This window comes from Microbacterium halimionae, from assembly GCF_011761265.1.
Lineage (GTDB): Bacteria > Actinomycetota > Actinomycetes > Actinomycetales > Microbacteriaceae > Microbacterium > Microbacterium halimionae.
The window spans coordinates 288,163-403,505 of record NZ_JAAOZB010000001.1; the positions used below are offsets into that span (position 1 = coordinate 288,163).

Below are 115,343 nucleotides of genomic sequence, written 5' to 3' on the forward strand. Positions count from 1 at the left end.
CTGTGGGCGTGAACGGCAGCGGCACCGAGACATCCCGTGCCGGCACCAGAACGGATGCCGCAACGGGCGCTTCCGGCGCAGCACTCTCGACCGGCGCCGTAGTCTCGACAGGCGCAGCAGCCTCAACAGCATCAACGATGACGTCGGGCCAAGGCTCGCCACCGGGCTTGCGCGGCAGACCGCGGCGCACCGGAACAGCGCTAGCGCTGGCGGTCACCGCCGTGGCGACAGCATCAGGAAGCGAATCTGGAGCTTCAGTGACGGCTCCCGTTGGCGCAGAACCCTCAACTGAAACCTCGTCAACGACGGCCTCAGACTGCTCGGCTGACGCGGGTGGCCACGCCTCGCCACCGGGCTCACGCGGGAGCCCACGACGCACAGCGCGGAGGTCTTTCGCCATCGGGGAGTTACGCCTTCTTCGATTCGAGCGCCGCAATCAACTGCGGAACCACCGAGAACACATCGCCCACGACCCCGAAATCCGCGATCTCAAATATCGGAGCTTCGGCATCTTTGTTAATCGCGACGATGGTCTTAGCGGTTTGCATTCCAGCCTTGTGCTGAATTGCGCCAGATATGCCGAGGGCGACATACAGCTGCGGCGACACTGAAACTCCAGTCTGCCCCACTTGCGCCGATTGCGTCACGTAGCCCGCATCAACCGCCGCACGCGACGCTCCAACAGCGGCACCCAGCGCATCGGCGAGCTCTTCGACCAGCACGAACTTCTCTGCAGAGCCCAGCCCGCGCCCACCCGAAACCACCCGGGCGGCACCGCGAAGCTCGGGCCTCGCCGACACAACGACGGCTTCATGCACAGCATCGACCGACGCCGCTTTGCGACCGGATGCCGAAACCTCCAGCTGCTCGACAACCACAGGCTGGGCCTCGCCGCGAGCGTCAATCGCACCCTGCCGCACCGTGATCACCGGCGCACCCAGCGTCGCAGCGGCCGAAACGTTGTAGGCACCGCCGTAGACCGAGTGCTGCGCGACGATGCCCTCGTCATCGCGCGAGACGCCGACGGCATCCACGAGCAGCGCCGAGCGCGAGCGCGCAGCAAACCGCCCGGCAACATCGCGGCCCACAATCGAATGCGACACCAAGACCGCATCGGGCTGCACGAGAGCGACAGCTGACGCCAGAGCGTCGACGACCGGCACCGAGACCGCTGCGACGTCGACCTCAGCCACGAGCACCCGCGTCGCGCCGAGGGCTGCGGCATCCGTTGCAAGCTCTGCACCACGAGCGTCGGCGATGAGAGCGACGGGTGTGCCCACGTCGCTTGCGGCGCCGAGAAGACCCGCTGACGAGGATGCGAGCGCACCCGAAGGCGTTACATCGAGCAGAACCAGAATCGCGCCCGCTGTTGATTCAGCCATGTCGCTCCTCACACCAGTCGGTTCTCGATGAGGTAGGCCGCGAGCTTCTCGCCGGCGTCCCCCTCGTCGGTGATCGTCGTGCCCGAAGAGCGCGGCGGCTTCTCGCTGATCGCAGTCATGATCGCGCGTGGCACCGAGAAATCGTCGGGGTTGATGCCGAGGTCGGTGAGCGTGAGCACCTCAACCGGCTTCTTCTTCGCCGCCATGATGCCCTTGAAGTTCGGAAAGCGAGCGTCAGGCAACCGTTCGGTGATCGAAATCACCGCCGGAAGGCTCGCAGTCGTGTCCATCGTTCCGCCGTCGATTGCGCGCTCACCTGAGACCGCACCATCGGTAAGCACGACGCTGTTGAGGCTCGTGACTCCGGGCACGTCCAACAGCTCCGACAGCATCGATGCCATCACACCACCCGATCCGTCTGTCGACTGGTTGCCGGTGATCACAAGGTCGAACCCGGTGCGCGTGAGAGCGGCAGCAAGCACTTCGGCACTCAGCGTGAGGTCGGCACCTCGCAGCGCCTCATCGGCAATGTGCACAGCGGATGCCGCGCCCATCGCGAGAGCTTTTCGCACCGAGGTGGCGGCACTTTCCGGAGTCATCGACATCACGACGACCTCGGTGCCGGGCGTCGATTCGGCATGAGTGAGAGCGACCTCGAGGGCACGCTCACCGATCTCATCGATCACCGTTTCGCTCGCACCTCGCTCGGCAAGCCCCGTTTCCAGATTGAGAACACGGTCACCGTAGGTGTCTGGAACCTCTTTGACCAGCACGACGATCTTCACGGTGCCTCCTCAGCGCCACGTCCCCTTAGGCCTCAGCCCATCAACGATTCTGAAAGTCAGGTGCGCGCTTGTCGCGGAAGGCAGCCATGCCCTCTTTCTGATCGTCGAGCGCAAACAACGACGTGAACGTGCGCTGCTCGTAGCGAAGCCCCTCGGCAAGCGTGGTTTCCTGTGCCGCCCGCAGCGCTGCTTTCGCAGCGATGATCACCGGCAACGACTTCGCAGCGATCATTCCCGCAACCGACATCGCTTCGCTTCGCAGCTGAGCGGCCGGAACAACACGCGATACGAGTCCCGCGCGAAGAGCTTCTTCGGCGTCCATGTTGCGCCCCGTGAGAACCAGGTCGGCAGCAAGCGCCGGACCGACAGCACGCGAAAGGCGCTGCGTTCCGCCGAGCCCCGGAATAACACCGAGGTTGATCTCGGGCTGACCGAATACGGCGTTGTCGGCCGCGAGCAGAACGTCGCACATCATCGCGAGTTCGCATCCACCACCGAGCGCGTAGCCAGCGATTGCCGCAACGATCGGCTTCTTTACCCGTCCAAATTCTTCGAGACCCGCGAACGGATTGTTCGCCGTCATGTCGTAGACAGACTTGTCGGCCATCTCTTTGATGTCGGCTCCCGCAGCGAATGCACGGTCAGAACCGGTGAGCACGAGGCATCCGATGTTCGAGGTGTTGTCGAGTTCGGTAGCAGCCCGACCGAGCTCGGTCGCAAGCTTCGAGTTCAGGGCGTTGAGCGCCCGCGGCCGGTTGAGCGTGATGATGCCAACTCGGTTTTGCGTTTCAACTGTCAACGTTTCGTATGCGCTCATGACCCTATGATTTCACGCTCAGCCCGCGGCCTCTTCGGGGCGCTCGGTTGCCGCAGCCACTTCGGCGGGCGGAACGTATCCCTCGATGTGACGTTCGTCGGGTCCGTTGTAGGCCGCGAGCGGACGAATAAGAGCATTGGATGCCGTCTGCTCCATGATGTGAGCTGTCCACCCGACGATGCGCGCAGCAACGAACAACGGCGTAAACGTGAGGGTATCGAAGCCCATGAGGTGGTACGCCGGACCCGACGGATAGTCGAGGTTGGGATAGATGCCCTTTCGCCCGACGAACTCGCTCTCGAGGGTGTCGTAGAGCTCGCCAAGTTGAGGCGCGTCGTAATACTCGACCAGCGTGTCGAGCGCCGCTTTCATCGTGGGCACGCGCGAGTCACCGCGCTTGTAGACGCGGTGGCCGAAGCCCATGACCTTCTTCTTGTTGGCAATCGCGTCATCGAGCCACGGCACAACGTTGTCGGCGGTACCGATCTCGTCGAAGATGTGCATCACGGCTTCGTTGGCGCCACCGTGCAGCGTTCCTTTGAGAGCACCGATCGCCCCGACCACTGCTGAGCCGAGATCGCTCATCGTGCTCGAGATCACTCGCGCAGTGAATGTCGACGCGTTGAACGAGTGCTCGGCGTACAGAATCATCGACACGTTGAACGCCTCGGCAACAGTTGCCTCGGGCACCTCGCCGAACGTCATGTAGAGAAAGTTGTGCGAGTAGTCGAGGTCAGCGCGCGGCTCGATAGCCTCTTGCCCGCGGCGGCGGCGCTGGTCGTACGCAACGATCGCGGGAATCTTCGCGAGCAGCCGCAGCGCCTTGCGGGTGTCGGCCTCGGGCGAACTGTCGAACGCTGCGGGGTCAGAAGCGGTGACGACCGAGACCGCCGTGCGAACGACATCCATCGGGTGCGCCTCAAGGGGCAACAGGTCGATGGTCTGTTTGATGTTCGGGTCAAGCGCACGGTTGGCACGCTCGGTGGCTTCGAACTCAGCGAGCTGAGCGGCATCCGGCAGTTCTCCGTGCCACAGCAGGTATGCGACAGCCTCGAACGACTGCGTGGCTGCGAGTTCTTGTACGGGGTACCCGCTGTACATCAATGAGTTGGTTTCGGGGTTGACCTTGGAGATGGCGGTGTAGTCGACCGTGACGCCCGCAAGCCCCTTCTTAATGTCAATGTCCGTCATGCTCTCTCCTTAAAATTCTTCGACTTGCCCATATTTGTGGGTGTTTTGGGGCTGGAACCCGCAATTTTGGGCAAGTGAGCGTGGTGGTTGGGGCAAAACTAGCGAGGAACCTCGAAGGTGTAGACCCCGTTGTCGAAGTGGTTGTAAGACTCATAATCGATCAGCTCGTACAGCTCGGCGCGGTGCTGCATCTCGCTGAGCTTAGACGTGAGGTGTCCCTCATCAAGAAGCGTATCGAGTGCGCGGCCTGCTGCCCCCATCGCGGTGCGCAGGAGAGAAACCGGCCAAATGACGATATTGAGGCCGACATCGCGCAGTTGCTCCGTCGAGAACAGCTCGCTTTTACCGAACTCGGTCATGTTCGCCAAAATCGGCACATCGAGAGCCTTCCGCATCGCCTCGAACTCGCCGAGGTCACGCATCGCCTCGGGGAAGATGGCATCGGCCCCGGCGTCAACGAGCTCTTTCGCGCGATAGATTGCGGCATCCAACCCATCAACAGCCCGGATGTCGGTGCGCGCCATGATGAGAAAGTTCGGGTCGCGTCGGGCATCGACCGCGGCACGAATCCGTTTGATTGCGGTAGCCGAATCGACGACCGACTTGCCGTCGAGGTGCCCGCACCGCTTGGGGTTCACCTGATCTTCGATGTGCATTCCCGCGATGCCGGCGTCTTCGAGCGTCTGAATCGTGCGGGCCACATTCATCGGCTCACCGAACCCGGTGTCAGCGTCGATGATCGCTGGCAGCTCCGTCATTCGCGCGATCTGCGCGCCGCGCCCGGCGACCTCGGTGAGGGTCGTCAGCCCGATATCGGGCAGACCCAGGTCTGCCGACAGAACAGCACCGGAAATGTAGACACCCTCAAAGCCCTTTTGCTCGATCAACCGTGCCGATAGCGGGTTGAACGCACCGGGAAAGCGCAGCAGCTCACCCGACGCGAGACGCTCGCGAAAAAGGCGGCGCTTTTCGGCAGCGGATGTCTCGGCGTACAGCATCAGAACAGTCCCTTCGGAGCGGGCGCATTCGCCAACACACCGGGCTTCGCGACGATCGTGAGCTCGCGTACCTCATCGACCGTGAGCTCGGGCAACCGCTCGGCGAGCGCAATGAACCGGTCGATTTCGGCAGGCTCGAGTACGGGCTCGGCCAGCATCCGGAACTTCGCGATGTAGTTTTCGCGAGCGAAGGGGCGCGCACCGAGCGGGTGCGCATCTGCAACCGCGATTTCTTCGATCACAGTCTCGCCGTTCGTCAGCTGGATCTCGACCCGGCCTCCGAACGCCTTCTCGTCGGGGTCTTCGGAGTGGTAGCGACGCGTCCATTCAGCGTCTTCGGCGGTCGTCACCTTGTGCCAGAGCGCCACAGTGTCTTCGCGGGCGGCACGTTCCGGTGCGTATGAGTCGACGTGGTGCCACGCGCCATCCTGCAGCGCGACGGTGAAGATATACGGGATCGAGTGGTCGAGCGTTTCGCGGGATGCCGCGGGGTCGTACTTCTGCGGATCATTCGCACCCGACCCGATCACGTAGTGCGTGTGGTGGCTCGTGTGGAGCACGATCGACTCGATGTTGGCGGGGTCGCGAAGCTCGGGGTTCTCCGTGCCGAGGCGGCGGGCCAGGTCGATCCAGGCCTGGGCCTGGTACTCGGCCGAGTGCTCTTTCGTGTACGAGTCCAAGATGGCGCGCTTCGGTTCGCCGGCCTCCGGCAGCGGCACGTTGTACGAGGCATCCGGGCCGTCGAGCATCCAGGCGATCACGCCGTCTTCGCCCTCGTAAATCGGAGACGGGCTCGTCTCGCCACGCATGGCACGGTCGACAGCTTCGACGGCCATTTTTCCGGCGAAGGCTGGGGCGTGCGCCTTCCACGTCGAAATTTCGCCCTTTCGCGACTGGCGCGTCGCCGTCGTCGTGTGAAGCGCCTGGCCGATCGCCTGCATAATCGTGGCGGTATCGAGCCCCAGCATGGTCCCGATTCCGGCAGCAGCCGACGGGCCGAGGTGAGCCACGTGATCGATCTTGTGCTTGTGCAGCGAGATGGCGCGCACGAGGTCCATCTGAATTTCGTAGCCTGTCGCGATACCGCGGGCAAGGGCCATACCGTCGACGCCGACGTGCTGAGCGACAGCGAGGATCGGCGGAATGTTGTCGCCGGGGTGCGAGTACTCGGCAGCCAGGAACGTGTCGTGATAGTCGAGTTCGCGCACAGCGACGCCGTTGGCCCATGCCGCCCACTCGGGGCTCGTGCGGCGCTCAAGCGCGCAGCCGAAAATCGTTGACCCAGAGCCCGAAACCGATACGGCGTGGTCGAGCGCCTGCTGACGCGCCGCACTCACGGGGTGACGAGTGAGGGATGCCGCAGCCACCGCCGCGTTGTCGATAATGCGGTTAATGATCATTTCGATCACCTCAGGTTCCAGCTCGACGGGGTCTGTTGCGACCTCGGCAAGGTGCCAGGCGAGCTGGCCTTCGCGCGCGAGGTTTTCGTCGCTGCGGTGCACGCGCAGGTAGTGAGAGATGGTCATGAGGGGTGTCCTTCCACAAGCTCGCCCAAAATGGCGGTTACTGCATTAAAAAGATGTACGTGCGTAGCGTGTGCGGCGAGTTCCCCATCGCCCGCTGCAATCGCCGTCGCAATCAACTCATGCTCTCGCACAGATGCCGCCAATCGCTCGGGATTGACTTGCGCCATCCGCCGCACTCGCACAAGCTGCGTGCGCACTGGGCGGAGCGCCTCGGTGAGGTGATCGTTAGCCGCCGAAGCGTCGATTGCCGCGTCAAACCTCGCGATGAGAGCGTAATACGCGTCTGCGCCGCCCGCCGACGTCAGTTCTGATCGCGCGAAATCTGCTGCGAGGCGTGAAAATGTTGCGCTGTCACCACGTGTTGCCGCGAGACGCGCAGCGGTTTCTTCGAGCGCTCGGCGCACTTCGAAAAGATCGCGGATGTCGTCGGCATCGATCCCGGCGACGACGGTGACTCTCGGCGACTGCTGCACAACGAGTCCGTCGTTGGCGAGGCGACCGAGCGCTTCGCGCAGCGGCGTGCGACTCACACCGAGGCGTGCCGCCTGCGCCTGTTCGCCGAGGACTGCACCGCCCGGCAGAGCACCGGACTGAATCTCATCGAGCAGGCGCACATATGCTCGCTCACTTGCCCGCGCCGTCGCCGCAGAGTTCACGACAGTATTCGCAGCCATATCTTTATGGTATACACAATCGGCGTTTCACCGCCCAAAATCTCGCCGAGTGCGCTTATTGCGTATACAAAGTCACTTGGATTCGGTGTCGTCGCTGCGCACTCTGCCGAGCCCCACGCGAAGCAACATCACTCCCCACGCCCCGTAAAAGCATGCCTGCAACAGCCAGATTATGGCCGTAAAAACGTCCACATCTCCGGACGAGATTCGAACTATCGCGAGCGTCACAAATGCCGGTATGAGCGCGAGCATGACGAATCCGACTATGAGACTCACACGCCGAGTTCGCGCCGGATTAGGCACGCCACTCCCACCCGGTGGCCACGTTTTGTCAGCCCAGCTGCGCCGAAAGAGCCACAGGAGCCCGGCGAGCATTCCAATGGTTGCGATGGTGAGTGCGACCGCGGCCAGAATTCCCCACCGCGGCAGCGAGATCAACCACCCCGACGCGATGCCCATCGCGACGCTCACGACAATGAGGAGTATCCCAGCAGTGCGAGGGGTCACGGCATCCTTTCCCGAATCCGTTGTGCCACCTTTCTAGCAGCGCGCAGCTCGAACCCACCACCCCCACCTACACGCGAAGGGTCGCAACACGCCGTAAAGCCACGGCTCCGAGTGGAACCATGCGGCGTGTTGCGACCCTTCGCGATGGGGGTGCGAACCGGAGAACTACTACTAGTTACCGGGGCGCGACTTCGGGGAGACCTCGTAGGTCTTCTCGGCGTCACGCTCGACGACGTCGCCGAGCGCGTCGTCGATCGCCGTCATGAGGTCGGCGTCGAGCACGACGCCCGAAGCCTTAACGGTGTCGGCAAGCTGCTCGGGGCGCGACGCACCCACGAGAGCCGACGCAACGTTGGGGTTCTGCAACACCCACGCGATGGCGAGCTGCGGCATGGTGAGACCTGCCTGCTCGGCAAGCGGCTTGAGCTTCTGAACGGCGGTGAGGGTGTCTTCAGCCAAGAACCGCTTGATGAAGGTGGCACCGCTCTTCTCGTCGGTCGCGCGCGAGCCCGCCGGAACGGCCTGACCCGGCAGGTACTTGCCGCTGAGCACGCCCTGCGCCATCGGCGACCAAACGATCTGCGACATGCCGAGCGCCTCGGCGGTCGGCACAACCTTGCCCTCGATGACGCGCCACAGCATGGAGTACTGGGGCTGGTTCGAAACGAACGGCACCTTCAGCTCCTTTGCCAGGGCGTGACCCTCGCGGAGCTGCTCTGCAGTCCATTCCGAGACGCCAATGTAGAGGGCCTTACCCTGACGCACGATGTCGGCGAATGCCTGCATCGTCTCTTCGAGCGGGGTCTCGTAGTCGAAACGGTGCGCCTGGTAGAGGTCGACATAGTCGATTCCGAGGCGCTGCAGCGACCCGTTGATGCCCTCGAAGATGTGCTTACGCGAAAGGCCCTGGTCGTTCGGGCCCTGGGGTCCGATCGGCCAGTAGACCTTCGTGAAGATCTCGAGTGACTCGCGACGCTGGCCGGCGAGAGCTTTGCCGAGAACAACCTCCGCCGCTGTGTTGGCGTAGGTGTCTGCCGTATCGAATGTCGTGATGCCGGCGTCGAGCGCGGCGTGCACAGTGGCAAGGGCCGCATCGTCTTCGACCTGCGAGGCGTGGGTGACCCAGTTGCCGTAGGTGATTTCAGAGACCTTGAGTCCGCTGTTGCCGAGGTATCGGTAATTAACCATCTAATTCTTCCTTGAGTGAAGTGGTGGGTGAGTTGAGTGACGGATGCCGTTGCTCAGGCGTCTGCCGAGAGCACAGCGATCTCATCCGCTGTCAGCTCGAGGCTTGCGGCCCCGACCGAGTCTTGGATGCTCGCGGGTCGCGAGGCACCGGGAATGGGAATGACGGTCGGCGCGAGAGCGAGCTCCCACGCGAGCGTGAGCTGTTGTGGGCTGATGCCGCGACCGTACGCAATCTCTTGGAAAGCGCTGTGGTTTTCGCCGATGGCGCTCGCACGCTTGATGCCACCAAGCGGTGACCACGGCAAGAACGCAATGCCGTTCGCGGCGCAGTATTCCAGCTCTGCCTGGCTGGAGCGGAACGCCGGCGAGAACTGGTTCTGCACCGAAACGAGGCGTCCACCGAGAACAGCCTGAGCCTCTTCGATCTGGGCGATGCTCGCGTTGGAGATTCCAGCCATCCGAATGACGCCCTCATCGAGCAGGTCGCGGATTGCACCGATCGAATCGGCGTAAGGAACCTCAGGGTCTGGGCGGTGGAACTGGTAGAGACCGATCGCTTCAACGCCCAACCGTGCGGCCGAAGCCTTGGCGGCATCCTTGATGTAGTCGGGGTGACCGTTCTGGGTCCACGAGCCGTCGCCGGGGCGAAGGTGTCCGCCCTTTGTGGCGACCAGAACCTGCGAGAGGTCGCCGCTGTACTCGCTGAGGGCACGCGCGATCAGCATTTCGTTGTGTCCGACGTCGTCGGCGTGCAGGTGATACGCATCTGCGGTGTCGATCAGGGTCACACCCGCATCGAGCGCGGCATGGATCGTCGCAACCGATCGGCTTTCGTCAGGTCGGCCTTCGATCGACATCGGCATGCCGCCGAGACCAATCGCTCCAACGTTAACGTCTCCGATTTTTCGCTGCTGCACTAGAGCTCCTTTAATTCGTGAAGACTTGCATAACCACGGTAGGAGGATAGAAGCTAGAAGTCCAACAACTACGCGTTCTATCATTAAGAAGTTGAGCTGCTAAATGGATCTCCGCCAAATGGAATACCTCGTCGCCCTCTCTGAAGAGCAACAGTTCACTCGAGCGGCGGCACTCTGCGGAGTCTCACAGTCAGGCCTTTCGGCATCTATTCGCAGCCTCGAAGAAGAGTTCGGCACGAGCTTATTCACGCGCACAACGCGCCGGGTGACAGCAACGGATGCTGGGCGCGCGTTGCTGCCGTTCGCACGCGAGATGCTCTCCCAAGCCGCCGCGGCACGCGATGCCATCGTCAACGCCACGCACGACCTGTCGGGTCGCCTGCGCGTGGGAGCTGAGCAGTGCCTCGGTGTCATCGATGTTCCACCCGTGCTCGAACGCTTCCACCGGCGCTATCCCCAGGTCGACATCCACTTCGTGCAGGCTGGCTCGCACGAGCTGGCGACAATGGTGCGAAACGGTGATCTCGATGTCGCGTTTGTTGCCACCACCGAGCACCTCGCCACAATGAGCGCAGTAGAGCTTGGGCGACGGCCCCTCGTGCTGCTCGTTCCAGAAAGCGACCCGCTGGCATCCGCTGGTCGCATCGATTGGTCAGAGCTTCGCGACCGCGAATTCGTTGACTTCCGCGAGTCGTGGGGCGTCCGCACTCTCACTGAAGCTGCTTTCGCAGCCCACGGAGTCACTCGCCGCGTCTCATGCACGGTCGATGACGTACACACACTGCTCGACCTCGTGCACCGCGGCCTCGGGGTCGCGCTCGTGCCGCAACACATCGCGTGGAAGCCGCAGGCAGAGGGGCTCGTCACCCTGCAGCTGCCCGCGAACGAAACCCCGGTGTGGGTCGTCTCGGCTATCGCCTCGACGGCGGCCGAGCCCGCGGCATCCCGTCTTCTCGAGATCCTGAATCTCGACGCCGCCGAGTGCGGCCTGGCCTGCGCCGACGCGGATGCCATCGAGCTCACATCCGAGGCTCCCGCCGTCCCCGCAACCGCCTAACCCTGCCGAGGCACCTCGGCCCGCGTCATCCGCCCCTGCCCACCTCGCCGAAACGCTGCCTTCGGACCCGACACGCCGTGCCCGCAGCAGCATCGCCGGGGTGTCGGCCGTTCAGAGCAGCGTTTCGGAGAGTGAAGCGTCGGCGAAGAGGGACGACAGAAGAAGCCAGCGGATGCTGCGGCTCAGGCGCCGTAGGCGGCTACGTCGTCTTCGGTGGCGACAAGTTGGCCACAGGCGCCATCGATCTCTTTGCCACGGGTGTCGCGAAGAGTCGTTGGGATGCCGGCGTCGTTGAGCCTGCGGACGAACTCGTTCTGCACGCTCACGTCTGAGGCCGTCCAGATCGAACCCGGAGTTGGGTTGAGCGGAATCGGGTTCACATGCACCCATCCGCGACCGCGCTCGTTGAGCTTGTCGGCCAGGAGATCTGCGCGCCATCCGTGGTCGTTCATGTCTTTGATGAGCGCGTACTCGATCGACACGCGTCGACCCGTCTTGTCGAAGTATTCGCGAGCAGCATCGAGTGCCTCATCGACCTTCCAGCGTGAGTTCACCGGGATGAGCTCGTCGCGCAGCACGTCATCGGGGGCATGAAGCGAAAGCGCGAACGTCACCGGAATGTCTTCGTCGGAAAGCTTCTTGATCGCCGGCACGAGACCCACCGTAGAGACTGTGATGCCGCGGGCGCTCATGCCGAGACCGTGGTCTTTGTCGACCATCGTGCGGATAGCCTGCATGAGCCGCTTGTAGTTGGCGAGCGGCTCCCCCATGCCCATGAAAACAATGTTCGTGACGCGCTCGTCTTCGTGACCGACGCGGCGCGGGTCGCCAAGTCCGCCCTCGGCGATGAGGCGGTTGGCACGCACAACCTGGTCGACGATTTCGGCCGCTGACATGTTGCGCGTGAGCCCCGCTTGGCCGGTGGCGCAGAACGGGCAGTTCATGCCGCAACCGGCCTGCGATGATACGCACAGCGTGATGCGGCCGGTGTAGCGCATGAGTACCGACTCGACGAGGGCGCCGTCGTGGAGCTTCCAGAGAAATTTGATCGTGTCGCCACGGTCGGTTTCGAGGCGGCGAACCTCGGTCAAGAGCGGTGGCAGCATCCCGCCGACCAATTCTTCGCGGCCGACCGCCGGAAGATCGGTCATCGTGGTGGGGTCGCTCGTGTAATGCGTGAAGTAATGCTTTTCGAGCTGCTTCGCGCGGAAGGCGGGAAATCCGAGCTCGCTCAGCTTTTCGGCGCGCTCTTTCGGGGTCATGTCGGCGAGGTGAGCCGGCGGCATCCCCTTCTTGGGGGATGCGAACTGCAGCAGCGGACGACCGGCATCGTCTTTCTTTTGCGACCAGCCTTCCGTCGCCGGGCGCACCTGTCGGGGCGTCGTTGAGCGCACGGGCGTGTTCTCAGGGGTCGTCATGTTCTCAGGGTACGGGACGCGCCTGGGCACGCCCCGGTTTCGCAGTGTCGGCTACGAGGCTTCTCGTGCCGTAACGATCGCGGCACGCGCGCGCCACGTGCGCGCAGTCACGCGGTCCAGGGCCACCTGGCGCCGCAGCGCGTCAGCTTTTTCGTACAACGACGGATCACCGTAGCTCGTGAGTACCTTCACGATCACCGGCAGCAACTCGATCATGAAGAACAGCGCGGCGATCAGCCAGTGCGCCCAGCCGAGCACAGGTTCTTTGGCCGACAGCCGCTCAAGTGCGCTGATCTGGCTGAGCAACCCGACCGCCCCCGCATTGCCACCTGCCACCGAAGCAGCTCTCTCGTTGTACGCCGCAAGCGCCGCCTCGTACTGCGCGCGCGCTGCCGGCAATTGGTCCTGAGCCTGCTGCTTATTCTGCTCCGCCGATGTCGCTGCGGCATCGGTGGCTGATTCTCCTGCGGCAGCGAGAGCCGCGGTGGCAGTCTGCAGCTGGGTGGCGATGTCGTCGTATGCCGCCTGCGCCTGCGTCAACTGCGACTGCGCGGCTTGCGCGCTCGCGCCGTCGCCGGAGACCCCGGAGCACCCCTCGACGGCCCCGGCCCCCTCGCCCGTCAATTCGCACTGGTAAACAAGACGCGCCTGGTCGATGACGGCTTGCTTCTCCGAGAGTTGGGCAGTCAACTGGTCGATGTTCTGCTGGGCCGCCACGGACTCCGCCGATGTTGACGACGTGCCGGTCACGATTCCGGTAGCAGCTTGTTCTTCCAGCGCGCTCACCTGCTCGCTCGCCGCATCCAGTGCCTGCTTCTCGGGGCCATCGGTGACAGCATCCTGGTCGGATTGCGCCTGAACGACGTTCGTCGAGGTGACTTCACGCGCGATGTCGTTCTGGAAGATCTGCAGAACGAGCGGTTCTGCGACGACGATGCCGATGAGGGCAGCCATGATGATGCGCGGCAGGGCGAGCCCGAGAAGGCGTCCGATGTGCCGGGTCGAGCGCATCGTGGATGTGAGGAAGCGGTCGAGGTTGAAGATGATCAACGCCCAGACGAGCGCGAGAGGGAGGGCGAGCCAAAGATCGATCCGCACGCCCGTGAGCAGGGCGAACACCATCGAGAGGGCCGAGACCACCGCTGTGCCAGCAAGCACGAAGAACATCTGCACGAACCGAGGCGACTCCTCTGGAACATCGTCGAGCACAGCGCCGTCGGCGCCACCGAGGATCGCCAGTCGCCGAGAGAGGGGCATGCGCGGCCGCTTACGCCGCGCCCGAACGGGGCGAGGCGCGGAAGACGTCGCCGTGGCCTCACTAGCCGTCTCGCCCGGGATCGACGCAGGGTCGACCGGCTCGCGGGACTCGTCAGGATCAGCGTCGGCGTCGGGCGTCTGCCGGAGGTCGCTGAGATACTGCGGCTCGTCGGCGGCTTCGTCGGATGCAGCGAACTCGATGCGACCATCGGAGTCGAACCGACCGGGCCGGTGAGCGGAAAAAGACATCCGGTCAGAGTATGCCAGCACAGATATGGACTTTCTGCGCGTATGCCGCAAAAGTGCCGTACGCGGCCACGCTCAGACCACGGCCGCTACGGCACGAGCGGATGACCCAGCGCTTCGGCGATCGCGTCGCCCATGTGGCTTACGGGTGTTTGGCAGGGACCAAGACCCGGGTTGTTTGCGGCGGTGTCCTGCGTCGAATCGCACTCTCCCGAAACGATGTCGGAATTCGTCATGACTGCGAGCGTGATTCCTGCCGGCTCGTAGTACTGCACGTAGGCGTTGTATCCAGGCAGCGCTCCTTCGTGCCCGTACCAATCCATTGCGAGCCCGAGCCCCATCCCATAGGCGCGCTCGGGTGTTTGCGGAATACGGTCCTCTGGACCTGCCCAGATCGGCACGTCGAAGTCGAACGAGCTCAACCGCACATCTTGCATCCCCGGTGAAAGAATTCCGTCGCCTGTTCCCAGCACTTCACCCCAGGTGAGCAGGTCGTCGATTGTGGAGATCGCCGCTCCCGCGGCCCACCCCCACGAAGGGTTCAGGTTCGTGACATCCACCGGCTCGCCCACAGCGATTTCCTCGTCGCTCAGTCCCTGCATGGTGTACCCCTGCGGGTGCGGATCGGGGTATGCGTCATCCGTCGCAAGACTGGTGTGCGTGAGTCCCGCCGGCGCGAACACTCTCTCGGCCAGCACCTCATCCAGGGGTTCGCCGGTGATCTGTTCAATGACCAGTCCGAGCAGCACCGTGTTGGTGTTGGAGTAGAACATGGCTTCACCGGGCGCGAACATCGCGGGCTCGTCACGAATGAGGTCGACCAGCTCTTCGGGCTCCCACTGTCGCGCGGGGTCGACGAAGAGCTCGTCCAGAAATTCTTCGTTGAAGGTATAACTCGGTATTCCGCTGCGCATTTCGGCGAGTTGGGCAAGAGTTGCCGATTCGTTCGGGATGCCGGGAATGTAGTCGCCGATGGGATCATCCAGCGACAGTTCACCGGCTTCGGCGAGCTGCATCAGCGCTGACACAGTGAATGTCTTCGCGATGCTCCCCACGCGCTGATACATGTCTGCGGTCATCGGTTCGGTTTCGTCCCAGTCGGCGAATCCGACGGTCGCAATCCAGGTGCCGCCGTCGTCGGTGCGCACCCCCAGCACGGCGCCCGGAGAGCTCGTCTCGGCAAACGCTGCCGCGCCGGCAGCGTTTAGTGCGGCAGTGACGTCGGAATCGAGAGTGTCCTCGACCACTGTGAATGCGCCCGGCTCGGCCGCAGTCTCGGTCACGGCACGTGCCGAATCGTCGCGACCGTCGGCACACGAGCCGAGCACGAGCGCGCACGTGAGTACAGAAGCGGCGGCCGCGATACAACGAAAGAGCGTGGCGCTGGGAGAAAATGTGCCCGTCATGACCCCCAAGGTAGGACAACGCATCCACCCGCGGAATAGACCCAGGTCTTGTCCTGAGTCGGCGCCCGCATGAGCCCATAGAATCGGCCTATGCCAGCAGATCGCGATGCCGCGGGCGCTAGAGCGACGATTGCGCACAAGGTGCTGAACAACAACGTCGTGGTGTCCGTCGACGAGAACGGGCACGAGCGAGTGCTGATGGGGCGCGGGCTTGGCTTTCAACTGCGACCGCAGGACACTGTCGATCCGGCCAAAGTGGAGAAAACGTTCGTGCTCGACGACGGCACAGAGGGTGAACAGGCTCAGCGCCTTCTCGCCGATGCGCCCTACCCCCTTGTCGAGGCGGTCACATCAGCGGTTGACGAAGCAGAACGGATACTCGGACGCGACCTCGGGCGCCGGATCGTGGTCGCGATCATCGATCACATTCAGTTCGTTCTGGAGCGCATCCAAAAAGGCATCCAAATTCCAGCGACACGGATGCCGGAACTCCGCGTTCTGCACCCGCAAGAATTCGCCGCAGCCACTCACATGTCGGCCTCAATCGGAGCGTCACTCGATACTGCACTGCCCGACGAAGAAGCCGTGTTTCTCACGATGCACGTCTTGAACGCGACGCGTGATGAGCCCAACGGTACGGCTGCGCTGCTGTTTCGGCGCGTGCAACACGTTGTCTCGACCGTCGAGAATGGCCTCGGGATCGATTTGAATCCAGAGTCACCCGACTACGCACGCTTTATTCTGCACGTGCAGTTTCTGCTGCAACGCCTGGTATCGGAGTCGATGCTCCGCGGTAACGACAGTTCATTCTTCGAATTCGCCAAGCGCAGCTACCCACGCTCGTACGAGATCGCCAAACAGGTCAAAAGTTATGTGCGTGAAGCCACCGGGTCGGCGCTCACGGACGAAGAACTTCTTTACGTGATCGTGCATGTCGAGCGCTTGTCGTCACACGTACAGGGTGGCGAGAGCGACGGCGCGGTGGTAACGTGACCGTCGCAGGGCGAAGATGTCCTGTGACCGTCTCCGGATTGTTACTGCGCAAGCAGGCAAAACCTGGACTCACATCACTTTTTTGGTGATGAACGAGTCCAGGTTATTTTTTTGCCCAAAAGCAGGCTGAAGACGCGTCAGAGACACACAGCCGCAGGGTTGCGGCGGAAGGTGAATGGGCCCGATGGACTATTCCAAGACAGCGACCGAGGTACTGAAAGGCGTCGGCGGCGAAGGCAACGTGCAGTCGCTCGTCCACTGCGCCACGCGGCTTCGATTCGTCCTCAAAGACGAATCGAAAGCGGACAGCGCAGCAATCAAGGCGACGCCGGGCGTCGTGACGACGGCTCAGGCGGGCGGCCAATATCAGGTCGTCATCGGCAACGATGTACCCGAGGTCTTCGAGGAGATCGGCAAGATTTCTAAGTTCGGGGGCGGGAACGATTCCTCCGCGGCAACCGATGCCCCGAAGGGCAACCTCTTCAATCGCTTTATATCGATGATCTCGGCGATCTTCACCCCTCTACTGTGGGCTCTGGCGGGGACGGGACTGTTGAAAGCATTCGTTGCTGCTGCCGTTACTTTCGGTTGGCTCGACCCCTCCACGAGCACGTATTTAGTTCTCAATGCGCTGTCGGACGCGTTCATCAACTTCTTGCCCCTGGCGCTGTCGATTACCGCTGCCCGATATTTCAAGGCGAGCGAGTTCACATCGTTGGCGATCGCGGGGGCTCTGCTCTATCCGACGATCACCGCGTCGGTCGGAACCGAAGGACTCACGTTCTTCGGCATCCCGTTCACGATGGTCACCTACGTCTCCAGCGTCATTCCGATCATCATCATCGTCTGGCTGCAGAGCTACGCTGAGAAATTTCTCTACCGGGTACTTCCCAGCGCGATCCGACGCTTCGTCACACCGATGATCGTTGTCCTGATCGCCGTACCGCTCGTCTTCCTCGCTGTCGGCCCGCTCTCGGCCGTCCTGAGCGGATGGATCGGCTCGGGTATTGGCTGGGTGTTCGCGACAGTGCCGTGGGCCGGCGGTGCCCTTATGGGTGGTCTCTGGCAGGTATTTGTGATCTTCGGTTTGCACTGGGGACTCGTTCCGCTGTTCACACTGGAGTTCCAGAACTCAGGCCAGATCCTCTTGATCGGTCCGGTGTTCGCCGCAGTTCTCGCCCAAGCCGCTGCCGTGGCCGGCGTGTGGGTGCGTACACGCAGCAAGAGCCTCAAGTCCCTCGCCGCACCCGCGACGCTTTCTGGCTTCCTCGCCGGCGTCACGGAACCCGCGATCTACGGCATCAACCTGCCCCTCAAGCGGCCGTTCGCCTTCGGCATCATCGGCGGCGCGGTAGGTGGTGCCATCATCGCGATCGGTGGTGTTTATTCCACCGCCTTCGTGGTGCCCTCCGGCCTCGCTCTCCCCGCACTTTTCGGCAACGGCAACATGGTGCTCCTCGCACTCGGCCTTGCCGCCGCGATCTTGATCTCGTTCGTTCTTACCGTCGTCGTCGGTTTCAAGGACCCGGTGGAGAACGAACTGATTCGCGCTGAAGGCAATGACCTCGAAGTACGGAGTCCACTGGATGGCACCGTCGTGCCGCTGGGTGACGTGCCCGATGCAGTCTTCGCCGAAGGTGGGCTGGGTCAAGGAGTGGCAATCATGCCGCGTTCCGGCGCACTCTACGCTCCATTCGATGCTCTCGTGGTTGCCGCTTTCCCCACAGGACACGCGATCGGACTGCAGCACGCGGACGGTGCCGAGTTGCTGATCCACATCGGCATCGACACGGTCAAACTCGGAGGAAAGCACTTCACCCTCAAGGTCGAAGGCGGTCAGCATGTGAAGGCGGGCGACCTTCTCGTCGAGTTCGACGTTGCCGCCATCACGGATGCCGGTTACAACCTGATCACGCCCATCGTGATCACCAACACCGAGTTGTATCCGACCGTTAGCACGCCCGCATCCGGCCCGGTAGCTCACGGCGAGCCTCTCTTCTTCGCCGTCGCCGAAGAAGCCGCGATCGCAGCATCCTAATCTGCCCGCGGCGGCGGAATCACACTGACTCTGCCACCGCGGCATTCACTCTCGAGCAAGAAAGAAAGTCATGAGCAACACTGACACCACGCCTTTCCCCAAGAACTTTCTCTGGGGAGGTGCCACTGCCGCCAATCAAATCGAAGGCGGCTATCTCGACGGCGGCAAGGGTCTGTCGATTCAAGACGTCATGCCCAACGGAATTGCCACGGCACCCACCGAAGCGCCGACAGCCGACAACCTCAAACAGGTGGCGATCGATTTCTACCACCGCTACGCCGAAGACATCGCGCTCTTTGCCGAGATGGGCTTCAAGGTCTACCGATTCTCAATCGCATGGAGCCGAATCTTCCCGAATGGTGACGACGCCGAACCCAACGAGGAAGGACTCGCCTTCTACGATCGGGTGCTCGATGAACTCGAAAAGCACGGTATCGAGCCGCTGGTGACGATCTCACACTACGAAACACCGCTCAACCTCACGCGCACCTACGACGGGTGGGTGAGCCGCGACCTCATCGGTTTCTACGAATGCTACGCCCGCACGCTGTTTGAGCGCTACGGCTCACGGGTCAAGTACTGGCTGACATTCAACGAGATCAACTCGGTACTGCACGCGCCGTTCATGAGCGGTGGCATCAACACCCCCAAAAGCGAGTTGTCTACGAAGGATCTCTACCAGGCGATCCACCACGAGCTCGTGGCAAGCGCCACTGTGACAAAGCTGGCACGCGAGATTGCCCCCGATGCACAGATCGGCTGCATGATTCTTGCGATGCCGACCTACCCGCTGACGCCCGACCCCGACGACGTCTTCGCCGCAATGACCGGGGAACACTCCAACCTAATGTTCGGCGACGTGCACGTGCGTGGTGAGTACCCCGGATACGCGCTGCGTCTACTGAAAGAGCAGGGGGTCGAGCTCGACATCACCGAAGAAGACCGTGAGATCTTGAAGAACACGGTCGACTTCGTGTCTTTCAGTTACTACATGAGCGTCGCCGAGACCGCATCGCGCGGCAACCAGCAGACGACAGCAGGCAACCTCATTCCGGGCGTTGAAAACCCCACACTCAAAACGAGCGACTGGGGCTGGGCAATCGACCCGGTGGGGCTTCGGATCGTGCTCAACCAGTTCTGGGAGCGCTGGCAGAAGCCCCTGTTCATCGTCGAGAACGGGATCGGCGCAAAAGACCAGCTCGTCGAGGTCGACGGAAAGAAAACCGTCATCGATGACTATCGCATCGCTTATCTCAACGACCATCTCGTTCAGGTTGGCGAGGCTCTGCAGGATGGGGTCAATCTGCTCGGATACACTCCGTGGGGATGCATCGACATCGTCAGCGCAAGCACGGCCCAGCTGAGTAAACGCTACGGTTTCATCTACGTCGACCGCAACGACGACGGTACGGGATCGCTCGATCGATACCGCAAGAAGTCGTTCGATTGGTATGCAGATGTCATCCGGACCAATGGCGGCAGCCTCACACGCTGACGCCGTCCCACAATGATTTCGTCGCCTCCGGGTCAGTTCACTGGCCCGGAGGCGACCTGTTTGGAGTTCTCCATGGCATCCACCCGCATGGTCTTTCTCGACGTCGACGGCACCATCATCGACCACGCTCAGCGACTCCGACCGTCCGTCGTCAGTGCGGTTCAAGGCGCGCGCGCGGCCGGCCACCTCGTCTACGTCTGCACGGGTCGGGGGAGCAAAGAGATCCCGGCGACAGTGCTCGACATTGGGTTCGATGGCGTCATCTCCGCTGGCGGCGGCTTCATCGAGCACGACGGCGACGTACTCGCTCGGCACACGATGACCGACGAAGCTGTCGCGGATCTCGTTGCGTTCTTCGAAGCCGAAGATGTCGAGTACAACCTGCAGGGGTATGACGACGTCTACCCGAGCCCGGGACTCATCGAACGCATCGTGCCCATGTTCGCTCGCGAGGGCATGGTTTCTCCGGATGCCGCCGCATCAGCCGACATGGAACGCTTGAGAATGCGGATGACGTATCGCGGTCCCGCACCCGCGGGCAGCGTCGCAAAAGCCACTTTCTTCGGCACACACCAAAGCACGTTCGCCCGCGTGCGCGACGGACTCGGCGACCGCTTCCACGTCATCACAGGAACGATTCCATACCTCGGTGAAGCCGGTGGCGAGATCAGCCCGGCCGGCGTCAACAAGGGCGCAGCTATCGCCGAACTCGTCGCGCACCTCGGGCGCTCGATCGATGACACGATCGGAATCGGCGACAGCTACAACGACCTCGAAATGCTTCAGATCTGCGGAGTCGGTATTGCGATGGGTAACGCCGATGACGCCGTAAAGTCGCACGCGAACGAGGTGACAACGAGCGTGGCAGAAGACGGCGTCTGGAATGCCTTCCAGCGACACGGACTCATCTAAACGCGCTGAGACTCCAGTTCGCGATGCCGCTCACAGAAAGATGTCGGGGAACAGCTCCTCGTCGGGAGTGCCCGGAACGGCGGCATAACCCGAAAAATCAGTGACCCCGGATGCCTCCAACACGTCTTCGACGATCAGTGTCTGCCCCGTGTACTCCCGAGACGGCTGAATGAGCACCTGATACGCGGCATCGGCGTAAATCTCCGGCGTGCGACTTGCCCGCATCATACGGTCGCCACCGAGCGAGAACTGCACAGCAGCCGTAGCGATTGTCGTCCGCGGCCACAGTGTATTGGCGGCAATGCCGTCGGATGCGAACTCGGCGCTGATCCCGAGCGTTGCCATCGTCATGCCGTACTTGGCAAGCGTGTACCCGGTGTGGGAACCGAGCCACCGCGGCGTGATGTTGAGCGGCGGTGACAGCGACAGAATGTGCGGGTTCGGCGCATCCTTCAATATCGGAACCGCGGCCCGAGAGAGAAGGAACGTTCCGCGCACGTTGACGTCTTGCATGAGGTCGTACTTCTTCGGCGAGAGTTCCAGGGTGCGGGAAAGATCGATCGCGCTCGCATTGTTAACGACGGCATCGATGCGTCCGAATTCCCCTTGGGTTTTCATGATGGCTTCGGTGATGTCGTCTTCATTTCGGACGTCACCCACGAGCGGAAGTGCGTGTCCGCCGGCATCCTCGATGGCTTTTGCGGCGGTGTGCACGGTGCCTTCGAGCTTCGGGTGCGGAGTGTCAGTCTTGGCGAGAATCGCAATGTTTGCGCCGTCGCGTGCGGCTCGGAGCGCAATGGCGAGGCCGATGCCGCGGCTGCCGCCCGACATCAAGATGGTGTGTCCGGCGAGCGGCTTTTCGTGGGTCATAGCGTCTTCTCTCGTCTCAACGGGCTGAAGCTTTCGCGAAGGCGGCAACGCGTGCCTTCGCCTGGTCGGTGTCGAAAGCGGCGCCAATCGTTGCCGCCTCATCGGCGAGATTCGCCTCGAAGTTGCGGCCGGCACCGGTGCGGACGAGCCGCTTGGCCTGCCCGTACGCGCCCGTTGCGCCAGCCAGCCAGAACGCGGCGATTTCGTCGGCACGCGCCGCGGGGTCGGGGGCGACTTCTGCAATGAGCCCCCACTCGAGCGCTTCGACGGCGGTGAGCGTGCGGTCTTGCAAGAGCAACTGCAGCGCCCGGCGCTCGCCGATCGCAGCCGGCAGCAGCGTAGAAACGCCGAGGTCGGGGGTGAGGCCGATGTTGGCGTAGCGGCTGACGAACTTGGCGTCTTCAGCGGCCACGATGTAGTCAGCTGAAAGCATGAGGCCGAGTCCGCCGCCCGCAACGGCGCCCTGCACAACAGCGACCATCGGGATATGGGAGTCGACGAAAGTGCGAATGCCCTCGTGAATGACGTGCGCGGCATCCGTGACTGCGTCACCGGCAGCCCCTGACGTCGACATTGCAATCACATCGCCGCCGGCGCAAAAAGCGGGGCCAGCGGCATCGAGCACAATTGCACCGACCGACGGATCGGTTGTGACGGCGCGGGCAACATCACGCCAGCGCGCACCCATCTCGAAGTCCATCGCGTTCAGTCGGTTGGGCCGGTTGAACGTCACACGGGCAAGCCCCTCGGTCACCGACACGAGAATCGAATCGCTCACGAGTTCTCCTTCGAACATCGCGCCCTCCGCACATGGAGTGGCATCGGGTCTCAGCCTATGCGGAACCCGGGCCCACGTGCGAGCTCCGCAGCAATCCACACCGTGCGGCCGGCCGGCCAGCGCCGCTACTGCACCTTCCCTGCCTCCCCCTGCACGAACTCAGGCAAAATCAGCCCGAGCGGCGCATCACGCCAGCCCGAAGCCCCAATCTGCCTGAGTTGGTGCAGGCGCAGCGCGACCGCGACAGGCTCAGCTGAGGCCGAGGATGAAGTTCCAGGTGCCGGCGGCGACCGCCGCGCCAACGGATGCCGCAGCCACACCGGCCGCGATCAGCACGAGGCCGAGATCCGCGGGGTGGAGGCGTGACGGCCGTGCCCAGGTGCGCTCGACGTCAGCCCCGAATCCGCGGGCTTCCATCGCGGTCGCAAGCTTTGTTCCCCGCCGGATCGCCAAGACGAACAGGGCAAAGGACTGCCCCACGAACCTCCGAAGGCGTCCGGTGTCGGCGACGCCTCGGGCCCGCCGAGAGAGCGAAAGCTCGCGCCAGTCCTCGATCAGCAGCCCCACCAAGCGGAGCCCCGCGAGAGCTCCGAGCACGAATCGCGCGGGAAGCCGCAGTATCTGCGCGAGAGCATCGGCAAGATCGGTCGGGTCGGTTGTCATGAACAGCACAATGCTCGGCACAGCGATCGCGAGAACACGCAGAACTATCGCAAGTGCGAGCGAGATCGACCCGTCGCTGATGCGAAGCAACCCGAATTCGAAGTAGATCTGCCCATCGGGTCGACCGTACAAAACCGTAGCCGCTCCCGCGATCACCGCACCGAGCGCGATCGGCCAGGTGCGCAGCCATAGCGCGCGAGCGGGGATGCGGCAGATAGGAAGCAGCAGCAGCGTCGCAACAAGGCTTACGCCGGCCGACACGGCGTCGATCGACAGCAGCAGCGTCACCGAAATCACGAGGGCTGCGGCAAGCTTTGCGACCGGATTTCGCCGTGCGAGCGGGCTCGCCGAAACGTCGAGTTCGAGCAAGCTCATGGCGCCGTCACCCCCAGCGAGTATTCGCTGTCTGCAATCGCGTCGACGAGCGCTCGGTCGTGCGTCACCATGACAACGGCAGTTCCCGCATCGCGCACATCATCGATAAGACCAGCAAGCTCCCGCCACGTGCGGGCATCTTGACCGTAGGTTGGCTCGTCGAGCACGAGCATCCGTGGTCTGGTCGCGAGAGTGGCAGCAACCGTGAGCCGTCGTTTTTCGCCGCCCGAGAGGGTGTACGGGTTCACCGCGGCGAGGTGAGTGAGGCGAAGCCGCTCGAGTAATTCGTCAACCCGGGCACGGATTTCAGCCGCGTCCAGCCCCAGCGCGCGCGGCCCGACTTCAAGCTCCGCGCGCACCCGCGTTGTGAGGAGCTGATGCTCGGGACTTTGAAACACAGTGCCTATTCGAGTCAGTAGATCACGCGCGCTCCACCGCAGCGGGTCGGCACCACGGCCGGCACGAAGCGGTTCGGCGGCAACAACCCGACCGGATGCCGCAGGCAGCAGCCCCGCAAGAGTCATTGCGAGCGTCGATTTTCCGGCGCCATTGTCGCCGGTGATGGCGAGCACCCGACCCGCTGTCACACTGAGATCAATTCCGGATGACACAACGTCAACCGCCCGCGCGCCGAATGGGCGGCGTCCAACGGCCAGGTCTTCTCCGCGAAGCAGAACGTCGCTCTCGCCGTCGATTCGGCGTGCCGCGGGCTCTCGTTCGACGCGCGCTCCTGGCAACCACACTCCGGCGGCGGCAAGCTCCGATGCTTGCTCGTGAAACACAGTTTCGGGGCTGCCATCGGCAAGCACCCCACCGCCCGCGGCGAGCACGATCACGCGATCGACGGCGTCAGCCCAGAGCTCGACACGGTGCTCCACCACAACGAGCGTTGCACCGGTGCGCTCAGCGGCCGCGATTACCGCATCGCGCACTGCGATAGCGCCGGCAGGATCAAGGTTTGCTGTTGGCTCGTCGAGAAGCAGCAGTCCCGGCCGCATCGCGAGAATACCCGCCAAGGCGAGTCGCTGTTTTTGCCCACCCGACAGGTGCGACGTCGAGTGGTCGCGCGCAACGCGCAGCGCGACAGCGTCGAGCGACTCGTCAACGCGCGCCCAGATCTCGTCCGCCGGCACCCCGAGGTTTTCGCAGGCAAAGGCAACATCATCGCCCACGCGGGCAAGGATGACCTGGGCATCCGGGTCTTGGAGCACCAGGCCCGCGCGCCCACGCACTCGGGCGGGCGGTGCACCATCGACGAGGAGTTCGCCGGTGGCTTCGCCGTCTTCGACGTCACCGAGTACGCCGGCAAGTCCTCGCAGAAGCGTACTTTTTCCGGCCCCGCTGGCCCCGAGCAGCAAAATGCGCTGCCCGGGAACCAGATCGAGATCGAGATCTTGCACCGCCCACCGGCGGCGGCCAGCGTGTCGCCACCCCCAGCCGCGGGCGACGACCCGCGCGCCACTCACGCGGCGTCGACTGGTTCCGGCTCGCGTGAGCGCGCTTCGCGCCCCGAAGCGAATCGGTCAAGCGCGCCCGTTGCGGCGAGCGCACGCGCAATGACCCACGACAACACACCGGCGATCAGGATGCCGGAAACTACCGCCGAGACGAAGTACACAGCGCGTGCTTCTACCGCGAGGGCAGCAACCGACGAGAAGTTGGTGTCCATGAGCGCGACGGCAATTCCCGCGAGCGCCCCCGATGTGAGCGCGCCGAGCAGGCGCCAATTGGCGTAGAGGAACAGCGCGAAGCCGAGCTCAGCCGCGAGGCCTTGCACGACACCCCATACGAGGGTGAGAAACGCCCACTGCGTGCCGAGCGCCATTGAGACAACAGCGGCGACGACTTCGGCGTAGAACGCGGCGCCGGGCTTTCGAATGATCAGGCCACCAAGAACTCCGGCAAAGAGCCACCCACCGGCAAGCAGACCGGAAAGACCCGGCGTGAATGCGAGCGCTGTGTCGAGCGCCGGCCAGGCGAGGCCCCACAGCCAGAAGATGACCCCAGCTGCGACACCGATCACGCTGGCGACGACGATATCGACGACTCTCCAGCTGAAACGGTTCGAGGTGGATGAAGACGTGGACGTGTGCATCGTTACTCCCTTCCTGCGCCGGCATGACCCGGATCAGGTTCGACGGTCGAAGCGTTTTCGCTTCCTCTCAGCCCGGCACACCGGACTCCCGTGGTTTCAAGGCGAGTATAACCATGTGCTCGCGCTAACGTTGCTTCGTGCCCGACGCCGACGAATCTCCGCCGACACGACGAGCGATGCGTGAAAAACAAGACGATCCTGGTACGGACTCCCCCACGGACGCCGCCGAAACGGCCATCGCCGATCCATCAGCGACCCCCGAGTCCGCGGAGACCACGACGTCCACGGGCGCCGTAATCGTGAAGAATAGAACCAAAAAGCCCGCCCCCGCCCCCAACCCGCGGCGGGCACTCACCTGGGTCGAAGCCTCGCAGCTCGCCGCGGCATCCGGACCCGCAGCCCCACTCGAAGCTGCACCCGCTGGCTTCTCACCGGTGTCGCCAGCACTTCTTTCGCGCCGGCCGCGCCGATCGCCGTTTCGCCCGGGCGTCATTTTTCCGATTTTCATCGTGCTCGCTCTTATCGCGGCCTACGCCGGCACAACGCTGCTCTGGCCGTTGAGCGCGATCGAGCCAGAGGCCACGAGCACACCGTTGCAGCCAGTTTCAGCGGACGTGTCCGCGCCGGAATGGCCGGAGGTCGGCGCTGCCGCCGTCTCGGTTGGGGGTATCGATGGCACGCTCGCGTCTACCGATAACACGACGTCTATTGCGAGCATCACAAAGCTCGTCACGGCCCTTTTGGTGCTAGACACGGCACCGCTCGCCGTCGGTGAACAGGGGCCGGAATTTGCTTTCACATCAAACGACAGCAGCACGTATTGGTCGTATCTCGCGAACGGCGAGTCAGCTCTCGACGTGCCCGTCGGCGGCACCCTCACCGAGTATCAAATGCTCCAGGGCATGCTCATTGGCTCGGCCAACAACTACGCCGATCGGCTTGTCGCAACCTACTGGCCAACGGATGCCGTTTACGCCGCTGCCGCGAACTCTTGGCTGGATCTGCACGGGATCTCAGGCATCACGATTGTCGGCCCATCGGGTATCGATGCCGGAAACACAGCAAGCCCCGGGGCACTTATCCCGTTGGCGAATCGGGCTCTCGCCGACCCCGTCATTGCCGAGATTGTGCGCACAGTGTCAGTCGATCTTCCGGGCGCTGGCCTCGTGACGAATACCAACGAGCTTCTTGCCGATCCCGGCGTTATCGGGTTGAAAACCGGAACGCTCGATGGTTACAACCTGCTGGCCGCAAAAGAAGTCACGGTCGATGACATCACCGTTCGGCTTTATGCCGCAACGCTCGATCAACCCGATTACGACACTCGCAGCGCCGTCACGCGCGGACTTTTCGACCAACTCGAAAGTGAGCTGCAGCCCGACCCATCGGTGACAGCAGGCAGCCTTGCGGGCCGCGTCGAAACTGTCTGGGGCGAGAGCGTCAACCTCGTCACTGATGGCGACGCGACAGTCGTGCTCTGGAATGGCGGCACGGCAGAAGTTGTGACGAGTCTCGACCTCGCCGACAACCGGACTGCGGGCGAAACCGTCGGCACCGTCACAGTCACGGGTCCGCTCAACTCGAGCGTCGTCGATGTTGAGCTCGCAGAAGACATCGAGGGCCCCACTCCGCTCTGGCGACTGACTCACCCGCTTGAGCTGTTCGGGCTCAGATAGCGTCGCGCGCTACGCCTTGAACTGTGCGGAGCCCAAAACGCGTTCGACAGTGATCTCGAGCACCACACGCTCCGGATTTTCTCGCGGCTGCCGATAGCGTTCGGCGTAGAGCGAGACCGCCAGCGCAACCTCGTCGGGGTCATCGAGCACTCGAGCGGGCCCCTCGAAGCTGATCCAGCGCCCACCGTCCACGGTGTTGACGCTCGCGCGTCCAGCTCTTTCAGCATTCAAGAACTTCTGCGAACCACGCGATCCGATAACCCGTACGATGCCATCTCGATACGTGATTCCGACGGGCACCGAGTGGATTCGCTGACCTCGTCCGAGAGTCGAGAGCGTAGCGAGCTGATATTCGGCAAGAAATTCGCGGGCAGCATCAGTAATCACAAGACAAGCCTCCCATTTTCTTCGGGTCAGACGTACGTCACGGTCTGATCGAGCCGGGTTCGCACGTCGAACACTTCGTTGCCACCGATGTCGCGTGCACCGCTCACACCACGCCTCAGCACCGTGCTGAGCGCGCTTCGAGCGACGACGACAACCGGCATTCCACGGATCTTGCCAAGCTCTGTGATGGCCTGTGCCACATCTTCATCTGGCAACACGACAATCGCACCGCTGAACCGCACCCTGGCCGCGCGCGCAACGACCCGCATTCGCCCGAGGAGCTCCGTGATCGGCGCACCGGGAACGTGTGCCCCGGTGATCTCTCCGCGGCGAAAGCTCACTGGGCCGCCAAAGTCTTCAGACAGCACTCCGTAGAGTCCGCTGGGCCCGAGCACAACGTGATCGAGCTTGTCGTCGGGGTTTGATCCGCGACCGGCGGCGGCCACGTCGTGCCACACGGTGTAGCCCATGCCGAGATCGGCGACGATACGCGCTGAGGCTTCCTCGGCGAGCGCATCAGCGAGCAGGCGCCGCACGTCGAGCGGAGCCGAGCGAACGAGCTGCGGATCGTAGGGGTCTTCGAGATCAACGCCGCGGCCAGCCCATTCCCGAATGAGGTTCAGGTAGCGCTCACGGCGCCAGCCGCCGGGCTGTCCGTGTGTTCGCGCTCGCGGGCGCGTATCGGGACGCGAGCTGGGTGCTCGCCAGCCAGAAGTAGCCGTGGCATCCGGTGCAGTAGTTGGTGCACCGCGACCCCGATCGTATGCCGCGCGTGCTTCGGGCGTGCCGATAAGTTCCCACGCTCGCTGTACCTGTACGAAGATCGCCGCGTCGCCGCCGGTGTCGGGGTGGGTTTCGCGCAGCTTGGCACGGTAGGCGCGACGAAGATCATCCTCAGAAATATCGCTCGCGACGCCGAGCACGTCATAGGGCGATGCCGAGAGTGGACTGTCGAACACAACGTCTCCCCTCGTTCACACAGCGGCATCCAGGCTATCTCCCCCAGATACCCGCGGGCTGCATGCGCTCGCTATGCGGTGTCTGGTCGCTTCTCGTTGCGCCTGGCATACGCGGCTGAACTTCTACTCGACAGTGCAAGCAGAATCAGGATGTCGAGAGCCACCGAGGGAAGAGTGCCAGTGAGGCGTATCTCTTGCCCGTTGAACCACCAGCCGGCGAACGCCGTAGAGATCGAGAAGACCGAGAACACAAGAATGATCAGGCGAGGCCCGTTTCGGCCGCGGAGGATCATGACCCCCAGGATTCCCTCGACGAGGAAGATCAGTGATCCGATGACGAGCACGACTCGAATCGCTAAGGCCAGGTCGTCTCCCGCGAGTGGCACTCCCTCGATTGTGAAGTCGGCATCTCTTACTATCGCCGGCCAATCGAGGGTCAGAGCCAAGAGTAGAAAAACGCCGGTTGCAGCACGCAGCAGCACCAGAACGGAGCCGGCCACAGTGCTTGCCGGCCGGCGCATCTCGGGGTCATGCCTCAGCGGACGCGCGAGGTCTGCGGGGGATTCGAACGCAGCCCTCTTTCTGGGCAATTCTTCGGGCGCGATCACGCTGTCACCTCGCTCACATCGAGAATCAGCAGATTACCGTCGGTCCGAATCGAATCTCCCCCACCGTTTCGCGCGTGATAGCCGGTGGAGAAATCCTGGATGACATCGACTGTCACCGCGGTTTCGGATTCGGTGAGGGTCTGCACGATGTGATCTCGCTCGATGTCGGTGTTCGCATCAATACGATGCGTGACCTGCAGCGTGAACAGCGAAAGACCGACAGCGGTGTCGAACGTGCCGGCAGCAAGCCAGTCCACCCGATGACCACCGGGGAGTAACCAACCATCGGGGCAACGCCAAAATCGCACGTGGTGGCGCTGCGCCGGATTGCCCGCGACCTCCTGTTGATAGGCAAAGTCCTGCTGACGTCCGAAGAGGAAAAGCGGACTCACGGGCGCCTCGTTGTAGCTGCGCCGACGCAGCGTCGAGGTGACGATTCGCCACGACGACGAGAACGTCACTGGGTCGGCTTTCGTCCAGCCAGCTGCGTGAAGCGCCTGTTCGATCTGGCCGCTCTCCCCCATGAGCGCGAGGTTCACCGGGTCTCCGAGTAAGCCGTCCGACGTGCGCGTGCGACCGATGAAGTAGTCGGGAACGTAGACGGTCGTCAAAATGCGATGAAGGCGCGGCAGTACCAGATAGGCAAGAAGCACCCAGAACACAATTGCCGTGAGGATTCCCCACCAGCCGAACCCGAACGTTTGGGTGAAGCTCAAGTAGGCGAGCCATACAGCCGCAAAGCCCGCGAAGACGAAGAAGAACCAGTCGAGCGCAAGCCCGATCGAATACCGTCTCCGCGTGCGGCGCTCATGGCGCTGGGTAGCTTTTGACGTGGTCATTGTGATGGCCACAACGCGATGTCGGGCACGAAAGCGAACGCCTCAGCGACAGTGTCTGCCGACACGTCGGCAAGCGTCGGCGGGTCCCACCGCGGCGCACGATCTTTGTCTACGAGCTGCGCGCGTATCCCCTCGGAGATGTCGGGCTGAGTTGCCACAAACCACGACACCAGTGCGTACTCCTGCTCCAGAGCAAACCGGAGATGAGGCAACTCGCGAGCACGTCGCACAGCTTCGAGGGTCACCGAAAGTGATGTGGGCGAGAGCGTGGTCAACAAATGTGCAGTCTCGGATGCCTCGGGCTCCGAACTGTCGAGGAGGCGCTTGATGATGTCGGGCACGGTTTCGGCCGAGAACGCCTCATCGATCCAGACTCGCCGCGCATCTAGCGCTGATGGATCCGGGGTGTCGTCGAAAAGCATCGCGAGTTCCGTCGGGTTGGCTGGGTCGGCACGAGTCTCAAGGGCTTCGTGAAGAGCAGAAAGATTGGCGACCGGCAGGAGATAGTCAGCGAATCCAGCGGCGATTGCATCGGCGGCATCCATCGTTGCGCCGGTGAGCGCAAGATACTCGCCTAGCCTGCCCGGAGCTCGCGCCAGCAACCAGGACCCTCCAACGTCGGGGGTGAGACCGATGCGAGTTTCTGGCATCGCGAGCTGCGAACGCGGCGTCACGACGCGGACTGCTGCATGGCCCGCAACGCCGATGCCGCCGCCCATCGTGATGCCATCAGCAAAAACAACAACGGGCTTCGGATACTCGGCGATCCGCAGGTTCAGCGCGTACTCGGCACGAAAAAAGAGCCCAGCGTTCTCGGGGTGCCCGCCCACGATCTGCTCCCGAAGACCGCGTACGTCTCCGCCTGCGCACAGTCCTCGCTCGCTCGCACTGTCGATGAGAACGATGTCGACATCATGGGCGTTCTCCCACGCCTGCAACGCCCCATCGAGTGCTTGCACCATGTCTAGATCTAGCGCGTTGAGCGCCCGAGGCCGATCGAGCGTGAGCCGTCCGAGACCGTTTCTCACGTGCACGCGCACATGCTCACTCGACAATTCCGATAGGTCTGCGCTCACGTGCGCAAGGCTACCGCGTCGGCCTCGTTCGTCATCAAGTCGCTCTGGCGATGGTTTTCCGGGAGTATAGGGAGGATTGCCCGCGTCGACGAGAGGTTCCGGATGACTGACGGACAGCTGCTGGAATTTTCCGGCGTCACCAAACGATTTGGCGGCATCACTGCCGTGAACAATTTTCAGGCGCGTATCGAGCCCGGAGTCGTGACCGGATTTCTCGGGCCGAACGGCGCTGGGAAGACCACGACCCTTCGGGTGCTCCTCGGTCTCGTTGCACCCACCTCCGGCACAGCCCGCATCGGCGGTAAGGATTACAGCGAGATCAAAAACCCGTTGCAGTCGGTCGGCGCGGTACTTGAGGCGTCCAGCTTCCACCCCGGCCGGTCGGCGGCCAACCACCTGAAGGTCTACGCACGTGCGGCGGGGATTCCGATCTCGCGCATCGATGAGACGTTGGCGCTCGTGGGTCTCACAGAAGCTGCGGGCCGTCGTGTCGGCGGATTCTCGCTCGGTATGCGCCAGCGGCTCGGTCTCGCTGTCGCGCTTCTCGGCGACCCTGGAGTGCTCATCCTCGATGAGCCGTCAAATGGCCTCGACCCGGAAGGCATCAAATGGATGCGCGGGTTCTTGCGTCAGCTCGCACGCGACGGTCGTACCGTGCTCATGTCATCGCACCTTCTCGCTGAAATTCAGCAGACAGCGGATGCCCTCCTCGTCATTTCGCGCGGAAAACTCGTCTACCAGGGCGCCCTCGCCGATCTCGTCGACCCGTCCGAGTACGCGACAATCGTTGACTCCCCCGATCGCGCAGGACTGTCCGCCGCGCTCGCACGCGAAAACATGCCGACCGAGACGCTTCGCACCGGGCTCGTCGTGCACGACTCCGACACCATTGCCGTTGGAGCTGTCGCTGCGCGCGCGGGTATCGCGCTCTCATCACTGCAGCGACGCGGACCTGCTCTTGAGGAGGTCTTCCTCGACCTCGTCAGTGGAGTGCGTGTCCATCCTTCCGGCCAGGACGCGAGCGCCCCGCAGGCAACAGCGGAGCCAGAAGCCGCTTCGACATCAGAAGCTCCTGCAGACGCAGAAGCAGACGCAGAAGCTCCTGAAACGACAAGCGTTGATGACACTCATCTGATTCCAGTGATTGACGAACGCACGTCAGATCCGTTCGAACCCGCCGAAACCGATGTGCCTGCACCTGCGGCGCCTCAAGAACGCGAGTTCAACGACGAAGCCAACGACACAGAGGAAGGTGAAAAGCGATGAGCCTCGCACGCGCTACCCGTTCTGAGCTCACGAAGCAGTTCACGACTTCTGGCTGGTGGATTCTCGGGATCGTGCTCCTCGCATACGTCGGCTTCACTACCGCCGGCCTCACGTTCGCCCTCGCCTTCTCGGTAAACGGATCTCTTGGCGAGAGTTCGGGTATGGCGGCATCCGCTGACGGCCTTGCAACTCTGCTTTACAGCCTGGCGACATCTATCGGATACGTCTTCCCGCTGCTCATTGGAACCCTCATCGTGACGGTGGAGTTCCGTCACAAGACACTTACCCCTACGTTCCTTGCCACACCGGCACGTGGGACCGTGCTCTTGGCAAAAGTTGCCAGCGGTGTCATCGTGGGGGCGCTCTTCGGCGCCATCGCACTCGTCGCAACTGTCGGCCCCGCAGCCGGAATCCTCAGCGGCTTCGGTCTCGCAACCGAACTTGGTTCTCTCGACACCTGGGCGCTGTTCGCACGAACAATTGCCGCCTTCGTGCTGTGGGTTCTGATCGGAATCGGCGTCGGATCGCTCGTTCGCAATCAGGTCGCGGCGATCGTCATTGTTCTGGCGTTCACGCAACTCGTCGAGCCGATCGCACGTCTCGCCGCAGGCTTCGTCGACGGTCTTGACAGTGTGACGCGATTCCTTCCGGGCGCGGCGAGCGACAGCTTGGTGGGAGCGAGCGTGTTCTCGTTCAGCACGACGGCAAGCGCTGATGCACTCTCGTGGTGGCAGGGTGGCGTGACGCTTCTCGTTTACGCCGCATTATTCGTACTCGCGGGTCACATCTTCAGCTGGCGCCGCGACGTCGAGTGAAGCGAGTACTTACGAGGAGCGCTTGCGCTTCGTGCTGTTCGTCGCAAGATCGACAACATCTGTCGGTTCTGAGCCGGTTTCGAGCCGAAGCGCTTGCACCAGCGCCACGCCGTGACTCGTCGTCAAGATGAGACGTTGAAATTCATCAGAACCCTCGAGGTCGATCACAACGCTCGGCTTCCGACGTCGGATGCTGACAAAATCGCGTCCACCCGCAGACTTCCATGAACCTGCGGCGATCGCGACGGGTAGGTAGGTGCCCGGGTCGGGTACGCCTCGAAGCCAGGTCCACGAGTCGTCTGTAAGCTGCACGCGCACGATCTGCGAACGATCGATCATCACATTCCGCTTGCGGAATGTGAGACCTTTTTCAGTGATCGACAGCACGACTTCGAGGTGTGCGGAGTCGAGCATGAGAGTGACCATGTCTCTATCCTGCCGTCAATGGAACGACGCCGCGACCTGATTGCGGGTGTATTCGAAGATCACGCTTGTGCGAGTTGACGCAACACTGTCATGCCCTGAGAGGTGTTCCACGACGAATCTGCGGAGCGCAGACGAGTCTTCGACCGCGACGTGCACGATGAAATCATCGACGCCGCCAACGAAGAACATCTGCGTGACCTCGGGGAGTCTTCCGGTGTCTTCCGAGAACCGCGCGATGCTCGCTTGGCGTGCTCCGGGTCGAAGAGTCACTCCCACAAGCGCCTGAAGCGTTTGCCCGAGTTCGTGCTGCGAGATCACAGCTTCGTAGCCCGCGACGACACCACGACGCTCGAGGCCACGCAGGCGAACGTGCGCGGTTGATTCAGCGACACCGGCGCGCGCTGCAATTTCACGGTTCGTAGAGCGCGCAGATGACTGCACCGCGGCAAGCACGGCACGGTCGGTCTCATCGAGCGCAGCTTCGCTGCGAGGTTCTTTCGCCACCATGTCACGTGCCCCTGTTCTTCTCGAAAGAACTCTACGAGAATGACTACAACTTCGAAGCATCTTCGGGCGAAACATGCGCGACACGTGTTTCGAGGCAGTATCGCGGTAACAGAGCGAGAGAGGTTCGACATGAAAATCGGTATCCCGACAGAACTGAAGAACAGCGAACGGCGCGTCGCGATCACACCCGAGGGCGTCGACGCCCTCGCGAGACGCGGACACGACGTTCTCATCGAGAAGGGTGCCGGCGCCGGAGCGCGTGTGCCCGACGAGGCCTACGTTGCCGCGGGGGCGCGAGTCAGCGCATCGGCCGACGATATCTGGGAGCACGGCGATCTACTTCTCAAGGTGAAAGAGCCCATCGCTCCAGAATTCTCGCGCATGCGCGCTGATCAAGTGCTCTTCACGTATCTGCACCTCGCAGCATCCGTTGAGTGCGCGAATGCGCTGCTACAGGCCGGCACGACAGCAATCGCCTACGAAACAGTCCAAACTGCCGACCGCAAGTTGCCGCTCCTGGCACCGATGAGCGAAATCGCTGGACGCCTCTCTGTGCTCGCTGGCGCACACCACCTGATGAGTCCCCTTGGCGGACGCGGCACCCTCCTCGGTGGGATCGCCGGAGCACGGGCGGCGAAGGTTGTCGTTCTGGGCGGCGGCGTCGCCGGTGAGCACGCAATTCGGAACGCTGTCGGAATGGGTGCGGACGTCACAGTGCTCGACCTTTCATTGCCGCGTTTGCGCGAGTTACAGGCCGAGTTCGGGCCAGCTCTTCGCACGCGAGTTTCCACTCCGCTCGAAATAGCGGCTCAGGTGAGTGAGGCTGATCTCGTTATCGGCGCGGTGCTGGTTCCTGGCGCGACAGCTCCACGGCTCGTCACCACCGACATGGTGGCGACGATGCCCGAAGGATCGGTACTCGTCGATATCGCGATCGATCAGGGCGGATGCTTCGAAGGCTCCAAACCGACGACGTACTCCGACCCGACCTTTGCCGTGCACAGCTCGCAGTATTACTGCGTCGCGAATATGCCTGGCGCTGTGCCAGAAACCGCCACTCGTGCCCTCACGAACGCCACGCTCCCCTACGTGATTGCCCTCGCAGAACGCGGATGGCGTGCCGCAGTGCGCACCGATCCGGCACTTGCCGCGGGACTCAACACCCACGCCGGGTTGGTCACGAATGCACCCGTGGCGGCGGCCCTCGGAACACAGTTTGTTGCGCCGACCGATCTTCCAGTGTGAGCGCGGTGCAAGACTAGAGGGATGACACTGCTCGATCCCGCACCCACCCCCGCGGGCGAGCAGGGCTCTGCGCGTTCAGCCCTGCTGGCAGCATCAGCTGGTCGAGAGCTGACTGCCGCAGAAACAGAAGCTCTTCTCGGCGCAACGGGCGCTGATTTCGACGAGCTTCTTACACTCGCAAGTGCGTTGCGCGATGCGGGCCTCCACCACATCGGGCGCCCGGGCATCATCACCTACTCGCGCAAAGTTTTTGTGCCACTCACAACGCTCTGCCGCGACCGCTGTCACTACTGCGTTTTCGTGGACACCCCCGGTCAGCTGCTGAAAAAGAACAAGCCGGTGTTCATGTCACCCGAGCAGGTGCTTGCTGTCGTGCAACAGGGCCACGCCCTCGGTTGCAAAGAAGTGCTGCTGACCCTCGGGGATCGTCCCGAAGAGCGCTGGCCCGAGGCACGTGCATGGCTCGATGAACACGGCTACGGCTCCACCCTTGACTACGTCGGCGATATCGCGCGGCGCATCACTGCCGAGACCGGGCTCCTCGCGCACCTGAACCCCGGCGTGATGACGTATGACGAACTCGTTGCGCTGCGTCCGACGGCACCATCGATGGGAATGATGCTCGAGACAACGTCGCGGCGCTTGTTCGAAGAACCCGGCCAAGTGCACTACGGCTCCCCCGACAAAGACCCCGACGTGCGACTCAAGGTCATCGACGACGCGGGGCGCGCCAGCATCCCGTTCACCACCGGAATTCTCATCGGCATCGGCGAGACGCTGCGTGATCGTGCCGAGTCGCTGATCGCGCTTCGCGATTCCCACGCGCGCGGAGGACATGTGCAAGAAGTGATCGTGCAGAACTTCCGCGCGAAACCTCGGACCGCCATGGCTGGGGCGCCCGATGCGGAGCTTCGCGAGTACCTCGCTGCTGTCGCAACAGCGCGAGTTGTGATGGGCGCTGACATGCGCATCCAGGTGCCGCCGAACCTCTCCGACGTCACAGAGTTCGAGCTACTCGTTCGCGCTGGCATCGACGACTGGGGCGGGGTTTCACCGCTCACTGCCGACCACGTCAACCCGGAGCGCCCATGGCCGCACATTGACGAACTCGCTGAGCGCACCCGCGCCCTCGGTTTTGAACTGCAAGAACGCTTAACAGCTCACGCCGAGTTCATTCGTGACGCCGACCGCTGGATAGATCCAGAGCTCGCTCCGGCGGTGCACGCTCTCGCCGATCCGATATCAGGCTTGGCCGCTGCGATGCCCGCTACGAACGATGGTGCGACCGTCGATAGCGGCGTGACTCGCGATGCCGCGCCCTCGCGTTCCGGCGCAATCCGCCTACCCTCGACCGCACGTCAACTCGCCGAGCGCGCCGCCGCCGACCCGCTTTCGCTCGACGACAACGAGTGGGTGAGTTTGCTGCATGCGTCCGGTGGTGACCTTGACGCTCTCACCCAGACGGCCAACGATGTGCGCCGTTACACGGTCGGTGAAGCCGTGAGTCTTGTGGTCAATCGCAACCTGACATCTTCGGGGCTGAGGGCTCGGGCATCCGACGACGAATCGACATTCACGCTCGACGATGTCCCGGCGATCGCGCGCGACGCATGGGAGCTCGGCGCGACCGAAATCTGCGTGCAGGGCATGATTCCAGCCGACGTCGACGCGGGTGCATACCCCGCGATTGCGCGATCCATCAAGGCCGCAACACCGCATATGCACGTACATGCATATCGCCCACAAGACGTTTGGGACTTCGCCGAGCGCAGTGGCCTCACTCTCGATGACGCACTCGCCGCGCTCCGCGATGCCGGTGTCGACACCATGCCGGGCACCGGCCTCAAGGTGCTGAGCGAACGGGTCCGCGAGCTTGTTGCCCCGGGCGACCTCGACATTGCTCGCTGGGTCGAGGCGATAACTGCCGCTCACCGCGCCGAGTTCCGCTCCACATCGGTGCTTTTCTACGGCCACGTCGAAACTGCGGCAGAGCGCATTTTGCACGTGCGGATGCTGCGGGAAATCCAGAATTCCACCGGCGGCTTCACCGAATTCGTGCCCATCCCGCTTCCGGGTGGAGACGTGCCCCTCGTGCCGAGTCGAGCGCCGCTTGACGAACACCGCGCCATGGTCGCTGTCTCGCGTTTGCTGCTTTCAGGCTCGATCAGCCACATCCAGATTCCGTGGACAAGGCACGGGCGAGACGCCTCCGCTGCCCTCCTCAGCGCCGGCGGCGATGACCTCGGCGGCAGTCTGCTCGATGGCCGCGTGCTCCCTCGCACCGGCATCGAGCACGGCCAAGAGCTCGCCGTCGCGGACGCCGCACGGATTGCTCAACACCTCTTCCGCCCGTTCCGCCAACGCACGACCGAGTACCGGGAGCCCGCGGCAGGCCGAAAGATCGTTGTCCGATGAGCGCTCCCCGCGCGACGATGACCGTCGACGAACTCATCGTTGGGGCAGGTTTCGCCGGTATCGGCATGGCACTCCAACTTCAGCGCAGTGGCCGATCGAACTTCGCGATCATCGAGCGCGGGGCATCCGTCGGTGGCACCTGGCGCGACAACACCTATCCGGGTGTTGCGTGCGACGTACCGAGCCACCTCTACGGCTTCGCGTCGCACCCCAATCCAGAATGGTCGGCGCTCTTCGCGCGCGGTGATGAGATTCACGGTTACCTGCAGAAGATTGTGCGCGATGAACGCCTTGAGGGGCAGCTTCTCCTCAACACCACGCTCACGAACGCCCAATGGGATGCCGCCCGCTCGTTGTGGGTTGTTTCTATCTCGGGCGATGCACCCGGTGTGATCGAAGCGAGCACTCTCGTGCTGGCATGCGGCCGCTTGACGGAGCCGGTGATCCCCGACGTGCCAGGCCTTGACACTTTCACCGGTCCGCTGTTCCACTCCGCCCGCTGGGACCACAACGCGGAGCTTGCTGGCAAGCGCGTTGCCGTCATTGGCACCGGAGCCTCGGCGGTGCAGCTTGTTCCCGAGCTCGCCCGAACGACGGCACACGTCACGGTATTTCAGCGCACAGCGCCCTGGATTGTGCCGCGCGATGCGCGCCGATATTCCGCCGAGGAACTTTCCACGTTTCGTGACGATCCGGCAGCGCTCGCGCGGCTGCGTGAGGAGCTGTATTTCGAAGGTGAAGCGCGGTACGCCGCGCGTTCAGGCGACGCCGCCGCGGCAGCTGACGCGACAGCGATTGCCGATGCGCACCGAGAGGCGCACGTCGCCGATCCAGCGCTTCGAGCTGCACTTCGGCCCACGTACGCGTTCGGTTGCAAGCGCGTCTTACTCTCAGACGACTACTACCCCGCGGTGGCGTCCGACAGGGTGACAGTTGAGGCATCCGCTCTCGAAAGCGTCGCAGGCAGCACGCTGACCGCTGCGAGCGGCGAGCGCTACGACGTCGACATTGTGGTGTTGGCGACAGGTTTTGCCGCAGCGCAGCAGCCATATGCCCACCTGATCATGGGCGAGACCGGCCAGACCCTCGCTGAGCATTGGCACGCGGGCATGACATCGTTCGCCTCGACCGTCGTTTCAGGATTCCCGCAGATGTTCGTTCTCAACGGACCCAACGCCTCGCTTGGCCACAACTCTTCAGTGCTGATGGCCGAAGCACAGGCCGAGTACGTCACACAGTGCCTCGACCGCGCGCCTGGGCGTGGCGGCATCCTGCGGGTACGACCAGAAGCCGAGGCCGCATACAGCGCCGCGATCGATGTCGCTGCGGCCGCGACGCCGTGGATGAGCGGCGGATGTCACAACTGGTACGTCGACGACCGCTCTGGCCGCCTCACCCTGTTGTGGCCGGGAACCGTCCAGGCCTTCCGCGACATGCTCGCCACCACCACCACCACCACCGGGGACGAGTTTTTTCCCACCGATGTTTGTTCACCGTCCGCTTCGATTGGAGCATCATGACAGTTCCCCTGCGCTTTGGCTACAAGGCATCCGCTGAGCAGTTCAACCCCGCCGAACTCGCCGACTTCGCCGTACTCGCCGAGGAATCGGGCTTCGATTCGGTGTTCATCTCCGACCACTTTCAGCCCTGGATGCACGAAGGCGGACACGCGCCCGCAGCACTCCCCTGGCTCGGAGCCGTCGGCGCACGCACGTCGCGGGTACTTCTCGGCACCTCAGTTCTGACCCCCACCTTTCGCTACCACCCCGCCGTCGTCGCTCAGGCATTCGCGACGCTGGGCGTGATGTTCCCGGGCCGCATCATCCTGGGCGTCGGCACCGGAGAAGCGCTCAACGAAGTGACCCTTGGCCTCGACTGGCCCGAAGCGCCCGAGCGGTTTCAGCGCCTCAAAGAGTCGATCATCCTCATGGAAAAGCTGTGGGCGGGCGAGCGCGTCACCTACGAAGGCAATTTCTGGAATGTGAAAGACGCCACGATCTACGACCGTCCCGAGACGCCGGTACCGATCTACATCGGTGCCGCCGGCCCCGCCGCGACCCGCCTCGCGGGACGCATGGCGAACGGATTCATCACGACGAGCGGCAAAGATCGAGCGCTGTACACAGAGACACTGCTTCCCGCCCTCGCTGAAGGCATAGACAAAGCGGGGCGTAGCTCCGACGACGTCGACACCCTCATGGAGGTCAAGGTGTCGCTCGCCGACACCCGCGAACAGGCACTCGAAAAAACGCGCTTCTGGGCACCCCTTGCACTCTCACCCGAAGAGAAAATGGGCGTCCACGACCCCATCGAGATGCAGCGACGTGCCGATGAACTGCCGATCGAGCGCGCGGCATCCCGCTTCATCGTCTCGACCGATCCCGAAGAGCACGTCGAACGCATCGCCGAGTACGTCGACATGGGTTTCCGGCATTTGGTCTTCCACGACCCGGGATTCGACCAGGCCGGATTTTTGCGGATGTACGGCGAAGAGGTACTGCCGCGCCTCCGCGCCCGGTTCGGCGCCTAAACGCGTGCCCAGCGCTACCTCGGCGGCCACGCACACTTCCCTGCACGAACTCAGGCAATATTTGTCGTGCAGCAGCGGTGCATCGCGTGTTTCCGGCAATCCGGCACCGGAGCAGCAACATGCAGCCTGAGTACGTGCAGGGCACGAGCGAAGCCCACGGCGCGTGGGTTGTCATTGTCCCCGTGAAACCGAGTGCCATCGGCAAGTCGCGGCTCGTCGGTGCCGGAATTGAGCGGATGCCACTAGCCCGAGCCATCGCACTCGACACGATTGCGGCGGCCGCTGCCGCGACCGAGGTGTCACGCGTCATCGTGGTCACCGACGATGAGCTCATCGCAGCGGAGTGTGCACCCGTCGCGGGGGTCGAGGTCGTGGCCGAAGGCGCGGCATCCGGTCTGAATGCTGCCATCGCACACGGTGCTGCTCAGGCCGACGGCACCTATCGAGCAGCGCTGCTGGGCGATCTTCCCGCCCTGCGCCCAACCGACCTCGACCAGGCGCTACGTGCGGCACTCGGTGTGGACCGCGCTGTTGTTCCGGATGCCGAAGGCACCGGGTCGACGCTCGTCACTGCCCGTGTCGGCGTAGCGTGGCGAAGCGAGTTCGGTGCCGATTCGTTCGAACGGCACCGAACTGCCGGGTTTGCGCCGCTAACTCTCCGCGTCGACTCGTCTCTCCGACGAGACGTCGATACGCTCGCGCAACTGAACGACGCGAAAGCGTTGGGCCTCGGCCCGCGCACGCATCAGCTCGTCAGTTGACCTAAACCGTGTCAGCCATGCAGTGGCCTGCCGGGGCGGCGCAGCTCACCGCAGGTTGCACGCTCGTCGATGCTGCTTCTGCCGAGAACCGGCCAGTTGGCACCTGAAAGAGGAACGCGGCGATTAGGGCGCAAAGGAATGCGGTCGCAGTGAGGGCGATAAGCCCGTTTTTTCGACGAAGCGCTGCCGCGACGAGCGCGCCAAGAAGTGCGCCGACGGCGATTCCCGCCGTCCACACGTACCGGTCATTCTGTGCCGCGGTCACTTCGACGGGCGCCGACCCCATCCGGAAATACATCTGCAACCACTGCACCGGGAGCGCGAATGCGAGCGAGCCCCCGATAGTGAGCAACATTATGGCGAGCCCGGCGAGCGCTCTGGAGGAAGAAACGGTGGAGCTCGCTGGCGCTGGCGTCGTTGCTGCAGCAGTTGTCGTCGTCGACATGCCCGAAGCATAGCCAGCAACCCGGCCTACGACCAGCATTGATTCACATCCGCTGTGGGTAGGTGCCCGTCGCTCCGCTCGGCGCTTGCACGTACTCAGGCAAATCGGAAAGAGCGCGATCGGAGAACGACGGAATATCAGGGCTTTGGGAGCGTAGCACTCACACGCTGCCTGAGTTAGTGCACGGGGATTTTGTGAGAGCCTGAAGCGTGGACGGTGTGGAGCTGATTGGCGGCGTCGAGCCGCGCGCGATAGTTATCGTCGATCCCGACCCGGCTTGGGCGGAAAGGTTCGTTCGGGCGCACGCTCGGATCAGCGCCGCGCTCGGTACTTTCGCCCGTCGCATTGACCACATCGGTTCGACTTCGGTGCCGGGGCTGCCTGCTAAACCCATCATCGACATCGACGTCAGCGTGGCAGACGTCGAAGACGAAACCGGATACGTGCCCGCGCTAGTGGCGGCAGGCTATCTGCTCCGTGTTCGCGAGCCCGGCCACCGCATGCTGCGCACTCCCAACCTCGATACCCATGTGCATATCTGCACTGTCGGCAGCGAGTGGGAAGAAGACCACCTGCTCTTTCGCGATTGGCTCCGGCAGCATCCCGCAGATCGAGATGCCTACGCGGTACTAAAACGGCAACTCGCGACCCGCGACTGGACAGATATGAACGAATATTCGGATGCCAAAACTTCGTTCATTGCCGAAATCCTGAGCCGCGCGCGCAGCTGACATAGCCCGCGCCTGCACTAACTCAGGCTGTGCGGATTAGGCACGACGAAGCTCCCGCAGAAATCCGGGGGGCGTGACACAGCCGCACCTGCGCGTTGCCTGAGTTAGTGCAGGGCAAGGGCGGGGGTACGGGCAAGGGCAAGGGCAAGGGCGGGGCGGGGCGGCCTCAGCGGCCGGCGGAAATTGCGGCCACGGCGAGCGCTTCTGCGGTCTCGGCATCGCGCATCCACAGCGGTACGACGTCGACGGAGATACCCAGGGCCTCGACGGATGCCGCAAGCTCAGCGTCTTCTTCGGCTATCAGCCACGTGTCGAGCACGCCGCCGTCGAGGCGCGCACCGTAGTGGGCAGCTACCGCGTCGGCCGCTGTGCGAACGCCCACGGCGCCGAGGCATACGTCGGCCATACCGCGGACGACGTTGCCCCCGATGATGGGCGACACTCCGATGACGGGGCCACCGGTTGCTCGCAGGGCTTCACGGATTTCGGGCACGGCCAAGATCGGGCCAATCGACACCACGGGGTTCGACGGCGCGATCAGCACGAGGTCGGCGTCTTCGATGGCCTCGACAACACCGGGCGCCGCGAACGAGCCGGCAATGCCGGGGTTCTCGAAGCCCGCGGGCGGCAGTTGGGCGCGATATCTCGTCCACCACTCCTGAAAGTGCAGCCGCTCGCCGTTCTTCAGCAGCACGTGGGTGTCTACTTCGTCGTCGGTCATCGGCAGCAGCTTCGCGCCGAGCGGCCACCGCTTCGACAACCGCTCGAGTACTTCTGTGGGGCTCAGCCCGTCGCGCAACCACCCGGTGCGAGCGATGTGCGTGCCGAGGTCGAGGTCTCCGAGAGTGAACCACGGCCACCCCGTACCCCAGGCCTGCAGCTCGGTGTTCACACGCTCGGTGTCGCCGGCTCGGCCCCACCCGCGTTCGGTGTCGTTCGCTCCGGCGAGCGCGTAAATCATCGAGTCAACGTCTGGTTGAAGCCGCACACCCGACAACCAGATGTCGTCTCCGGTGTTGACGATGACTGTCGCCTCGGGCTCACCGAGCGTTGCAAGCGCAGCGCGCACGCCGAGGGTGAATTTCGACCCGCCGACGCCGCCGGCGAGTACGACGACTCCACTCACGGACGCACTGCCTCCGCGGCCGCCCGCGCGGCCCTCGGCAGCGCGGCGAGCACGCGCGCGAGAGCGTCGTCGTCGTGGGCCGCGGTCAAGAACCAGGCTTCGAACACGCTCGGCGGCAGCGAAACTCCGGAATCGAGCATCGCGTGGAAGAACGCCGGGTAACGCCACGATTCTTGCTCGAGAGCTTCGGCGTACCTGCGCGGAGCCTCGTCGGCAAACACAACGCCGAACAACGAGCCCGCACGCGGCACGGCGTGCGCGATACCCTCCATCGCCAGCGCTCCCGAGAGCGCGGTCGAAACAGCGGATGCCGCAGCATCCACTCGCGCGTAGACCTCAGGGGTTGCAAGCCTCAGCGTCGCAAGTCCTGCCGCGACCGAAAGCGGGTTGCCCGACAGCGTGCCCGCTTGGTAGACGGGACCCAGGGGTGCAAGTGAGTCCATGACATCGGCGCGTCCTCCGAGGGCGGCCAGAGGCATCCCGCCGCCGACGACCTTGCCGAAGGCAAAGATGTCGGGGGTGTAGATTTCCCCCGCTTCTTGCTGGAGCCCCCAGTAGCCGGCGGGGTGCACCCGGAAACCCGTGAGCACCTCATCGAGGATAAGGAGTGCCCCGTGCTCGTGCGTGATGTCGGCGAGCGCGGCGTTGTAGCCGGCATCGGGCGCAACAACGCCCATGTTGGCCGCGGCGGCCTCAACGATGACACCGGCGATCTTGTCGCCGTGCACGGCGAACACCTCTCGCACAGCGTCAAGGTCGTTGTACGGCAAGACGAGGGTTTGCGCGGCAATCGGAGCCGGCACCCCGGCCGAGCCCGGCAAAGCGAGGGTTGCCACGCCAGATCCAGCCGCCGCAAGCAGTCCGTCGGAGTGGCCGTGGTAGTGCCCGGCGAACTTCACGAGCAGGTCGCGACCGGTATATCCGCGAGCGAGGCGAATCGCCGTCATCGTGGCTTCTGTGCCGGTCGAAACCAAACGCACGCGCTCGACGGGGCGACGAACCTCAGCGCCTTCACCCGGCGCAACAACACGCTCAGAGATCACGGTGGCGAGGTCGACCTCAGCCTCGGTGGGCGCACCGAACGACAGACCGCGGGATGCCGCATCCTGCACCGCCGCGACAACCTCGGGGTGAGCGTGGCCCAGCAGCGCCGGGCCCCACGACGCCACGAGGTCGACATAAGAGGTACCCGCAGCGTCCGTCACGTACGGTCCTGTTGCCGAAGCAAGAAAACGCGGGGCTCCGCCAACGGAGCCGTAGGCGCGCACGGGAGAGTTCACTCCTCCCGGAATCACTTCGCGCGCATGGGCGAAGAGGTCGTCGTTACGGTCGTGAGTCGGCTGATTCACCGGTCCTCCTTATAGTTCTTCGCGGAGCCACTGAGCAGCTTCGATTGCCCAGTAGGTGAGCACAGCATCTGCGCCCGCGCGACGGATCGACGTAATCGACTCGAGCACTGCGCGACGGCGGTCGATCCAGCCCTGTGCTGCAGCGGCTTCGACCATCGCGTATTCGCCCGACACCTGGTAGGCCCACACCGGCACATCAACGGCTGCGCGCACATCGGCGAGCACGTCGAGGTATGGCAACGCGGGCTTCACCATGACGATGTCGGCGCCCTCTTCTACATCGAGCAGCGCTTCGCGCACACCCTCGCGCCCGTTGGCCGGGTCGAGCTGATACGTGCGACGATCGCCGACGAGCTGCGAATCAACTGCCTCGCGGAACGGGCCGTAGAAAGCACCGGCGTATTTTGCCGAGTAGGCCATGATCACGGTGTCGGTGAAACCAGCACCTTCAAGCGCTGCGCGAACAGCGAGCACTTGGCCATCCATCATCCCCGACAGGCCCAACAGGTGCGATCCTGCCTCAGCCTGAGCAAGCCCCATCGCGGCGTAGCGCTCAAGCGTCCGGTCGTTGTCGACGGCACCCGATGCGGTGAGCACTCCGCAGTGGCCGTGGTCGGTGAATTCGTCAAGGCAAAGGTCGGTCTGAACGACGAGCGCGTCACCGACCTCTTCAATGAGTGCCCGAGTTGCGACATTCAGGATGCCGTTGGGGTCATCGGCGCCGGAGCCTTCGGCGTCACGCACGGCGGGAACCCCGAACAGCATGACTCCGCCGACGCCCGCGGCTGCGGCATCCGCAGCTGCGCGCTTGAGCGAGTCGAGCGTATGTTGCATGACGCCCGGCATCGAGCTGATCGGAACAGCCTCTGAGATGCCCTCGCGCACGAACATCGGCAGTACGAGTTGGCTCGGCACCGGCCAGGTCTCGCGCGCGAGCCGTCGCATCGCCGGGGCCGAGCGCAAACGGCGCGGCCGGTGAGCGGGAAAACTCACGACTGGGCCTCGTCGAGTGCATGCGGCAGGGCGTAACGCGAGACAGCGTCGATCAACGCTGTCGCTGTTTGTTCGTCAGCGATCACGTCAACGTCGAGCCCGGCATGCTTGGCATCTTTTGCCGTGCGGGGCCCGATGGCCGCAATCACCGTGTCAGCGGGAATTTCGGGAAACTGTAGGTGCACCTGCTCGGCAACAGAACCACTCGTCACCAAAATGGCGTTGATACGGCCACTCGCAACGTCTGTGGCGATTTTCTGAGTGACGGGCACTCCCACCGTGCGGTAGGCGACGACTGAGCGCACTCGGTGACCCGCCTCGATGAGGTGGCGCGTGAGCACTGGCTTTGCGATTTCGCTCCGCAGCGTCAAAATGTCCCGCGGTTCAGGCTCAAGCTCGACGAGCTGCTCTGCCATGCCAGCCGCTGAGTTATCTCTTTCGGGCACCAGGTCGACGCGGTATCCCACGGCCTGAAGAGCCGCGGATGTCGTTTCTCCGACAGCGGCAACCTTCGTTTCGTGCGGAATTGTCGCGCGGTAAGAGACGAGCACATCTACCGTCGTCGCGCTGGTGATTGTCAGCCAATCGAACTTTCCGGCGGCAAGATCGGCGAGCGCTGTTTCGAGCGTCGCCTGGTCATTCGTCGAGGCGAAATTGATGAGCGGGGCAACGACCGGAACCGCGCCCTGCTTGCGAAGATTTGCGGCAACGCTGTCGCCCCACGGGCCACCACGAGGCACCAGCACTCGCCAACCGGCGAGGGGCTTGGCCTCATCGGTGCTGCGTAACTGTGAGTTCATGGAGTCGACTTTCACGGTGCGAGGTCAGCCGCTCCACGTTCGAGCAACCGACGTGCGACATCTTCTCCGACGCCGCGGGCTCTCGCGTCGGATGTTGCGCCGTCGGCAGCTTCTGCACCATCGCCACTGCCTGATTTTCGAGCATACCCCGACCCGAGAGGCGTCGTTTCGTCAAGGCCGATGCTTTTTTTGCCATCGAGCGCATAAACCATGGCGTTCAGCCGCACCTCGTCGCCATCAAGCGTCGCGTGCACTCCCACCGGTGCATGACAGCCAGCATCCAGGCCCGCAAGAACTGCACGCTCGGCGTCGACGGCGGCGCGGGTTTCGGCGTGGTCGAGTTCACCCAACGCTGCACGCAGATCTGACTGCGCGTCCACGCGGGTTTCGATGGCCAGGGCGCCCTGTCCCGGGGCCGTCGGCCACTCGTTGAGGTCGAGGTATTCGAGGTGCAATCCGTCTGTCACAGGGCGTCCATCGGCACCGAGGCGCGAGATCCCCGCAGCGGCAAGAATCACAGCGTCAAGTTCGCCCGAGCGCACGCGTGAAAGCCGAGAGTCAACGTTGCCGCGAATATCTCTCACGTCGAGCTGTGGGTTGCTCGCGAGTGCTTGCGCGCGTCGGCGTGGTGAACCGGTGCCAACCGTTGCAGCAACGGGCAGGTCGTGAAGTTCTGTGCCGTCACGTGTGATGACGACATCGCGAGCATCAACGCGCGAAGGAATAGCCGCGATCACGAGCCCGGGAGCCGGAGCGGTGGGTAGGTCTTTCAATGAGTGCACAAGCAGGTCGCACTCACCCGCGGCGAGTGCTTCGCGCAAGCGTGTCGCGAAGACGCCCTGCCCGCCGAGACTCGATAGTGACGCGCGGGAAACATCACCTTCGGAAGTGATCGGCACGAGCACGACGTCACGGCCCGATGCTGCCGAGAGTGCGTCAGCCACCTGCTGCGATTGCGCAGTTGCGAGTGCACTCCGCCGCGTTCCCAAGCGCCACGGCGTGGGCGCTGACGTCACGCCAGAACCTCGGGGATGGCCTCGATTTCGATGCGACGACCCGTATAGAAGGGAACTTCTTCACGCACATGGCGGCGCGCTTCGGTGTAACGAAGGTCGCGCATCATGTCGACGAGATCGGTGAGCACGTCTGCTTCCATCGGTAGCAACCACTCGTAATCGCCGAGGGCGAAGCTTGCGACGGTGTTCGCCGTCACTCCGGTGAACGCAGCACCCTTGCGGCCGTGCTCGGCAAGCATCTGACGACGCTCAGCCTCGGGAAGCAGGTACCACTCATAGCTGCGCACGAACGGGTAGAGACACAGCCACTCGCGTGCCGGCACGTCGCGCAAGAAACCGGGCACGTGGGCACGATTGAATTCGGCATCGCGGTGCACGCCCATGGCGTTCCACACCGGCAAAAGTGGGCGCAGCAACTCGGTGCGACGAAGGCGCCGCAAGTCGCGCTGTAGGTCTTCGGGGTTGGGGCCGTGCAGCCACACCATGAGATCAGCGTCGGCGCGAAGTCCGCTCACGTCGTAAAAGCCGCGAACGGTGACGCCACCCTGCTCAATGAGCGAGACGATGTCTTCGAGTTCGGTCGAGTCGGTCTCAACGACGGGGTGCTCCGGGTCGCGGCTGAAGATCGCCCACAGTGTGTACTGCGTACCGGGTCCTTCAGTGTTCGCTGCGGAATCTTCCCGGTGGTCGTAGTGCTCAGAAGCCATACTCACCAGTGTCTCTCTCCCTACGCGCGATACCAAACGGGCAGGATGCTGGGTACGCCCGTGTGGGTGTTACTTCGTTTTCAGCGCAGGTAGATGCGGACTGCGCCCCACACCACAACACCGACCGCTGTTGCGAGCCCGACAGCTCCCACAACAGCAGCTGCAGGCTTGCGCTTCGCGAACGCACGCGCGCGCGTTCCTGCGCGATCAGCCGCGATTCCGGCTCGCTTAGGCAAGTTCGCCTTTTCTTCGATTGCTGACAGAGCTGCCTTCAGCTCGGCGCGCGCCTTTTCGACGGGATCAGTGATCCCAAGAGGAACTCCGGTACGCGGTACGGGAACCGGCGAGTTCGCCGACGATGCTCCCTGCAGATTAGAACTCATCTGTGGCCTCCTTCACGGCACGCACATCTTCTGCGATCGATTGGCCGGGATTCTTCGCGCGCGAAATCTTGCGGAACTTCATCAGCCCGAGCAACGCAAGCACAGCAACGATCAAGATCATGACCACGAACACGACAAGCGCCGAGAGCCATGCGGGCCACCACGAGGCAAGGCCGATGATCACGAAGGCGCCGAGCGCGGGTACTGACCAGAAGAGAACGAAAAGCGCGGCAACGAACCACCCGGCGCCGATTCCGACATCTTTAGCGGTGCGCGTCACCCACGACTTTGCAGAATCAACTTCGGCAACCACAAGATTGCGCACGAGTTCGGGCACTTCACCCATAAGGGTGAGGAGGCCATCATCGGCGCGGTCGCGGAATCCACGAGGCGTCGTCATCATTTGCCGCCGTTGAGTTTCTCGTCGATGTCGTCGGCTGCTTTCTTCGCGGCAGCTTCAGCTTCTTCGGCCGTAACCGTCGCGGCATCTGCGATGTCACGCTTCGACTTCTGGGCTGCGGCAACTCCGGCATCGACACGATCACCGGCGCTGCCCTTCGCAGCAACTGCCTTGGTGATTTTGACGGCACCGTCCCACAGCGCGTTCGGAACAGCCAGGGCTGCCGACGTGCCGAAATCCTTCACTTTGCTGACCTGGTTCTGTACCGGGTCAAGCTCCCATACTTTCTGGGCTTGGGTTTTAATCTGCTCGTACCGCTTGCGACCGGCACGGGTGCCGAGAACGTAGCCTGCGGCGAGTCCGACAACGAGTCCTACTTTGCCCCTCATGGGGTCTCCTCACGCTCGGTGGAGGTGCTGGTGTCACACCAGGCTATCGCCGTATTCCAAATCCGGCATCCGCTTGACAAACACCGGCTTGATTAAGACCATCGCTTCACTCGTGTTGAGCGTGATGACCCCAAAGCGCGGCACGCCGCACCCGATCAGCTTCAGCGACAGCATCCGGCACGACCTGCGCAAGGCCTGTGCCCGAGAGCCATGCACCCACAGCGCCGAGCCCCGAGACCGCCCTGATGGCGCCACGCGCGGCTGCCACAGCTTCTGGTCGCCCGCGCGTTGCCGCGGGTTGCGACTGCACGTAGCCGTCGCGGTGCCAGCCCCGTACTCTCTGCGGATGCAGGGTAACACCCAAGAGAGCGGATGCCTCCGCCACAGCGAGCGCAACGGCATCCGCGTCGTTCAGGTCTTTTGTCGCAGGCACTTCGCCCTGAGCGCCGAACGACACCCGCACAACGTGCGTGCCGGGTTCGGTGAGTGCGTCAAGCCATGGCCATTTCGCCGTCGAGTGTGTGAGCGCCTTCGCAACATGAGAATTCGGCACAGTGAGTACACCCGTGCCACGAGGGTGGGTGTCGAGGTCGGGGGCATCGATCACGAGCGTGATGAGTTCAATTTCAGGGGCAGCTGCCGTTTCTGCTTCGAGCGCCGAAACCACGGGAGACAGGAGCGCCCGCGCTTCGGGCTCAGTAACAGCGACGATGACTGCGGCGAATTCCTCGGCACCCTCGGTTGCGGCACCGTCAGTGGTGAGACCCCAGCCGGTGGGTGTCTCGGCGAGAGCCGTGACCGACGTGTCGACGCGGATGTCGACGCCGAGGTCAAGGAGTCGAGCACTCAGCGCCTCGACAAGACGAGTCATACCACCGGCGAGTCCCTGCACGGCACCGCCGGGTGCGCTCTGTCGACCGCCCACGAGGTCGGCAACAGCACCCGAAAGCGATCCGGTGCGGGTGAGCGCAGCATTCAACCCCGGGGCTGCGAGATCGACGTCGATGTCGTCTGGACGCGCGGAATAGACCCCGGTCGTGACGGGGGCCACCAAACGATCGAGCACACGCTGCCCCATACGCTTTCGCACAAGGTGACCGAGACTGCGGTCATGGCCGATCGTCAGTGGTGGTCGCAGTCGGTCGACATACGCACGCCAGGCCCCGCTCCACCCGAGAATGCGGCGCACGTCTTCGCGCCATGGGTTATCCGGGATCCCCAATACACTGCCGCCCGGAAGGGGCGCGGCGCCCGCGGGGAGCCCGGCCACCCACGCACCGACAGGGTTCGGTGACGCCACGGCATCTGAGAGGTCGAGTTCGTCGATGAGCGCGCGCACGTGCCCGCCGCGCGTTGCGAAACTCTCGGCTCCCACATCCACAGTTAGTCCGGCGATGTCGGCAGATCGCAGCACTCCGCCAACGCGATCGGATGCCTCGAACACCGTGACGTGCAACCCCACCCGGGCGCACTCCATCGCCGCGACGAGACCCGAGATGCCGCCACCGACGACAGCTACTCGCGTGTGGCCCGCCTGCTCGGCGAGGTGCGCGAGGTCTTCGACGCCACTCACACGCCCGCCTCGTGTGCGAGAGCGACGATGCGCGTCAACACCTCGGGGTCGGTGTCGGGAGGAACACCGTGACCGAGGTTCAAAATGTGTGCGCGCGCGACGCGGCCGCGGTTGATCACGTCGTGAACATGGGCTTCGAGCACCGGCCACGGCGCCTGGAGCAACGCGGGGTCGATGTTTCCCTGCACTGTGACGTCAGGGCCCAAAAGCTGCGCCGCTTCATCGAGCGGTGTGCGCCAGTCAACTCCCACGGCGTCAACGATGCCGCCAAGACGCATGTCAGTGAGGAACCGATCGGTGCCTACCCCGAAGTGGATGCGCGGGACGGTAACGCCTGCGAGAGCCGCGGTTGAGTGAGGTGCCACGAACGCACGATAATCAGCAACCGAGAGCGAGCCCGCCCACGAATCGAAGAGCTGCACGGCGCTGGCGCCGCCATCCGTTTGCGCTTTCAAGAACGCTGCCGACACTTCAGCGAGCCAACCAGCAAGTCGGTGCCAAGACTCGGGATCGGCATGCATCATGGCGCGGGCACGCAGGTGCTCTTTGGAAGGACCGCCCTCGACAAGGTACGCGGCGAGGGTGAAGGGGGCGCCGGCAAACCCGACGAGCGGAGTGTCTCCGAGTTCGCGGCAGACCATCGCAACGGCTTCGCGGATCGGCGCAGCGGCCGCCGCGACTTCTGCCGGGTCGACCATCGTGATGCGGTCGACATCTGCGGTGCTGCGGACGGGGTGTGCAAATACCGGTCCGCGGCCGGGCTCGATTTCTACCTCGATACCCGCAAGACGCAGCGGTACAACGATGTCACTAAAGAACACAGCGGCGTCGACACCGTGGCGGCGCACCGGCTGCAGCGTAATCTCAGCGGCAAGCTCAGGCTCAAGGCACACATCGAGCATGCGGGTACCGACTCGCAGCTCGCGGTACTCCGGAAGCGAGCGGCCGGCCTGGCGCATAAACCACACGGGCAGGCGGTCGCTTCGTTCACCATGCAGCGCCCGAACGAGAGCGGATGCCGCGGGGCCCGTGGGCGCCACCTGGTCGAGGTCGTTCGAGATGTCACTGAGCACGGCTCTATTCTCCCATTGCCCTCCCTGTGGGAGGCCTGACTCAGCCCCACTGCATCAGGGGCGCATAGAATGTTCTGGTGCTGCTGTGTTTAAGCGCGAGTCATAAGACCGCCCCGTTCGAGCTCCTCGAACGATTGAGCACCCCCAGCACCTCTGTTGCTCCGCTTATCGCCGCCCACGGCGAGTGCGTGCAGGGCGCTGTTGTTGTGGCGACGTGCAATCGTTTCGAGGCGTACGTCGAGATGGACGAGCCTGTGACCGCAGCAGACGCTGTCGGCGTCGAAGCAGCGCTCGCTGCGATCGAATCGGCGACCTCGGTGACGATCGCGGAGCTTGAAGGTTCATACGAAGTTATCACCGGGTCAGCGGTAGCCGAGCACCTTTTCTCCGTCGCATCAGGACTTGAGTCGGTTGTTGTCGGCGAGGGTGAGATCGCGGGCCAGGTGCGGCGCGCGCTGACCGAGGCACGTACCGACGGAACTACCTCCCCTGAGCTTGAGCGTCTCTTTCAGCGCGCTTCTGAAGCGCAGCGCGACGTGAAGAACTCAACGGCCCTCCAGCGCGCTGGGCGTTCACTCGTGCGTCTCGCGCTCGATTTGGCCGACAGTCGAATCATCGATTGGGCTGAGCTTCGCGTGCTGCTGGTCGGCACCGGCTCGTATGCCGCAGCAACTCTTGCGGCGCTTCGCGACCACGGCGCCGAAGACATCACCGTGCATTCTCCCTCTGGCCGCGCCGAGGCGTTCGCAACGAAGCACGGCATCGCGGCCGTCTCCCCCGAGCACTTCCCGCTGGCCGCAGCCCACGCAGACCTTGTCATCACGTGCACGAGTTCAGAGCTTCCTGTCGTGAACGCAGCTCTCCTCGGCGGTGCGGCCATTGCAGACACAGCAGCTGCAGCCGGATGCCCGGTGGACCATTCCGCGACCAGGCGCATCGTGATCGACCTCGGTCTTCCCCGAAACGTCGACGCTGATGTCGCAGAGCTCGCTGGAGTCGACCTGCTCGACCTCGAGACCATTCGCTTGCACGCGCCACTCGAAGAGCTGCAGGCGACGGATGCCGCGCGAGATGTTGTGCGAAACGCTGCCGCTCGATTCAGCGTTGTCGGCGAGCGCCGCAGCATCACCCCCGCCGTTGTTGCGCTTCGAAGCCATGTCTTCGGCGTGCTCGAGGGCGAGATCGCTCGTGCCCAGGGTCGCGGCGACGACGGCCGCACCGAACAGGCACTTCGACACCTCGTCGGCGTGCTGCTCCACAGCCCGACCGCCCGGGCCCACCAACTCGCTGAATCTGGTCGCGGTGATGACTTCATCGCCGGGCTCGACGCCGTGTTCGGTATCGAGCTGCCAGACGCTGTCGCTATTGCAGACGACGAGCCTGAGGCATCCGCCACCGCTTGATCTGGGCGAGTAAGCCCGTTGTGATGGCGACGCCCACGAGTAGTGCTCCACCACCGACGAGTTCAGCGACCGTCGGAACTTCGTCTTGCACGAGCCAGGCAGCAAAAATCCCCACGACTGGAACCAGCATCGTGAACGGTACGACAGCCGAGGCCTGGTACTTGCCAAGCAGTGTGTTCCAGATGCCGTAGCCCACGAGGCTTGCAAGCCAGGCTGTATAGGCGGTTGAGAGCAACTGCGGCACGGTGAGGTGCGTGAGCGCGTAGCCGACGGCGCTCGGGCCGTCGAACAACATCGAAATCGCAAAGGCCGGAATAGGCACGACGAGCGCCGACCAGACAGTCATCGAGAGGCCAGCGAGCGGCGCCGGCGTGCCTCCGGGCGCGCTTCGCCCCACCCGGCGGGTGAGTACGTTGCCGATTGCCCACGCAGTCGCGGCCCCCACCGAACACATGAACGCCAACAGCGCCACGTCACCGCCCCGGCCGAATCCGATGATCAACAGGCCGAGGGCGCCCACCGAGATACCGATGAGCTGAATACGGGTCGGCACTTCGTGCAGCGCCATCGCCGCGAACACGACAGTGAGCACGACCTGCCCCTGCACGACGAGAGATGCAAGCCCCGGCGGCATCCCGAGCGAAAGTGAAATGTAGAGCATCGAGAATTGGGCGAGACTCAAAAAGAAGCCGATCGCAGCGATATCGCGCCAGCGCGCGGCAGGCTTCGGCACGAAGAAGATCGCGGGAATGATGACAACCACGAAGCGGATCGCGAGAAAGAGAAGCGGCGGCATCCCCTCGAGACCCGCATCGATCACGACGAAGTTCATGCCCCAGATGAGGGCGACCAGGAGTGCGGCAAGCGTCGCGCGTAGGGGCATGTGTCTACTCAAGCGGTATTAAGCGTGTACGTCCAGCGCACGTTTATGCATGATTATCGGTGCCAAAACTGCATGGTAGCGTGACGCCATGATTGACCTCGACTCGATCGAATCGCTCATCGCTATCGAGCGCACCGGCACAGTGCACGCCGCAGCGAGCACTCTCGGCTTTACCGCTTCGGCCGTCTCGCAGCAGGTAAAGCGACTCGAGCGCGACCTCGGCGTGCGGCTACTCGAACGTGAGGGGCGCGGTGTTGTCTTGACCGCGGCCGGTCGCCGAGTCGCCGACGAAGGCCGCTCACTGCGCGTGCAGATCGAGACGCTCCGCTCGGGGCTCCACGACGCGGGAGACCGCCCGACGGGCACGATTCGTTTGGGCGCCTTCGCCACCGGTGTGCGCGGACTCGTCCCCGAGCTCATCAGCCACGCCCACGAGAACGCGCCCGATCTTAGGGTCGTGATCGACGAGATCGACCCGTGGGATGCCGTCGCCGCCGTCACCGCGGGCTCGCTCGATGTCGCACTCATCCACCACTGGGAGGGCGTGGGCATCACACTGCCGCCCAGCCTTCGAAGCGAAGAGCTGTTTCGAGACGTTGCCGATCTGCTGGTGCACCGTGACGACCCGGCCGCCTCACGCGACGCCGTGACTCCGCACGATGTGCACGACCGCTCATGGGCGTGCACCCCAGACGGAACCATCTGCCACGACTGGTTTCGACACATGTTTCAAAACGAACCCCACACGCCCCACATCGACTACCGGTGCCTCGAGTTCGCGTCGCAAACGGCGTTGGTCGCGAGCGGACTCGCAGTGGCTCTCGTGCCACGGTTGGGGCGAGGCATCCTGCCCGACAACGTCGTGGCAGTGCCCGTGCATGAGCCGGTGCCCACTCGACCGGTCAGCCTCGCGTGGCGCGCCAGCATGACGAGCGCTCCGGCGGTGCGGTACCTCCGCAGCGCGCTGCGCGAGCTTTCGCCACAGCAGCACGAGCTGTCAGGCGCGAAGTGAGAAACTGGCGGGATGAGTCTGCACATCACTGACGACGCCGCTGCCGACACGCTGCTGAGCGAAAGCCCGCTGGCGCTGTTGATCGGCATGCTGCTTGACCAGCAGGTTGCGATGGAGACGGCGTTCGCTGGCCCCTTGAAGATTCAAGAGCGAATCGGCTCAGTCGACGCCGAGACGATCGCGTCGTACGATCCCGATGACTTCGTCGAAGCGTTCAAGGTCTCGCCCGCTGTGCACCGGTATCCCGGCTCGATGGCGGGCCGCGTGCAGAGTCTCTGTAGCGCGATCGCATCGGACTGGAATGGGGATGCCGCCGCCCTCTGGACGCGAGACGACCCCACCGGGGCCGAGGTCTTTAAGCGGCTCAAGGCACTTCCGGGGTTCGGCGATCAGAAGGCGAAGATCTTTCTCGCGCTGCTCGGCAAACAGTGTGGCTTTTCGGGCGACGGATGGCGCGAGGCATCCGCTCCTTACGGCGAAGACGGGTCATACCGCTCGGTCGCCGACATCACGAGCCCCGAGGCGCTCGGCAAGGTGCGCGAGCACAAGCGCGAAATGAAGGCCGCGGCAAAGGCCGCAAAGAGCTGAGGCTCAGAACGTCGTCAGACCGCGCGATCGAAACTGCTCGCGCACGCGCTCGAGGAGTTCCGGTTCGGGCGAGCGAGTGTCGGTGAGCGAGTACGGCTTGTTGAGGCGTTCCCACTTCGAGATGCCCATTTGGTGAAACGGCAGCACTTCGACGCGTTCGACGTTTGGCCACTTCGCGACGATGTCGGCGGCAGCGTCAACGTTGTCGACGGCATCCGTCAGCCCTGGCACGAGCACGAAGCGCACCCATGCGGGCACGTGCCGCGCGGCGAGTCTGTTGCCAAAGTCGATCGTCGGCTGCAGCTCGCGCCCCGTCACTTCGCGATAGGTCTCGGGCAGGCCAGACTTCACGTCGAGCAGCACGAGACTCAAGTCGTCGAGCAGAGCGTCGGAGGCGTTTCGCCCCAAAAACCCCGAGGTATCAAGAGCCGTGCGGATGCCGAGAGCCGCTGTCTCGCGAACGAGCCGCGTCACGAACCTGGCCTGCTGCAACGGTTCGCCGCCCGAGATCGTGAGGCCGCCGCCCGTGGTCTCGAAGACGCTGCGGTAGCGGACTACCCGGGCGAAGATCTCGTCGAAAGACGTCTCCGTGCCGTTTCGCTGCAGCCAGGTGTCGGGGTTTTGGCAGTACTGGCACCGCAGCGGGCACCCTGACAAAAACAGTGTCATGCGAGTCCCCGGGCCATCAACAGCCGTCACGAGTTCCCAAGAGTGCACACTCGCAACGTCTCCCCGACGCACCGCGCCGAGGTGCGCGTGACGCTCCTCGGCGCGGTCGGAGATGACCGTCGGTGTGGATAGTGAGACGGTCGCCATGATTAGACTCCGGCGTGGAACGTGCGGCTGAGCACGTCGAGCTGCTGCTCGCGAGTGAGTCGCACGAAGTTGACGGCGTATCCCGAAACACGGATCGTCAACTGCGGGTACTCCTCGGGGTGTTCCATCGCGTCTTCGAGAGTTTCGCGATTGAGCACGTTGACGTTCAGGTGGTAGCCACCCGATGCCATCTGCGTATCGAGCAGGCCCACCAGGTTTGTCACCCGCTCATCGGCGGTGCGCCCAAGCCCCGCAGGAACAACCGTTGTCGTCAGCGAAATCCCGTCTTGGCCCTGATCGAACGGCAGCTTTGCGACCGACAGGGTTGCCGCCAGCATCCCGTGCGTGTCACGCCCGTTCATGGGGTTGGCGCCCGGGGCGAACGGCTCACCCAAACGGCGACCATCGGGAGTGTTGCCCGTGGCCTTGCCGTAGACAACGTTCGACGTGATCGTCAGCACCGACTGGGTGTGCACGGCGTCGCGATACGTCGGGTGCTTCCGCAGCATCTCCATGAACTCGGTCATGAGGTCGCGAGCAATGTCATCTGCGCGGTCATCGTCGTTTCCATAGACGGGGAATTCACCCTCGACCGTGTAGTCGACAACGAGCCCGGTTTCGTCTCGCACCGGCGTGACCTTGGCGTACTTGATCGCTGACAACGAGTCAGCAACGACCGAGAGACCGGCGATTCCGCAGGCCATCGTGCGCATGACGTCTTGGTCGTGAAGTGCCATTTCAAGGCGCTCGTAGGCGTACTTGTCGTGCATGAAGTGGATGCAGTTAAGCGCATCGACGTAGGTCTCAGCGAGCCACTCCATCGTCGTCTGAAGCTTTGCCTTCACATCGGCGTACTCGAGCACATCGCCCGTGACCGCTGGCATGACCGGCGCAACCTGCTTGCCGCTCACTTCGTCGCGACCACCATTGATCGCGTACAACATCGTCTTTGCAAGGTTGACGCGAGCGCCGAAGAACTGCATCTGCTTGCCCACGGCCATGGGCGACACACAGCACGCGATGGCCGCATCGTCACCGCAGAGCCCGCGAATCAGGGCATCGGATTCGTACTGAATCGACGACGTGTCGATCGAGACCTGTGCGCAGAACTCCTTGAAGCCCTGGGGTAGGTCGTTCGACCAGAACACCGTGAGGTTGGGCTCGGGAGCCGGGCCCAGGTTGTAGAGCGTCTGCAAGAACCGGAACGACGTCTTCGTGACCATCGTGCGGCCGTCAACGCCGGTGCCCCCGAGCGTCTCCGTCACCCAGGTCGGGTCGCCGGAGAACAGGGCGTCGTATTCGGGCGTGCGCAAGAACCGCACGATCCGAAGCTTGATGACGAGATCGTCAATGAGTTCTTGTGCCTGAGACTCCGTGAGTACACCCGCTGCAAAATCGCGCTCGATGTAGGCATCGAGGAAGGCGCCGTTCCGGCCGAAGCTCATGGCCGCGCCGTTTTGCTCCTTCACTGCTCCGAGGTAGGCGAAGTACAACCACTGCACGGCTTCTTGCGCGGTGGCTGCGGGCTGAGAGATATCGAAGCCGTACGAGGCTGCCATCGCAGTGAGTTCGCGAAGCGCCTTGATCTGCTCGGAGTTCTCTTCGCGGTCCCGAATGATCGACTCGGTCGAAAAGTGCATGTCGAGCTCGGCGTGGTCGGCCTTCTTCGCGGCGATCAGCGCTGTGGTTCCGTAGAGTGCCACGCGCCGGTAGTCACCAATGATGCGGCCGCGGCCGTAGGCATCCGGCAGTCCAGTGATGAGGTGGCTGTTGCGTGCGCGACGGACGGCCGGCGGGTACACGTCGAAGACACCATCGTTGTGGGTCTTGCGGTAGGTCGTGAAGATCTTCTCGAGGTCTTGGGATACCTCGTAGCCGTACGTTTCGAGGGCGCCTTTCACCATGCGCCACCCGCCGTAGGGCATGATCGCGCGCTTGAGCGGAGCATCCGTCTGAAGTCCAACGATCAGTTCGTCTTCGCGAGCGATGTAGCCCGGCTCGTGAGCCGTGATCGATGACGGGGTCGTGGCGTCGATGTCGTAGACACCGCGCTCACGCTCTTGCGGAAACATGTCGACGATGTGGTTCCAGACCCGCTCGGTGCGGGGCGTCACACCCTCGAGAAATTTTGCGTCGCCGGTATAGGGCGTGTAGTTGCGCTGGATGAAGTCACGCACATCGATGTTGTCTTGCCACGGGCCTGCAACAAAGCCGCTCCAAGCCGTGGGAATCGCGTCGTCGGGGTGGCTGAGGGGTGTGGTGGTTACGGTGCTCATAGTGCCGATCTCCTTCGTGGGTGTCGAAGTTCTAGGTACTCGGCTCGGGGCGGCGGGATGCCGCCACCACCGTGGGGAGTGCTTCCATGCCTGAACGTACTCCCCTTCTTGTCGCCCCGAAGGAATGTGCACGATGCGTCCAACATATGTGGTCTGACCACACGATTTGTTGTGGTCAGACCACATACGGCTCGTGCGAGCCCTGCCTCACTACGTCGGAGAATCACACTCAGTCGGAGGGATGCTGCGCTCTGGCTCCGACGGAATGTGATTCTCCGACCGAGCGAGGTGGGCGAGGGCACACGGCGGCGCGGGGTCTCGCTACTGTGGGCTCATGCCAGTCACGCAGCGCGCAGCATCCGTCACTCTTGAGGGCTTCGAGCTGCGGGTGCTTCACGTACCTCTCGTCTCGCCGTTCACGACGTCGTTCGGCACCGAGTCGGTGCGCGAAGTCATCGTCGTGCGGGCGCTCACGAGCGACGGCGACGGCTGGGGCGAGATCGTGACGCAGGCATCTCCCCTCTATTCGAGCGAGTACACGCGCGGCGCGTGGGACGTATCGCTGCGGTGGCTCATGCCCGCGCTGCTTGATCGCCGCACGGTGGCACCCCACGAGGTGGCCGAAATACTTGAGCCGTTCGTCGGACACCGCATGGCCAAAGCGGGCCTCGAACTTGCAGTGACGGATGCCGCGCTCCGCACCGACGGAATGGCACTCGGCACGTACCTCGGCGCCGTGCACGACCGGGTGCCGTCGGGGGTCTCCGTCGGCATTCAGCGCGATGCCGCAGCTCTCGTCGACGTCGTCGGCGGTTACCTGGATGAGGGGTACGCGCGCATCAAGATCAAGATCAAACCCGGGCGTGATGTCGCCGACACCGCTGCCGTCCGCGATGCCTTCGGTGCGATCGGGCTTCAGGTAGATGCGAATTCTGCGTACACCCTGGCCGACATCGAGACGCTCGCCGAGCTCGATCGATTCGACCTGCTGCTCATCGAACAGCCGCTGCAAGAAGACGACATCGTCGATCACGCGACCCTCGCGGCGCGAGTTCGCACCCCCATCTGCCTCGATGAGTCGATCACGTCTCTCAAGGCCGCGACCGATGCGCTGGCGCTTCGGTCGGCATCGATCATCAACATCAAAGCCGGGCGCGTTGGCGGCTACCTCGAAGCCGTCCGCATCCACGATCTTTGCCGAGCTGCGGGAATTCCGGTCTGGTGCGGAGGCATGCTCGAGACCGGAATCGGACGTGCGGCAAACGCAGCGCTTGCGGCGCTCCCCGGCTTCACCCTGCCGGGAGATGTGAGCGCATCGAACCGCTTCTATCTTCGCGACATCGTGACGGAGCCTGCCCTTCTCGAAGACGGACATGTGCGGGTTCCGACTGGGCCGGGCCTCGGTATCGAGATCGATCCGGTCGCTCTCGAAGACATGACCGTCGCGCGTGAGATTCTCCGACGGTAGCTTTAATGCGAACGCGTCTAAAGAGCACCGCGCGGCTAGACTGAGCGGATGCCACGGCCGCCTCCGGCCGCCGGCACATCATCCTCAGCGACCATTGGAGCCACCGTGGCCGAGCAGTCCCGTCTCGACAAAGTCATCGCCCTCGCCCGCCATCGCGGGTTCGTCTTTCAAGCCGGCGAAATCTACGGCGGATCGCGCTCAGCGTGGGATTACGGCCCCCTCGGCACTGAGCTCAAAGAAAACATCCGCCGCCAGTGGTGGCAGACCTTCGTTCGCGGACGTGGCGACATGGTGGGTCTCGACTCGTCGATCATCCTTCCGAAGCGCGTGTGGGAGGCATCCGGTCACGTCGCAACGTTCACCGACCCGCTCGTTGAGTGCCTGCAGTGCCACAAGCGCTTCCGCGCCGACAATCTGATCGAAGACTTCGAAGCACGCAAGGGCCGCAAAGCCGAAAACGGCCTCGCCGATATTCCGTGCCCCAACTGCGGCACAAAGGGCCAGTACACCGAGCCGAAGGCATTCTCCGGTCTTGTGAAGGCGTACCTCGGTGTCGTCGATGACGAGTCGGGCCTCCACTACCTCCGCCCAGAAACGGCGCAGGGCATCTTCGTCAACTTCTCCAACGTGTTGACGGCGAGCCGCAAGAAGCCGCCGTTCGGCATCGGCCAGGTCGGAAAATCATTCCGCAACGAGATCACGCCCGGAAACTTCATCTTCCGCACGCGCGAATTCGAGCAGATGGAAATCGAATTCTTCACCCCGCCCGAAGAAGCCGGTGAGTGGTTCGACCACTGGGTTGAGGCGTGCTGGAACTGGTTCATCGACCTCGGCATCGACCCCGAGAACATGCGTCAGTTCGACGTTCCGAAAGAAGACCGCGCCCACTATTCGGCCGGCACGATCGACGTCGAGTACCGCTTCGGCTTCACCGGCAAAGAGTGGGGCGAGCTCATGGGCGTCGCCAACCGCACCGACTACGACCTCAACAGTCACTCCGAGGCATCCGGTCAGAAGCTTTCGTACTTCGATCAGGCAAGCGGCGCGAGCTACACGCCGTACGTTATCGAGCCGTCTTTCGGACTCACCCGCGCCATGATGGCGTTCCTCGTCGACTCGTACGTCGAAGAAGAGGTACCGAACGCCAAAGGCGGCACCGACACTCGCACGGTGCTGAAGCTTGACCCGCGTCTGGCCCCCGTCAAGGTTGCCGTGCTGCCGCTGTCACGCAATGAGAAGCTCTCGCCCCTCGCACGCGAGGTTTCAGAGAATCTGCGCGGCGCGTGGAACGTCGACTTCGACGATGCCGGTGCCATCGGGCGCCGCTATCGCCGCCAGGACGAGATCGGCACGCCGTTCTGCGTCACGATCGACTTCGACTCACTCGACGACCGCGCCGTCACAGTGCGCGACCGCGACACCATGGCGCAGGAACGCATCTCTATCGACGAGCTGCACGCCTACCTCGCTGAGCGCCTGCGCGGCGCCTAGCCTGCAGCATCCGCTTACGCCCGGGTACGCCTCCACGCGTGCCCGGGCGTTTTCGCGCGCCGTTTTAGAGGTAAAAGCGGAACGTGTATAGGACGAACCAAATGAAGAGCCCGATCGTCACGGCGCCAGCTGCAATCGCAAAAAAGAAAGCGAAGATACGAAAGCCGCGATATGGCGCTCGCCCATTGGGCCCATCCCACGGAGCCCGCATTACGCGCACTCCGGCGCTGAGTCAGCGGCGGCCACGCATGTGAAAGAACTCGTGTAAGACAAAAAGTGCCTCAGCTTCGTTATGGGCGTTAGAGGTAAAAGCGGAACGTGTACAGGACGAACCAAATAACAGCGGCACTACCGGCCACACCGCACGCAATTGCGGTGAAGAAGATGAAGATGCGCAGTCGACGAGTCGCGGCTGACTCGCCAGGACGATCCCACGGAGCGCGGGCCATTACGCCAACACCGCCGGCCATGCCGGAACTTCAGCCTCTAGGGCACCGCCGACAGACTCACGAACCGAGTTCGTTGAGTCAACGAGGTCGACAATCGAGAAGACCAGAGTTACCAGAGAGATCACCGCGCCAATGATGCCGAGCACGCCGATCACGATCGTCTCCCAGCCGACGATGATTGCGACGATCGAAATGATGAGTCCCAGCAACGACAGGGCCATGTCGCGCAAGCTGCGGTAGTAACTCTCGATTTCGTCGGCGAGTTCGCCGAGCGCTCCAGAGATCGGCGAGGAGTATGTCTCAACCCCCTGGACTGCGGCGTCGCGGCCATCGATAGCCGCGACATAGCTCTCGCTCGCGATGCCATCCGAGTAGTTCGACGGCAGGGCTGAGGGGATATTTCCGAGCACCAATCGCGATGCGAGCTCACGCGTTGCGGCGATGACTTTGTCGTCGATAACGCTTGCCGCGGCACGCAGATTGTCGGGGCTGCCGACGAACTGTATCTCTTTCCGGAAGAGTTCGACTCCCTCTCTTCCGGTCTCGACTGCCTTGGCCAATTCCTCTTTGGCACGGTCAGCAATCGGGTTCACCGCGAAGCCCATGACCGGGTACGCCGCGAGGTAGACGTTCAGCAGGTGATCAATGATCACGGGCCCGTTCTGCGCTATCCAGTCCAGATTTTCGTCTGACTGGTTGAGCGCGTCTTCGATGGCGTGTTTCATGTCGTCGACAAAACTCATACGTCGATCTCCCCTTCAAGCGCTGCGATCTCAGCGTCGGTCATTCCATGGGCCTCGCCGTAAACTATCGCCGCCTCGAGAAGGTTCTTTTCAAACTTCAGAAACTCGGTGCTACCACCGTCGAGATACGCGCTGAGCGCCTTGACCGCTCCGTTGTACGCCGCGGACAGGGCGGCGGCATCGAACGCGCTAGAGAAGTCTGGCGTCGCAATCTCCGGTAGCGCACCCTTTGCATCAATGAGCCGCTCACTCGCGTCTTCCCACATGTTCTCGGCATCATCGGTGATCACGTCGATATTGACGACGACATCGCTCATGAAAGTTCTTCTTCCTCTTCGGAGGCGGCGCTCCGCGCCAACCGCACGACAGTTTCACTGAATTCTTTCGACGACATCGCTAACAAGACCCCCGGCTGAGCGCTGACCCCAATGGGTCGACCCAACAGCGCCGTGAGCGTGATGGTCCTGTCGACACTGATGAATTCTTTGAAAGGCTTAGCGCCCCTGTCTTCTCGAAGGCTCCGCATCATGTCAGGACTACCGACGAGCCGCGCAAGTGCCGAGCGAGGCAACGGGGCGGTCGCAAATGCAGCCTTCACTGAGGCGAGAAACTCTTCTTCGGACATGCGCCGCCGGGCCGTGTCGTCAACCTCAACAGAATCAAGCACCCCTTCGGAATCGAAGGCTAGCTTCACCGCGTACCCATTCGATTCGGAAATGGCATCGCTCAGCTGCGACTGAAGCTTTTCGGCAGAGGCGAGAAGTGCCGTCGCGCGCGCGCGTAAGTCTGAGCTCGCCTTGAGGCGGTCTTCGTGAGCCGCGGCAAATTCGTTGTTCGTCATTTCCATAGCGCAGCCACCCGTTCACGCGCTTCGAGGTGTCGATCAACCGCCGAACCAGCAAGACCCGACGCCGACTGCAAGACTCGCTCTAAGCGTGCCATCGACGCGTTCCACTCGGACTGTGCCGCCACATACGCGGCGGATGCCTCGCCAGTCCACTCCGTACTCAACACATCGAGCCGCGCCTGCAGCGCATCGAGATCCCCCCGAATCCCTGACACTGCTCCCGATAGCGCGCTCTGAAGTCCCCTCATCGACTCCGTGCCCATTGAATAATTTCCCGCATTCGATGCCGACACGTACTTGCGACCCCCTAGGTCATGACTGGCATCGGAAAAAGCTCCGATGCGGCCGACCTCAATTTAACAAAGGTCGGAGATTGTGAAACTAAGTTATCCACATCTCGAAGCGCAACTGCAAGGGGCGAAATCTTCGCGCCGACAACTTGCCGAAAATGCCTGACCGACGCATGATGAACCAGTGACAGATGGATCAGCAGCAGCGGCGCTTATTGCTCTCGCTGGAGCCCTCGTAGCTGTATCCCTCCTCGGCTGTTGGCACGTGTGGTACGCCCTTTCACTTTCACGCCTATTCGCGCGCCACGAAACCGACGTCTGGCGTGCGTGGGTTCCCATTCTCAACGAAGCCGAAGTTTTTCGATTGGGCGGCCAAGATCCGACACGCGCCGCGTTATTTCTCATTCCTGTCGTCAACGTTTACGCCCTCGTACTCAAAGCAATCGCGGCACACCGCTTAGGCGCTGATTCGGGCCGAGCAGCGGGACTCACGGCCCTCGCCGTCGTACTGCCCCCGGTGTGGGCTATCGCCGCAGCTCAGCCAGTGACTGCTTCGAGAGTTGAGAACCTTTCGCCCTCGGATGCCGAGGCTCCGGTCATCGCCAATGTGGCGGCGATCCCCCACAAAGCGTCTGCTCAAGCCGGAACTCGTGAGCCCGACGCGCCACTCACCCGAAGAGCACTCCGCGAAAGCGACGAATCCACCATGATCGTTCGTTCCCCGGGAGCGTGGGAGCTCCTCCTCCCGTCAGGCGAGCGAGTTGCCGTGACAAAGCGCAGTGTCCTTTTGGGCCGAAAGCCGACGTCCGATGATTCCAACGAGCAGTGCATAGCGATTGACGACCAGGGACGCACGGTATCGAAAAACCATGCGCGGCTCCAATGGAATGGGACGAGTTGGCAGATCACCGACCTGGAATCCACAAACGGCGTTTCAACGTTTGCGGATGACGGAACCGAGACTGCTCTCGCCCCCGGATCGACCTTGCCAGTGAACCTGCGTTTCCTTTTGGGCGACGCTGCCCTCAGCGTGAGCCGACCGCGCGCCTGATCTACGTCCGCGGCGGAGCACCATCGTTATATAGACCGCGCCCTTCACGTCGCGTCGCCGGGTTCACGCGTGCACGGTAACGAACGAGAAAGACTCCGAGTGCGCCAGCGATCGCAAGTAGAACAAGGGCTCCGACCGAAATCACGCCACCAATCCGCAGCGCCTCAGCATCCGGCTGTTCCTCATTGACGATCCGCACAGGCTCGACGCTCGCGCCGAGATCCTCGTCCGTCACGGCATCTCCGAATGGTGACGAGGGCCCCTCGATTCCTGCGCCCGGGATCAGCGCGATTGCCTCGTAAGGCTGCACCACGCCCCAGCCCGAAGAGTCGTTTCGCTGATCTGCTATCGGGCGAACTGCAGTCGCCTTTAGGCGGTACGCCCACTGCTGCGGTGTCTCATCGGGATGCGCGGCGGCAACCAACGCGGCGGCAGCCGAGACATAACCGGTCGCGAAGCTGGTTGCTGGGGCGTCAGACGCGTAGACACAATCGCCTCCAGCAGCCGATGTGGTGAGCACGTTTTGTCCAAGCGCACTGACAGCCACGTGAGAGCCGTGGATGCTTTCCTCCGTGACAATCCCATCCTCGTCGGTAGCCGCAACTCCCAACACTGCCGGGTCGGCTGCGGGGTATCTGGACCCGTCAGCATCGTCTTCTTCAACCGCGAGTGTCGAATCTCGGTTGCCAGAACTCGCGACCACCAGGCTTCCCACGCCCTGTGCATACGTCACCGCTGCGTGCAACGACGGTTCATCGACAGTCGTGCTCATCGAAACGTTGATGATCTGGGCCCCGTGGTCTGCTGCCCAGCGGATACCTTCGGCTAGTCGCTCAGCAGATGGGCCGTAGCCCGCGTCAACCTGATTCGAACCGGTGCCTGCAAATACGCGCACTGAGAGTATTCGTGTCTCGGGCGCGAGGCCAACAACCCCTGACCCATCCGTCTCACGCGCCGCGATCTGGCCAGCGATCGCGGTGCCGTGCCCGTAAGAATCCGTGAAGCCAGAGGCATCCGTCCCGTCTCCAACGAGGTTTATGCCCCCGGAAACTGCGCGCGCAAGATGCGGATTTTTCACGTTGACGCCCGAATCGACGACCGCAACCGTCACGCCCTCACCGCGGGTGATTCCCCACGCAAGTCCACTTTGCATGAGATCCAACGCCGCAACAGGTTGATCAATCCGGGTTGACGCAGTGCATTGGTCCTGCGCCACCGCGGCCAGGGGAACCGCCTGCGCCGCTGTCGCGGCGCACACGTTAATACACAGTGCGGCGACGGCCACTGCCCCACCCCAACGGGCAATCCGCGTCATTCGTCGCTCGCCACAACCGAGGGAGAGATCCCGGCGGCGGCCTCAGTTAGGGCAGGACCCTGCGTGAACAGATCTACCCAGACATCCCCGGCATCCCCGATGTCATCGATGTCATAGCCCAAACGATTTACCGTCTCTTCTGTCGCACCTGGCAGGGCGAACGACGTGCCAGTAGCGTCGATGAGAGTCAGGATGCCGGTACTCTGCTCGCCTCGCCCGCCCGCTTGAACAAGAGCGCCGGCTCCTGGCTCAACCGACACCCCAGCCTCGACTGCGTCGCTTGCGGGCTGAGTTGCGAGCACTGTACGCACGCCCGAGGAATCGCTTTGCAGGAGCGCACATGGGCGCTGATCCGCCTCGATCGACTCGAATCCGCCAGCCGGCCAGTCTTCGCCACCCACCGGACGCGCCGCAGTTTCAAGCCCAGAGACCTCTGAGGCTGCCACTGTCGTCACCTCACTGCTTGCGCCCGAGGCCAATTGATACAGCTGCCACGCGATGGGGGTCAACACTGCGAGCGACGTGGACGATTGCACGAGATAGCGCTCGGACTCGTCGGCTCCCTCCACACTGATCACATCACCGACGAGAAGGTCGGTGCCGGCAACAGATTTTCCGGCACCATCGACCGTGACGGGCGCAAGCTCTGTCCCCGGGGTGAAGAGATTGAGCCACTCAACCGACACCTCAACCGGGTTAAGTGCCGTAACTCCCGCGGCGCGCAAGATGGCGTCACTGTCTTTATCGGCGACGGCGTAACTCTTTTCTCCGTCTACGACGTATCGATCGCCGTCAGATTCGACAACCACCGCTTTGCCATCCGTTTCGACCGCCGAGCTTCCGCCCAGCCGAAGATCAATGTCCGCCTCGTCCGTGACGCACGCACTCCAATCAGAGTTTTGCAACGCACTGGGGGCCGGTAATTCGTCAGGTGCACCGACGATCCCCAACGTGTCTCCGAGCGACACTCCAGAAAGGTTGGATTGATCGGTCGCGATGACAGAAAAGCCGCTCGATGGCAGCAACAGTCGCGCGCTCGCCGTATTCACGACCGGATGCAGAAAACCCTCAATAGTCACAAAGCGCGCGCCGGTGTCAGTGACGACGATGAGCGTGCCGTTGTCCCAGCCGTTCGGAAGACCCGGCTTGATCAAGCCCCAGAAGACGCCCACCAAGACGACTGCGACAGTGAGTGCGATGGCCGCGATCACAGCGCGCAGCGGCGCCTTCGGCTCAAGTTCTTTGCCGCCCGGTGCGCCACTCACAAAAGCTGTGAGAAGACGTCTCCGAGAGAAAGTTTGCGCTTCGATCAGGTCGTTCTTCGTCGCCATCTCGTCAGACCAGCCCGGCAGCAATCACGCCAATAGGCAACAGCACCGCCAAGATAACAAGCTCGGCTACATCTGCCAGGCGGGTCATTCTGACTCGGGCCTTTGGAGAGAGCACCGTCAAGGTCACGACGAGTACGGCCGCAACAGCGACCGTCACGATCAGAATGACCCGCAGGTCAGGCTGCGTGATCGACGTTGTCAGGCCCGAAACTGCGAGCCCCACAGTGGCCAAGACCATGACCGCGAGGACACTGCTTCGGGCGAATGCCTGCCGCGCGGGAAACATCATGCTCACAAAGGCGAGCGCACACAGCAGTGCACCGAGCGGGCTTTGCGCCGCGACCAGCGGAGTCGCCGCGAGCACCGCGATACCCAGAGAGATGCGAAGAGCAACGAGAATGCGCTGCCCCCGTACCGCGCGCTCAGCTACATCCTCGGCGTTGATCGGCGCCGGGTCATCGAACATTTCCGCATCGCTCTGAGGCGAAATCACGCGGATCCTGGTTGAACTCAGCGCGAGCCACGGCAATGATCCGCCGAGCGTTGCCACAATTCCAATCATCAGAGCGAACGGCGCCGCGTTCGTTCCCGGCAGGAGTGCAGCCAAAACCGCTGTGACGCCGACGACGCCGCCTACGACAAGGGGCACAAGTTGCACGTCAGATCGTTCCGGCAGGAGCGCGAGCGAGATCCCAGCCGAGAGCATCATCGCAAGCCCGGCAGCACCGAGCGGCCAGCCCCAGAGATCAAAACTTGCCGGCACCACAAGGTATCCAGTCAGGCTCGCGAATACTGCCGCTGCAATGCCAAAGCCCTGCCCCGCCTCCACCTGTCCGAGCCGGGAAATCACCGCCGCAATGACCAGAAGAACGACGGCTCCTCCTCCCGACATCAGGGCGCCCAGCGACAATGACGGGCCTGCGGCCAGCAGAAGCAACGCACACAGACCGAGAAGCGTCAGACTCACCGCGAGGGCTGTGCGCGCGTTGTCTTGCGGTGTCCACGGCTTGTTCAACCGCCCAGTTGCGTCGATTACCGCTTCGACGATGTCGTCGTACACCCGGGGCTGGGCAAGCAGCCCGCCGCGGGTGAGCGTGAGTACCGCGCCGTCTTCAACGGACTGCGCAGCAGCGCCCTGCGCAACATCGAGGGTTGACCCATCCGCTCGCTGCAGCCCGTAGCCCGCGTACGTCAAGGTCGGGTCGAGAACTCCGAGGCTGCGCGCGAAACCGGGCATGAATTCGATGAGGGGCACATGGGCCGGAACACCGATGTCGAGTCGGCGTCCTTCGCTCTGCACGGAAATGCGAAGTAGAGCTCTGGACGCACTGATGATCTGTGCCACAGTTCTTGTTCTCCTCGGCATCGCCGGTGGTGCTGTTCGGATTATCCGGTCAGTCTAGTGTTCACGTTACGTCGGGCTTGAGTATGGCGACAGCTATCTAAATCCACGCTGCCAGCGCGGCTACATGAGAACATTCTCATTTTCATGCGGCGCAAGGGCTTGCCGAAACGGAACGAGGTTACATAGCGTTCAGACTGTTGGTTCACACGCGCAATGGGTCGCGGCCAACGGAAGAAGCCCGTTACAGGGGATTCGAAGAGGGGGATGTCGTGGCAGATGTGATTTCCGCTGAAGAAGGCGCGCTCAAGCGGGGCGCCGAAGCAGTGAACACGGCGAAGGCCGGTATCGACCAGCAGGTCAAGAAGGTCCGCGGTGAGATCGAGCAGGTGGCTGGCTTCTGGACGGGCGCCGCAGCCGGGTCTTACACACAGCTAATGGCTCGCTGGAACCAAGAGACCACGAAGCTCAACGATGTTCTCGTCACTCTCGAAGATGCCCTCTCTGGCACCGAGCGTGACCAGGCCGCGTCGGAAGAGTCGCACCAGCAGACCATCTCTGGCCTGTCGTCCATGATGGGGTCCTGACCCGTTCGCGGATCAGGGAATAAGAAAAGGTACTTTCATGCAATCAATGTCAGTTCGCCCAGAACAGGTCATCGCTCTCTCCGGACAAATCCGCGTCGGCGCGAACGGAATCAAGTCTCAGCTCGAGCAGCTCGAATCCGAGGTCGGAAAGCTTCGTTCCTCATGGAACGGTGAAGCGCAGACCGCGTACGACGAGGCCCAGCGCAAATGGACCCAGTCGCTGACCGCCCTCAACACACTTCTCGAGCAGATCTCAGCCAAAACCGAAGAGATGTCGCAGGGATACGTCTCGACAGACAAGTCCGCAGCGGGTCGTTTCTCCGCGTAGCACTACCTCCCGTTCGGGCCGGTGGCCGGTATGCATAGCTGCAACCGGGCGCCGGCCCGGTCCCGGTTTAATTCTCTTGAAAGCACGATCCCGCACATGCGCATCAGTATCGAAGGCGACAACGCCGCCCACTACTCATCCCGTCTGAGCGAGCAGAGCTCAGGAATGCCAGACCCGGGTGCAGTGCTCGAAGTTCTCGGCAACAGCACTGAGCTAGCGGCCGCGCGAGTCACGGCGCGCTTGCGTAACGCGGCACTGAGCATGGCCTCACACACGAACTACATCCGGTCGGCTGTTGCCCAAAACGCCGAAGCACTCGGTCAGGCTGTTGTGCGATTGCAAGAAACTGACAGCTTGAGCGAAACAGCCGCTGCGCGAGGAAATGCTGTTATCGACAGCATCGTTCAGGCTGACGCCGCCTCCGCCGCGCCATCTTCATCACCCGCGCCAACGTCGTCCGCTGCACCAGCGAGCGGGTCCTCCGAAAAACGAGCTTTCTAAGCCGTGCCCCGCTCAATTCTTCTTCGCATAATCGCGACGCATAGGCGCGTCAGACTGAGCACCGTCGGCGCAACTGTTGCACTGAGCGCGACCCTCGCCGCAGGAGCGGCGTTGCCAGCCAACGCGGCGGACGGCTCTCAGTACTGGTACGACGCGTACGGGGTGCCCGCTGCACAGTCCGAGGGTTGGACAGGTGCCGGCACAAAGATTGCCGTCATCGATGACCAGATCAATCCCGAGCTTCCTGTGTTCGCGGACGCAAACCTCACCATCAGTGAGGTTCCGATTTGCGCCGAAGGATCGGCGACATCGACGCAGTGGAACACCGGCGCGAGCCACGGATCGACGAGCACGGCCTTGCTCGTCGGCAATGGCGAGGGCCAAGGGGCAGTGCGAGGCATCGCGCCTGAGGCCGAAGTGACGTTCTACGGTTTTGGGCGCGGAGACGCAGCAGGAACTGAAGATTGCGGAGTGCCACAAGAGGCCACCGATCAACGGCTGAGCCGCATGGGGTGGGGAATAGAACGCGCCATGAACGACGGCGCCGATGTCATCTCTATTTCCATGGGTGCGACAAACTTCGATGTAGGCGATGAAGGTGTCATTTCCGAAGCGATCGCGACCGGCGTCGTCATCGTCGCGTCAACGGACAATTCCGCGATCGAGCCGGTTGATGAGTTCCCCTGGAGTTTCAATGGCGTCGTTGCTGTCAACGCCATGGATGCCGATACCAATCTTCAAACTGAAGACACAGAGCCATTCGACCCAGTGACTTTCCCGGCGACCACTGTCGTCGCACTCGGCGTCAATTTTTCTACGATAGGCGGCCAATCCGGCTGGGACTCTTCACCGACGGCAACGGGTGCCTCGCTTGCAACACCGCTCGTCGCAGGGATGTTGGCCCTCACCAAACAGAAGTATCCGGATGCGACCGGAAACCAACTCATTCAGTCACTGATCCACAACACCTGGGCCGACGATCATGCTCTCGAACGTGACACGGTCGGTGGGTTTGGGTACGGCGCAGCCTCATTGACACATCTCTTACGCGAGGATCCCTCGCAGTATGCGGATGACAACCCGCTTATGGACAAACCCTGGGGCTCGCCGACCGCGGAACAGGTTGCCGCCGTGTCGGGCACAGCGCCGACGCCGTCAGCGTCAGCAACGCCCGCCGCGGTCGAGGTCCCCGCGGAAACTGATTCAGAGATGCCCGGCTGGCTTCTTGCAACCATAATCGGCGGCATCGTCCTCGTCATCGCGCTCATCGCAGCGACCATTCTCGTCGTCGTTCTCATCACGCGGCGCAAGAAGAACATCACCGGGGGAAAAAAATGAGCACATGGGAAGAGAGACTTCGTAACCTGGCGCACGGTGGAGATTCATGGGATCTCCCGTCGCAGGCCGAGCTCGATAGTGCACTATCTAATCTTCGCCCGATTCTCACTCGCGCTTCGAGCGATCATGGGCTGACCGGCGCCACAGGCCTCGCAGCGTCAGAGAGCATGGCTCAAGCGGCCACCGAGGCTGCGCGCGTTGAGCAGTATCTAGCTCAGGTCAAGGAGTTCGTCTCACAGGCGAACCGCATTAGAAACCTCGCATCAGATCGTCTACAAGCGCTCGGCACAGGACAGCTCGATTCCGGACAGGAAGCAATCGTTCGAGGCGCTACGGCGGGCGCAACCATCTGGATGGGGCCGATTTCTTTCGTCGCTGGCGAGGGCGCCGTCCAAGCCATGAACTGGTTCCTTGGTTCACAGCGTGAAGAACAGTCGAAAGCCGCAGTAGCTGAGGTGAGCGACGCCTTAGATGCGCTTCCCGAACCGAATCCGCTCCCTGCTCCGCCGGTGCTCGACGGAGCAAAGTCTGATGTCGAGCAAGGTTCGACGGATCCTTCTCCCGTGCCAGTTCCGGGAGAAGGCAGCAGAAGCGTGGACAACTACCCGGACTTCGGAGCGCCCCCCGCGTCTCCCCCGACCGGTATTAGCTACGGCGGGGGCAGCGGTGCCGGCTACACCGGCGGTGGCCAGTCCGGCGTCGAACACTTCTCCCCAACAACTCCCACGTACATCTCTCCCGAGACGCCGATCATTGTTGCACCGACGCCCGACGGACCAATGTCTGGTGGAACGTCCACACCGGGCTTCTCAACGTCTCCGGGGCACGGCCTCATCGGTGGTGGATCTTCTGACTCTTCCAGTGGCGGTCTTACGCAGGGATTGATGGCAGGTGCGGGGGGCGCGGCCGCGATGGGAGGCCTCAAGCGCGCCGCCTCAGCCGGTGGCTTTGGCCGCGTGGGCGGTATCGGCTCGTCGACCGCGGGAGGCATCGGTTCTTCGTCTGCTGGCGCGGCTGGACGTGGCGCATTCGGAAGCAGTCTCACTGCAAATGCTGGCGGCGCACCAGGCGCCGGCTCATCTAGCAATGGGCTGCTCGGCGCCCGCGGTGGTGGCGCCTCAGCAGGTGCCGCCGCCGAAGGGATGGGTGCCCGCGGCAGCGGCACGAGCATGGCCGGAGGTGGCGGCGGCGCGCCCGGCAACGCGGGCAGCCGCGCTGAGAAGAAGGGACGCGGTCTCGGGGGCCCGATCGCGCCGAAAATCGATGACGATGACGAATTGGGGCCGCGGTCCGAAAACGCAGGCGCTGGTGGGCGGTAGTGATGTGCGTTCCGATCGCGTTAGACGGTTTTCGCTACAGAGGGGGAAAAGATGAGTGAACAAATCTCAGCTCAAGAGGGCGCACTGGTTCGCGGCGCCGAGGCTGTCTCTGGCGCTCACCTCGATATTGCCGACAGCACAAATCGGGTGCGGTCTGAATTGGATCAAATCCAGGCGATTTGGTCGGGGGACGCGGCGCGCGCGTACGGCGAAATGGTGAACACGTGGACCGCGGGAGCGGCACGAATAAACCTCACCCTCGTGCGGCTAGAAGAAGCGCTTCGACTCACACACCGCGATCAGAGTGCGCTCGAAGAGAACCATCAGACGACCATCGGTGGCCTCGGCGCGATGATGGGAAGCGAGTAGTCATGCCAGATCTCAATGTCTCGCCAGAAGCACTTACCGCGTCAGCTGGCGAACTCCGGCGCGAGTCGCAGCGAATCGAAGCGGCGCTCCGAAGCCTGGAACAAGAAGCGGCTCGCCTTCGTGGATCGTGGGATGGCGCTGCGCGAGTTGCCTACGACAACGCCCACAGGGAGTGGTCGACGACATTCGAGCAGATGAAAAGCCTGCTCGGAAGTATCGCGACAGCGACGGAGCAAATCTCGGAAAACTACGTCGAGACCGACCGAAACTCCGCCAAACTCTTCACCCACAATTAGCGTGCCCCATCAGCCCCAGCAGCGCTCCGCAGGCGCAAGCGTCAGCCGCTACGCTGTGGGAACCGCGACGAGATCGTGCGGAGAAATGGAACACGCATGATCCGCCATCACGAGATTCAATAACGAATGCCCACCGAGACTGTTGAACGCCGCCGCGTTGCAATCATGGATGGTGAGAATCGCCACGATCTGCTCCTCCCACTCGATGCGACGCTCAGCGATGCCTTCCGGACTGTAGGAATTGCAGCGCATGCGGGACGCGACGTCATCGTGGAACTCAGCGGCCGCGAAGTCAGCGCACTCTCACGCGCCAAGGACCTCACGGATGGCACCGTTCTTGTGCTCGTCAATCTCTCAGAACGTGCCGCGACAACGCGCTCGCGTCGACGTCTCGCACTCGTCTCCGGCGCGACGGCCGTTGGCCCGTGGTGGGCGCTCACCGCGATCGGAGTGCTGATCGCGGCGCTCGTGCTCTTATTGCCGAGTGCGTTCGACGAAGGTGTCAGAGCGGGACTTTGCCTCGTGGCAGCCACGGGAGCCGCGACGGCCGGGGTCTTTTTCGCCGTCCGAGCTACCCCACATAGCCGTCGGAACAGTTCAGCGATTATCAGCATCCTTCTTCTCGCCTTCGCTGCTGGCGTGGCGGCTGTGCCTAACTTGCCGTCGGCGACCACGATCGCGTCAGTATTTGTTGGGCTGCTCTTCGCCGCGGTGCTGGCGGGTGTCCTCCGTCTCGTAAGCCGGGACGCTGCAATCAGCGCGGAGCTTGCTGCGACGACAGCGATACTGCTCATTCTTAGCGCCGTCTGGGCAGCAGCACTGTTTTTGCATTTCAATATCGAGACCCCCGCAGCCATAACGCTCGGGCTCGCACCCGTCGCGCTGCGTGTACTGACAGCAACGCTCGTCGATGTTCCCCCGGGCGTTTTCATCGACTATGCGCGATACCAGTCCACCCGCTGGAGCGTGCGCCAAACTCTCCCAGACGAGATCAACTCCGTGACCGCGATCGACGCTCGCGACCTTGTTGCTCGCTCGACAGGACGTTTGGTGGCCGGGACTGTCGTCTTCAGTATCGCTGCGGTGTTGTGCGCGCCGCTCGCGCTTTCGTCGTTCGAATCCTCAGATCCCCTCGTGCTGTCGGGACGAATTGCGCTAGCCGTGACCACAGTGACCGCACTCCTACTCGGAGCTCGGCGTTCATCGATCGCGTTGGTGCGGTGGCTGCCGCGCGCGGCAGCCGGAGCGATTGCGACAACTGCGATCTATGCGGCGACCCGCGGCTCAGCTGAAACCTGGACTCTCGCACTCGCCGGCGTATGCCTGTTGGTTGGAGCGGCGACAGCTTTCGCAGTCGTTCCCGCGAGCCGCGGTGCACAATCATTGTTTTGGTCGCGCTTGGGCGACACCGTCGAATGGATTGCAGTCGCCCTATCGTTGCCTGCCGCGTTGCTGGCCGCCGATACCATCGACATCCTGCGTGGAATGGTGAACTCATGACCCTCCCGTCCCAATTCGTCGGCACACCGGCGAGCGTCAGCACGCGAATATTGGCGTTTAGCATCGACGCGGCTATCGTGCTTGCGATTTCTCTTACCTCGTGGGCCATCTCGGGGTCGCTCGTCTTTGCTGGATTCCTGACCTTCGAAGCCCTGTTGGCGTTGTGGATACTGCAGGCGAATACCGGAGCTGGGCCCGGCAAAGCGCTCCTCGGTCTCCGCGTGGCGCGCGTCGAAGCGCCGTTTTCTCCCGGTTCGGGTCGCTCATTCGTGCGTGGCTCGCTCATCCTTCTCGGTGGCATCATCTTCGCGGCCGGAGCATGGGTGGTGCAGGGTTCGGCTGCGTGGGACCGTTCCGGGCTGCGGCGCTCGTGGGCCGACTACGCCGCGCAAACAGTTGTCGTACTCGCTCCCCGGCGCAGCACACTGCAGCAAGAAACCGGCGATGAGTCGGACTCGAAAGAGCTGGCTTCACCGATCGTTGTTGCCGGGCCTCGGGACTTTGGCACCACAGGACGTTCACACATCACTCGACGCGCGAACAACAACAGCACAGTGATCGATGCGCTTCACATTCCGCTAGCCCCAAAGTGGGGGGCACCGATGAAAGCGAAGACAAGCGAATCGCACGCACTCGAGGACGTGAGCGGGGAGTTGCTTCTCATTTTCGACACCGGCCAGCGGGCACAGTTCTCGCTCCCTGTAGCCATCAACCTGGGTCGCGATCCTGAGCAGACAGAGCCAACCGACGCGATCCTTGTCGTGAGCGATCCGGACTCGAGCGTCTCGAAGTCGCATGTGCGCCTTGAACACGATCGTTCAGGTACCTGGATCACCGATATCGGATCGACAAACGGCACCGACCTGATCGACGAAGATAGCGAGCCCCACATGCTCAGCCCCCATGCACGCACCTACGTCGACGAGGGAACCCGCATCCGCATGGGTAACCGAGTATTTACCGTCAGCCGGCTGATCGGAGATCCCTCGTGAACAAGGGGCCACGCCTTGAGCCGCCCGCGGTACCCAGCGGGCGGATAGTTCTACAGCCGCCGCCGGAGCTGGTTCCCAACGAGGGAGGCAGCAGCATGTTGACGTCGCTGCTCCCCATGCTCGGTAGCGTCGGCGCCATCGTGATGGTCACAGTCTCGAACGCCGGCCCTACCGGGTTCATCACAGGCGGAATGTTTCTGCTTTCGTCGCTTGGATTCGTCGCTGTCAACGGCTGGCGTCAGCGATCCCAGCGAAATGCTCAGGTGCTCGGCAACCGCCGCGAGTACCTCGCGTACCTCGCGGATCTGCGGGAGACAGTGCGGACAGCAGCGAAGAAACAGCGCCGACACGGCGCATGGATCACCCCAGCGCCGGCATCACTGCCCTATATCGCCGAGGAACGCACGCGCGTGTGGGAACGCGAAGCCGGAGATGAGAGGTTTCTTCTTACCCGAATCGGTACCTCTGATCAGCCGCTCTCGCTCGCTCTCGAGGCGCCAGAACTTCCCCCACTCGCGCAGCTGGACCCGGTCGCAGCCTCTGCAGCGCACCGCTTCATGCTCACTCATGAAACGCAACCCGCGCTCCCACTCGGAATTACGCTGACCAACTACGCCAAGGTTGAAATCGTTGGCTCCGACGAAAACGCCGTCCGAGCACTGGCTCGCGCAATGGCTATCGGCGCAGCAACGCTCCATGATCCCGAAGATGTCATCATCGCCGTTCTCACGGGAACGCCGCAGGCTCCGGCATGGGAGTGGACGAAGTGGCTTCCGCATTGCATGTCGACACGCGCGAGCGACAAGCTCGGACCTGCTCGCCTGATCGCGTCCTCGCTCGATGACCTCGAGGATCTGCTGCCGACGGACCTCCGCGAGCGTCCTCGCTTCGCTCGTGGCGGTGGCATTTCACCTCATGTTCTCCTGTTCGTCGACGGCGTGCGCCTGCCGATGAACAACCCACTCGTCAGTGGCGACGGGATGCTGGGAGTCACCGTCGTCGATCTGCCCGAGCACTGGGCGGAGCTGGAAAATCCGGCAATCGCGCGACTCGCACTCCCGGCCGCTGAAGCATCCGAGCGGCAAGCAGAGTTCATCGACCTGACGACTGGTTCGCAGTTGTTCACCGCGGATTCCACCACCATCGCTGAGGCAGAAGCGACGGCGCGTCGCCTGATGCCGCTGCACACCAACCCGACAGCTCTCACCGAGACCGGCGGGGCACTGCAGGGTCAGCGTGAACTTGTGGAGCTCTTGGGACTGCCGGATGTGCGCGAGATCGATTTCGACCGTGCGTGGGCTGGTCGGCTAGAGCGCGATCGACTTCGCGTACCGATCGGCCAAGACATCAACGGCGTGCCACTCGTCCTCGATCTGAAGGAAGCAGCCCAGCAGGGCATGGGTCCGCACGGTGTGATGATCGGTGCGACAGGGTCGGGAAAGTCCGAAGTGCTCCGCACACTCGTGCTCGCCCTCGCGCTCACCCACTCCCCCGAGCATCTCAACTTCGTGCTGGTCGACTTCAAGGGTGGTGCGACGTTTGCTGGCATGGCCGGAATGCCACATGTCTCAGCGATCATCACGAACCTCGGCAGCGAACTCGCGCTCGTCGACCGCTTCCAAGATGCACTTCAGGGCGAGATCGTGCGACGGCAGGAGCTCCTGCGCGCAGCAGGAAACTTCGCCAACGTGTCGGATTATGAAAAAGCTCGCAAGGGCGGGCGCACCGACCTTGCGCCTCTTCCTGCACTGCTGATCGTGGCCGACGAGTTCTCTGAACTTCTCGCGGCAAAGCCCGAATTTGTTGAAAGCTTTGTCAATATCGGACGCGTCGGTCGATCACTGCAGGTGCATCTGCTTCTCGCCTCGCAGCGACTCGAAGAGGGAAAACTCCGCGGCCTCGACACGTACCTGTCGTATCGGATCGGACTCCGAACGTTCTCGGCGGCGGAGTCCCGCACAATCATTGGGACTCCCGATGCCTACACGCTGCCGCAAGAACCCGGCGTGGGTTACCTCAAGGCCGATACAGACAATCTGCTGCAGTTCAAAGCTGCATACGTATCGGGAATTCCGACGACCAATATGCGTGGCGTCGGGCCGACGGCATCCGACGATCAGGGGGAGAGCGCAACGCAAATTGCTCTTTTCACCGCGTCGCCGCAACCACTCGACCGCACTGACGAACTATCGACCCCGGCGCGGCCCGCTCTCTCGCAGCCGAGAGAAGAGCGTTCAAACTTCCAGATCGCTGTTGAACGCATGTCGGGCCGTGGACCGGCGGCTCACCAGGTCTGGCTCCCGCCACTCAGCGACTCTCCTTCGCTCGACGAGCTGATGCCAGATCTCACCGTGGATGCGAACTACGGCCTCATCTCGCCGAAGTGGCGCGCGCTCGGCTCGCTGACAGTGCCACTCGGAATGGTCGATGTGCCGCTCGAGCAGCGACGCGAGAACCTGGTCGTGTCCCTCGGCGGTGCCGCTGGCCACGTGGCAATAGTCGGAAGCCCGCTCAGCGGCAAGTCAACGATGGCTCGCACGCTTGTTTCCGCGCTTGCTCTGACAAGCACACCCCTTGAACTACAGTTCTACGTACTCGACTTCGGCGGCGGCAGCTTTACTGGCTTGCAAAACCACCCCCACGTCGCGGGTGTCGCCACCCGCACCGAAGCTGACGCTGTCCGGCGAACGGTCGCGGAGGTCGAGTCGATCATCGATGACCGCGAGAAGTTCTTCCGGAGCGCTGGAATCGACTCCATCGACACGTACCGACTTCGCCGCCGTCAAGGTGCCGTCGATGACGGATACGGTGATGTCTTTCTCGTCGTAGACGGGTGGGCAACGCTTCGCACCGAGTACGAAGAGCTCGAGACACGAGTGCAGACAATCGCGGCACGAGGGCTCAGCTTCGGCGTTCACGTGATCGTGACAGCAAACAGATGGCTCGAGGTACGAGCAAGCCTCAAAGACCTTATCCAGACGCGGCTCGAACTACGACTTGGTGACCCAACCGATTCGGAGATCGACCGAAAGCAGGCGGCAAACGTGCCCTCTGGTCAACCAGGACGCGGGCTCAGCGCGAAACGCCTGCAGATGCTCTCGGGGCTTCCGCGCATCGATGGGTCAAGCGATGCGACCGCACTTGTCGACGGCATCGAAGACATGATCGCTCGCGTCGCAGCGGCCTGGCAGGGGCCAAAAGCGCCGAAGCTCCGCCTTCTTCCCGAGCACATCGGGCTCGATGAGGTGCGCGCCCACGCGACGGATGCTGAGCGCACAATTCTTTTGGGCGTCGATGAGGCGCAGCTTGCGCCTTTCGGTATCGACCCACGCAAAGAGTCGCACCTTTATTTGTATGGCGATGCCGGGACCGGAAAGTCGGCGTTCTTGCGCGGTATCACGCAAGAGATCATGCGCATCTACGGCCCGTCGGAAGCCAAGATTTTTGCCGTCGACTACCGCAGGTCACTGCTCGGCGAAATTCCGGAAGAGTACCTCGGCGCGTATCTCACCTCACACGACCCAGCCTCGAACGGTCTCGCTGAGCTCTCGGCCTTCTTCACCGGTCGAATTCCAGGTCCCGATGTGACACCGGCCGAGTTGCGCGATCGAAGCTGGTGGAAGGGAGCTGAAGGCTTCGTTATCGTCGATGACTACGATCTCGTCGCAACGAGTCAGGGGAACCCTTTGGCCGTGCTGCAGCCCCTGCTAGCGCAAGCTGGCGACGTCGGACTCCACGTCATCATCACTCGTCGGACGGGTGGCGCCAGTCGCGCCGCCTATGACCCCATCATCCAGCGATTCACAGACCTTGGCGTCACTGGCATCCTGCTCGGAGGAAACCCCGAGGAAGGCCCCCTCATCGGCCGAGTGAAAGCCGTGCCCGCGGCTCCCGGACGCGCACAAGTCATCAGCCGGGAACACGGTTTCATAGCGGCCCAGCTGGCCTACTCTCCACCACAGATGAAGTGACAGCGGCCACACGCTGGCAAGAGGACGTGGAGTTGTGGCGGCAACGCTGTCAACCCCATTCCTCCCCAGAGCGTCGGGTGATTCTGTAGTGGTTGGCGCGAAACTTGCGCCGACACTGCAGACCCAGCGCGAAGGAGCATCATGCCTCAGCTTCCCGAATCGAACGACCGCACCTCGATTGCCACGAACCCCTCCGCTGAAGCGGAGCTCGGCTCAACGACAGACACGGGTGCGCCGGCGCCGAGCGACCGCAACAGCCTGACGGTGGGCGCCGATGGCCCGATCGTGCTGCACGACGTGCACTTCTTGAACCAGATGGCGCACTTCAATCGCGAACGTACCCCCGAACGAAACGTGCACGCAAAAGGATCGGGCGCTTTCGGACACTTCGAGACGACGGGCGACGTCACCGCGTATACAAAGGCGGGGCTTTTTCAGCCCGGGGTGAAAACCGAAATGCTCGCGCGGTTCTCAACCGTCGCCGGCGAGCAGGGCTCCCCCGACACCTGGCGTGACCCGCGCGGCTTTGCACTCAAGTTCTACACCGACGAAGGTAACTACGACCTCGTTGGCAATAACACGCCCGTCTTCTTCATTCGCGACACGATGAAGTTTCCCCACTTCATCCGTTCGCAAAAGCGTCGCGGAGGTAATGGTCTGCGTGACAACAACATGCAGTGGGACTTCTGGAGCCTGAACCCGGAGTCCGCCCACCAGGTCACCTACCTCATGGGTGATCGCGGCATCCCGGCGTCGTATCGACAGATGAACGGATACGGCTCGCACACCTACATGTGGGTCAACGCTGAGGGTGAGAAGTGCTGGGTGAAATATCACTTCCACAGCAATCAGGGCGTCGCCGGACTCACCGACCAAGACGCCACTCGCATTGCGGGTGAGGATGCCGACTTCCACCGCCGCGATCTGTACAGCTCAATCGAGCAGGGCGACTTTCCATCCTGGACGCTGTCGGTGCAGATCATGCCCTACGAAGATGCCAAGGACTACCGCATCAACCCGTTCGACCTAACGAAGATCTGGCCGCACGCGGACTACCCGCTCATCGAGGTCGGCACGATGACTCTTGATCGGAACCCCGACAACTTCTTCGCCCAGATCGAGCAGGCAGCATTCGAGCCGTCGGCGCTCGTGCCCGGCATCGGTTTCTCGCCCGACAAAATGCTGCTCGGGCGCGCGTTCGCCTACTCCGACACTCACCGACACCGCATCGGCGCGAACTACCAGCAGCTGCCGGTTAATCGCCCGCACGTCGAACTCAACACCTACACGCAGGACGGCCCAATGGCCTACGACCACCGCGGCGATGACCCGGTCTACGCACCGAACTCATTCGGTCGTGGCTACGCCGACAACGTCGGCGAGGTGGATCCCGGGTGGGAGTCTGACGGCCCGATGGTGCGTCAGGCGTACACGCTGCGCGCCGAGGACGACGACTTTTCGCAGGCGGGGTCACTCGTTCGCGATGTGTGGAACGACGAGCAGCGCGCGGCTTTCGTAAAGACAGTGGCGGGGCACCTGCTCGGTGGGGTCACGGGCGATGTTCTCGAGCGGGCGTTCGCGTATTGGAAGGCAGTGGATGCCGCAACCGGCGCGAGCATCGAAGAACTCGTGCGGGAGAAGGCGAATCTGGGCGCACCGGGCGCACAGCCGGACGCGGCAAAAGCTGCGGCATCCGACCCGATCACTGAACCAGACACCAACGCCGCGAAGTAACGCGCGTCGACGCAACGGAAGGCACGTTCACATGAGCGATGACAAGATGACCGATGACGAAAAGCGCCACGACCAGCTGACGAGCGCACCCAACGCGACAGAGTCTGACGCGGCCCCTCGCATCGACGTCAGCCATCCACGCGAGGGCGTCACCCGGGTGGATGTGCGCGACGACGCTGAGGTTCGCCCGGGCGACGTCGACGACTGATCGACCGGAGGAGATCTGCCGTGCGGAGGTGAGTTTCACAGCGACCCTCCTCCGCTGGGCATATCTACTCCCCAAGGCGAGCGTGAGCGCTAAGAAGCGACGAGCAGGTACCCACGGGTATCAAACCCAGCGATGATCAGCCCCGCATCGAGGTGAGTGCGCAGTTCTTCGCGCACGCGCACACGGTGAGCTGCGGCATCCGACGGGTTGCTCTTCCTGAGCTCATGAATGTCCGCGGGAACAGCGACGGTTGCCGCAACCTGTACGGGGGTTCTCGCGGGCGCCGAAGCGACAGCCCACGACACCAGGATGCGGTCGGTCTCGTCTCCCCGGTTGACGCCATCGTTCATGCGGCCGTACATGTCGACGACGTACGCCGTGGCACGCGCGCCCAGCACTGACAGGTTGAACCGGGCGTTGCGGGCAACAAGTGGATCAAAGGTCCAGGTGATTGTGCCGACGTCGCGCGCAAGCGCCCACGCGCGCTGATGCTGCTTGAGAACGCGGCCGAGCCCCATACTTTGGTACTCAGGCAGCACGCCGGTGATGTGCGAATGCATCGATCGCGCCGCAGGAGATGCAAAAAACGCGACGGATGCCCCCACCAAGCGCTCGTCGTCATAAAGACCGACCACGTAATTGCCGGTGTGCGCGAGCGCGATCATGAGGTTTGTCGGCACCGAGTCACGGTCGGTACGCCACACCTCACGAAGCACTGCGGCCGCAGCAACAACATCGTCGACTGTGGCGAGTTCGCGGATCGCCATCCCCGCCGGAAGCCCTGTCATCACAACAGTCTGACAGCGCCAGTGCCCTCGTACGACGCATAAGCTGATCTGATGCGCGCGCACGGGAACGACGAACGAAACCGGCTCACCCGGATGCCACGCCAAGGCGCGATTGTTGCCGTTCTCGCAATCGCGGGAATGTGCTCGTCGTTCATGTTCACGCTCGTCGTTCCGATTCAGTCAAAGCTTCCCGAGCTCCTCCACGCGAGCCGCGACGACACAGCGTGGGTCGTGACAGCGACACTTCTCGCGGCGGCTGTCATCACCCCCATCTCCGGCCGTCTCGGCGACATGTACGGTAAGCGCCGCATCGTTCTCGTGCTGATGGCAACGATGGTGCTGGGTTCGGTTATCGCCGCGTTTTCGCCGGGCATCGTGGGTATCATCGTGGGCCGAGCGCTGCAGGGTGCAGTCGTCGGCGTCGTGCCGTTGGGAATCTCGATCCTTCGTGATGTGCTGCACAAAGACCGCGTCGATTCAGCAATTGCGCTGATCAGCGCAACGCTCGGTGTGGGCGGCGCACTCGGTCTTCCGCTCAGCGCGTTCGTCACCGAAAAAGCCGACTGGCACCTGCTGTTCTGGGTCGCCGCGGCCCTCGGCTCTGTCGTCTTCGCACTTGTCTTATGGATTGTTCCCGTCAGCGTGCTTCGCACCGCCGGCAGGTTCGACTACACCGGGGCTGCGGGGCTCGCGATCGGTCTCATCGGAGTGCTGCTCGCGATTTCGCGCGGCAACACGTGGGGCTGGTTCTCGGTCACAACCCTTGCAACCGGGATTGGCGGCATCCTCGTGCTGCTCGTCTGGGGCTGGTACGAGCTACGAATCGCGGAGCCGCTGCTTGACCTCCGCGTCGCGGCACGACGCCCGGTACTGCTCACCAATATCGCGTCGGTGGCCATGGGCTTCTCGCTCTTTGCCTCGAACGTTTCTTACCCGCAAATCTTGGAGCTGCCCGAAAGCTTGGGCGGTTTTGGACTCTCGCTCATTGGCGCAAGCCTCATTGTGATGCCTTCGGGCATCGTGATGATGGTGCTCTCACCGTTTTCGGGGCGTATCGCCCGCACGGTCGGCCCCAAACTACTGCTGATTCTCGGCGCAATTGCACTCATGGCCGCGTACGGATTCACGATCTTGTTCTCGGCCGAGGTGTGGCAAATCTTGGTGGCAAACATATTGATCGGCGTCGGGATCGGATTCGGGTACGCAGCGATGCCAATGCTCATCATGAGGTCGGTACCGCAGTCTGAGACCGGCGCATCCAACGGCCTGAATGCCCTGTTCCGCTCGCTCGGCACAAGCACTGCAGCAGCAATCATCGCGGCGGTGCTCGCGAGCTCTGCAGCTGTCGTCGACGGCGTACAGATTCCGAGCTCCGGGGGTTTCCAGTCCTCGTTCGTTCTCGGCGGTATAGCTGCACTTCTTGCACTCATCTGCGCAGCGTTCATCCCGACGCGCCAAACGTTCGAAGAAAAACATCCCTCGCTGCCGGAGTAACCACCGCTACTCTTTCGGAATGACCACAGCTGATCAGTCTCCCGACGTCGAGGACACCGCAGACCACGACGCCCGCTTCTTCGGCCAGCCGTGGGCGCTCGCGCACGTGTTCGGCGTGGAGATGTGGGAGCGCTTCAGCTTCTACGGCATGCAGGGCATCCTGCTCATCTACCTGTACTACTCGGCGGCGCAGGGTGGCCTCGGAATCGACGAGGCGGTGGCTACCGGAATCGTCGGAGCCTACGGCGGTGCTGTCTATCTCTCCACCATTCTCGGAGCATGGATCGCAGATCGTCTGCTCGGGTCGGAACGAGTGCTGTTCTACAGCGCTGTCGTCATCATGTTCGGCCACATCGCTCTCGCGGTACTCCCCGGCATCCCGGGAGTCACCGTCGGCCTCATCCTGATCGCCGTCGGCTCGGGCGGCCTGAAAGCAAACGCCACCTCGGTAGTGGGCGCTCTCTACAGTGAAGAAGACACGCGGCGGGATGCCGGTTTCTCGCTGTTCTACCTCGGCATCAACCTCGGCGCTTTCTTCGGCCCGATCTTCACCGGGCTCCTGCAGACTACGATGGGCTTCCACTGGGGCTTCGGGCTCGCGGCAGTCGGAATGGGTGTCGGCCTCATCCAGTACTCGATCGGGCGAAAAGGGATGCCAGCATCTGCTCGCATCGTTCCGAACCCACTGCCGAAGAACAAACGCGTCCGGATGATCACAATCGGGGTTGCCGGGCTCGCGGTCATCATTGCGCTCATTCTCATCGGGGTGATTCGCGCCGATAACCTGTCGACGGTCGTGATCATCGTCACTCTCGCGGCAGCGATCGCATACTTTGCCGTCATCATCGCCTCACGACAGATCACGTCGATCGAGCGCTCGCGCGTGTTCGGCTTTATTCCGCTGTTCATTGTGAGCGTCGGGTTCTGGTCGCTCTACCAACAGCAGTTCACAGTGCTGACGATCTACTCCGATAAGCGACTCGACCGCAGCCTCTTCGGTTGGGAAATGCCGGTTTCGTGGGTGCAGTCGATCAATCCGATCTTCATCATCATTCTCTCGGGCGTCTTCGCTGCTCTCTGGACGAAGCTCGGCAAGCGTCAGCCGAGCACGCCCGTGAAGTTCGGTCTCGCCTCCATCGTCATGGGGATCGCTTTCTTGCTCTTCTTGCTGTGGGCAAATGGCGGAGATAACACCACTCCACTCTTGGCGATTGTCGGCATCCTGTTCGTCTTCACCGTGGCAGAACTGCTGCTCTCACCCATTGGCCTCTCGGTATCGACGAAGCTTGCCCCCCACATGTTCAAGACGCAGATGGTGGCGCTGTTCTTCCTCTCGGTCGCCCTCGGCACAGCCGTCGCCGGCTGGTGCGCGCAGTTCTACGACCCCACCAACGAGGTTCCGTACTTCACGGTTCTCGGCGTCATCGCGGTGGCACTCGGTGGCGCGCTGCTGCTCTCGGTCAAGCCGGTGTTGGCCTTGATGAAGGGCGTGCGCTGACTTCTAGCGTCCGTGTTTATTCTGCGCTAGCGCTTGTGGTCGGCCGCTGTCGTCACATGCTCGGCGAACAGCCCCGGCCACGCCATGATGCCGTAGGGAGTGCGTGCGACAACGAGCCGACTACCGCGGATCAGGCGGTTGAGACGCTTTGCTGTCGCCAGCGGGTGGGACTTGTCGCCAGTCCACGCCAGAATCAGCGTGGGCACATCGAGGCGCACAATCGTCTTCCGCGCCGGAATGTCAGTTGCCGCGGCCCCGCGCAAAACGGTCGGCAGTAGATGTTCGTCGACTTCGGGGAGCGTTTTGGGCGCATCAGCCAGCGCAGGGGGCGCCGGTGAGAGTGAGCCCATTTCGACCCACGCCTCGCGCCCTTCCCGCTCAATGAGTTCGGCGTGCGAGAGGTAAGTATCTGCCTGTGCAACTCGGGTCTTTCCCGCGGTTGGCGGGATCGCGAACGTCAAACTCGCGAACCGATCAGGATGCTGCGTCACAGCGTGCAGCAGTGTTCCCGTACCCATCGACGGACCCACGCCGTGCACCTGTTCACCGGGAGCCACGTGATCGATCACGCGCACGAGGTCTTCGGCGAGCCGATCCCAGCCGTAATCAGCGCTGTTGAACGACCCTGTCGAATGACCGTGACCGCGTGCGTCGTATCTCAGCACACGGTGCCCGCGGAGTGCACGACCGAGGTTCAACCCCAGCTGGGTATCGCGTTCACGACTCGATGTCAGCCCGTGCAGTTGCACAACGAGCGGTCCAGAATCCCCCACGATGTCGTAGTCGAGCACGGCTCCACCGACATCAAGTTTCGGCACGAGACTCCTAACGTCACAAATGAGAGATCTTTGCCCCATAGACTACGACGCCATGCGCCTGACAAATGTCGCCCAAATGATCCTCCCAGCCGGGCGGCTGCACAGCTATGCCACTGAAATCAGAGTAGATTTCGCCGCTGAACTGCCTATTTCTTTCGACCAGGGGCGCCACGTCGCGCTCGGGGATCGCGCCGGATCTTGGATGGCCGTCGCCCTCCGTTTGCCCGCACCTGTGCCCCACGATGACCTCGCCACGGCGTGGCACGCTGTCATTTCACGACATGGCACGCTGCAGACTGCGTTCAGTCATGAACCGAGCGGCGAGGTTTCACTGAGCCGTGTTGAGGTGTCGAGCGGTGTGTGGCGGGAGCATCCGGTTGCTCCGGGTCATGCCACACGAGACGTCCTGCGCGATGTGCTCGATGAGGCGTGTTCGCCGTTCTCGCGACCCTCACACCTGCTGTGTGTCGTTGAGCCCGAATCTGACGATCGACCTGTCGTGGTGATCGGTTCGGATCACTCCCACGTCGACATGTGGTCGCTGCTGATCATCGTGCGAGACCTGACGAGCGCACTCGCGGCTGTTGAAGCCGGCGAAGATCCGGCGCTTTCGCCCGCTGCGACCTTCGCCGAGCACACCACAGTGCTCAAGCGGATGCCTCCGGCTCCGGCCGAAATCGGCGAACGGTGGGACCGCATTCTCGATGCCGGCGACGGCCTTATGCCGGTGTTTCCGCTCCCCCTCGGCGACGTTTCAGTACCGCAGGCCGAGGTCGTCGAAGTGCGGGATGTGCTCGACAGCGCCGATGTTCGGGTTTTTGAAGCGGAAGCTGCCGCCGCGGGCGTTCGCCCTACCGCGCTTGCACTTTCGGTGCTTACGCAGGTGACGCGCGACATGAGTGGGCAGGCACTCCGGGCCGTTTTTCCGGTCCATTCTCGCCACGAAGCACGATGGCTCGATGCCGTGGGATGGTTCATCACGAATGCCGTCATTGAGTGCGTCGAGGCAACACCCAAAGCCTGCGCTGCGGCAGTTAAAGACGCCCTTGCGCTGGGTTCGTACCCGCTCGCACCGATCTTTGCACCGTACGGGGGCATGCCGCAGGGCCCGGGGATGTTCGCAATTTCTTGGCTCGACACCCGGCGGCTCCCCGAGGTCGCACCTGACCTCAGTATTCAGTACGTCTCGGCGTCGATCCGCACCGACGGCGTCATGATCTGGTTCATCGTGAACGAGTCGGGTCTGCACTTGCGATGCCGCTACCCAGAGACGCCCGAGGCCCGCGCAAACGTCGGAGGATGGCTCGACAGTATCGCGCAGGCGCTCCGCGCACTGTCGGGAGTGGACGTAGGTACCGTCGGCGGCTGAGTGGCTCAGTTGTTTGCCGCGCCACTACCAACGTCGTCGATCGCGTCGTTGTCGCGCGATTGCTCAGCCGGCACGGCCTCTGCTTCTGCTTGCTCCGCTGATTCAGCTGGGTCACCGAGCCCCAGCACCGCGCGTGCTTCCTCATCGCTTAGGCCGAATACGCTCCGCACATTGAGGTCTCGCTGCGGAAATGGGATTTCGATACCGTAGCGTTGCAAAGACGAGTGGATTGCCCAGTTGTAAGCCGCGGTCACAGCGATCGGCTTCTTCGTCGCTTCGGGATTGAGCCAGATGACGAGCTCAAAGTTGAGCGAGCTCGCACCGAACTCGCTCAACCAGACTTGAGGTCGGCGCGGACCCTCGAGGTCGAGAGTAAACGGCACGGATGCAGCTGCTTCAAGCGCCGCCTTTTTTACTATCTCTTTGCCTGTGCCGTATGCCACACCAAAGGGAACTCTGAGACGCCGCAACACCTCCCGATGTGTCCAGTTGACGACCCGCCCACTCACGAATTCGGAGTTCGGCACTAAAATATCGATGTTGTCGTTCGTCACGATCGTCGTTGCACGAATCTTGATGTCACGAACTTCTCCTGTCACACCCGACTCAAGCTCGACGAAGTCACCGATCTTGAGCGATTTATCGAGCAGCAATACGATCCCCGACACAAAATTACTGAAAAGCGTCTGCAGCCCGAACCCGAGCCCGACACCGAGGGCACCAGCGAGCACTGCGAATCTATCGAGCGGAACGCCGATAACAGTTATTGCGATCAGCACTCCTACAACGATGACGGCGTAGGTCACCAACCGCGAAAGCGTGTACCAAGTAGCCGTGCGCGTGGCGCCTTGCCGGCGCGAGTACCGCAGAATCGCCGAGCGCAGAAAAATGGCGAGAACGACAGCGATGAGAAGAATTGCTGCCGCTGACACGGCCGCTGTGAGCGATATCGAGACATCGAAAAGATTGATCTCGGCTAGTGCGTATCTGCTCGACATGCCATGAGCCAAGCACATGGCCGCTGGCGACGCGACCCTTCGCCACGTTGCCAGCGTTTAGCGGACATTCTTCAGACTCAGGAAATGACGCACTGCGTTCCGATAGGTTTGATTACCTACGCGCGCCCTCCTGCTCGGTCAGAGAGGACGTTGCCGCCTTATCCCGAGGAGACACCTTTCATGACGCTGCACGACGCTGCTTATCGGGACCATGCCTGCCTGATCGTTCACGGTCCCGATCAGGCCGGCCTCGTCGCGGCAGTGACAGCACTCATCACGAGAAACAAGGCGAACATCGTCACTCTCGACCAGTACTCCGACAACCCCGAGGGCGGGGCGTTCTTTCAGCGCGTTGTGTTTCACCGTCCTGAACTTGCGGCGGCTCTGCCCGAGATCGAACACGACCTCGCGCAGACGCTTGAGCCGTACTCGATGCAGTGGACGCTCTCAGACATGTCGGTCCCCAAACGGATGGCGATCCTCGCATCCACGAGCGACCATTGCCTTCTAGAGTTGCTCTGGCGCCAACGTCGCGGCGAGCTCAACGTGACTATTCCGATGGTTATCTCGAACCACACAAACACAGCTGAAGATGTGCGTTCGTTCGGGGTGCCCTTCTTCCACGTCCCGTCCCAGGGCGCCGACAAATCCGCAGCAGAAACCGAGATCGTCAGGATGCTCGCGGGCAACGTCGACTTTGTCGTGCTTGCTCGCTACATGCAGATTCTGTCCGACGACTTCCTCACCGCGGTGGGCGTACCGGTGATCAACATCCACCATTCGTTCCTGCCCGCGTTTGTGGGAGCCGGGCCATACAAAAAAGCCAAGGAACGCGGGGTCAAACTCATCGGAGCGACATCGCACTACGTGACGAAAGATCTCGACGAAGGGCCGATCATCGAGCAAGATGTCGCGCGCGTCGACCACTCGATGAGCGCCGTTGATTTGCAAGCTCGCGGTGCGTACGTCGAGCGTGCTGTGCTCGCGCGCGCTGTGCAATGGCACGCAGAGGACCGAGTCATCCGCCACGGCAATCAGACCATAGTCTTCGAGTGACACACTCGCTCTGCCGCAAAATTCCACGCCCCGACGCCACGCCCCGACGCCCGCACGCCGCCGACCATGTCTCACTTATTCATGAATGTTGGCGCCCGAGGCTGAATAAGTGAGACATCGGGCTAGAAGACGTACTCCATGAGTTCGACTCCGAGAGTGCGCAGCGCTTCGTGTGCGCGGAGCCGGTGCGAGATAGAGAGGTCATCGAAGCAGACGATGACCGCGTAGGCGACGCCCGCCCGTGGTCCGCCGAGTACACCAGCTTCGGCTCGAACACCGCTGTCACGACCGGTCTTGTTCACGAAGAGCAGTTCGTGCGCATCATTGAAGTGCGCAAACGGATCGAGACCTGTTGCGGATGCCACGAGCGACAAGTCTTGGTTCAAGCTCAGCCACTCCGAGACCTGGGCACTGACGCCAGCTGACACTGCCTTCGAATTCACGAGGGCCGCGAAGAGTTCTGAGTACTCACGGGCTGATCCGAGCGCGACATGGGGCGCGTCATCGGGACCCCGGCGGTCGCGGAATCCGTCCATGACTGCTGCTCGGGTGAGTCCCAATTTCTCAATGCGAGCGCGCACCGTGGGAAGGCCCACCCGGTGCAGCAACGCGTTCGTCGCGAGCGCATCGCCGGACGCGGCGGCCAGCACCGCAAGATCGACGAGCGCGAGTGTCGGCGCCTTGAGATGCTGCCAGATTCCGGCGATATCGACCGGCTCGAGCCCCTCCCGTTCGACCAGTTCGAGCGGGTCGAGTTCGCCAGACTCAAACTGCGCCGCGACCTCAACAAGAAGTGGCACGACTCCGAGACCCGCAACCGGGAGCGTCACGTAGTCATCACCCACGAGCACTGCCTCGCCAGAATCGAGGTCGGTAACGCGCACCGAAACCTGTGCCCCCGATGCGGCAAGCGCATCGAGCGCCGCCAGGCTCGACTTGAATGACCGTTTTCCCGGCGCCTTACGTCGCGAGAGCTTGCCCCCCTCACCACGCCGGGTTCCGCGGCGAGCCTCGGTGCCGCGAGTTGGCTCAGGGGACGTACCCATGAGCGGTTCCTTCCTGCCGGAGGTGGACGAGCGTGGGGAGCGTATCACCAGATGGTGACGCGCTTGTCGGCGTCAAGCCAGAGTTCATCTGCTTCGGTCACATCGAAGGCGTCATAGAAAGCATCGATGTTTCTTACGATCTGGTTGCAGCGAAACTCATTCGGCGAGTGTGGGTCAATCGTGAGAAGACGGATCGTTTCGGCGTCTCTTCCCTTCTGCTGCCAGACCTGCGCCCAGCTCAAAAGCAGGCGCTGGATGCCGGTCACACCATCAATGACCGGTGCTTCAGCGCCGTCGAGCGAGATTTCGTATGCCCGAAGCGCAATTCCGAGCCCACCCAGGTCGCCGATGTTCTCGCCGATTGTCAGTGCGCCGTTCACCGTATGTTCCTCGCCGAGTCCGCGAGGTGACAGTGCGTTGTACTGCTCAATGAGCGATGCGGTTCGCTCTTCGAATGCGCTGCGGTCATCGTCTGTCCACCAGTCACGAAGTGAACCATCACCGTCGAAGCGGCTGCCCTGGTCGTCGAAACCGTGTCCGATCTCGTGCCCGATCACAGCACCGATACCGCCGTAGTTCGCTGCGGCATCCCGTTCGGCGTCGAAGAAGGGATACTGCAAAATCGCGGCCGGGAACACGATCTCGTTCATGAGGGGGTTGTAATACGCGTTCACCGTCTGTGGTGTCATGAACCACTCGTCGCGGTCGATCGGCTGGCCGATCTTAGCCAGCTGGCGATTGTGTTCGAAGATGTGCGCGCGGCGGACGTTGCCGACGAGGTCCGCCGCGTCGATCTCGAGCGCTGAGTAGTCCTTCCATCGAACCGGATAGCCAATCTTCGGGGTGAAGGCATCGAGCTTCGCGAGAGCTCGCTCGCGCGTTTCCGGGCTCATCCACTCCAGAGTTGAGATGCTCTGCCGGTACGCCTCGACCAGGTTCGCGACGAGGGCGTCCATCTCGGCTTTGGCTGCCGGGGGAAAGTGGCGCTCAACATAGACCTTGCCGACGACTTCGCCGAGGGCGGCTTCTACGAGACTCACGCCGCGCTTCCATCGCTCACGGTTGACGGGGACACCCGTCATCTGAGTGCCGTAGAAAGAGAAATTCTCCTCGACGAACTCATCTGCGAGAAAAGCGGCGGACGCGTGCACGACCTTGAATCGCAGCCACGCTTTCCACTCTTCGAGACGCTCTTCAGCCAGGAGCGACCCGAGGCCAGCGACGAAGCTCGGCTGGTAGACGACAACCTCACCGAACGCTTCTTCGAAGCCGGGCGCGAGGCCCTCGAGCCACGGAGCGAGGTCGATGCCGGCGAGCTCGATCAGTTCGCTCCACGACTTCAGGTTGTAGGTTGCGACGGCATCGCGGCTCTTGACGTTGTCCCAGTGGTGCGAGGCAATCTCAGTTTCGAGCGCAACAACACGCGGGGCGTCTTCGGCTGCAGAAGTCACACCCGCGAGCGCCAAGATGCGCTCGATGTGTGACGCGTAGGCGTCACGAGTCTCGGCAAAGTTTTCGAGACGGAAGTAGCTTTCGTCAGGCAGCGAGATGCCGCCCTGGATGATGAAGGGGAGATAGCGAGTCGGGTTGCCGGGGTCGGGCTCAATATAGAGGTCGATGAGGCCGCTGATGCCATCTCGCTCAAGCTCACCGATAGTGCGAAGCAGAGCCGGGATCGACTCGACGGCTTCGACAACAGCAAGCTGGCTCGTGATCGGTCCGGCGCCCAGCTCTGCGATAAGAGCCGTATCCATAAAGCTTGAAAAAAGATCGCCGATCTTGCGAGCCTCAGTTGCCGGTTCAGCGTCTCGTGACTCGACGATGATGTCGCGAACGTGGCTCTCAGCTTCTTCGGCAATGAGGTGGAACGATCCCCATCTCGCCTTGTCTTCCGGGATCTCGGTGCGCTCAAGCCACGGTCCATTGACGTAGCGGAACAGATCATCCTGCGGGCGAATCTCGGTGCTCACGTCATCAAGCGCGAGACCAGAACGGGGGAAATCGGTCATGGCGACAACGATAGTCCCGAGCCCTGAGAGGTGGCTCCGTCCAAGCGCCTGCGACGTCGGCATGGCTACGTCGGCCGGGATCAATATGCTCGACCTATGGCTACGAAAGGTACGACGCTCAACCGTGACATTCTGCGTTTGGCCGTGCCTGCACTCGGAGCGCTCGTCGCCGAACCGCTGTTCCTCATCGTTGATGCCGCGCTCGTCGGCCATCTTGGGATAACCCCGCTCGCCGCCCTCGGTATCGCATCCGCCGTGCTGCAGACCATCGTCGGTCTCATGATCTTTCTCGCGTACTCGACGACACCCGCCGTCGCGCGCAGATTCGGTGCGGGCGATCCGGCAAAGGCCGTGTCCGCCGGAGTAGACGGCATGTGGCTCGCCCTCGGCCTCGGTTTCGTTTTGGCTCTCGTCGGCTACCTCACGACACCATGGCTCGTGAGTCTCTTCGGTGCGACGGATGCCGTAGCGGCAGACGCCGAGACATATCTCGGCCTGTCGATGTGGGGTCTTCCGGCGATGCTCATCGTGTTCGCCGCAACCGGACTCCTTCGGGGCGTGCAAAACACGGTCACCCCACTGTGGATCGCCGGGTTCGGATTCACGGCGAACGCGCTCATGAATGCGCTGTTTATCTACGGCTTCGGTTGGGGAATCGCCGGGTCCGCCGTGGGAACAGTCGTTGCCCAGTGGGGCATGGTCGCAGCCTATGTCGCCGTCGTCAGTCGACTGGCGCGGCAGCACGCCGCATCAATTCGCCCACACGGAGTGGGCATGCGCACGAATGCGCGCTCGGGCGGGTGGATGTTCTTACGCACTCTCACTCTGCGTGGGGCTCTCCTCGCAACCGTCGGTGTGGCAACGGGGCTTGGCACAGAAGAACTCGCCGGCTGGCAGGTGGTTTTTACAATTTTCTCCACCGCGGCTTTCGCGCTCGACGCCCTCGCGATTGCTGCGCAAGCTCTGATCGGCAAATATCTCGGCGCCGGGAGCACTCCCGCCGTGGAGCGCGTACTTCGGCGCACACTCGCGTGGGGCGCCTGGTTCGGAGTGTTCGTGGGTGGCACTGTGGCCGCACTGTCAGGGGTGATTGGGCTCATTTTCACCGGTGACCCGGCACTTGCCGCACTCATTCAACCCGCGCTGTTGGTGCTCGCGGTGGCTCAGCCCGTGTGCGGCGTGGTTTTTGTGCTCGATGGCGTGTTGATCGGCGCGAACGATGGCAAATACCTGGCGCTCGCCGGGCTCATGAACCTCGCCCCGTTTGTGCCCATGCTCATCGTGCTTGTGTTCCTCGATGCGGGTGGTGCTGCCGGACTCGCGTGGCTTTCGGCCGCGTTCTTCGGTGTCTACATGCTCGCCCGGCTTGTCACCCTAGGGCTGCGCGTGCGCGGAACCAGATGGATGCACGCGCCGGCATAGTGTCACCTCGCCCGCGGGCTCTCAGCTGTCCGCAGCGAAGCGACGACACCACTCGTACATCACGACGGCGGCCGCGGCCGATGCGTTTATCGAACGAGTCGAGCCATACTGCGTAATTTCGACCACTCCGGATGCCGCGGCCACCGCCTCGTCAGACAACCCCGGCCCTTCTTGGCCAAAGAGAAGCACACACCGCTCGGGTAGCTCGGCGTCGTTCACTGGCACGGAGCCCGGCACGTTGTCGACAGCGACAATCGGCAACGACGCCGCTTTCGCCCACGAAACGAACGCCGCCACATCTTCGTGGTGCAGTACATGCTGATAGCGGTCGGTCACCATGGCGCCCCGGCGGTTCCAGCGCCGGCGGCCGATGATGTGCACGGTGTCAGCAAGAAACGCGTTGGCACTTCGCACGATCGAGCCGATGTTCATATCGTGCTGCCAGTTCTCGATCGCGACATGAAACGGATGCCGCTTCTCGTCGAGGTCGGCAATGATCGCTGTCATTGTCCAATAGCGGTAGCGATCTATGACGTTTCGCGCATCGCCTGCGGCAAGCAGGTCGCGGTCAAAACGTGGGTCATCGGGCCACTCGTCTGGACCACCCGGCCACGGGCCCACACCGTGCGTCGGAATCGTTGCCTCGACGGCATCCTGTTCGTTCTGCTCCTCTGGCACCGCCAAAGGCTATCCCGGATATCTGTCGGAGATCGCATGATTTCGGTGCACCGAAAAATAGCCTACGATTTCGGCATGCCGAAAAATGTCGCGCCGAGCTCTCCGCTAGCTCAGCGCATGGTCGCATCACGGCGGCCACCACGCGGAGTGTGGCTCCTGGGGCCAGCCCTCGTGGCGGGGGTCGCGTACCTCGACCCGGGCAATGTCGCGAGCAATATGTCGGCCGGCGCCGCGTTCGGGTACCTGCTGGTGTGGGTTGTCGTTCTCGGCAACGTGATCGCGTGGCTCGTGCAGTATCTGTCGGCGAAGCTCGGCATCGTGACCGGCCAAAGCCTTCCAGAAATCCTCGGCGAGCGCCTCCACAACCGGCTGGGTCGACGCGCGTACTGGCTGCAAGCCGAGCTGGTTGCAATGGCAACCGACATCGCTGAGGTCATCGGTGGCGCTGTGGCGCTCAACCTGCTGTTCGGTATGCCCCTGCTGTGGGGCGGGATCATCGTCGGCGGCGTGTCCATCATCATCCTGCTCGTGCATGTGCGCCGGGGGCCCCGTGTGTTCGAGTTCATCGTCATCGGACTCATCGCTGCGATCACCATCGGGTTCACGGCGGGCCTTTTCGTCTCGCCGCCCGATGCAGCCGGTGTTGTTTCTGGGCTCATGCCGAGGTTCGAGGGTGCCGGGTCGGTGCTACTCGCCGCGTCCATCCTCGGCGCGACGATCATGCCGCACGCGATCTACGTGCACTCCTCGCTGAGCCGTGATCGTTTCGCACCGGCAGCCACTCTTTCTAAAGCCGCGAAGACGGCATATCGCACCGATCAGCCGCGCATCCGACGGTTGCTGCACGCAACCCGCTGGGACGTCACCATCGCAATGGCAATCGCAGGCACCGTGAACCTCGCACTGCTGCTCCTTGCGGCAGCAAATCTCGCCGGCGTCGACGGAACTGACACTCTCGAGGGCGCGTACGCTGCTCTTCGCGATGGCATCGGTCCAACGATCGCCACGCTTTTCGCCGTCGGACTACTCGCGAGTGGCCTGGCAAGCACGGCCGTTGGCGCCTATGCGGGCTCGGAGATCATGCACGGGTTGCTTCACGTCCGTGTGCCTCTCATGGTGCGCCGCCTCGTCACACTGGTGCCGGCGCTCGTGATCCTTGGCATCGGATTTGATCCCACTCTTGCTCTCGTGCTGAGCCAAGTCGTGCTCTCGTTCGGCATTCCGTTCGCACTTGTGCCGCTCATTTCGCTCACCGCACGTCGCGATGTGTTGGGCGCATTCCGAAACACCCGCACGACGACGGTCCTGGGAGTTGCGGCCGCCATGTTCTTGATTGCGCTCAACGTGCTCCTACTGTGGCTTGTCTTCCAGACCGGGTAATCTCAGGCAATGGCTTCCTCCGCTGCGGTCGATGATTACCTCAAAGCGATCTACCAGCACACCGAGTGGCAAGAGGCCGACATCACGCCGTCGCAACTTGCCATAGTTCTCGCGCTGGCTCCGTCGAGCGTCACCGAAATGGTCGCAAAGCTCGCAGCTGGCGGTCTCGTCACACACCGCAAATACGGGCCGATTTCTCTCACCGAGACGGGCTGGCACCGCGCGGCCGCGATGGTGCGGCGTCACCGTTTGATCGAGACCTGGCTCGTCCGCGAATTCGACTACTCGTGGGACGAAGTTCATGACGAGGCCGAGGTTCTCGAGCACGCGCTCAGCGATCGACTCCTCGAAGGTATCGATGCGCGGCTCGGGAGACCCCGCTTCGATCCGCACGGAGATGCCATCCCGGATGCCGAAGGCCACGTGCATCGGGAAAGTTTCGTGCTTCTCGGCGACGCCGCCGCCGGGCACACCGGCCGAATCCTTCGCGTGAGCGATCGAGACCCCGAGCTTCTGCGCGCAATAAGTGACGTGGGTATTGATGTCGGGCACACGGTTACCGTGATCAACGCCAACACCCTGTCGATCGACGGCGCCGAACCGATCACCACTCCGCGATACGCGACCGAGGCTGTCTGGCTGACGACCGAAGGCTGATCTCAGCCCGCGAAAGCGTCGGTTGCTCCCCGGAGCGCTTTCGCGATACCCGGCTCACTCGATGCGTGTGAGGCATCCGGAACGACGATGAACTCAGCATCCGGCAGTGCGCGGTGCAGATCCCATGCGGTCATGATGGGCGTGCACATGTCATAGCGACCCTGAACTATCACTGTGGGAATGTGCGCGATCGACGGTGCATCGTCAATCAATTGGCCCTCGCGAAGCCAACCGGCGTGCACAAAGTAGTGGTTTTCGATACGCGCGAAAGCTGTCGCCGAGGCATCCTCGGTCATCTCGGCCACAAGCTCTGCATTGGGCAGCAATGTCACGGTCGATGCTTCCCATCGCGTCCACGCAACACCTGCCGGGATGTGCACTTCAGGGTCAGGATCAAACAGTCGCCGGTGGTATGCCTCGATCATTTTTGATCGCTCAAGCACCGGAATCTGAGCGACGTAGTCTTCCCACAGGTCGGGGAAAATGGCGGAGGCGCCACCCTCGTAAAACCATTCCAATTCATGGCGACGCAGCGTGAAGATTCCGCGCAGCACGAGTTCGGTCACGACGTCAGGATGCGTCTCGGCGTATGCCAGCGCGAGCGTGCTCCCCCAAGAGCCACCGAAAACCTGCCACTGGGCAATCCCGAGATTTCGGCGCAACAACTCGATATCAGCGACAAGGTGCCACGTCGTATTGAAACGCAAGTCAGCGTCGGGGGCACTCGCGTGGGGTGTGCTCTGACCGCAGCCGCGCTGGTCAAAAAGGATGATCCGGTATTTTTCCGGATCGAAGAAGCGGCGGTTCCAGCTTGAGGTCCCACCTCCCGGGCCACCGTGCAAGAACACGACGGGCTTACCCTCGGGGTTTCCAGATTGCTCCCAGTAAATGCGGTTTCCGTCACCGACTGGCAGCATCCCTGTCTCGTATGGCTCGACCGGCGGATAAAGGATGTCATCGAAGTACGCCGGATCTGCCATGACTTCACGGTACCGCGTGCGGCCCGGAATCCCGGGGATTTCTGCCCGTGGCGCACGCGTCCGGCGCATCCACGAAGCACACCCATCGGCTTTTCTGCCATGCTCTGACGAATGGAGATACTGCTCATCGCCGTGATCGCGATCATCACGATCGCCATCACAACTGCTCTGGGACAGAAACTCGGCGTCGCCGGGCCGCTTCTTCTTGTGGGTGTTGGCCTCGCCATTGCGCTCATGCCCTTTTTTCCGGGCATTGTCGTTGACCCCGAGTGGATTCTCGTGGGAGTTCTTCCACCGCTCCTTTACTCCTCGGCGGTATCGCTGCCAGCCATCGAATTCCGTCGCGACTTCCGACCGATCGCGGGGCTCTCGGTCTTGCTTGTGGTCATCAGTGCCGTGATCTTGGGCCTATTTTTCGCATGGGCAATCCCAGGCCTGGGCCTCGCAATGGGCATTGCCCTCGGCGCCATCGTCAGTCCGACGGATGCTGTCGCCACCTCAATCGTGAAGAAACTCGGCATCTCACCGCGCGTTGTCACGATGCTTGAGGGCGAGAGCCTGCTCAACGATGCAACCTCGCTCGTGCTCCTTCGCACCGCCCTCGCGGCCGTCGCTGGCGGGTTCTCATTCGGGTTCGCTATCGGGAGCTTCGTTTGGGCAGTGCTCTCGGCGCTCATTGTTGGCGCTCTTGTCGGTTTCATAAACCTGCGCGTCCGCGGCTGGCTTGCGCATTCCGCGGCCAACACCGCTCTCAGCTTCATGGTGCCTTTTGCCGCTTACCTTCCCACCGAAGCACTTGGCGGATCAGGGCTAGTGGCGGCTGTGGTCGCGGGCATCATTACGGGCCAGGGCGCGGCGAAATGGTTCACGCCTGACCAGCGGCTTTCCGACGCGCTGAACTGGCGGACGGTCGAACTTGTGCTCGAAGGCGGCGTCTTCTTGCTGATCGGGCTCGATCTAAAAGAGGTCGTCCGCTCAAACCTTGAAGAGAACGACGGCCTCTGGCATGGCACGTGGCTTGCGCTCTCGGCGCTCGGGATCGTTCTCGCAGTGCGCGCCGGATACGTGGCTATCCTGATCTGGCAACAGGGCAGGCGTGCGAAGCGTTGGCAAGACCGGCATAGCCGCCTCACCGAATTCGGTGCTCATCTTGACCGGGTCGCATCCGGTGAGACCCCACCCAGACGCTCGACGGATGACCCGATCCGGCAAGAGCGTCGTCTCACGTTCCTTCGCCGGAGAGTCACAAGTGCGGCAGCTGACCTTGACTACTACCGCGCGACGCCGCTCGGTTGGAAACACGGCAGCGTCATCGTGTGGGCGGGAATGCGCGGAGTTGTTACCCTCGCTGCGGCGCAAACCCTGCCGAGTGATGCCGACCATCGCGCTCTCTTGATCTTCGTGGCATTCCTCGTCGCCGTTGGCAGCTTGCTACTCCAAGGCTTATCGCTCCCGGCTGTCGTCCGCATGCTGAAAATGGAAGGCTCGGGGGCGATTGCGGTGAGTCGCGAAGAGCAAGTACGACTCGATGATGAGCTTCGTCGCGCTGCCGTCGTGGCGCTCAACAGCCCGACGCTCCTTCGAACGAACGGATCAGAATACTCACCAGGCGTCATTGAGCGCGCAGGCTCTCGCATCACTGAACCTCCCGATGACGAAGCAACCGCAATCGCCCGCGAGCTGCTAGAGCTTCGGGTGCAACTCATCGAAGCGATGCGCACACGACTCAATGCGGTTTCAACTGACGGCACGTTCAGCACGGCCGCTTTGCGACACGCCCTTGCCGAGCTCGATGCCGATCAGTTGAGTCTTGAACTCAGAATCTACGACGAAAACGAGTGAACAAAAATCCCCCGCGCACGAGAGAATGGTCGTAACAGAGGGAGTCACCATGAACGAGGGGATGCAGCACACCCGAGACGTTCATCGGGGTGCTTCTCACGAACACGAAACCAGTCCTATTAGCCTCCCCCACATTGCAGCAGAGTGCCCCAAGTGCTTTCGCGAGATCGAAGATGACAGCACATGGTGGCGGAAACGCCCAGCCGGCTCACGGCTCGTCGGACTTGTGATCTCCCGCGACGACATGCCGTCCGTCGTGACTCAGCGCAATGAACTCACGCGCTTCGGAGTGCCGATCGAGGGCTTTCGGCATCCGTCTCCCGAAACGATGGAGAGCTGGGAAGAGCGCCTCGTGCGTCTTTTCGGAACTCTCCAGCACGGCGACGTGCTCGTCGTATCGAACGTGCACGCGCTTGGCCGCGACATCGACGAAGAAACGCGCACGGTTGCTGAGCTCCACCGCCGCGGAGTTGTTGTGAAAGTGCTCGGTCACGGCGGCAACCACCTCTTCGATGTGGGCCGCTAACCTCAGGTTGCGCGCCAGCACCCCGCGACGTGGTCGTCAACCATGCCGCCTGATTGCATCAGCGCGTACATCGTGGTCGGGCCCACAAACCGGAAACCGCGCTTGCGGAGTGCCTTACTCATCGCCTCTGACTCGGGCGTCGTTGCTGCAATCTCAGCCAACACTCGCGGACGTGGCCTCGGTGTCGCTGGCGCGAACGACCAGATGAAATCATCGAGCTCGCCTGACGCCATCTGAGTGACGATCTGCGCATTCGCGATCGTCGCGATGATCTTGGCGCGGTTTCGGATGATGCCGGCATCCGCCATGAGGCGCTCGATGTCGTCGGGGCCGAAGGCGGCCACTGTCTCGGGATCGAACTGCGCAAAATCTTCACGAAACCGGGGGCGCTTTCGGAGAATTGTGATCCAGCTCAGGCCAGCTTGAAACCCCTCGAGGCTCAGCTTTTCAAAGAGCGCACGATCACCGTGCAGTGGGTTTCCCCACTCCTCATCGTGATAGCGGCAGTATTCGACATCCTCGCCGACCCACCCACATCTCGCGATGCCGTCTGCATCCACCCGCACATCCACCACCCCAGTATTGCGGGTGATGGATGGGCGAGCAGACAGCTACTTCTTGTGAAGTGACTTTTCCGAAACCGGAGCATTGCCGGATGCTGCAAGCTCCCGGTAGTACTCCCGCGCCTCGTCTTGGCGAGCCGCTTCCGCGCCCGAGGCAATCGGGGCGCGGACGTGTTCGGGCTCGTACCCGAACCCATCAACGAGATCCTGCGCGTGCGGGCGAAGGCGCGTGCACAGGCGATCGATGTAGCGGGTGACGGCGCCTGCTCGCTGTGCGGAAAGTCGACCGTTGATCAAGTACCACGCGAGGTGTTTTTCGATCAGCGAGAGTCCGAAAAGATCTCGCACCCAGGTGAGCACCTGAGCTGTCGCCGGATCCGCAATGCCGTCGATTGCGTCAGTGAAAGCCTCCCATTGCAAGAGCTCACCGTGGGCACGAGCAGCCTCGATGAGTTCGGACTGGTTCTCGTTGAAGAGCGCCGCGGCTTCTGCTTTCGACAGCTTCGATGCGGGGCGGAGCTTTCCGGCAACGTCAGCGACCATTTGCTGCACCCGGCCGGCGAGCAGCTCGTGCTGCTGGTCAACACGCAATCCGTGTTCCACAGCGCGTGCGGTAGAGCCGAAGTCAGACACAGTCTGCCCGAGCTGGCGGAGGCCAGCGCCGTGGAAGAACTTTCCGGCGGTTTGACCAACAGCGAAGCGCGCGAGCGCTGCGGCATCTTTACCCTTGAACTGCTTCGCGTAGTCGCCCAGGAGGCGCTTTCCGACGAGCTGGAGCAATACATTGTTGTCGCCCTCGAACGTCGCATACACGTCGAGGTCATGGTGCAAGCTGACTAGCCGGTTTTCAGCAAGGAACCCCGCACCGCCGCACGCTTCCCGCGCTTCTTGAATTGTGTCGAGAGCGTTCCAGGTCGATAGCGGTTTGAGGGCAGCGGCTAGTGTCTCAAGATCTTCGCGCTCGGCCGGTGTGTCCCGCTCGCCACTGAAGACACCGTCGAACTTCTGCAGAAACTCTTCGTGCGCGAATGCCTGGGCGTACACGGTCGCGAGGCGCGGTAGTAGGCGACGCTGGTGCTTGCCGTAATCAAGCAACACGATCTCGGGCGTGCCAGACCCGGAATCAAACTGGCGGCGCTGATTTCCGTACGTGACAGCAATTGTCATAGCGAGCGCCGATGCCCACGTTGCTGCACCGTCGAGCGAAATGCGGCCCTGCACCAGTGCCCCGAGCATGGTGAAGAAACGTCGACCGGGGCTCGCGATGTCGCTCGAGTACGTTCCGTCAGCGGCGACATCACCGTAGCGATTGAGCAGATTCTCGCGCGGCACGCGCACCTGAGTGAAGTGCAGGCGGCCGTTGTCGATGCCGTTCAGCCCGCCCTTGACGCCGTCATCTTCGCCACCGACGCCATCAAGGAACTGGCCCTCGTCATCGCGAATCGGCACGAAGAAGCAGTGCACGCCATAGTTCACACCATCAGTAATCAACTGCGCGAACACTGTCGCTGCACGCCCGTGCACGGCCGCGTTTCCGAGGTAGTCCTTCCAGGCGCCGCGGAACGGAGTGTGGATGACGAACTCTTCTGTCTCTGCGTCATAGGTCGCTGTCGTTCCGACAGCTGCGACGTCGGAGCCGTGACCGGTTTCTGTCATTGCGAATGCGCCGGGCAGACTCATATCCATCACATCTGCCAGCCACTTATCGTGGTGCTTCTTGGTTCCGAGCTGATGTATCGCGGCGCCGAACAGCCCCCACTGCACGCCAGACTTGATCTGGAGGCTCGGGTCGGCCAATACAAGCTCTTCAAAACCGGCGATATTGGCACCGTTGTCTTCGAGGCCGCCGTATTCCTTGGGGAATGCGCGACGGGAGCCGCCGGCATCGACCAGAAGGTGCAGTTGCGAAAACACGCGCTCGCGGTGCTCCGCCACGGTGAGCCCCTCGACCTGCCAGAAGGCCGGATCCTTGACCATGGCCCGAGCCTCGCGTCGAGTTTCTGCCCACTTTCCGAGCAGTAGATCGTTGACCTGCTGGGTGTTGATGCGGGCCTCGTGAGCCTGCGCCGCACTGTGGGGCGCAGTGGGCGCGCCACCGGCAGGCGTGCGCTTGCTGCGCGCGGGCGTAGATGAACGGACAACGGCGTCAGCCATGTACATCACTCCTTGATGCGTGTGACAGGAAAGTCACTGACGACAGTAGGAGTGCCACAACAAAGCGACAAACGCTTTATTGAATCTCTACAGCATGCGCCCGGCACGTACTGCGGGCTTCTTGTACCTTCTCGACATCAGGCCGAATGACGCATCCTATGCACGACAACGGAGACAGCGGCGTCAGGCCGAGGCGACGATCTCAACGACGGCTTCGCCGTATGCTTCACGCTTCTTCGCACCGATCCCGGGCACACCATCGAGATCGGCAACGCTCGCGGGCTTTCGTTCGGCGAGCGCCCGCAGTGTGGCATCGCCGAACACGATGTACGCCGGAACCCCCTGCTCGCGCGAGACGCTCGCACGCCAAGCCCTGAGCGCCTCGAAAAGGGGCTGGTCAGCATCGCTGAGCGACGCGGATGCCGCCGACTTCTTTGCGCGCGTTGATGACGACGATCGCGTCAGCACATCCCGCCGCAATGGCACAGGTTCGGCGCCACGCAAGACAGCGCCCGCCGGCTCACCGATCGCGAGCGTGCCGTAATCCCCCTGCGCGACCAGGATGCCTCGGGCTAACAGCTGACGCACGACACTTCGCCATTCCTGGTCACCGAGGTCTGCACCGAGCCCGTAGGTAGAGAGCGAATTATGTCCCTGCGTACGAATTCGGTCGGTGTCGGCACCGCGCAGAATGTCGATGAGATGACCGGCACCGAACGCTTGCCCGCGCTCACGCTGCAACCGGACGATGGTCGACAGAAGCTTTTGCGCCGGGACAAGACCGTCCCACGTTTCAGGGGCTTCGAGACAGGTGTCACAGTTGCCACAGGGGGTTGACGTTTGCCCGAAGTATCCGAGGAGGTTTTGCCTGCGGCATCCGACAGTTTCACACAGCGCCAGCATCGCATCGAGGTGCTGACCTAGCCGCATTTTGTACGTGCGCTCGCCGGGGCTCTGATCGATCAGGCGGCGCTGCTGCACGACGTCGCCGAGGCCGTAAGCCATCCACGCAACCGCTGGTTCGCCGTCGCGTCCAGCACGGCCGGTCTCTTGGTAGTAACCCTCGACCGACTTCGGCAGGTCGATATGCGCGACGAACCTCACATCGGGTTTGTCGATTCCCATGCCGAACGCGATCGTCGCGACCATCACGATGCCGTCCTCGCGGAGGAAGCGGCGCTGGTTGGTTGATCGCACATCTGCGGGAAGACCCGCATGATAGGGCAGCGCGTTAATGCCTTGCGTGCGCAAATACTCAGCGGTCTGCTCAACGCTTTTGCGACTGAGCGCATAAACAATGCCTGCCGAACCTTCGGGCTGGGCTTTGATGAACGACACGAGTTGCCGGCGCTGATCAACCTTCGGCTCAATGCGGTACTGGATGTTCGGCCTGTCAAAGCTTGCAACGAAGTGGCGAGCGCTCGGGAGCGAGAGGCGCTCACCAATTTCACGATGAGTCTCACGCGTTGCCGTCGCGGTGAGGGCCATGCGCGGCACACCGGGGAACAGCTCGCCCAGATCGCCGAGAGCAAGATAGTCAGGCCTGAAGTCGTGCCCCCACTGTGAGACACAGTGGGCTTCATCGATAGCGATGACGCTGAGTCGTCCGCGCTGCAAAAGCGCTTTTGTCTGCGCATTGTTGAGGCGCTCAGGCGCGACATAAAGGAGGTCGAGTTCACCCGCAACATACGCGCGTTCGACGTCTCGCCGCACATCGGGGCTCTGCGTGGAGTTCAGAAATTCAGCACGCACACCGTTGGCTACGAGAGCTTCGACCTGATCGTGCATAAGAGCAATCAGTGGACTGACTACGAGCCCCGTGCCCTCGCGCACAAGAGCGGGCACCTGGTAGGTGATGCTCTTTCCGGCACCCGTCGGCATCAAAACAACAGCATCGCCACCGGAAACCACGTGACTAACGATGTCAGCCTGGTCGCCCCGGAAGTCGTCGTATCCATAGACCTCGTGCAGCACGACGCGAGGATCGGAGCCGGAAAAAGCCCGACGGGGTGGGGCTTCGGGAGCTGCCGACCTCAACGGTTCATCGGGCGGCGGCGCGAATTCATCGTCGGGTGGAACAAGATCGTCGGGATTCCACTCGACACCGGCATACGGATCGTCGGCCCATTTCGCCTCGCTCCCTTCCGCGTCACCGCCGTCGAAGCTGCTGCTGGGCGAAAGGGGGGAAGTCACTCTTCCAGGGTAGCCGTGACCACCCTTACGCCTGCCGCCGGTTACACGCAGGGGAAGGTCACGGTAAACACCGAACCCTCACCAAGGGTGCTCTTTACGGCAAGCGAGCCGCCTTGCAAAAGCGCCAGTCGTTGGCTTAGAGCGAGGCCGAGGCCCGTGCCCTCGTGCTTCTTCGACAGCGAGGAGTCGACCTGCTCAAATGCTTCAAAAATCTTGTCGAGAAACTCCGGCGGAATACCGATGCCGGTATCCCACACTTCAATAGCGATGTTGTCGTCTACGTGTCGCGCGCGCACGCCGATCGAGCCGCTCATTTCAGTGAACTTCACCGCATTTGCCAGCAGGTTGATAAGAAGCTGCTTCGACCGGCGTTGGTCGGCAACGATCTTCGGGAGCGTCGTCGGAACGTCGACCTTCAACGACAAGGCTTTCCCCACGGCGAGCTCGCGGATAACGGCGACAGCTTCATTGACGACGACGCTCGCTTCGATCTCGGCGAGTTCGGGTTCAATCTTTCCCGCCTCGATCTTTGAAAGATCGAGGATGTCGCCGATGATCTCCAGCAGGTGTCGCCCACTTGCCTCGATCTGACCGGCATACTCGGCCTGCTTCGGGGTGAGCGGTCCATAAATCTCGCGCTGCAGAATGGCCGACAAGCCAATGACCGAGTTGAGGGGTGTGCGCAGTTCGTGGCTCATGCCGGCAAGCAGCTCGTTTTTTGCGCGCACCGCACGCTCAGCTGCGTTTCGTGCATCAAGAAGTGCCTGCTCAAACGCTTTCCGCTCTGCGATGTCGCGAAAGATCAACGTCGTGATGGGGGCATCGTCGAGGTTGGCCCGAACGACCGTCACTTCAACCGGGCGCTCTTCGCCCTGTGCTGTGACGACGCTCGCCTCCATCGCCGCCCCGGATCGCAACGCGACCGCACCTAGCCGCATGTAATCATCACGCCGATCGGGTGGAAGATAATCCCGTAAGGATGTGCCAACGATTTCGTCCACCGAACGGCCGACCACCTTCCCGACGGCCCCGTTCGCTGCAACAATCGCGCCATCATCACGAAATGCGACGACGGCATCCGCTGCACGTTCCACGACTGTTCGAAACAGTTCTTCCAGACTCCGTTCGCGCTGCTGGGCCGAGCGTCTCTCCCGGTCAGAGACGACGGCCTCGATCAAGCTCCCTACCGTGGCCGTAAGTGGAGCGAGGTAGTCCACCATCCACGGGTCAAATCCGCCCGGGCGGTTCGCGAGCGCGACGATGCCGAGCACCTGTTCACCCTTGAGAATCGGAACACCGAGAAAGGAGTCCAACGGCGGGTGTCCCTCGGGGCGCCCAGCGGCACGGGGATCATTTCGCGGATCGTTCGTCAGCAACGCGCCTTCACCGACGGCAACCCTGCCGAAAAGGGTGTCGAGGTTGTGAAACTCCATCCCACGTGGGCCGTGTTTCGCAAAGAGCTTCTTCGTCTGCTCGTTCCACGAAATGTCTGACATGGCCCAGGTGCGGAGAAAATCATGGTCGTCCGCGTGAAGTTTTTGAGCAATGAATCCGTACTCTGCGCCCGTGAAGTCGAGAAGTTCTTCGAGAAGTCCATCGAATATCTCGCCCACGTCAGCGCCCGAAATGAACCGATTCTGCATCTGAGTGAGCGCATCGAGCAAGACGTGCGAAAGAGTACGACGCTCGTCAGAGGCGGCTCGATCGGAGAGGTCCTCGACGACCGCATCGATGAACGCGAGCTCGCCCTCGTCAACGACGGCCCTCGCCCGAACACCAAGTCGTAGGGGAGTTCCATCCAACCGCTTCGTCACGATCTCTTCCGGCGAGAACTTCTCCTGTGCGTGCAGCGCTCGGATCAGTTGTTCTTGACGGGCAGGTTCCACGAATCTCACCCGTGGGGTGTTCGCTCTAAGTTCTTCTATCGAATGTGCCCCGAGGATGTCGAGGAGAGCTTGGTTGCACTGAACGATCCTGCCGCTCAATGTCGTGCGGCAGACTGCCACCCCGAGCCCATCGACAATTTCGTTGAGCGCGTGGGATGGCATCTGAGTCATGCGACCTGCTCCCCCCGCAAGGCCCTCGACATCACCGTCGCGAGGGCGTCTAGCTCGAGCGGTTTCAAGATCACCGCGTTCCCAGCCTCGGCGGTGCGGGCGAGTACGTCAAGACTTTGGGATGCTGTGACAAATATGATCTGCACATCACCGAGCCCGTCCACTTGAGGCAGGCGCCGCGCGACTTCAAGGCCATCGATGCCGGGCATCATGACGTCGAGAAAGATGACCTGAGGATGCATCGAGCCACACTTGATCAGCCCCTCCCACCCATCGAGTGCTGAATCAACCACTACGGAGGCATCAACGTCGGTTGCTGCGGCACGAACAAGCTCCGCGGTCACCGGGTCGTCGTCAATCACAAGAACTTTCAGCTCTTCGGTGATCCCGAGTGACGCGGCAAATTCAGCGAGTTCGCGGCGCCGGGACTGATGGGGCTCGCTACGGCCACGCTCCCACGAGTTGATGGTTGGGTACGACACACCGAGCCGGCGCGCGAGGCCTTCCTGCGTGTCACCGGTGGCGACACGAATGCGGGCGACGAGTTCAGCAGCAGAGAGCATTGTCGAAGTCTACAAAGCTTTATGAAGTTGAAAGCCAGGACTTTGCCCGCTTGCGCTTTGCGACACTGAGATAAGTGCGGGCATCGCCGTCGAGGATCAGGCCCGCGTGGATGAGGTACCAATCCGCAACATCGTCGAGTGTGAGGCCGCACGCTGCTCGATAGTTGTGCTCGGCGATTCGCGCGCGCTCCTCTTCATTGTCGAGCAGGAACGCGATTGCTCGAGCCAAGTCATCCGTGTCGTTGGGGTCGAAGAAAACGCCGGTGAATCCCTCTTCTTGAATGAGATCTTCCAAGTCTCCGATCCTGGGGAGAATGGGGGCACAGCCGAAGGCGCCTGCCTGATGCAGCACGCCCGAGCTTCCCGTCGTGGCCGTATAGGGAAAAACAGCCACCTGCGCATCGCGGAACAAGTCCTCGACGTCTTCCTCCGCGACATAGCCGACAAAGTCGACGTCTTGTCCGCCCATTCGAGCCTCTACATCAGCGAGGTACCCAGGGGTATTGGGGCTGTCTCCACCCGCGATGACTACTTTCACATCGGGTCTCTCGAGGCTCCGTGCGGCGTCGATGAGAGATTCGATCTTCTTGTACGTGCCGAACTTGCCGAACGACATGACCGCCCCAGGATTCGTTGGTGGGCGCGGCACGTCTGGAACATCGAATGCGCCGTGGGGTGCCAGTACTGCATGCGACGCCCCGTACTTTTTGCGGAGAATCTCGACATATCGCGGCATCGTGGTTGCCACCACATTCGAGCGGAGCACACACCACGTCACGGCGGTTCCTATTCCGCGAAGAATCCTCTCAACGAAGGACGAGGCGCCAAAGCCGGCAACGCCCAAATCGACAGTTTCGACGATGTTGTGCAGCAGTGTGATTGCTCGCGTTCCGCTAAGCCGGCTGAGCCAGGGCGTCATGAGACCGAGCGCCGCTGACACCTTGGACGAACCGAAGCTTGTGAAGTGAGCGTTGAACAAGACGACATCGGCGCCGACGTCGCGAAGTTCTCGAACGATGCGAACCGGCGTCGCCCGCGAGTTGAATCGCCACGCCCGTCGAACTTCTACGCCTTCGATTTCGGGATAATCCACATCCAAGTCTTCAACGAGAGCCACAACGCGCACCCCGTCCTTTCGGCCCAAAGCCGAAAGGAGGTGCAACCCATACTCGGCGAGGGTCGTCGTGCTCGGGCTGAGTGCGGTCACGACCGCAAGAGTCATTTCAGGCATTGCGGTACACCCCCCGCACGTCGTTGAGTCGAATTCGCGCGATGGAAGCGATGAATCGAACGATCTCTTTGCGGGCGTCCACCTTCGACCCCGGCGCATCGAACCAGCGGACCGGGACCTCCGCGATTCGGTAGCCGAACCGCTCTGCAAGGTGAAGAATCTCGAGATCGAAGGAAAATCCCGACACCGTCTGGGCGGACGAAATCCGACGCGCGGCATCCGCAGTAAAAAGTTTGAAACCGCACTGAGTATCGCGGACGCCCACGCCGAGTCCGAAGCGCACCACCTGTTTCAGGCCCGCGGTGAGTGTGCGGCGCAGAATCGATCGATTCTTCACATCCGCACCGTCAGCGGCGCGGGATCCGATGGCAACGTCGGCACCGGCGCGCACCGATGAAATAAGCGCATCGATCTCTTGCGCAGGCGTGGCGTTGTCTGCATCCGAGAACAGGATGAGGCGGCCGCGCGCGGCTTCTAGCCCACGACGCACCGCGGCACCCTTGCCGCCGTTTCGCTCGGCCACGAGGACCCGAATATTGGCATGATCGAGCATTTCAATGAGCGAAACCGTGGTGTCGGTCGAGCCATCGTCGGCAACGATGAGTTCCCATGCGAGATCACTCGCGGACAGATGGGCGGCAAAGGCTGCGATCGTCGGGACGATGCGGTCTTCCTCGTTGTATGCCGGGATGACAACGCTCAAATCGAGCGGACGCACTTCGGCGCGATCGCGCCATGCCTGGTATGCGCTGTAAGAAACATCGGCGGTGAGTGACATTGAATGCCCCCTTCTGTTGCCTTTACTTTATAGACCTTTATAAAGCCTTGTCAAGCCTCTTTTCCGACATGGTCCAAAAAAGTGCGGCACCGAGCGCGGTGACAGACATCGCAATGACCTGGAGCCACACCATCATTTCGGGGGTTCGCGCTAGTGATATCAGCAGGATGGTCTGCAAAGCTCCCCCAGCGAGCACAACAATCGGCACCGCGAGACGCCCTGTCGCGACGCCCAGTGCCCCCAGCAAATTGGCAAGAGCAAAAAGTGTCGTCGCGAGAACGTAGGGAAACAGCAGCGACGCGGCGCCGGCGTATGTCGATCCGAACATGACGTTCGACACCGTGTCTGACCAAAAGAACACAGTGACCAGAGCAACGCCGCCGATCACCGCGACCATCCCGACCGCGAGTAGCACTGCTCTTCGACGCTCCACCGCAGGCAACGATGCACGAGCAGCGACCGGAAAAACGGCCTGCACAACTGACCACGAAAGAAAGAAGACGGCGCGCCCCACCAAGGCCGCTGAGGCGTAAAGACCCGCGACGACCGGGTCGAAAAATACCTTGGACAGCACGAGGTCGCCGTTGTTGATCAGCACCTGCCCGACGAGCAAGATCGTCGCACCCAATGCCACCGCGCGAACCGCTAACCAGGGCACTCGACCTTGCGTGTTGCCATCAGCGCCCCTTCGTCGCCACACGACTGCGGCCGATGCGACGAATGAGAGGGTGATGGCAACGCATGCGCCGACGACACCGAAACCGGCCCATACCAACGCGATTGCGCCAACGACGCGAACAGCGGCTTCCACCCCGTACGAAAGCGCAAGCCGACTGATGCGTAAGTCACCCTGCAGCACCCCGCGATAGACCGCCTGCATGAAGTAGATGGGAAGACCGAGCCCCAAGACGACAAACATCCACGGCGTGGAGGTGCGAAGAACATCTGCAAGTACCCACGCGCCGGCGGTAAAAGCCAGAAGAACGACGAGACCGATGCTCCCGGCGATCAGAGCAAGCGTGCGGGTTACCGCCGCGGCGCTCTCGGGGTGAGTCGCAATCATCTTGGAACTGACAAGTTGAAGAGTTGCCGCAACGACAGCGGCCGCCAGAACGAGGTTGATAGCGAGGTTGGCATCACCAAACTCTGCCGGCGGCAAGAGGCGAGCGAGGGCAACGTTGAGTCCGTAATTTGCTGCGCTGACACCGAGCGTCGTCGCTGAGAGCACAGCAGTATTAGCGAGAAGAGAAGATCTCCCGGTGCGCGGGATAGATGGCATTGGCGTCACCGCGCTTTCTCGCGAAGCCACTGCCGCACCCGATCAAAGTCATCAGAGGACTGCGCAGCCAACACCCGCGCTCGCGCTGTCAGTCGCTTAGTGGCATTCGCTCGATCGACAAGGAGCTGCTCCAATGACGAGGCCAGCGCCGGCGCGTTGATTGGGCCGTTGATATCGATCATGGCTTCTTCGAGTCCGAGAGCCTTCGCCAACCCACGCACCTTGACGTCGTAAGAAAGCACGAATGCTGGAACACCGAGGATCGACGCCATCACGATGGCGTGCAGGCGTTCGGAGACGATGAGATCACATGAGTGAATCAGGCGCGCAGCATCCTGAGTCGTCTCAGGCCGGTGAGCGACAAACGACACATTCGGGATCCGCTGAGAAAACTCCTCAAGCATCGTGGCGTCATCGTTGCGTTTTCCACGCGACTGCATAGGGATGCCGTGAATCTCGATTCGCCTGTTGTCGGCTAGCGCGCTCATGGCCGTTGCGAGCGACTCTTGGAAGTGTTCCCAATTGTCGGGATTCTCAATGTCGTGATTCAGGTTCAGGCCGACGCGGATGACGTCGCCCCGGGCAGGGGTGGCAGCACCACTCTCCCCGAGCAACTGATCAGCGCTCATCGAGAACACGGCATCCGCGCTCTCACTCACCCGAGCGTCGAGGCCAAGCCGCTGACACAGCGCGAAAGAAGCTGAGTCCCGCACGGTCACAAGAGACACCTGGCGAAGAATCGCCTTCGCCAGCATCCGCCCTCCGCGTGAGGGGAGCGGACCCACGCCGATGTTGAACATGCCGATGGGTGCGCGCGCGACAAGCCGAGTGAAGGTCACGATCGCGAGAATCATCAACAGCGTGGCGTAGCGATGGCGCCCGATGCTGGCGTACAGCTCTTTGATAATGCTCCCGCCACCGAAAACGAGGACATCTGCGCGTCGAAGGTGAGAGATAAGAGCCCGACGATCGGTGGCGGTGTCGATGAACTCGGCACGATAGCGCCCACCGAGCTGGCGTTCGGTGAACTCTGGGTCGTACGTGTTGATGACGTAGTTCGCTTGGTCCCCAAGCTGCGAGAGGAACGTCTCAAGCAGGAGCTCGTCACCGATGTTGTACTGCCCGTGGGTTCCGAGAAACACGATTGTGGGTATGGCATCCGTCATAGCGTCACTGATCTTTCTGCTGCGAGTCGGTAGAAAATGTTGAACCATCGTCGTCGTCACGGCGGCGCGTGCGGGAGCGGACCGTGATGACCGCGGCCAGGAGAAGTCCGCCGGTCAGCACCAGGACGAGCCAGTCATCGCCGAGACCGCCGCTCTCGTCAGGCTCGAGGTCGGGCACCCCCGCTGCGGCGAGGGCCAGTAGTTCTTCTTCGGAGAGATCTGCGTTAGGATCGTTCGCCGCCGGGTCGACGTAGCCTTCGCTTTCAGAGCCGAATACTTCGTAGGTGTCGTTGCACTCAAGTTGGGCACCCGAGTCGACGATTTGCATGCCTGGGTCAAGCGAAAGGTTCTGATACGTCTCCTCCGGCACCAGGACGAGACCCTCGACAAGCATCGGGTTGCCATCATGCTTGTCGAACTTGACGTCGTGGCTTCCTTTTTTCGCCTCGACGACACCGAGATCCTGATATTCGTAACGGATATTGACGGGTACCGCGCCGTCGTCGATGACCTGCTCCAGATCCGACACTGACATCGAGGACGCGTCGATCGGCACCCGGTCTTCGGTGTAGACCGTGTCTTCTGAGAAGTACTGCATGGCATCAGGGGATGCCTTCAGCTCAGCGGAGTGCACGTAGTCGAGCGAAGGCGACTCAATCGTCAGCGCATTATGGGTGACTGCGCCCCGCATAAGAACGCGGTAGCGCCCATCTTCGGGAACAGATACCGGCACTGTGAACTGCGTGGCCCGAGGAACGGCGATGAACGACCCGTTCAGCGTTCCGAAAACACCGGGGGTGATAACTTCCGTGCGGTTCCACTTCGTATTAGAGAAGAAGAGGAACTCCCGAAACATCGGCGACAGGTAGTAGCTGGAAGCCACAATGTCGGAGTTGAACGCGAAGATCTTCGGACTGGGAGTAAAAACGGCATCCGGATGCTTCGCCGCCCATGCATCAACCGCGACAGCTTCTTCGGGAGAGTCGGAATAGACGATGACGTCATCAGCTCTGTCACCCTCTTGTTCGTAGTACGGCAAATACTCGAAGTCGTAACAACGCGAGAGCTCTAGGCGGTTCCACACGAGCCGCAAGTACGCTGGCCAGCTCGAGTCGATCAAGAGGGTTTGCCGCTCAGGTTCCGCCTCGTCGGTGAGCTCGTACAGAATGAAAGTGTCGTTCTCGAACCGCTTTTCGACGAATCCCATTTCTTCTTGCCGCTCCATGGCAGGGCCCGTGTAGTCCTCGACGTTTGGCAGATATTCGGCGCCCACGCCACGGTTGTCGCGAAGCTTCTTGTTGACGAGCATGTACTTGATTCCCATGTCTCGCGCGGGATTGATCCACCAATCCTGTTGGTAATAGATTCCTCGCAGGATAAGAAAGAACTCGTACTTATTGCGACTGTCGCCCGTCAGTCCGTAATAGAAGCTCGGTTGATCGAGGTAATAGATAAAGAACTTGTCGATGAACTTGTGGTCGATGCCGTTGTCATCAGTAACGAGCTTGGCTGTCTCGGTGGGCGGCAACACAACGGTCTTTCCCTCCGGCAGTGCCTGAATTGCTCGCTTCACTTCTTTCAGATCACCTACCGGGTACGGCGCCAGGAACGTGCCGAAGTCTCCCGACCCAAATACCGTGCGGTAGTTGGCATTAGCCCAGAACGGAGCGAAAAAGACGCTCGCCACGACAACGGATGCCGTCGCACGCAAGATCGCAGAATCCCGCGCTCGCTCCGGGCTGAAAGCGGCAGAAATCGCGACGTCTCGCTGGCCGAGCCACCGACGATGCAGACCCCCGATAGCCCATGCCAAGCCGAGAGACATCACGAGTGGGGCAAGCATGAACAGAATCAGCTGGAACCGATGGGGAAAGCGCAGCACCTGCACGATGGTTGAGGAGATCTGCAGTGCGAGCTCACCGACGGGTGTCTCTGTCGCGTAGAGCGTGCGGGTGATTGCCGAAAGTGATCGGTGGAACGTGGGGAACCACTGCGGCTCCGCATAGCCGATGGTTGCCCACATCGCGAAAGCCGTCGTGACGTAAATGACGCCGAAGAGTTGGCGGTGTGCGCGCGTGGGAATGAGCGCTCGTCGCATCGGAGCAAACACGAGGGGCGCAAAGAAGAGAACTGAATACACAGCGTTCGAGTACCGCGGCACCTTCGCCAGGTAGTCACCGGTGAAGACTTTGTCCATGATGCCGGCGAGATCCCAGCTGAGCATGTGCAGCCAGGAGACGGAGGCGTCCCGCACGAAGTAGTAGTCG

Annotated in this window: 107 protein-coding genes and 1 riboswitch (2 of these 108 only partly in view); of the genes, 41 read left to right on the top strand and 66 right to left on the bottom strand. The window is 62.5% G+C overall.

Annotation, left to right across the window (positions count from 1 at the left end; translation table 11 throughout):
* The 11 genes from FHS06_RS01315 to FHS06_RS01365 all read right to left on the bottom strand — a co-directional run.
* A protein-coding gene (locus FHS06_RS01315; protein ID WP_167044416.1) for a cytochrome b/b6 domain-containing protein crosses the window boundary here: on the bottom strand, window positions 1-400 show its start. The gene continues 959 nt to the left of window position 1, outside the view; only the first 400 of its 1,359 coding nucleotides appear in the window; its start codon is at window positions 398-400; its stop codon lies off the left edge, out of view.
* Window positions 401-407: 7 nt separating this feature from the next.
* Window positions 408-1,382 (bottom strand): electron transfer flavoprotein subunit alpha/FixB family protein, encoded by a 975-nt coding sequence (locus tag FHS06_RS01320; protein WP_167044418.1) that lies wholly within the window; start codon window positions 1,380-1,382, stop codon window positions 408-410.
* A gap of 8 nt (window positions 1,383-1,390) precedes the next feature.
* Window positions 1,391-2,167: an electron transfer flavoprotein subunit beta/FixA family protein gene (locus tag FHS06_RS01325; RefSeq protein WP_167044421.1), complete on the bottom strand. Its 777-nt coding sequence runs from the start codon at window positions 2,165-2,167 to the stop codon at window positions 1,391-1,393.
* Window positions 2,168-2,207: 40 nt separating this feature from the next.
* Window positions 2,208-2,984: an enoyl-CoA hydratase-related protein gene (locus FHS06_RS01330; RefSeq protein WP_167044424.1), complete on the bottom strand. Its 777-nt coding sequence runs from the start codon at window positions 2,982-2,984 to the stop codon at window positions 2,208-2,210.
* 18 nt (window positions 2,985-3,002) lie between these two features.
* The gene (locus FHS06_RS01335) at window positions 3,003-4,175 is read right to left on the bottom strand and encodes a bifunctional 2-methylcitrate synthase/citrate synthase (protein ID WP_167044427.1); all 1,173 of its coding nucleotides are present in this window, start codon (window positions 4,173-4,175) and stop codon (window positions 3,003-3,005) included.
* Between the two features lie 98 nt (window positions 4,176-4,273).
* The gene (prpB, locus tag FHS06_RS01340; protein WP_167044430.1) at window positions 4,274-5,173 is read right to left on the bottom strand and encodes a methylisocitrate lyase; all 900 of its coding nucleotides are present in this window, start codon (window positions 5,171-5,173) and stop codon (window positions 4,274-4,276) included.
* Window positions 5,173-6,699, bottom strand: coding sequence for an MmgE/PrpD family protein (locus FHS06_RS01345; protein ID WP_167044433.1), 1,527 nt, complete (start codon window positions 6,697-6,699; stop codon window positions 5,173-5,175). The genes prpB and FHS06_RS01345 overlap by 1 nt, the downstream gene beginning before the upstream one ends.
* On the bottom strand, window positions 6,696-7,373 hold the full coding sequence (locus FHS06_RS01350; RefSeq protein ID WP_167044436.1) for a GntR family transcriptional regulator: 678 nt from the start codon (window positions 7,371-7,373) through the stop codon (window positions 6,696-6,698). The genes FHS06_RS01345 and FHS06_RS01350 overlap by 4 nt, the downstream gene beginning before the upstream one ends.
* A 72-nt stretch (window positions 7,374-7,445) precedes the next feature.
* Window positions 7,446-7,880 (bottom strand): hypothetical protein, encoded by a 435-nt coding sequence (locus FHS06_RS01355; protein WP_167044439.1) that lies wholly within the window; start codon window positions 7,878-7,880, stop codon window positions 7,446-7,448.
* A gap of 171 nt (window positions 7,881-8,051) precedes the next feature.
* The gene (locus FHS06_RS01360) at window positions 8,052-9,068 is read right to left on the bottom strand and encodes an aldo/keto reductase family protein (RefSeq protein ID WP_167044442.1); all 1,017 of its coding nucleotides are present in this window, start codon (window positions 9,066-9,068) and stop codon (window positions 8,052-8,054) included.
* Window positions 9,069-9,121: 53 nt separating this feature from the next.
* On the bottom strand, window positions 9,122-9,985 hold the full coding sequence (locus FHS06_RS01365) for an aldo/keto reductase (protein ID WP_167044445.1): 864 nt from the start codon (window positions 9,983-9,985) through the stop codon (window positions 9,122-9,124).
* Window positions 9,986-10,088: 103 nt separating this feature from the next.
* Here FHS06_RS01365 and FHS06_RS01370 point away from each other — a divergent pair, with 103 nt between their 5' ends.
* Window positions 10,089-11,042: a LysR substrate-binding domain-containing protein gene (locus FHS06_RS01370; protein ID WP_167044448.1), complete on the top strand. Its 954-nt coding sequence runs from the start codon at window positions 10,089-10,091 to the stop codon at window positions 11,040-11,042.
* 182 nt (window positions 11,043-11,224) lie between these two features.
* Here the strand turns inward: FHS06_RS01370 and rlmN are convergent, their stop codons facing one another.
* The 3 genes from rlmN to FHS06_RS01385 all read right to left on the bottom strand — a co-directional run bounded on the left by rlmN (window position 11,225) and on the right by FHS06_RS01385 (window position 15,369).
* Window positions 11,225-12,460 (bottom strand): dual-specificity RNA methyltransferase RlmN, encoded by a 1,236-nt coding sequence (gene rlmN / locus FHS06_RS01375; RefSeq protein ID WP_167044451.1) that lies wholly within the window; start codon window positions 12,458-12,460, stop codon window positions 11,225-11,227.
* 51 nt (window positions 12,461-12,511) lie between these two features.
* Window positions 12,512-13,966 carry a DUF4407 domain-containing protein gene (locus tag FHS06_RS01380; RefSeq protein ID WP_167044455.1) on the bottom strand — a complete coding sequence of 485 codons (1,455 nt, stop codon included), beginning with the start codon at window positions 13,964-13,966 and terminating at the stop codon, window positions 12,512-12,514.
* 86 nt (window positions 13,967-14,052) lie between these two features.
* Window positions 14,053-15,369, bottom strand: a complete 1,317-nt coding sequence (locus FHS06_RS01385; RefSeq protein WP_167044458.1) for a serine hydrolase domain-containing protein — start codon at window positions 15,367-15,369, stop codon at window positions 14,053-14,055.
* Between the two features lie 90 nt (window positions 15,370-15,459).
* Here FHS06_RS01385 and FHS06_RS01390 point away from each other — a divergent pair, with 90 nt between their 5' ends.
* The 4 genes from FHS06_RS01390 (at window position 15,460) to FHS06_RS01405 (ending at window position 20,807) form a co-directional block, all read left to right on the top strand.
* Complete coding sequence (locus FHS06_RS01390; protein WP_167044461.1) at window positions 15,460-16,362, top strand: PRD domain-containing protein; 903 nt, start codon at window positions 15,460-15,462, stop codon at window positions 16,360-16,362.
* A gap of 184 nt (window positions 16,363-16,546) precedes the next feature.
* Window positions 16,547-18,400 (top strand): beta-glucoside-specific PTS transporter subunit IIABC, encoded by a 1,854-nt coding sequence (locus tag FHS06_RS01395; protein WP_167044464.1) that lies wholly within the window; start codon window positions 16,547-16,549, stop codon window positions 18,398-18,400.
* A gap of 70 nt (window positions 18,401-18,470) precedes the next feature.
* A complete protein-coding gene (locus FHS06_RS01400; RefSeq protein ID WP_167044467.1) occupies window positions 18,471-19,895 on the top strand; it encodes a glycoside hydrolase family 1 protein in 1,425 nt (474 codons plus the stop codon).
* Window positions 19,896-19,967: 72 nt separating this feature from the next.
* Entirely contained in the window at window positions 19,968-20,807 is an 840-nt protein-coding gene (locus FHS06_RS01405) for a Cof-type HAD-IIB family hydrolase (RefSeq protein WP_167044470.1), read from the top strand.
* Between the two features lie 30 nt (window positions 20,808-20,837).
* Here FHS06_RS01405 and FHS06_RS01410 read toward each other — a convergent pair whose 3' ends face one another.
* From FHS06_RS01410 to FHS06_RS01430, 5 genes are all read right to left on the bottom strand, one after another.
* Complete coding sequence (locus FHS06_RS01410) at window positions 20,838-21,677, bottom strand: SDR family oxidoreductase (protein ID WP_167044473.1); 840 nt, start codon at window positions 21,675-21,677, stop codon at window positions 20,838-20,840.
* A gap of 16 nt (window positions 21,678-21,693) precedes the next feature.
* Entirely contained in the window at window positions 21,694-22,455 is a 762-nt protein-coding gene (locus FHS06_RS01415) for an enoyl-CoA hydratase/isomerase family protein (protein WP_167044476.1), read from the bottom strand.
* 249 nt (window positions 22,456-22,704) lie between these two features.
* Window positions 22,705-23,493 carry an energy-coupling factor transporter transmembrane component T family protein gene (locus FHS06_RS01420; protein ID WP_167044479.1) on the bottom strand — a complete coding sequence of 263 codons (789 nt, stop codon included), beginning with the start codon at window positions 23,491-23,493 and terminating at the stop codon, window positions 22,705-22,707.
* Complete coding sequence (locus FHS06_RS01425) at window positions 23,490-24,959, bottom strand: ABC transporter ATP-binding protein (RefSeq protein WP_310734760.1); 1,470 nt, start codon at window positions 24,957-24,959, stop codon at window positions 23,490-23,492. The genes FHS06_RS01420 and FHS06_RS01425 overlap by 4 nt, the downstream gene beginning before the upstream one ends.
* Window positions 24,956-25,588 carry an ECF transporter S component gene (locus tag FHS06_RS01430; RefSeq protein ID WP_167044482.1) on the bottom strand — a complete coding sequence of 211 codons (633 nt, stop codon included), beginning with the start codon at window positions 25,586-25,588 and terminating at the stop codon, window positions 24,956-24,958. The genes FHS06_RS01425 and FHS06_RS01430 overlap by 4 nt, the downstream gene beginning before the upstream one ends.
* A riboswitch (TPP riboswitch) is annotated at window positions 25,582-25,690 on the bottom strand. Its footprint overlaps the gene before it by 7 nt.
* Before the next feature lie 35 nt (window positions 25,691-25,725).
* On the opposite strand from FHS06_RS01430, the gene FHS06_RS01435 reads away from it, so the two are divergent.
* On the top strand, window positions 25,726-27,264 hold the full coding sequence (locus tag FHS06_RS01435; protein ID WP_167044485.1) for a D-alanyl-D-alanine carboxypeptidase family protein: 1,539 nt from the start codon (window positions 25,726-25,728) through the stop codon (window positions 27,262-27,264).
* A gap of 9 nt (window positions 27,265-27,273) precedes the next feature.
* Here the strand turns inward: FHS06_RS01435 and FHS06_RS01440 are convergent, their stop codons facing one another.
* The 5 genes from FHS06_RS01440 to FHS06_RS01460 all read right to left on the bottom strand — a co-directional run bounded on the left by FHS06_RS01440 (window position 27,274) and on the right by FHS06_RS01460 (window position 31,133).
* Window positions 27,274-27,651: a pyridoxamine 5'-phosphate oxidase family protein gene (locus tag FHS06_RS01440; protein ID WP_167044488.1), complete on the bottom strand. Its 378-nt coding sequence runs from the start codon at window positions 27,649-27,651 to the stop codon at window positions 27,274-27,276.
* Window positions 27,652-27,677: 26 nt separating this feature from the next.
* Window positions 27,678-28,610 (bottom strand): J domain-containing protein, encoded by a 933-nt coding sequence (locus FHS06_RS01445; protein ID WP_167044491.1) that lies wholly within the window; start codon window positions 28,608-28,610, stop codon window positions 27,678-27,680.
* Between the two features lie 71 nt (window positions 28,611-28,681).
* Entirely contained in the window at window positions 28,682-29,218 is a 537-nt protein-coding gene (locus FHS06_RS01450) for a hypothetical protein (RefSeq protein WP_167044494.1), read from the bottom strand.
* Entirely contained in the window at window positions 29,215-30,057 is an 843-nt protein-coding gene (locus FHS06_RS01455) for an LssY C-terminal domain-containing protein (RefSeq protein ID WP_167044497.1), read from the bottom strand. Before FHS06_RS01455 ends, FHS06_RS01450 begins: the two co-directional genes overlap by 4 nt.
* Window positions 30,054-31,133, bottom strand: coding sequence for an enoyl-CoA hydratase/isomerase family protein (locus tag FHS06_RS01460; protein WP_310734759.1), 1,080 nt, complete (start codon window positions 31,131-31,133; stop codon window positions 30,054-30,056). Before FHS06_RS01460 ends, FHS06_RS01455 begins: the two co-directional genes overlap by 4 nt.
* A gap of 102 nt (window positions 31,134-31,235) precedes the next feature.
* On the opposite strand from FHS06_RS01460, the gene FHS06_RS01465 reads away from it, so the two are divergent.
* Together FHS06_RS01465 and FHS06_RS01470 are read left to right on the top strand one after the other, a co-directional pair.
* Complete coding sequence (locus FHS06_RS01465; RefSeq protein ID WP_167044499.1) at window positions 31,236-32,399, top strand: ABC transporter ATP-binding protein; 1,164 nt, start codon at window positions 31,236-31,238, stop codon at window positions 32,397-32,399.
* A complete protein-coding gene (locus tag FHS06_RS01470; RefSeq protein WP_167044502.1) occupies window positions 32,396-33,214 on the top strand; it encodes an ABC-2 transporter permease in 819 nt (272 codons plus the stop codon). Before FHS06_RS01465 ends, FHS06_RS01470 begins: the two co-directional genes overlap by 4 nt.
* 9 nt (window positions 33,215-33,223) lie before the next feature.
* Here FHS06_RS01470 and FHS06_RS01475 read toward each other — a convergent pair whose 3' ends face one another.
* Both FHS06_RS01475 and FHS06_RS01480 read right to left on the bottom strand, forming a co-directional pair.
* Window positions 33,224-33,640, bottom strand: a complete 417-nt coding sequence (locus tag FHS06_RS01475; protein ID WP_167044505.1) for a hypothetical protein — start codon at window positions 33,638-33,640, stop codon at window positions 33,224-33,226.
* 15 nt (window positions 33,641-33,655) lie between these two features.
* Window positions 33,656-34,147, bottom strand: coding sequence for an Lrp/AsnC family transcriptional regulator (locus FHS06_RS01480; protein WP_167044508.1), 492 nt, complete (start codon window positions 34,145-34,147; stop codon window positions 33,656-33,658).
* A 129-nt stretch (window positions 34,148-34,276) separates the two neighbouring features.
* On the opposite strand from FHS06_RS01480, the gene ald reads away from it, so the two are divergent.
* The 5 genes from ald to cofC all read left to right on the top strand — a co-directional run bounded on the left by ald (window position 34,277) and on the right by cofC (window position 41,098).
* Window positions 34,277-35,392 (top strand): alanine dehydrogenase, encoded by a 1,116-nt coding sequence (ald, locus tag FHS06_RS01485; RefSeq protein WP_167044511.1) that lies wholly within the window; start codon window positions 34,277-34,279, stop codon window positions 35,390-35,392.
* Window positions 35,393-35,413: 21 nt separating this feature from the next.
* Window positions 35,414-37,807 carry a 7,8-didemethyl-8-hydroxy-5-deazariboflavin synthase CofG gene (cofG, locus tag FHS06_RS01490; protein ID WP_167044514.1) on the top strand — a complete coding sequence of 798 codons (2,394 nt, stop codon included), beginning with the start codon at window positions 35,414-35,416 and terminating at the stop codon, window positions 37,805-37,807.
* A complete protein-coding gene (locus FHS06_RS01495; RefSeq protein ID WP_208387859.1) occupies window positions 37,804-39,327 on the top strand; it encodes a flavin-containing monooxygenase in 1,524 nt (507 codons plus the stop codon). Before cofG ends, FHS06_RS01495 begins: the two co-directional genes overlap by 4 nt.
* Window positions 39,324-40,337 carry a glucose-6-phosphate dehydrogenase (coenzyme-F420) gene (gene fgd / locus FHS06_RS01500; protein WP_167044517.1) on the top strand — a complete coding sequence of 338 codons (1,014 nt, stop codon included), beginning with the start codon at window positions 39,324-39,326 and terminating at the stop codon, window positions 40,335-40,337. Before FHS06_RS01495 ends, fgd begins: the two co-directional genes overlap by 4 nt.
* A gap of 119 nt (window positions 40,338-40,456) precedes the next feature.
* Window positions 40,457-41,098, top strand: a complete 642-nt coding sequence (gene cofC / locus FHS06_RS01505; protein ID WP_167044520.1) for a 2-phospho-L-lactate guanylyltransferase — start codon at window positions 40,457-40,459, stop codon at window positions 41,096-41,098.
* A 1-nt stretch (window position 41,099) separates the two neighbouring features.
* Here cofC and FHS06_RS01510 read toward each other — a convergent pair whose 3' ends face one another.
* Window positions 41,100-41,543 carry a hypothetical protein gene (locus FHS06_RS01510; protein ID WP_167044523.1) on the bottom strand — a complete coding sequence of 148 codons (444 nt, stop codon included), beginning with the start codon at window positions 41,541-41,543 and terminating at the stop codon, window positions 41,100-41,102.
* A 218-nt stretch (window positions 41,544-41,761) separates the two neighbouring features.
* Here FHS06_RS01510 and FHS06_RS01515 point away from each other — a divergent pair, with 218 nt between their 5' ends.
* The gene (locus tag FHS06_RS01515; RefSeq protein WP_310734758.1) at window positions 41,762-42,274 is read left to right on the top strand and encodes a GrpB family protein; all 513 of its coding nucleotides are present in this window, start codon (window positions 41,762-41,764) and stop codon (window positions 42,272-42,274) included.
* Between the two features lie 166 nt (window positions 42,275-42,440).
* On the opposite strand, the gene cofD is transcribed toward FHS06_RS01515, so the two are convergent.
* The 11 genes from cofD to hemE all read right to left on the bottom strand — a co-directional run bounded on the left by cofD (window position 42,441) and on the right by hemE (window position 52,071).
* The gene (gene cofD, locus FHS06_RS01520; RefSeq protein WP_167044529.1) at window positions 42,441-43,400 is read right to left on the bottom strand and encodes a 2-phospho-L-lactate transferase; all 960 of its coding nucleotides are present in this window, start codon (window positions 43,398-43,400) and stop codon (window positions 42,441-42,443) included.
* Entirely contained in the window at window positions 43,397-44,749 is a 1,353-nt protein-coding gene (gene hemL, locus FHS06_RS01525; protein WP_167044532.1) for a glutamate-1-semialdehyde 2,1-aminomutase, read from the bottom strand. Before hemL ends, cofD begins: the two co-directional genes overlap by 4 nt.
* 9 nt (window positions 44,750-44,758) lie before the next feature.
* Window positions 44,759-45,742 (bottom strand): porphobilinogen synthase, encoded by a 984-nt coding sequence (gene hemB, locus FHS06_RS01530; RefSeq protein WP_167044535.1) that lies wholly within the window; start codon window positions 45,740-45,742, stop codon window positions 44,759-44,761.
* Entirely contained in the window at window positions 45,739-46,542 is an 804-nt protein-coding gene (locus FHS06_RS01535) for a uroporphyrinogen-III synthase (RefSeq protein ID WP_167044538.1), read from the bottom strand. Before FHS06_RS01535 ends, hemB begins: the two co-directional genes overlap by 4 nt.
* Window positions 46,543-46,553: 11 nt before the next feature.
* Window positions 46,554-47,558: a hydroxymethylbilane synthase gene (gene hemC / locus FHS06_RS01540; RefSeq protein WP_167044541.1), complete on the bottom strand. Its 1,005-nt coding sequence runs from the start codon at window positions 47,556-47,558 to the stop codon at window positions 46,554-46,556.
* A complete protein-coding gene (hemQ, locus tag FHS06_RS01545; protein ID WP_167044544.1) occupies window positions 47,555-48,265 on the bottom strand; it encodes a hydrogen peroxide-dependent heme synthase in 711 nt (236 codons plus the stop codon). Before hemQ ends, hemC begins: the two co-directional genes overlap by 4 nt.
* An 80-nt stretch (window positions 48,266-48,345) precedes the next feature.
* Window positions 48,346-48,648 carry a hypothetical protein gene (locus tag FHS06_RS01550; RefSeq protein ID WP_167044546.1) on the bottom strand — a complete coding sequence of 101 codons (303 nt, stop codon included), beginning with the start codon at window positions 48,646-48,648 and terminating at the stop codon, window positions 48,346-48,348.
* Window positions 48,638-49,051 carry a phage holin family protein gene (locus FHS06_RS01555; RefSeq protein ID WP_341779111.1) on the bottom strand — a complete coding sequence of 138 codons (414 nt, stop codon included), beginning with the start codon at window positions 49,049-49,051 and terminating at the stop codon, window positions 48,638-48,640. The genes FHS06_RS01550 and FHS06_RS01555 overlap by 11 nt, the downstream gene beginning before the upstream one ends.
* On the bottom strand, window positions 49,048-49,437 hold the full coding sequence (locus FHS06_RS01560) for a hypothetical protein (RefSeq protein ID WP_167044549.1): 390 nt from the start codon (window positions 49,435-49,437) through the stop codon (window positions 49,048-49,050). Before FHS06_RS01560 ends, FHS06_RS01555 begins: the two co-directional genes overlap by 4 nt.
* Before the next feature lie 106 nt (window positions 49,438-49,543).
* On the bottom strand, window positions 49,544-51,010 hold the full coding sequence (gene hemG / locus FHS06_RS01565) for a protoporphyrinogen oxidase (RefSeq protein ID WP_167044552.1): 1,467 nt from the start codon (window positions 51,008-51,010) through the stop codon (window positions 49,544-49,546).
* The gene (gene hemE / locus FHS06_RS01570) at window positions 51,007-52,071 is read right to left on the bottom strand and encodes a uroporphyrinogen decarboxylase (protein ID WP_375138697.1); all 1,065 of its coding nucleotides are present in this window, start codon (window positions 52,069-52,071) and stop codon (window positions 51,007-51,009) included. Before hemE ends, hemG begins: the two co-directional genes overlap by 4 nt.
* An 89-nt stretch (window positions 52,072-52,160) precedes the next feature.
* On the opposite strand from hemE, the gene FHS06_RS01575 reads away from it, so the two are divergent.
* The gene (locus tag FHS06_RS01575; protein ID WP_167044558.1) at window positions 52,161-53,486 is read left to right on the top strand and encodes a glutamyl-tRNA reductase; all 1,326 of its coding nucleotides are present in this window, start codon (window positions 52,161-52,163) and stop codon (window positions 53,484-53,486) included.
* On the opposite strand, the gene FHS06_RS01580 is transcribed toward FHS06_RS01575, so the two are convergent.
* Window positions 53,446-54,369, bottom strand: a complete 924-nt coding sequence (locus tag FHS06_RS01580; RefSeq protein ID WP_167044561.1) for an EamA family transporter — start codon at window positions 54,367-54,369, stop codon at window positions 53,446-53,448. The genes FHS06_RS01575 and FHS06_RS01580 overlap by 41 nt on opposite strands.
* A gap of 88 nt (window positions 54,370-54,457) precedes the next feature.
* Here FHS06_RS01580 and FHS06_RS01585 point away from each other — a divergent pair, with 88 nt between their 5' ends.
* Window positions 54,458-55,381, top strand: coding sequence for a LysR family transcriptional regulator (locus tag FHS06_RS01585; RefSeq protein WP_167044564.1), 924 nt, complete (start codon window positions 54,458-54,460; stop codon window positions 55,379-55,381).
* 12 nt (window positions 55,382-55,393) lie between these two features.
* Window positions 55,394-55,969 carry an HhH-GPD-type base excision DNA repair protein gene (locus FHS06_RS01590; RefSeq protein WP_167044567.1) on the top strand — a complete coding sequence of 192 codons (576 nt, stop codon included), beginning with the start codon at window positions 55,394-55,396 and terminating at the stop codon, window positions 55,967-55,969.
* A gap of 3 nt (window positions 55,970-55,972) precedes the next feature.
* Here FHS06_RS01590 and pflA read toward each other — a convergent pair whose 3' ends face one another.
* Both pflA and pflB read right to left on the bottom strand, forming a co-directional pair.
* Window positions 55,973-56,785 (bottom strand): pyruvate formate-lyase-activating protein, encoded by an 813-nt coding sequence (gene pflA / locus FHS06_RS01595; protein WP_167044570.1) that lies wholly within the window; start codon window positions 56,783-56,785, stop codon window positions 55,973-55,975.
* A gap of 2 nt (window positions 56,786-56,787) precedes the next feature.
* Entirely contained in the window at window positions 56,788-59,061 is a 2,274-nt protein-coding gene (gene pflB / locus FHS06_RS01600; protein ID WP_167044573.1) for a formate C-acetyltransferase, read from the bottom strand.
* Window positions 59,062-59,395: 334 nt separating this feature from the next.
* On the opposite strand from pflB, the gene menC reads away from it, so the two are divergent.
* Both menC and FHS06_RS01610 read left to right on the top strand, forming a co-directional pair.
* A complete protein-coding gene (gene menC / locus FHS06_RS01605; RefSeq protein ID WP_167044577.1) occupies window positions 59,396-60,529 on the top strand; it encodes an o-succinylbenzoate synthase in 1,134 nt (377 codons plus the stop codon).
* Window positions 60,530-60,634: 105 nt separating this feature from the next.
* Window positions 60,635-62,020, top strand: a complete 1,386-nt coding sequence (locus tag FHS06_RS01610) for a glycine--tRNA ligase (RefSeq protein ID WP_167047752.1) — start codon at window positions 60,635-60,637, stop codon at window positions 62,018-62,020.
* A gap of 299 nt (window positions 62,021-62,319) precedes the next feature.
* Here the strand turns inward: FHS06_RS01610 and FHS06_RS01615 are convergent, their stop codons facing one another.
* Genes FHS06_RS01615 through FHS06_RS01635 form a run of 5 tightly spaced genes read right to left on the bottom strand, consistent with a single transcriptional unit; the run spans window position 62,320 to window position 64,322 of the window.
* The gene (locus FHS06_RS01615; RefSeq protein ID WP_167044580.1) at window positions 62,320-62,469 is read right to left on the bottom strand and encodes a hypothetical protein; all 150 of its coding nucleotides are present in this window, start codon (window positions 62,467-62,469) and stop codon (window positions 62,320-62,322) included.
* Entirely contained in the window at window positions 62,469-63,212 is a 744-nt protein-coding gene (locus FHS06_RS01620; protein WP_167044583.1) for a hypothetical protein, read from the bottom strand. The genes FHS06_RS01615 and FHS06_RS01620 overlap by 1 nt, the downstream gene beginning before the upstream one ends.
* Entirely contained in the window at window positions 63,209-63,529 is a 321-nt protein-coding gene (locus tag FHS06_RS01625) for a hypothetical protein (protein WP_167044585.1), read from the bottom strand. The genes FHS06_RS01620 and FHS06_RS01625 overlap by 4 nt, the downstream gene beginning before the upstream one ends.
* On the bottom strand, window positions 63,526-64,053 hold the full coding sequence (locus FHS06_RS01630; RefSeq protein ID WP_167044588.1) for a hypothetical protein: 528 nt from the start codon (window positions 64,051-64,053) through the stop codon (window positions 63,526-63,528). Before FHS06_RS01630 ends, FHS06_RS01625 begins: the two co-directional genes overlap by 4 nt.
* Window positions 64,050-64,322 carry a WXG100 family type VII secretion target gene (locus tag FHS06_RS01635; protein ID WP_220476508.1) on the bottom strand — a complete coding sequence of 91 codons (273 nt, stop codon included), beginning with the start codon at window positions 64,320-64,322 and terminating at the stop codon, window positions 64,050-64,052. The genes FHS06_RS01630 and FHS06_RS01635 overlap by 4 nt, the downstream gene beginning before the upstream one ends.
* Before the next feature lie 211 nt (window positions 64,323-64,533).
* Between FHS06_RS01635 and FHS06_RS14270 the strand changes: the two genes are divergently transcribed.
* The gene (locus tag FHS06_RS14270) at window positions 64,534-65,400 is read left to right on the top strand and encodes an FHA domain-containing protein (RefSeq protein ID WP_167044594.1); all 867 of its coding nucleotides are present in this window, start codon (window positions 64,534-64,536) and stop codon (window positions 65,398-65,400) included.
* 1 nt (window position 65,401) lies between these two features.
* Here the strand turns inward: FHS06_RS14270 and FHS06_RS01645 are convergent, their stop codons facing one another.
* From FHS06_RS01645 to FHS06_RS01655, 3 genes are read right to left on the bottom strand one after another with little or no spacing between them, the layout of a single operon-like run.
* Entirely contained in the window at window positions 65,402-66,685 is a 1,284-nt protein-coding gene (locus tag FHS06_RS01645) for a S8 family serine peptidase (protein ID WP_167044597.1), read from the bottom strand.
* A 26-nt stretch (window positions 66,686-66,711) separates the two neighbouring features.
* Window positions 66,712-68,046 (bottom strand): type VII secretion protein EccB, encoded by a 1,335-nt coding sequence (gene eccB, locus FHS06_RS01650; RefSeq protein WP_167044600.1) that lies wholly within the window; start codon window positions 68,044-68,046, stop codon window positions 66,712-66,714.
* A gap of 4 nt (window positions 68,047-68,050) precedes the next feature.
* Window positions 68,051-69,391: an EsaB/YukD family protein gene (locus tag FHS06_RS01655; RefSeq protein WP_167044603.1), complete on the bottom strand. Its 1,341-nt coding sequence runs from the start codon at window positions 69,389-69,391 to the stop codon at window positions 68,051-68,053.
* Between the two features lie 269 nt (window positions 69,392-69,660).
* Between FHS06_RS01655 and FHS06_RS01660 the strand changes: the two genes are divergently transcribed.
* The 12 genes from FHS06_RS01660 to FHS06_RS01715 all read left to right on the top strand — a co-directional run bounded on the left by FHS06_RS01660 (window position 69,661) and on the right by FHS06_RS01715 (window position 82,531).
* Window positions 69,661-69,975, top strand: a complete 315-nt coding sequence (locus tag FHS06_RS01660) for a WXG100 family type VII secretion target (protein WP_167044606.1) — start codon at window positions 69,661-69,663, stop codon at window positions 69,973-69,975.
* A gap of 37 nt (window positions 69,976-70,012) precedes the next feature.
* Complete coding sequence (locus FHS06_RS01665; protein WP_243845235.1) at window positions 70,013-70,303, top strand: WXG100 family type VII secretion target; 291 nt, start codon at window positions 70,013-70,015, stop codon at window positions 70,301-70,303.
* A 96-nt stretch (window positions 70,304-70,399) separates the two neighbouring features.
* Window positions 70,400-70,804 (top strand): hypothetical protein, encoded by a 405-nt coding sequence (locus FHS06_RS01670; protein ID WP_167044609.1) that lies wholly within the window; start codon window positions 70,400-70,402, stop codon window positions 70,802-70,804.
* Window positions 70,805-70,807: 3 nt separating this feature from the next.
* A complete protein-coding gene (locus FHS06_RS01675) occupies window positions 70,808-72,142 on the top strand; it encodes a S8/S53 family peptidase (protein ID WP_167044612.1) in 1,335 nt (444 codons plus the stop codon).
* Window positions 72,139-73,461 carry a hypothetical protein gene (locus tag FHS06_RS01680; RefSeq protein ID WP_167044615.1) on the top strand — a complete coding sequence of 441 codons (1,323 nt, stop codon included), beginning with the start codon at window positions 72,139-72,141 and terminating at the stop codon, window positions 73,459-73,461. The genes FHS06_RS01675 and FHS06_RS01680 overlap by 4 nt, the downstream gene beginning before the upstream one ends.
* Window positions 73,462-73,512: 51 nt before the next feature.
* Entirely contained in the window at window positions 73,513-73,830 is a 318-nt protein-coding gene (locus FHS06_RS01685; RefSeq protein ID WP_167044618.1) for a WXG100 family type VII secretion target, read from the top strand.
* A gap of 2 nt (window positions 73,831-73,832) precedes the next feature.
* Complete coding sequence (locus tag FHS06_RS01690) at window positions 73,833-74,126, top strand: WXG100 family type VII secretion target (RefSeq protein ID WP_167044622.1); 294 nt, start codon at window positions 73,833-73,835, stop codon at window positions 74,124-74,126.
* Between the two features lie 126 nt (window positions 74,127-74,252).
* Window positions 74,253-75,626, top strand: a complete 1,374-nt coding sequence (locus FHS06_RS01695; RefSeq protein WP_167044625.1) for a hypothetical protein — start codon at window positions 74,253-74,255, stop codon at window positions 75,624-75,626.
* Window positions 75,623-76,618: an RDD family protein gene (locus FHS06_RS01700; protein WP_167044628.1), complete on the top strand. Its 996-nt coding sequence runs from the start codon at window positions 75,623-75,625 to the stop codon at window positions 76,616-76,618. Before FHS06_RS01695 ends, FHS06_RS01700 begins: the two co-directional genes overlap by 4 nt.
* Window positions 76,615-80,589, top strand: coding sequence for a type VII secretion protein EccCa (eccCa, locus tag FHS06_RS14275; RefSeq protein WP_167044631.1), 3,975 nt, complete (start codon window positions 76,615-76,617; stop codon window positions 80,587-80,589). The genes FHS06_RS01700 and eccCa overlap by 4 nt, the downstream gene beginning before the upstream one ends.
* A gap of 141 nt (window positions 80,590-80,730) precedes the next feature.
* On the top strand, window positions 80,731-82,323 hold the full coding sequence (locus FHS06_RS01710; RefSeq protein ID WP_167044634.1) for a catalase: 1,593 nt from the start codon (window positions 80,731-80,733) through the stop codon (window positions 82,321-82,323).
* A gap of 31 nt (window positions 82,324-82,354) precedes the next feature.
* A complete protein-coding gene (locus FHS06_RS01715) occupies window positions 82,355-82,531 on the top strand; it encodes a hypothetical protein (RefSeq protein ID WP_167044636.1) in 177 nt (58 codons plus the stop codon).
* A gap of 89 nt (window positions 82,532-82,620) precedes the next feature.
* Here FHS06_RS01715 and FHS06_RS01720 read toward each other — a convergent pair whose 3' ends face one another.
* Window positions 82,621-83,319, bottom strand: a complete 699-nt coding sequence (locus tag FHS06_RS01720) for a GNAT family N-acetyltransferase (protein ID WP_167044639.1) — start codon at window positions 83,317-83,319, stop codon at window positions 82,621-82,623.
* 93 nt (window positions 83,320-83,412) lie between these two features.
* On the opposite strand from FHS06_RS01720, the gene FHS06_RS01725 reads away from it, so the two are divergent.
* Window positions 83,413-84,813, top strand: a complete 1,401-nt coding sequence (locus tag FHS06_RS01725; RefSeq protein ID WP_167047758.1) for an MFS transporter — start codon at window positions 83,413-83,415, stop codon at window positions 84,811-84,813.
* Between the two features lie 19 nt (window positions 84,814-84,832).
* The gene (locus FHS06_RS01730) at window positions 84,833-86,311 is read left to right on the top strand and encodes a peptide MFS transporter (protein ID WP_167044642.1); all 1,479 of its coding nucleotides are present in this window, start codon (window positions 84,833-84,835) and stop codon (window positions 86,309-86,311) included.
* Between the two features lie 26 nt (window positions 86,312-86,337).
* Here the strand turns inward: FHS06_RS01730 and FHS06_RS01735 are convergent, their stop codons facing one another.
* The gene (locus FHS06_RS01735) at window positions 86,338-87,129 is read right to left on the bottom strand and encodes an alpha/beta fold hydrolase (RefSeq protein WP_167044645.1); all 792 of its coding nucleotides are present in this window, start codon (window positions 87,127-87,129) and stop codon (window positions 86,338-86,340) included.
* A gap of 52 nt (window positions 87,130-87,181) precedes the next feature.
* Between FHS06_RS01735 and FHS06_RS01740 the strand changes: the two genes are divergently transcribed.
* A complete protein-coding gene (locus tag FHS06_RS01740) occupies window positions 87,182-88,498 on the top strand; it encodes a condensation domain-containing protein (protein WP_167044648.1) in 1,317 nt (438 codons plus the stop codon).
* Window positions 88,499-88,503: 5 nt separating this feature from the next.
* On the opposite strand, the gene FHS06_RS01745 is transcribed toward FHS06_RS01740, so the two are convergent.
* Entirely contained in the window at window positions 88,504-89,496 is a 993-nt protein-coding gene (locus tag FHS06_RS01745; RefSeq protein WP_167044650.1) for a mechanosensitive ion channel family protein, read from the bottom strand.
* A gap of 180 nt (window positions 89,497-89,676) precedes the next feature.
* Here FHS06_RS01745 and purU point away from each other — a divergent pair, with 180 nt between their 5' ends.
* Window positions 89,677-90,552, top strand: a complete 876-nt coding sequence (gene purU, locus FHS06_RS01750; protein ID WP_182486460.1) for a formyltetrahydrofolate deformylase — start codon at window positions 89,677-89,679, stop codon at window positions 90,550-90,552.
* A gap of 122 nt (window positions 90,553-90,674) precedes the next feature.
* Here purU and FHS06_RS01755 read toward each other — a convergent pair whose 3' ends face one another.
* Window positions 90,675-91,598 (bottom strand): serine hydrolase, encoded by a 924-nt coding sequence (locus FHS06_RS01755; protein WP_167044656.1) that lies wholly within the window; start codon window positions 91,596-91,598, stop codon window positions 90,675-90,677.
* Between the two features lie 44 nt (window positions 91,599-91,642).
* The gene (locus tag FHS06_RS01760; RefSeq protein ID WP_167044659.1) at window positions 91,643-93,607 is read right to left on the bottom strand and encodes a M13 family metallopeptidase; all 1,965 of its coding nucleotides are present in this window, start codon (window positions 93,605-93,607) and stop codon (window positions 91,643-91,645) included.
* 96 nt (window positions 93,608-93,703) lie between these two features.
* Between FHS06_RS01760 and FHS06_RS01765 the strand changes: the two genes are divergently transcribed.
* Window positions 93,704-95,029: an MATE family efflux transporter gene (locus FHS06_RS01765; RefSeq protein WP_167044662.1), complete on the top strand. Its 1,326-nt coding sequence runs from the start codon at window positions 93,704-93,706 to the stop codon at window positions 95,027-95,029.
* Between the two features lie 21 nt (window positions 95,030-95,050).
* Here the strand turns inward: FHS06_RS01765 and FHS06_RS01770 are convergent, their stop codons facing one another.
* Entirely contained in the window at window positions 95,051-95,707 is a 657-nt protein-coding gene (locus FHS06_RS01770; RefSeq protein WP_167044665.1) for a TrmH family RNA methyltransferase, read from the bottom strand.
* A gap of 75 nt (window positions 95,708-95,782) precedes the next feature.
* Here FHS06_RS01770 and FHS06_RS01775 point away from each other — a divergent pair, with 75 nt between their 5' ends.
* Complete coding sequence (locus FHS06_RS01775; RefSeq protein WP_375138695.1) at window positions 95,783-97,087, top strand: Nramp family divalent metal transporter; 1,305 nt, start codon at window positions 95,783-95,785, stop codon at window positions 97,085-97,087.
* A 9-nt stretch (window positions 97,088-97,096) separates the two neighbouring features.
* A complete protein-coding gene (locus FHS06_RS01780) occupies window positions 97,097-97,744 on the top strand; it encodes a metal-dependent transcriptional regulator (RefSeq protein WP_167044669.1) in 648 nt (215 codons plus the stop codon).
* 2 nt (window positions 97,745-97,746) lie between these two features.
* Here the strand turns inward: FHS06_RS01780 and pip are convergent, their stop codons facing one another.
* A complete protein-coding gene (pip, locus tag FHS06_RS01785; RefSeq protein WP_167044672.1) occupies window positions 97,747-98,724 on the bottom strand; it encodes a prolyl aminopeptidase in 978 nt (325 codons plus the stop codon).
* 111 nt (window positions 98,725-98,835) lie between these two features.
* Here pip and FHS06_RS01790 point away from each other — a divergent pair, with 111 nt between their 5' ends.
* Together FHS06_RS01790 and FHS06_RS01795 are read left to right on the top strand one after the other, a co-directional pair.
* The gene (locus FHS06_RS01790; RefSeq protein WP_167044674.1) at window positions 98,836-100,566 is read left to right on the top strand and encodes a cation:proton antiporter; all 1,731 of its coding nucleotides are present in this window, start codon (window positions 98,836-98,838) and stop codon (window positions 100,564-100,566) included.
* Between the two features lie 49 nt (window positions 100,567-100,615).
* Entirely contained in the window at window positions 100,616-101,092 is a 477-nt protein-coding gene (locus FHS06_RS01795) for a recombinase family protein (RefSeq protein ID WP_243845236.1), read from the top strand.
* Window positions 101,093-101,094: 2 nt separating this feature from the next.
* Here FHS06_RS01795 and FHS06_RS01800 read toward each other — a convergent pair whose 3' ends face one another.
* The 10 genes from FHS06_RS01800 to FHS06_RS01845 all read right to left on the bottom strand — a co-directional run.
* The gene (locus FHS06_RS01800; protein WP_375138694.1) at window positions 101,095-101,667 is read right to left on the bottom strand and encodes a DNA-3-methyladenine glycosylase I; all 573 of its coding nucleotides are present in this window, start codon (window positions 101,665-101,667) and stop codon (window positions 101,095-101,097) included.
* Window positions 101,668-101,703: 36 nt separating this feature from the next.
* Window positions 101,704-103,809 carry an acyl-CoA dehydrogenase family protein gene (locus FHS06_RS01805; RefSeq protein WP_167044680.1) on the bottom strand — a complete coding sequence of 702 codons (2,106 nt, stop codon included), beginning with the start codon at window positions 103,807-103,809 and terminating at the stop codon, window positions 101,704-101,706.
* A gap of 183 nt (window positions 103,810-103,992) precedes the next feature.
* Complete coding sequence (gene recQ, locus FHS06_RS01810) at window positions 103,993-106,002, bottom strand: DNA helicase RecQ (RefSeq protein ID WP_167044683.1); 2,010 nt, start codon at window positions 106,000-106,002, stop codon at window positions 103,993-103,995.
* Window positions 106,003-106,043: 41 nt separating this feature from the next.
* Window positions 106,044-108,059 carry an ATP-binding protein gene (locus FHS06_RS01815; protein WP_167044686.1) on the bottom strand — a complete coding sequence of 672 codons (2,016 nt, stop codon included), beginning with the start codon at window positions 108,057-108,059 and terminating at the stop codon, window positions 106,044-106,046.
* Window positions 108,056-108,622: a response regulator gene (locus FHS06_RS01820; RefSeq protein WP_167044689.1), complete on the bottom strand. Its 567-nt coding sequence runs from the start codon at window positions 108,620-108,622 to the stop codon at window positions 108,056-108,058. The genes FHS06_RS01815 and FHS06_RS01820 overlap by 4 nt, the downstream gene beginning before the upstream one ends.
* Before the next feature lie 19 nt (window positions 108,623-108,641).
* Window positions 108,642-109,853, bottom strand: a complete 1,212-nt coding sequence (locus FHS06_RS01825; protein ID WP_167044692.1) for a glycosyltransferase — start codon at window positions 109,851-109,853, stop codon at window positions 108,642-108,644.
* The gene (locus FHS06_RS01830) at window positions 109,846-110,631 is read right to left on the bottom strand and encodes a dolichyl-phosphate beta-glucosyltransferase (RefSeq protein ID WP_167044695.1); all 786 of its coding nucleotides are present in this window, start codon (window positions 110,629-110,631) and stop codon (window positions 109,846-109,848) included. Before FHS06_RS01830 ends, FHS06_RS01825 begins: the two co-directional genes overlap by 8 nt.
* A gap of 37 nt (window positions 110,632-110,668) precedes the next feature.
* Window positions 110,669-111,940: an oligosaccharide flippase family protein gene (locus FHS06_RS01835; RefSeq protein ID WP_167044698.1), complete on the bottom strand. Its 1,272-nt coding sequence runs from the start codon at window positions 111,938-111,940 to the stop codon at window positions 110,669-110,671.
* Window positions 111,916-113,076: a polysaccharide pyruvyl transferase family protein gene (locus FHS06_RS01840; protein WP_167044701.1), complete on the bottom strand. Its 1,161-nt coding sequence runs from the start codon at window positions 113,074-113,076 to the stop codon at window positions 111,916-111,918. The genes FHS06_RS01835 and FHS06_RS01840 overlap by 25 nt, the downstream gene beginning before the upstream one ends.
* Before the next feature lie 4 nt (window positions 113,077-113,080).
* Window positions 113,081-115,343: the 3' portion of a hypothetical protein gene (locus FHS06_RS01845; RefSeq protein ID WP_167044704.1), read on the bottom strand. It continues 935 nt past the right edge of the window; the window shows 2,263 of its 3,198 coding nt (coding positions 936-3,198); the start codon falls outside the window, past its right edge — the gene reads right to left on this strand; the stop codon is at window positions 113,081-113,083.

What these genes read in the sequence shown, in the direction of transcription:
- FHS06_RS01715 (WP_167044636.1), top strand. Translation starts at nt 82,355, where the DNA reads ATGAGCGATGACAAGATGACCGATGACGAAAAGCGCCACGACCAGCTG.
- FHS06_RS01360 (WP_167044442.1), bottom strand. Translation starts at nt 9,068, where the DNA reads ATGGTTAATTACCGATACCTCGGCAACAGCGGACTCAAGGTCTCTGAA.
- FHS06_RS01775 (WP_375138695.1), top strand. Translation starts at nt 95,783, where the DNA reads ATGCCGAAAAATGTCGCGCCGAGCTCTCCGCTAGCTCAGCGCATGGTC.
- FHS06_RS01320 (WP_167044418.1), bottom strand. Translation starts at nt 1,382, where the DNA reads ATGGCTGAATCAACAGCGGGCGCGATTCTGGTTCTGCTCGATGTAACG.
- FHS06_RS01470 (WP_167044502.1), top strand. Translation starts at nt 32,396, where the DNA reads ATGAGCCTCGCACGCGCTACCCGTTCTGAGCTCACGAAGCAGTTCACG.
- FHS06_RS01350 (WP_167044436.1), bottom strand. Translation starts at nt 7,373, where the DNA reads ATGGCTGCGAATACTGTCGTGAACTCTGCGGCGACGGCGCGGGCAAGT.
- FHS06_RS01830 (WP_167044695.1), bottom strand. Translation starts at nt 110,631, where the DNA reads ATGTCACTCACCGCCGATGTTTCTTACAGCGCATACCAGGCATGGCGC.
- FHS06_RS01400 (WP_167044467.1), top strand. Translation starts at nt 18,471, where the DNA reads ATGAGCAACACTGACACCACGCCTTTCCCCAAGAACTTTCTCTGGGGA.
- rlmN (WP_167044451.1), bottom strand. Translation starts at nt 12,460, where the DNA reads ATGACGACCCCTGAGAACACGCCCGTGCGCTCAACGACGCCCCGACAG.
- prpB (WP_167044430.1), bottom strand. Translation starts at nt 5,173, where the DNA reads ATGCTGTACGCCGAGACATCCGCTGCCGAAAAGCGCCGCCTTTTTCGC.
- FHS06_RS01760 (WP_167044659.1), bottom strand. Translation starts at nt 93,607, where the DNA reads ATGACCGATTTCCCCCGTTCTGGTCTCGCGCTTGATGACGTGAGCACC.
- FHS06_RS01535 (WP_167044538.1), bottom strand. Translation starts at nt 46,542, where the DNA reads ATGAACTCACAGTTACGCAGCACCGATGAGGCCAAGCCCCTCGCCGGT.
- pip (WP_167044672.1), bottom strand. Translation starts at nt 98,724, where the DNA reads ATGGCAGATCCGGCGTACTTCGATGACATCCTTTATCCGCCGGTCGAG.
- FHS06_RS01580 (WP_167044561.1), bottom strand. Translation starts at nt 54,369, where the DNA reads ATGCCCCTACGCGCGACGCTTGCCGCACTCCTGGTCGCCCTCATCTGG.
- FHS06_RS01840 (WP_167044701.1), bottom strand. Translation starts at nt 113,076, where the DNA reads ATGACGGATGCCATACCCACAATCGTGTTTCTCGGAACCCACGGGCAG.
- FHS06_RS01430 (WP_167044482.1), bottom strand. Translation starts at nt 25,588, where the DNA reads ATGCACACGTCCACGTCTTCATCCACCTCGAACCGTTTCAGCTGGAGA.
- FHS06_RS01630 (WP_167044588.1), bottom strand. Translation starts at nt 64,053, where the DNA reads ATGACGAACAACGAATTTGCCGCGGCTCACGAAGACCGCCTCAAGGCG.
- FHS06_RS01480 (WP_167044508.1), bottom strand. Translation starts at nt 34,147, where the DNA reads ATGGTGGCGAAAGAACCTCGCAGCGAAGCTGCGCTCGATGAGACCGAC.
- FHS06_RS01700 (WP_167044628.1), top strand. Translation starts at nt 75,623, where the DNA reads ATGACCCTCCCGTCCCAATTCGTCGGCACACCGGCGAGCGTCAGCACG.
- FHS06_RS01590 (WP_167044567.1), top strand. Translation starts at nt 55,394, where the DNA reads ATGAGTCTGCACATCACTGACGACGCCGCTGCCGACACGCTGCTGAGC.
- FHS06_RS01555 (WP_341779111.1), bottom strand. Translation starts at nt 49,051, where the DNA reads ATGATGACGACGCCTCGTGGATTCCGCGACCGCGCCGATGATGGCCTC.
- FHS06_RS01825 (WP_167044692.1), bottom strand. Translation starts at nt 109,853, where the DNA reads ATGCCTGAAATGACTCTTGCGGTCGTGACCGCACTCAGCCCGAGCACG.
- menC (WP_167044577.1), top strand. Translation starts at nt 59,396, where the DNA reads ATGCCAGTCACGCAGCGCGCAGCATCCGTCACTCTTGAGGGCTTCGAG.
- FHS06_RS01790 (WP_167044674.1), top strand. Translation starts at nt 98,836, where the DNA reads ATGGAGATACTGCTCATCGCCGTGATCGCGATCATCACGATCGCCATC.
- hemQ (WP_167044544.1), bottom strand. Translation starts at nt 48,265, where the DNA reads ATGGCTTCTGAGCACTACGACCACCGGGAAGATTCCGCAGCGAACACT.
- FHS06_RS01710 (WP_167044634.1), top strand. Translation starts at nt 80,731, where the DNA reads ATGCCTCAGCTTCCCGAATCGAACGACCGCACCTCGATTGCCACGAAC.
- FHS06_RS01345 (WP_167044433.1), bottom strand. Translation starts at nt 6,699, where the DNA reads ATGACCATCTCTCACTACCTGCGCGTGCACCGCAGCGACGAAAACCTC.
- FHS06_RS01665 (WP_243845235.1), top strand. Translation starts at nt 70,013, where the DNA reads ATGCAATCAATGTCAGTTCGCCCAGAACAGGTCATCGCTCTCTCCGGA.
- FHS06_RS01690 (WP_167044622.1), top strand. Translation starts at nt 73,833, where the DNA reads ATGCCAGATCTCAATGTCTCGCCAGAAGCACTTACCGCGTCAGCTGGC.
- FHS06_RS01385 (WP_167044458.1), bottom strand. Translation starts at nt 15,369, where the DNA reads ATGACGGGCACATTTTCTCCCAGCGCCACGCTCTTTCGTTGTATCGCG.
- FHS06_RS01635 (WP_220476508.1), bottom strand. Translation starts at nt 64,322, where the DNA reads ATGGGCACGGAGTCGATGAGGGGACTTCAGAGCGCGCTATCGGGAGCA.
- FHS06_RS01380 (WP_167044455.1), bottom strand. Translation starts at nt 13,966, where the DNA reads ATGTCTTTTTCCGCTCACCGGCCCGGTCGGTTCGACTCCGATGGTCGC.
- FHS06_RS01410 (WP_167044473.1), bottom strand. Translation starts at nt 21,677, where the DNA reads ATGACCCACGAAAAGCCGCTCGCCGGACACACCATCTTGATGTCGGGC.
- FHS06_RS01395 (WP_167044464.1), top strand. Translation starts at nt 16,547, where the DNA reads ATGGACTATTCCAAGACAGCGACCGAGGTACTGAAAGGCGTCGGCGGC.
- FHS06_RS01455 (WP_167044497.1), bottom strand. Translation starts at nt 30,057, where the DNA reads ATGACCACGTCAAAAGCTACCCAGCGCCATGAGCGCCGCACGCGGAGA.
- FHS06_RS01465 (WP_167044499.1), top strand. Translation starts at nt 31,236, where the DNA reads ATGACTGACGGACAGCTGCTGGAATTTTCCGGCGTCACCAAACGATTT.
- FHS06_RS01495 (WP_208387859.1), top strand. Translation starts at nt 37,804, where the DNA reads ATGAGCGCTCCCCGCGCGACGATGACCGTCGACGAACTCATCGTTGGG.
- FHS06_RS01615 (WP_167044580.1), bottom strand. Translation starts at nt 62,469, where the DNA reads ATGGCCCGCGCTCCGTGGGATCGTCCTGGCGAGTCAGCCGCGACTCGT.
- FHS06_RS01730 (WP_167044642.1), top strand. Translation starts at nt 84,833, where the DNA reads ATGACCACAGCTGATCAGTCTCCCGACGTCGAGGACACCGCAGACCAC.
- FHS06_RS01390 (WP_167044461.1), top strand. Translation starts at nt 15,460, where the DNA reads ATGCCAGCAGATCGCGATGCCGCGGGCGCTAGAGCGACGATTGCGCAC.
- FHS06_RS01725 (WP_167047758.1), top strand. Translation starts at nt 83,413, where the DNA reads ATGCCACGCCAAGGCGCGATTGTTGCCGTTCTCGCAATCGCGGGAATG.
- FHS06_RS01755 (WP_167044656.1), bottom strand. Translation starts at nt 91,598, where the DNA reads ATGGGTACGTCCCCTGAGCCAACTCGCGGCACCGAGGCTCGCCGCGGA.
- FHS06_RS01475 (WP_167044505.1), bottom strand. Translation starts at nt 33,640, where the DNA reads ATGGTCACTCTCATGCTCGACTCCGCACACCTCGAAGTCGTGCTGTCG.
- FHS06_RS01695 (WP_167044625.1), top strand. Translation starts at nt 74,253, where the DNA reads ATGCCCACCGAGACTGTTGAACGCCGCCGCGTTGCAATCATGGATGGT.
- FHS06_RS01560 (WP_167044549.1), bottom strand. Translation starts at nt 49,437, where the DNA reads ATGAGGGGCAAAGTAGGACTCGTTGTCGGACTCGCCGCAGGCTACGTT.
- pflB (WP_167044573.1), bottom strand. Translation starts at nt 59,061, where the DNA reads ATGAGCACCGTAACCACCACACCCCTCAGCCACCCCGACGACGCGATT.
- FHS06_RS01820 (WP_167044689.1), bottom strand. Translation starts at nt 108,622, where the DNA reads ATGCTCTCTGCTGCTGAACTCGTCGCCCGCATTCGTGTCGCCACCGGT.
- FHS06_RS01420 (WP_167044479.1), bottom strand. Translation starts at nt 23,493, where the DNA reads ATGAGCTTGCTCGAACTCGACGTTTCGGCGAGCCCGCTCGCACGGCGA.
- FHS06_RS01370 (WP_167044448.1), top strand. Translation starts at nt 10,089, where the DNA reads ATGGATCTCCGCCAAATGGAATACCTCGTCGCCCTCTCTGAAGAGCAA.
- ald (WP_167044511.1), top strand. Translation starts at nt 34,277, where the DNA reads ATGAAAATCGGTATCCCGACAGAACTGAAGAACAGCGAACGGCGCGTC.
- FHS06_RS01330 (WP_167044424.1), bottom strand. Translation starts at nt 2,984, where the DNA reads ATGAGCGCATACGAAACGTTGACAGTTGAAACGCAAAACCGAGTTGGC.
- FHS06_RS01765 (WP_167044662.1), top strand. Translation starts at nt 93,704, where the DNA reads ATGGCTACGAAAGGTACGACGCTCAACCGTGACATTCTGCGTTTGGCC.
- pflA (WP_167044570.1), bottom strand. Translation starts at nt 56,785, where the DNA reads ATGGCGACCGTCTCACTATCCACACCGACGGTCATCTCCGACCGCGCC.
- FHS06_RS01620 (WP_167044583.1), bottom strand. Translation starts at nt 63,212, where the DNA reads ATGAGTTTTGTCGACGACATGAAACACGCCATCGAAGACGCGCTCAAC.
- FHS06_RS01550 (WP_167044546.1), bottom strand. Translation starts at nt 48,648, where the DNA reads ATGAGTTCTAATCTGCAGGGAGCATCGTCGGCGAACTCGCCGGTTCCC.
- FHS06_RS01815 (WP_167044686.1), bottom strand. Translation starts at nt 108,059, where the DNA reads ATGACTCAGATGCCATCCCACGCGCTCAACGAAATTGTCGATGGGCTC.
- purU (WP_182486460.1), top strand. Translation starts at nt 89,677, where the DNA reads ATGACGCTGCACGACGCTGCTTATCGGGACCATGCCTGCCTGATCGTT.
- FHS06_RS01795 (WP_243845236.1), top strand. Translation starts at nt 100,616, where the DNA reads ATGAACGAGGGGATGCAGCACACCCGAGACGTTCATCGGGGTGCTTCT.
- FHS06_RS01740 (WP_167044648.1), top strand. Translation starts at nt 87,182, where the DNA reads ATGCGCCTGACAAATGTCGCCCAAATGATCCTCCCAGCCGGGCGGCTG.
- cofG (WP_167044514.1), top strand. Translation starts at nt 35,414, where the DNA reads ATGACACTGCTCGATCCCGCACCCACCCCCGCGGGCGAGCAGGGCTCT.
- FHS06_RS01625 (WP_167044585.1), bottom strand. Translation starts at nt 63,529, where the DNA reads ATGAGCGATGTCGTCGTCAATATCGACGTGATCACCGATGATGCCGAG.
- fgd (WP_167044517.1), top strand. Translation starts at nt 39,324, where the DNA reads ATGACAGTTCCCCTGCGCTTTGGCTACAAGGCATCCGCTGAGCAGTTC.
- FHS06_RS01670 (WP_167044609.1), top strand. Translation starts at nt 70,400, where the DNA reads ATGCGCATCAGTATCGAAGGCGACAACGCCGCCCACTACTCATCCCGT.
- FHS06_RS01780 (WP_167044669.1), top strand. Translation starts at nt 97,097, where the DNA reads ATGGCTTCCTCCGCTGCGGTCGATGATTACCTCAAAGCGATCTACCAG.
- FHS06_RS01585 (WP_167044564.1), top strand. Translation starts at nt 54,458, where the DNA reads ATGATTGACCTCGACTCGATCGAATCGCTCATCGCTATCGAGCGCACC.
- FHS06_RS01510 (WP_167044523.1), bottom strand. Translation starts at nt 41,543, where the DNA reads ATGTCGACGACGACAACTGCTGCAGCAACGACGCCAGCGCCAGCGAGC.
- FHS06_RS01405 (WP_167044470.1), top strand. Translation starts at nt 19,968, where the DNA reads ATGGCATCCACCCGCATGGTCTTTCTCGACGTCGACGGCACCATCATC.
- cofC (WP_167044520.1), top strand. Translation starts at nt 40,457, where the DNA reads ATGCAGCCTGAGTACGTGCAGGGCACGAGCGAAGCCCACGGCGCGTGG.
- FHS06_RS01685 (WP_167044618.1), top strand. Translation starts at nt 73,513, where the DNA reads ATGAGTGAACAAATCTCAGCTCAAGAGGGCGCACTGGTTCGCGGCGCC.
- FHS06_RS01680 (WP_167044615.1), top strand. Translation starts at nt 72,139, where the DNA reads ATGAGCACATGGGAAGAGAGACTTCGTAACCTGGCGCACGGTGGAGAT.
- FHS06_RS01335 (WP_167044427.1), bottom strand. Translation starts at nt 4,175, where the DNA reads ATGACGGACATTGACATTAAGAAGGGGCTTGCGGGCGTCACGGTCGAC.
- FHS06_RS01805 (WP_167044680.1), bottom strand. Translation starts at nt 103,809, where the DNA reads ATGGCTGACGCCGTTGTCCGTTCATCTACGCCCGCGCGCAGCAAGCGC.
- FHS06_RS01745 (WP_167044650.1), bottom strand. Translation starts at nt 89,496, where the DNA reads ATGTCGAGCAGATACGCACTAGCCGAGATCAATCTTTTCGATGTCTCG.
- eccB (WP_167044600.1), bottom strand. Translation starts at nt 68,046, where the DNA reads ATGGCGACGAAGAACGACCTGATCGAAGCGCAAACTTTCTCTCGGAGA.
- FHS06_RS01720 (WP_167044639.1), bottom strand. Translation starts at nt 83,319, where the DNA reads ATGACAGGGCTTCCGGCGGGGATGGCGATCCGCGAACTCGCCACAGTC.